Here is a 112,269-nt window from a genome sequence, read left to right on the forward strand (position 1 = left end):
CTTGGTCTCTACACCATGAAGGGTTTGTACCGACGCTCCGGCGTCGTCAGCGGCGCGTTTCCCGAATGGACTTGACCGACCCCATTGCTGAACCATGAGACATCGGATCACCTCCTTTCGCTAATTAAGCCCGCGTGGCCGGCTTTGAGCTACCCCTCGATCGGCCACGAGACGGACTGTGAATCAGACGGATTGCAGGATCAAGACTTGTAATATTCTTTTTTGGAATCATACTCGACCGTCGGCCCGAAAAGCCTGGGTCGGCCGATTTTCAGCCCCGACATTCCTCGATCACGCGCGATATTTCGGCCCAGGCCGGCACGATCAGCGTCTCCTGCCCCTGCACCTCGACCGCGAAACGGCCCCGGCTATAGGCGAGCTGGTCCAGCACCGCGTCGCTCGCGCCGCGCACGGCGGTCAGTTGCGGCACCTGCGTCCCCGCCATCACCGCCGGCCAGCTGCTCGCGCCATAGCTTGTCCGCACCGTGATCGCCCCCTGCCCGCCGCCGGCCCGACCGAGGCTGATCCGCCGCGTCGCCCGGTCGCAGCGCAACGTCAGGCGCGGGGCAGAAGCCGACTCGCCAAACAGCGCGACCGGCCCGGCCGGATCGGCGCGATAGGTCCAGTTGCCCGGCGTCGCAGGGCGATATTGCCACTCGACCGCCGCAGGCGGTGCGGGCTGCGCCGGTGGCAAAGGCGCAGGCCGGGATGCGGGTGCCGGACGCGACGCCGCAGCCGAAGGCGGCGCGGATGGCGGCGCGACGCAGCCGGCCACCAACAGGGTCAGCGGCGCTGCAAGGGCCGGGGCGGACACAAGAAATCGGGTCAGACGCATCGCGCTTCCATGCCCGAGCCGGCCGGAGCGCTCAACCCGAAAAGGGGCAAGGCGACGGCAGAGGCGGATGGCCGACCACGACCGCCGCCGCTTGCCCCCATGCGCAACCGCTCCGTTCATCGCACGGAGAGCCTCAAAAAAGCGCCGGATATTGACAGTTTTGGGGCGAATCGATAAAGGCCGCCGTTCCCTACACGCGTAACAGCGGCAGTGCTTCCTGCACTGGCCGTCTTTTTTGCGTCTCGGGAAGCAACATCATGGCCTGTTTTTCCTTGCCAGGAAAGAGGCCCGAACGCTTTGAGATGGGGCGGCGCCTACTGCCCCGTGGAGCAGGAGATTTAAGTACCATGGCACGTATTGCGGGTGTTAACATCCCGACCAACAAGCGCGTAATCATCGCGCTCACCTACATCCACGGCATCGGTCGCAAGACCGCCGTCGACCTCGCCGACAAGCTGGGCATCGACCATGCGCGCCGCGTTCAGGACCTGTCGGACGCCGAAGTCCTGCAGATCCGCGAAGCCATCGACGCCGACCTGACCGTCGAAGGCGATCTGCGTCGCGAAACCGCGATGAACATCAAGCGCCTGATGGATCTGGCCTGCTATCGCGGCCTGCGTCATCGCAAGGGCCTGCCGGTCCGCGGTCAGCGCACGCACACCAATGCGCGCACCCGCAAGGGCAAGGCGAAGCCGATCGCCGGCAAGAAGAAGTAATCGTCGAGGGTCATGTCCTCTGGACCGACCCTCCGGTGACTTCTGCTTTTGAACGATTTTTGTAGGATTAGAGCAAAATGGCACGCGAACCCCAGCGCATTAAGCGCCGCGAACGCAAGAACATCTCGGCCGGCGTCGCGCACGTCAACGCCAGCTTCAACAACACCATGGTGACCATCACCGACGCCCAGGGCAACGCGATCTCGTGGTCCTCGGCCGGCATGATGGGCTTCAAGGGCAGCCGCAAGTCGACTCCGTACGCCGCTCAGGTGTGCGCCGAAGACGCCGGCCGCAAGGCCGCCGAGCACGGCGTCCGCACCCTCGAAGTCGAAGTCAAGGGCCCCGGTTCGGGCCGTGAATCGGCTCTGCGCGCGCTGCAGGCCGTCGGCTTCCACATCACCTCGATCCGCGACGTCACGCCGATCCCGCACAATGGTGTGCGTCCGTCGAAGCGCCGCCGCGTCTAATTAAGCTTCGCTAGAGGCTTGAAGGCGGGCGGCGGACGCGTCGCCCGCTTACCCGTTTGCATCGGCCGGAACGTCCTGATGGGTCCAGGATCTACCCGTTACGGCCACATCCCCAGGGGAAGTACATGACTGTCAACATGAAGAACTGGCAGGAATTGAAGAAGCCCAACGCCCTCGAGATCAAGCCGACCGGCGACGGCAAGCGCAAGGCGACCTTCGTTGCCGAACCGCTTGAGCGCGGTTTCGGCCTGACGCTCGGCAACGCGCTGCGCCGGGTTCTTCTCTCCTCGCTCCAGGGCGCGGCGGTCACCTCGATCAAGATCGAGAATGTCCTGCACGAATTCTCGTCGCTCGCCGGCGTGCGTGAGGACGTCACCGACATCGTCCTGAACATCAAGCAGGTCGCGCTGAAGATGGAAGGCGAAGGCCCCAAGCGTCTGCAGCTGTCCGCCACCGGCCCGGCCGTGGTGAAGGCAGGCGACATTGCCGTCGTCGGCGACATCGAAGTGATGAACCCCGATCTGGTGATCTGTCACCTCGATCAGGGCGCGACGCTGAACATGGAACTGACGGCTGACATCGGCAAGGGCTATGTCCCCGCCGTCGCCAACCGCCCGGCAGACGCACCGATCGGCCTGATCCCGGTCGACGCGCTCTACTCGCCGGTCCGCCAGGTCGCCTACAAGGTGGATAACACTCGCGTCGGCCAGGAACTGGACTATGACAAGCTGTCGCTGACGCTGGAAACCGACGGCACCGTGACGCCGGAAGATGCGATTGCCTATGCAGCCCGCATCCTGCAGGACCAGCTCCAGCTGTTCGTCCACTTCGAGGACGCGCTGCCCGCCGCTGCCCCGGCTGCCGGCCATGCCGCTGCCGCTGCGTCGGAAGGCGAAAGCGACACCAACCAGATCAACCGCTATCTGCTCAAGAAGGTGGACGAACTGGAACTGTCGGTCCGCTCGGCCAACTGCCTCAAGAACGACAACATCATCTATATCGGCGATCTGGTCCAGAAGACCGAAGCCGAGATGCTGCGCACCCCGAATTTCGGCCGCAAGTCGCTGAACGAAATCAAGGAAGTGCTGTCGTCCATGGGCCTGCGCCTGGGCATGGACATCCCCGGCTGGCCGCCGGAAAATATCGAGGAAATGGCCAAGAAGCTCGAACAGGAGCTGCTGGGCTAATCCTCCCCGAGCTTGCTCGGGGAGGGGGACCGCTCGCGAAGCGAGTGGTGGAGGGGCACGGGCCTCCAGGCGGAATGCCGGTCGAATCTTGCATTTGACGGCACCTGCCCCTCCACCGGCCGATGGCCGGTCCCCCTCCCCGTTCCGGGGAGGAACTGGGGCAATGGGCGGCGCCCCTTAATCGCTGCCTGGTCTGGGGTACCTCATCCGGCCCCTTAACGAACGAAGGAATGAGACATGCGTCATAAAGTTGGTCATCGTAAGCTTCAGCGCAGCACCGGTCATCGTACCGCCCTGCTTCGCAACCTGGCTGCCTCGCTCATCAAGCATGAGCAGATCCTGACCACCACGCCGAAGGCGAAGGAACTGCGTCCCTACGTCGAGAAGCTGATCACCCTCGCCAAGAAGGGTGGCCTGTCCAACCGTCGTCTGGCCGATGCCCGCCTGAAGGACGATGCGCAGCTGACCAAGCTGTTCGAAGTCCTGGCCGAGCGTTACAAGGATCGCAACGGTGGCTACACCCGCGTGATCAAGGCCGGTTTCCGCGCTTCGGACGCCGCTCCGATCGCGATCATCGAGCTGGTCGACCGTGACGTCGATGCCAAGGGCCAGGACTCCGGTCCGGTCAACACCGTCGACGAAGACGAATTCGAAGCCGCCTGATCGCGGTTCCACCGGTAACGGTGGATAGACGATAGTCGAACAGGCCGCGGCTTCATCCGAAGCCGCGGCCTGTCTTCTTTTCAAGGATAATAGGGTCGAGAGGATGCGCGCGCTTCGCCGCCTGATCTGGCCGCTGCCGGCCCTGCTGGCAGTGATCGCCGCCGCGCCGGCCTCTGCTGTGACTGCCGCTGCCTCGGGCGATGCCACCCCCGCCGCGATCGACGCGACGCCGCCGGACAACGGCCTCCATTACCCGCTCACCCGCCGCCAAGATCTGGTCGAGGATCATTTCGGCGTGAAGGTGACCGATCCCTATCGCTGGCTGGAAAATGACGTCCGCACCGATCCCGCCGTGCGCGACTGGGTCGGCCGCGAAAATGACCTGACCCGCCGTTATATTGACGACCTGCCCGGCCGCGACGCGCTCAAGACGCGGATGCAGGCGCTTTTCGCCCATGGCCGCTTCACCGTGCCGCGCAAGGCCGGCACCCGCTATTTCTACGGCTATAACAAGGGGCTGCAGAACCAGACCCCGCTCTATGTCCGCGAAGGGCTGGCCGGTGAACAAAGGCTGCTGCTCGACCCCAATCGCTGGGCCAGGGACGGCGCGAGCGCGCTGGCCGAATGGACGCCCTCGCCCGACGGTCGCTTCCTCGCCTATGGCGTGCAGGATGCCGGCAGCGACTGGCGCACCCTGCGCGTGCTGGACGTCGACAGCGGCAAGATCCTCGACGACAAGGTCGAATGGGTCAAGTTCTCGCAGACCGCCTGGGACGGCCGGGGCGAGGGCTTCTTCTATTCCCGCTATGCCGCGCCGGTCGACGGCGAAGCCTATCAGTCGACCAACAGCGACCAGCAGCTTTATTATCATCGCATCGGCACGCCCCAGGCGCAGGACCAGCTCATCTATGCGACGCCTGATCGCCCCGGCCTCAGCCACACCGCCCAGGTCACGAGCGATGGCCGCTGGCTGATCGTCAGCAGCTTTGCCGGCATGGACCCGCGCCGCGAACTGCATGTCGCCGCGCTCGACGGTGGCCCCGTCAAGCTGCGGACGCTGGTCAAGGGCCTCGCCAATGACTGGCGCCTGATCGGCAGCCGGGGATCGACCCTCTATTTCGTCACCGACCGCAAGGCCGCCCATATGCGGCTGGTGATGCTCGACGCCCTGCGGCCGGGGCGCAGCGAAAAGCCGCTGGTGGCCGAACGCGCCGATACGCTGGCCGGCGGATCGCTGGTCGGCAACCGCTTCATCCTCGCTTACATGACCCAATCGGAAACCGTCGCCGAACTGGTCGAGCTGGACGGCCGCAAGGTCGGCGACGTGCCGCTACCGGGCATGGGCACCGCCGCCGGTTTCGGCGGACGCGATGGCGACCCGGAAACCTTCTTCTCCTTCTCCGGCTTCGTGACCCCGGCCAGCATCTATCGCTTCGACACGGCGAGCCAGCAGACCCAGCTCTTCGCCCAGCCCGACCTGCCCTTCAATCCCGCCGATTATGGCGTCGAACAGGTCAGCTACCCCTCGAAGGACGGGACGCTGATCCCGATGACGATCCTGCGCAAGAAAGTGCTGGCCGACCATGCACAGGCGGTGCCGACCATCCTTTATGGCTATGGCGGTTTCAACATCGCGCTGACACCGGGCTATTCGGCGACCCGCATGGCCTGGCTGGAACAGGGCGGCGCCTATGCCATCGCCAATCTGCGCGGCGGCGGCGAGTTCGGCAAGGCCTGGCACGATGCCGGGCGCGGCGCCAACAAGCAGAATGTGTTCGACGATTTCATCGCCGCCGCCGAATATCTCAAGGCGCAGGGCTATACCCCCAAGGATGGCCTGGCGATCGAGGGGCGCTCCAATGGCGGCCTGCTGGTCGGCGCGGTGGTCAACCAGCGGCCCGACCTGTTCGCCGCCGCCCTGCCCGCGGTCGGCGTCATGGACATGCTGCGCTTCGATCGCTTCACCGCCGGCCGCTATTGGGTCGACGATTATGGATCGCCCGACAATGAACGCGACTTCCCCCTGCTCTATGGCTATTCGCCCTATCACAACATCTTGAGCGGCAAGGATTATCCGGCGATCCTGGTGACCACGGCGGATACCGACGACCGGGTCGTGCCGGCGCACAGCTTCAAATATGCCGCCGCGCTGCAGGCCGCGTCGATCGGCGACAAGCCGCATCTGCTGCGGGTCGAGAATCGTGCGGGCCATGGTGCGGGCAAGCCGATCGACAAGCTGATCGAGGAATATGCCGACAGCTATGCCTTTGCCGCCCATTTCACCGGGCTCGACATCCGACGCGAGCCGGACTGAGCCCATTCAGCCTCTGGACAGCCCGACGCGGCTATGGCTCTGTCCATCGCAGGAGACAGGCAGATGATCGGGAACAGGACGCGGTGGATGACGGGTGCGCTGGTCGGCGCAGGACTGCTGCTGGGCAGCGTCGCTCCGGCACAGGCCCGGCCCCGCTATGACGATCGCTACTGGCATCACCGCCATGATCGCGGCAATGGCTTCGGCTTTGGCGACGCGGTCGGCATTGCCGCGCTGCTCGGCGCCGCCGTGGTGGTCGCCAATTCCGTCTCCAAGGACCGCAAGGACGCACGCGGGGCCGATGCCGACAACCGCCCCTATGCCGACAATGACGCCCCGCCCCCGACCGGCGGCACCGATTATGGAGCGGATGCCGGCAACGGGGATGTCTACAGCCCCGAATCGTCCGCCCGCGCGGATGATTTTTCGGACGTCGCTGCCACCAACCAGAGCAATGACCAGCTGACCGACGCCTGCGCGCTGGCCGCGCGGGACGAGGCGCAGGGCCAGGCCGGCTATGCCGAAATCCGGCACATCGACGAGCCACGGGCGACCGCCGACAGCTATAATATCGATGGCGAGGTCGAAACCCGCGCCAGCTATCGCGCCACCGAAGGCACCACCCGCCGCTTCACCTGCGCGATGAAGGACGGCCGCGTGGCAGAGGTCTATCTCAGCCGCGACGTGGCGATGCACTGAACTAAGACAGCGCGTCGCTTTATCCTGTCCCGGCGTCACTTCGTCGGATAGCATCGCCTCCGAATCAGGGGGTTATGGGTGGCAGTCTTTCTTCTCGCGCCGGAAAATATCGTCTTCGTATCGGCCCTGCTGCTGATGCTGCTGATCGGTGGCGTCCAGGCGCTGGGCCTGGCCGGCGACGCCGATCTCGATCTGGATGCGGATGCCGACCTGCTCGGCTGGCTGGGCTTTGGCCGCCTGCCGCTGCTGGCGCTGATCGCCTTGTTCCTCACCTGCTTCGCCGTCATCGGCCTGCTTGGCCAGCAGGCGGCGCATGACCTTCTGGGTGCGATGCTGTCGCCCTGGATTGCGGTTCCGGCCGCCGGCGTCGCCGCCCTGCCCGCCACCGGCCTTGCCGCCCGCCTGCTCGCGCCGCTGCTGCCCCGCGATCACAGCACCGCCATTCCGCTCGACCATCTGGTCGGTAGCCGCGCCCGCATCGTCACCGGCCGCGCGACCCGCGGCTCCCCCGCCCGCGCACGGGTCGAGGATCATCATGGCCAGGCCCATTATGTCATGGTCGAGCCCGACAATGACGGCCAGGTGCTGGAGGAAGGCGAGACCATCCTGCTGGTGCGCCGCGAAGAGCATCTGTTCCGCGCCATCTCGCATGGCGACCATTATCTGCCCCGTCTCTAGGAGAGAGTCATGAATCTTCCCGCCGTGCAGGAGAGTTTTTCCATCCTGCCCTATGCGATGATCGCCGGCAGCGGCCTGCTCGTCCTGATCGTGCTGGGCATCGTCATCGCCCGCCTCTACAAGCGCGCATCCAAGGAAATCGGCTTCGTCCGCACCGGCTTCGGCGGGGAAAAGGTGGTGATGAACGGCGGCGCGCTGGTGCTGCCGATCTTCCACGAAACCATGCCGGTCAACATGAACACCGTCCGCCTGGCGGTCGAACGCAAGAATAGCGACGCCCTGATCACGCTCGATCGCCTGCGCATCGACGTGAAGGCGGAATTCTATGTCCGCGTGAAGCCCGATGCACAATCGATCGCCACCGCCGCGCAGACGCTGGGCATGCGCACCATGAATCCCGAAGCGCTGAAGGAACTGGTCGAGGGCAAGTTCGTCGACGCGCTGCGCTCGGTCGCGGCCGGCATGACCATGAATCAACTGCACGAACAGCGCGGCGATTTCGTGCAGAAGGTACAGCAGGTCTCCTCGGTCGACCTTGCAATGAACGGCCTCGAACTGGAGAGCGTTTCGCTGACCGGCCTCGACCAGACCTCGATCGAACATTTCAACGCCAACAACGCCTTCGATGCCGAGGGCCTGACCAAACTCACCGAGCAGATCGAACTGCGCAAGAAGTCGCGCAACGACATCGAGCAGGAAACCCGCGTCCAGATCGAAACCAAGAATCTGGAGGCCGAGCGCCAGTCCCTGCTGATCGCCCGCGACGCCGAATTTGCCCGGCTGGAACAGGAGCGCGAGGTCGAGATGCGCCGCGCCGCGCAGATCGCCGAAGTCGCCCGCGAACAGTCGCTGCGCAGCCAGGAAGCCGACCAGGCCCGGATCGAGGCGAAGAAGCTGGTCGACAGCCAGCAGATCGAGGCCGACCGTGCCGTGCAGCAGGCCAAGATCGCCCAGGCCCAGGCGCTCGAACTGGCGCGCCAGGAACAGCAGATCGCGGTCCAGAACAAGAGCCGCGAGGAAAGCCAAGCCAAGGCCGAAGCCGACGAGGCCCGCGCCAAGGCGGTTGCCGCCGAAGAGCAGGTGCAGACCAGCCGCGCGACCGAGATCGCCGAACGCACCAAGCGGATCGAGCTGATCGACGCCGCGCGCGAGGCGGAGCGTGCCGCCATCCAGATCCGGGTCGAGGCGGAAGCCGAGAAACAGGCGGCTGCGGACCGGGCCGAAGCGCTGCGCGTGGCGGCCGAAGGTGAGGCCGAAGCCGCCAAGCTGCGCGCCGAGGCCGATCGCGTCCGCTTCGAAGTGGAAGCCGCCGGCCAGCGCGCAGTCAACGAGGCAGCGAACCTGCTGTCGTCCGACCAGATGTCGCTGCAGACCAAGCTCGCCTTGCTCAAGGTGTTGCCCGACCTGGTGCGCGAAGCGGCCAAGCCGATGGAATCGATCGACTCGATCAAGATCGTGCAGGTCGACGGCCTCACCGGCCAGGGCGGCGGCGCGGGCGCGGACGGTCTGGTGAGCGTCGGTGGCGACCAAAATCTCGCCAGTGCCGCGGTGTCCGCCGCGCTGCGCTACCGCGCCCAGGCGCCGGTGATCGACGGGCTGATGAAGGAACTGGGCCTCGACGGTTCCAGCCTCGACAGCCTGGTCAAGAGCGCGGTCGATCCCGCACCGGTGGCGCCCGTCATCGTCGAGAAGATCCTGCCGAAGATGGACCAGCCCCAGGACTGATCCTCCCGCATTGCCACATCGGCCGGCCCGGATTGTCTCGCGATGCGAGACAGTCTGGTGCGCCGCCGCCGGCTTATCATGCCCGCCCATTTCCCTATTTCGAGCCCATCTCGAACAAATGGGAAAAGGGATAGACATGATGAGAAACATGATCGGCACCGCGGCAGCCATCGGCCTCGCCCTCGCCTGCGGCACCGCCCATGCCGAAAGCTTCCAGGGCCCCTATGTCGGCGTCCAGGCGGGCTGGAACCGCGACAGCATCGGCAGCGCCAACAGCGATGTCGGCCGTCTCGATATGCGTGAATCGCGCGACGCCTTCTTCGGTGGCGGCTTTGCCGGTTATGATCATCAGCTTACCGACAAGATCGTGGTCGGCGTGGAGGCCGGTTTCGACATCGCCGCCGATGACGCATCCCGCGTCGGCGGATCGCTGATCGATCCCAATTACAGCTTCGATATCGGCGCGCGCGCCGGCTATGTCGTCGGCGGCAACACCCTGCTCTATGTCCGGGGCAGCTACGAGAATATGCGCGGCCGTATCGCGCTCAGCGATGCCAGCGGCACCCTTTCGGGCCATGACAGTTTCGACGGCTGGGGCGTGGGTGCCGGCGTCGAGCGCTTCGTCGCCGACAAGGTCACCGCGCGTATCGAATATCGATATAGTGACCTTGGCGACGGCGGCAAGTTCGACCGGCACCAGACCCTGGTCGGCCTCGCCTATCATTTCTGATCGTCAGCCGGGACGGGCAGGCGCAAGGTAGCGCTGCCCGTCCAGAGGCCAGAGCCATTCATTCCAGCGGATCAGCGCGCCGCCAGATAATCGCCGCTGGCGATCACCCGATGTCCGGTAATGGACAGGGCGTACAGATAGACCCAGGCCGTGACAGGCCCATCCGCCGTTTCCACCAGACAGCGTTCGCGCCGATATTCATGCGGCTGCGGATCGTCGGACGTGCATTCCTCATAGGCGTCGAGCCGCGCCAGCATCCCCTCCGCATCGGGTAGCGCGAACAGGTCACCATATACGCGCCCCACCTCCCCCGGCACGAAACCGGGATAATCCGCCACCTGATAGAGTTTGCCGCCGATCCAGCCGGCCCCGATCCACTCGGCGCGATCGGCTAGCCAGTGCGCCATCGGCCCGTCAAAGCCCGGTCGCAGTGTGCCATAAACGAAAAGCAACGGCCTATTCATTACCCACCTGCAACTTTCACCGATTGACGGCAAATTTTCCCAACCATCGGATTTTTTCGCATGGCGAAAAAATCGGCGACTGAGGAAAGCCCACGGATTTCCGCCAAAAATCGAAACTGGCACGCCGCCTGCAATATCGTCTGGCATCAAGGCCGGGCGGTCCGGCCAGGAAATATCTAGGGAGTGAGTATCATGTCCATCGCCAAGTTCCAGAGCGTCGCCCTTGCCTTTGTCGGCGCCGTCATCTTCGCCAGCCTGTTCGTCGGCGCGGCGGTTCCGGTTGCCCCGATCGCCTGATCGGGCAACCGCCCCTTTCCCATCACAGATATTATTGAAGGCCAGATCCATGAACAACAGCTTCACCCTCGACCGCCGCAACGCGAAGATCATGGGCGTGTGCGCCGGCATCGCCAACCGCACCGGGCTGGATGTCACGCTGATCCGCGTTGCCCTGGTGCTGCTGACCTTGTGCGCCCTGGGCCCGATCGGCGTCGTGGCCTATCTGCTCGCCGGCTGGCTGGCTGAGGGTTGATCCCTCGCCGCCGCCGGAAGGCAGGGTTTCCGGATACAAAAACGCCGCCCCGGCATATGCCCTGGGCGGCCTTTTTATGCCCCGCATCGACGGGACAAGGATGAGCGCGATCTGCGCTTAAGCGTACAGCACCGAGTAGAAGGTCAGCATCTGGACGCTGACCGCAACCACCAGCGCAGTCGCCTGAAAGGCCTGACGCATATTGGACTCCATCATTGGAACGACATCCCGGATCGGGATGCAGCGCCATATGATGATTTCACATTATTGTAACAATCGCAAAGCCTGACATGCCAATTGCATCAAACGCAATTATGTCACAGCTGTTGCTCCAGAGCCATGATGGTCGCGCGCGCCGCCGCCGGGTTCCGGACCTTGGCGCCGCCGATGTAGAAGAGATAGGCGTCGCCCTGCGCCGCCTGCGCCTTTGTCCGATCGGCCCAGCCGGCGATGTCCGTCGCGGTATAGCCGGTCTCCTCTTCCTCCCGGCTGCGCATCAGCCGGCTGTAGGAAAAACCGACATCATGGCCGGTGATTGCCGGATAATCGGCATGATCGGCCAGCACCACCGCCACGCCCGCGTCGCGTGCCAGCGCCAGGAAGGCCGGGTCATCGAAGCTTTCATGCCGCACCTCCAGCGCATGGCGCAGCGCCACGCCATCGACGCTGGCCGGCAACAATTGCAGAAAGGCGCCGAAATCATCGGGGTCAAACTTCTTGGTCGGCATGAACTGCCACAGGATCGGCCCCAGCCGGTCGCCCAGTTCGACAATCCCCTGCTGGACGAATTTCTGGATCGCCTCGCCCGCCTCCGCCAGCACGCGGCGATTGGTGCAGAATCGCGACGCCTTGACCGCAAACTGAAAGCCGTCGGGCACCGCCTGCGCCCAACCGGCAAAGGTCGCCGGCTTCTGGCTGCTATAATAGGTGGCGTTGATTTCCGTCGCGGTCAGTTGCACGCCGACATAGGCCAGTTCATCCTTCTGGCGCATGCCGACGGGATAGAAGCTGCCGCGCCAGGGTTCATAGACCCATCCGCCGATCCCGACCCTGATCCGTCCCGTCATGAAGATCCTCCCTGCGCCATATTGATCGCCCGGAACGATCAGAGCCAGCGGGAAAAGCCATTGGCGATTATTGCGAACAATTCTTAATTATCGAGCAACAGATTTCAAAGGGGTTCCGCCATGTCGCTCGATCTCATCAAGACCGCCACCTATTTGTCGATCCACCTGACCATGGGTTTCACCGTCGCCTATCTGATGACCGGATCGGTCGCGCTGGCCGGCGGCATCGCGCTGGTCGAACCGATGGTCAACGCGGTCGCCTTCTTCTTCCACGAACAGGCCTGGAAGCGCTTCACTGCCCGGCCGCCGCGCAATGCCGGACGCGACTGGATGCGCGGTCAGGCAGCGATCGCCTGATCCCTCACTTCTTCGGGCGCGGCTTGGCGCGCGGGATCAGCCAGGGCTTCACCTTGCCGGTCGGCCGCGCCTTTCCGTCCAGCCGTCGCACATGCCGGATGATGATCGGCTTGACGATCATCTGCCCGCGCATCGGCCCCGTGCCGCAACAGGTCGGCACCGCCAGGATGCGACGCACCACGTCCATGCCGGCCACCACATGGCCAAAGGCGGCATAGCCGATCGAACTGCCCTGCGCGTCCATCCTCGGCGTCGGGCCTACCGTGATGAAGAAATTGCCCGATGCCGAATTGGGCCGGTCGGGCCGGGCCATCGACAATGTCGCGTCGAGATGCCTGATCCCGGTCTGGCTGGTCGGCTCATGCCGGACCGGCGGCAAGGCCCGGCGCAGGTCGGTATCGATCCCGCCCTGGATCAGCCCATATCTGGGATCGCTCTTGCGCCGCGCCGCCCGGTAGAAGACCGTGCCGTCGAGCCGCTGGTCGTCGGCATAGGCCAGGAAATTGGCGCTGGTCAGCGGCGCCCGGCGCTGGTCGAGCGCCACGATGATGGTCCCGACCGACGTATCAATCGCCACGCGCGTATAGCCGGGGGTCGGCCGATTGGCAGGCTGGGCATTGGCCAGACCGGGTAACAGGGCGAACAGGAAGACGGCAAGACGGCAGGCAACGGAACGCATCGAGACGGGGTACTCGTCGGGGAGGGAGGATGCCGAGGCTATCGACCGCGCAGCGCGGACGCAACCAAGCAACAGGGCGCCTGCCCTTTGCCGATATGCCGCTTATGCTGTCCTACAGCATGTCACCGCCCTATATTGCCCGGCCTTGGCGATCGAACAGCTTTGTAACGAAATTTCCCACATTTGAATGAAGATGACAAAATGTGCGGGAAATGTGCGAAGTTAAGCGCTTGCTTGCCCGGCTCGGGGCGCGGGCCTATAGCCCGCGGCCATGAGCAGCGAACCCTTCCGCACGCAACTCGCCGCACTTGAATCGCGGGGGCGCCTGCGCCACCTGATCCCCCGCGCCGGGCGTGATTTTGTCTCCAACGACTATCTTGGCCTCGCGTCCGATCCGATGATCGGCCAGGCCGTGGCCGACGCGGTCGCGCGCGGCGTGCCGGTCGGCTCGGGCGGCTCGCGCCTGCTGCGCGGCAATGCCCCCGAACATGAAGGACTGGAGGCCAAGGCCGCGGAATTTTTCCGCACCCAGGCATCGCTGTTCCTGGCCAACGGCTTTCTCGCCAACATGGCGCTGTTCGCGACCCTGCCACAGCGCGGCGACCTGATCGTCGCGGACGAACTGATCCATGCCAGCGTCCATGACGGCATCCGCCTGTCGAAAGCGACTGCGGTCTTTGCCCGTCACAATGACCTGCAGAGCTTCGCCGACCTCATCACCGCCTTCCGCGCCGAAGGGGGCAAGGGGCGGATCTGGATCGCGGTCGAAACGCTCTATTCGATGGACGGCGACATGGCGCCGCTCGGCGATCTCGCCAAGCTCGCCGCCACCCATGATGCGATGCTGCTGCTGGACGAAGCCCATGGCACCGGCGTCTTCGGTCCCGGCGGGCGCGGCCTGTCGGCCGGCCTCGACGGGCTGCACAATGTCATCACCCTCCACACCTGCGGCAAGGCGATGGGCGTGGAGGGCGCGCTGATCTGCGGCCCGCGCATCCATATCGACTATCTCATCAACCGCGCCCGCCCCTTCATCTTCTCGACCGCACCTTCGCCGCTGATGGCGGTCGCTGCTTCCGCCGCGATCGACCGGATCGAGACCGCCGACAATCGCCGCGACCGGCTGGCCACATTGCGCCAGGACGCAGTGGAAGCGATCTGCGCGCCGCTCGGCCTGCCCCGTCCGCGCAGCCAGATCATCCCGCTGATCCTGGGCGAGGATGCGCGCACCATGGCCGCCGCCGCCGCCTTGCAGGAGGCCGGCTTCGACGTGCGCGGCATCCGCCCGCCGACCGTGCCCGCCGGCACCAGCCGGCTGCGCATCTCGCTCTCGCTCAATGTCGGGCGCGCCGACGTGATCGCGCTCGGCGACGTGCTGCGCCGGGTCGCCCGATGACCCGCCTGATCGTCACCGGCACCGATACCGACATCGGCAAGACCGTCTTCGCCGCCGGCCTCGCCGCGGCGCTTGGTGCCTATTATTGGAAGCCGATCCAGGCCGGCGTCGATCCGCAGGGCGACAAGGAACGGGTTGCCACCCTGTCGGGCCTGTCGCCCGAACGTATCCTGCCCGAAGCCTATCGCCTCGCTACGCCCGCCTCTCCGCATCTCGCCGCACGGATCGACGGCGTGGACATCTCGCTCGATCGCCTGGCCCTGCCCAGGGTCGACGGGCCGCTGGTGGTGGAAGGCGCGGGCGGCGTGCTGGTGCCGGTCAGCGAAAGCCTGCTGATGGCGGACCTGTTCGCCTATTGGGGCCAGCCCGCGATCCTGTGCGCCCGCACCGGCCTTGGCACGATCAACCACAGCCTGCTCAGCATAGAGGCGCTGCGCGCGCGCGGCGTCCATGTTGTCGGCATCGCCTTCATAGGGGATGCGCATGAGGAGAATGAGCGGATCATCCCGCACATCGCCGGCGTGCCCAGCCTGGGGCGCCTGCCGCTGCTCGATCCGCTCGACCGGGACAGTCTGGCGGCCGCCTTCAGGGCACACATCCATCTTCCCGATAATTTCAACGGCCGATAATTTTCGACCAACGACATGGACATGCCGCTTTGACGGGCGTTGAACTGCCCGCCAGAACGGACAGAGTGAATGACGTCCGATCCAGACGAAGCAAGGGAATAGCCTTCATGAAGTTCCTCCTGATGGGCGCTGCCGCCACCGGCCTCGCGCTCGCCGCGACCGTGGCCCATGCCGACCAGCCCGCCACCACGACCGCCGCTGCCCCGGCCGCAAAGCCGACCTATGGCACATACGGCTTCGACACCGCCGGCATGGATGCCTCGGTCAAGCCCGGCGACGATTTCTATGAATATGCCAACGGCACCTGGCTGAAGAACACGCCAATCCCGGCGGACAAATCCAACTATGGCGCCTTCACCGTGCTGGACGAGCTGTCGCAGAAGCGCACCCGCGAGATATTGGACGGCGCCAAGACCGATCCCAGCAGCAAGATCGGCGTCGCCTATGCGACCTATCTGGACTCGGCCGCGGTTGAGGCGAAGGGCCTTGCCCCGATCAAGCCCTGGCTGGCCGAGATCGGCGCGGTCAAGGATCTGAAGGCCTATGCCGCCCTGTCCGGCAAGGCGGCGCGCGCCGGCGTGCGCGGCCCGTTCCGCTTCTATGTCGGCCAGGACGACAAGGATCCCGAAACCTACATCCTCTCGATGATGCAGGGTGGTCTGGGCCTGCCCGACCGCGACTATTATCTCGACCAGAGCGAGAAGATGGCGGCGATCCGCACCGCCTATGTCGCCCATCTCGAACAGATGCTGACCCTGCTGGGCGAACCCAATGCCAAGGCGCGCGCTGCCGCGCTGATGGCGTTCGAGACCGAGATCGCCAAGGTCCACTGGACCCAGGTCGACAGCCGCGACGCGGACAAGACCTATAACAAGATGACCCTCGCCGCGCTGCAGAAGGCCGCGCCCGGTTTCGACTTCGCCGCCTATTTCGGCGCCGTTGGCCTCAAGCCCACCGACCTGCTGGTCGCCCAGCCCTCCGCCGTCACCGGCGAGGCCGCGCTGATCGCGAAGGCGCCGATCGGCGTGCTGAAGGACAGCCTGCTGCTGCGCAGTGTCCACAGCTATGCCGATTATCTGCCCGATAGCATCGCCAGCGCCGATTTCGCCTTTTTCGGCACCACCCTGTCGGGCACGCCCGAGCGCGAGGAACGCTGGAAGCGCGGCGTCACCTTCCTCAAGGAATCGCTGGGTGAGGAAGTCGGCAAGGTCTATGTCGCCAAATATTTCCCGCCCGAAACCAAGGCGGCGATGGACCAGCTGGTCAAGAATGTCCTGTCGGCCATGGGCCGCCGCATCGACGGCCTGCCGTGGATGAGCGACGAGGCCAAGGCCCGCGCCCACAAGAAACTGGCCGCCTTCACGCCCAAGATCGGCTATCCCGATCGCTGGCGGGACTATAGCGGCCTGACCATCAAATCGGGCGACCTGTTCGGCAATGCGATGCGGTCGAACCAGTTCGACTTCGACTATAATATCGGCAAGCTGGGCAAGCCCATCTATCGCTGGGAATGGGGCATGACCCCGATGGAGATCAACGCCTATGCCAATTTCGGCATGGTCGAGATCGTCTTCCCGGCCGCCATCCTACAGCCGCCCTTCTTTGACCCGAATGCCGATCCGGCGGTCAATTATGGCGGCATCGGCGCGGTGATCGGCCATGAACTCAGTCATCATTTCGACGACCAGGGCGCGAAATATGACGAGACCGGCAAGCTCAACCAGTGGTGGACCGATCAGGACGTCGCCAATTTCAAGGCACTGACCGCCAAGCTCGGCGCCCAATATGACGCCTATGAACCCTTCCCCGGCGCGCATGTGAAGGGCGCCTTCACCATGGGCGAGAATATCGGCGATCTGGGCGGCCTGGCCGTCGCGCTCGACGCCTATCATGCCTCGCTGGGCGGCAAGGCCGCGCCGGTGATCGACGGCATGACCGGCGACCAGCGCTTCTTCCTGGGCTGGGCACAGGTGTGGCGCCGCAATTATCGCGAGGCTAATCTGCGCCAGCGCCTGGTCACCGATCCGCACGCGCCGTCGCAATATCGGGCCGACATCGTGCGCAATTTCGACGCCTGGTATGATGCGTTCAAGCCCGCGCCGGGCGGCAAGATCTATCTCGATCCCAAGGATCGGGTGAAGATCTGGTAAGCAGAATCGGGAAGGGCCGCTCATCGGGCGGCCCTTTTTCGTTGCGGCATGGAAATGAGGGCCGCGACCGATCGTTTCCCCTTCGCGGCAGGCTGACGGGAACTTTTCCGCCATCTTTCTAATGCCACGCTTCATCCTGTCCGGACTTTTCCCCCGCCTGCTTTGTCCACAGCTTTGGGCGGTAGCAAAGCCAAGGAGAAGCACATGACGGGTCTCAACCTTTCGAACATCATCAAAACCGGTGTCGCGTCCGTCGCGCTGCTGGCAGCCTATTCCGTGTCGGCCCAGACGCCCGCTGCCCCGGCCGCGTCGGCCCCCGCCGCCAGCAACTTCAGCGATGCCGATATCAAGCAGTTTGCGGCCGCCGCCGTGGAAGTGACCAAGATTCAGTCGGACAATGCGATTGCCGCTGCTGAAAAGCAGCCCAAGATGCTGGCCGCGCTGCAGTCGAAGGGCATTCCGCCCGAAAAGTTCAACGCCATCGGCCAGGCTGCGGCCGCCGACCCGGCCCTGCAGCAGCGGATTCAGGCTGCCGCTGGTACGCCGGCACCGGCCGCGCCCGCCAGCCCGGCGACCCCGGCTGATCCGGCAACCCCGCCGCAGCAATAAGCATATTTGCCATGGGAATGGCGGGTTCTCCCTTGCCCGCCATTCCCGATCTGCGATCCGGTTCCCCAGATCGTTGAAAATAAAGGGGGTGACCATGGCGGCCCCGCCTGTCTATGGTCCCGGCCATGCATGAACAGGCCCTTGTAATCGCGCTGATCGGCATATTGGGCATCGGCGCCCAATGGATTGCCTGGCGCACCGGCTGGCCCGCCATCGCCCTGATGCTCGCCGCCGGCGTCATCGGTGGCCCGGTGACCGGCCTTATCGATCCCAAGCTCACTTTTGGCGAACTGCTCGAACCCATGGTGTCGGTGGCAGTCGCCCTGATCCTGTTCGAAGGCGGGCTCAGCCTCAATTTCCGCGAATTGCGCAAGACCGATGGGGCCGTCACCCGGCTGGTGGTGCTGGGCGCACCGATCGGATGGATATTGGGCGCGCTCGCCCTTTATTATGTCGCGGGCCTCGTCTGGCCGGTGGCGATCCTGTTCGCGGGCATCCTTGTGGTGACCGGGCCGACCGTGGTGCTGCCGCTGCTGCGCCAGTCCAACGTCGCCGCCCGGCCGCGCGCGATCCTCAAATGGGAAGCGATCGTCAACGATCCGGTCGGCGCGCTGCTCGGCCTTGCCACCTATGAATATCTGCGCCGGTCGAGCGAGGGCAGCACGCTGGCGGCCGTCATCCTGTCGCTGGTGGCCGCCGCCATCATCGCCGGCCTGATCGGCTGGCTCGCCGCCCGAGCGATCGGCTGGGCGTTCCAGCGCGGCCATGTGCCGGAATATCTGAAGGCCCCGATCCTGCTGGTGGCGGTGATCGGCGTGTTCGTCCTCTCCAACCTCATCCAGGCGGAAACCGGCCTCGTCACCGTGACGGTGATGGGCGTTGCGCTCGCCAATATGAAATTCGATTCCCTGCGCGACATCCAGCCGTTCAAGGAAAATGTCACCGTCCTGCTGATCTCGGGCGTGTTCGTGATCCTGTCGGCCTCGCTCGACCTTGATGTGCTGCGCCAGTTCGAATGGCGCTTCCTGGCCTATCTGCTGGTGCTGCTGTTCGTCGTCCGCCCGGCGACGGTACTGCTCAGCCTCGCTTTCTCACCGGTCCCCTGGAACGAACGGCTGCTGGTCGCCTGGATAGCCCCGCGCGGTATCGTCGCGGTTGCCATTTCCGGCCTGTTCGCGCTGCGGCTCGATCGGCTGGGCTATGGCGACGGCGCGATCCTTGTCACCCTGTCCTTCTCGATCGTGGTCGCGACCATCCTGTTCCATGGCTTCTCGATCAAGCCGGTCGCCCGGCTGCTCAAGGTCACCGGCGCGCAGGACAAGGGCCTGCTGCTGGTCGGCGCCACGCCCTTCAGCCTCAGCCTTGCCGCCCAGTTGCGCCAGCTGGAAGTGCCGGTGATGATCGCGGACAATAGCTGGCAGCGTCTGGCCCCCGCCCGCCATGGCGGTATCCCGACCTATCATGGCGAGATATTGGCGGAGGCGACCGAGGAGCGGCTGGACCTGGCCCAATTCCAGGTGCTCGCCGCCACGTCGGAGAACGAGGCCTATAACGCGCTCGTCTGCAATGAGTTCGCGCCGGAAGTGGGGCGCGACAATGTCTATCAGCTGGGCGACGCCAGCGACGATCATGATCCGCGCGCGCTGCCGGAATCGCTGCGCGGCCGCGCGCTGTTCGACTCCGGCCTCGGCGTCGAGGAAATCATGATCCGCGAGGATGCCGGCTGGACCTTCCGCAAGACGCGGATCAGCGACCAGTTCGATTTCGAGGCGGCCAAGGCCGACCTGCCGGCCGATGCCGATATGCTGCTGCTGCTCCGCAAGAACGGCACGATGCGCTTCTTCACCCATGCGTCGCGACCGACGCCACAGCCGGGCGACACGATCCTGTCCTATGTGCCGCCCGCATCAAAGACCCGCAAGAAACCGGAAGGAGAGGAGGAATGAGGAGGCTCGCCCCCGCGCTGGCCCTGTGCGTCATGCTGGCGGCCTGTGATCGGCCCGCAGGCAATGCTGTCGATAACGTAGCCAACGCGGCCAATGTCGCCGACAATGATATGGCCGCGAACGAGGCGGATAATGCCGCCGAGCCGGTCCGCTCGATCCTGCGCCCCGAAGTGGCCGAACCCGAAGCGCCGAAGATCGAACCACTCGACGCCACCATCGCTTTCGGCACGTCCGGGCTGAAGCTGGACGATGCCGCCCGCGCCGCGCTCGATACGCTGGTCGAAACCCCGGCGATCAAGACCGGCGGGGCGATCACGTTGCGCGGCCATAGCGACAGCAAGGGCAATGACGGCGACAATCGCGTAGCCTCCCGCATCCGGGCCGAGGCGGTCGAGGCCTATCTGGTTGAAAAGGGCATCGCCAAGGATCGGATCAGCCTGATCGCGCTGGGCGAAACCCGGCCGGTCGCGCCCAATGCCAAGGAGGATGGCAGCGACGATCCCGAAGGCCGGGCAAAGAATCGCCGGGTCGACATCCATGTCGCGGTGCCCACGGTCGTGGTGCCGACGGCGGCGGTGTTGCCCAGCATCTCGCCGGTGGATCGCAAGGACAAGCCATAGCCTTGGCCGCCGATCGGGCGTAGGGGATGCCGATGACCTCTCCTGTCTGGCACCCCTTCACCCAGCACGGCCTCAACGAGCCTATTCCCCATATCGTCCGGGCGGAGGGCGCTACCCTCCATCTGGCCGACGGCAGCAGCCTGATCGATGGCATTTCCAGCTGGTGGGTGACGACCCATGGCCATTGCCATCCGCGCATCGCCGCGGCCATCGCGCGCCAGGCTGGGCAGCTCGATCAGCTGATCTTCGCGGGCTACACCCATGAACCGGCCGAGGCGGTCGCGCGCGGCCTGGTCGATCTCATGCCACAGGCGCCGGGGCGCGATCCCCTGGCCCATGTCTTCTTTTCCGACAGCGGATCGACCGCAGTGGAAGTCGCGCTCAAGATGGCGCTAGGCTATTGGCATAATCGCGCGCTCGACGGGCTGGACGAAGCGCGCAGCCGCATCCTGGTGCTGGAACATAGCTATCATGGCGATACGATCGGCGCGATGTCGATCGGTGAGCGCGGTGTCTATAATGCCGCCTGGACGCCCTTGCTGTTCGATGTCGGTACTATCCCCTTCCCGCATCCTGGTCGCGAGCAGGAGACGCTTGCCGCACTGGAGATGGCTTGTGCGCAGCAGCCGGCGGCCTTAATCGTCGAGCCGCTGATCCTGGGGGCAGGGGGGATGCTGATCTATCCGCCGCATGTGCTGCGGGCGATGGCGGATATCTGCGCGCGCCACGATGTGCTGTTCATCGCCGACGAGGTGATGACCGGCTGGGGTCGCACCGGCACCCTGTTCGCCTGCGAACAGGCCGGCGTGGTGCCTGACATCATGGCCGTGGCCAAGGGGATTACCGGCGGCGCCATCCCGCTCGCCGCGACGCTGGCGACCCCGCGCATCTTCGAGGCGCATCGCTCGACCGACCGGGCGCGGCTCTTCTACCATTCGTCCAGCTACACCGCGAACGCGATTGCCTGCGCCGCTGCCGCTGAAAATCTCGCCATCTGGGCCGAAGAGGATGTGCGCGGACGGATCGCAGCACTGGCGCAGGGCATCGCCGATCGGCTGGCCTCGCTGGCCGGCCACCCCGCCTTTGCCAACCCGCGCCAGATCGGCGCGATCATGGCGATCGACCTGATTGCGGCCGATGCCGGTTACCTCTCCGACCTCGCCCCGCGCCTGCGCGCCTTCTTCCTGGAACGCGGCCTCTTGCTAAGGCCGCTCGGCAACACCATCTACCTGATGCCGCCCTATTGCATCGATGCGCAGCAGCTCGATGCCGTCTTCGCGGCCCTCGTCGCAGCCGGTGATTATTTCGGTTCTGCGTCCTGACTTCCATTTTCCACGTTTTGGCGCTATGGCGGCGCGATTTTTCGATTCTGGGATATTATGGCCAAAGAAGAACTGCTTGAAATGCGCGGACAGGTTGTGGAGCTTCTCCCCAACGCCATGTTCCGCGTGCGCCTTGAGAATGATCATGAAATTCTCGGCCACACCGCTGGCAAGATGCGCAAGAACCGCATCCGCGTGCTGGTCGGTGACGAAGTGCTGGTCGAACTGACCCCCTACGACCTGACCAAGGGTCGGATCACCTACCGCTTCAAATAAGCCGCATTTTCGATGCGACTCATTCTAGCTTCGGCTTCCCCCAGACGGCGTGACCTTCTGGGGCAGATTGGCGTGCTTCCTGATGCCGTCGATCCTGCGGACATTGACGAAACCCCGCGCAAGGCCGAATTGCCGGCCGCCTATGCTGCGCGTGTCGCCGCCGAAAAGGGCGCGCTGGTCGCTGCCCGTCATCCCGGCGCGCTGATCCTGTCGGGCGATACCGTGGTGGCCGCCGGCCGCCGCATTCTGCCCAAGGCGGAAAGCGAGGCGGAGGTCCGCGCCTGTCTCGACCTGCTGTCGGGGCGCCGGCACCGCGTCTACAGCGCCATCACCCTGATCGACGCTGCGGGCGTGGCACGGCATCGCCTGTCCACCAGCATCGTCATCTTCAAGCGGCTGGAGCGCAGCGAGATCGACCGCTATATTGCCAGCGGCGAAGGGCTGGGCAAGGCGGGCGGCTATGCCATTCAGGGTCGTGCCGCGGGCCTCATCCGCAGCATCCAGGGCAGCCATAGCGCGATCATGGGCCTGCCGCTTTACGAAACCCGCACGCTGCTTGAGGCAGCGGGCTATCCACTGAACCGTCGGGATTTCGAGTGAAATGGTACATTTCACGGCTCGGAAATCACGACAAGTAGGTAACTGAACGATGGCCGAATGGCTCTATGAAGAAGGCATTGGCGAGGCCCGTGCCGCGCTGATCGAAAAAGGGCGCATCGTCGAGGCGCTGATCGAGCGCGAGGGCGAGGTCGCCCGTGCAGGTGCCATCCTTCAGGGCCGTCTGGTCCAGACCATCATTCCGCGCAAGCGCGGCGTGGTGCGCCTGATCTCGGGCGAGGAAGTGCTGATCGAGCCGATCCCGCCCAAGGTGGCCGAGGGCGCCAATGTGCTGGTCGAAATCTTCCGCGAGGCGATCGCCGAGGAAGGCCGGGGCAAGCGCGCCAAGGGCCGCATCGCCCAGCCCGGTTCCAAGGTCCATCCGGGGCCCAGCCTGCTGCAGCGGCTGCGCGCCACCGATGTCGCCATCCGTCCCTGTCCCGCCCATGAGGAGGACCGGCTCGAAGCCCTTGGCTGGAGCGAGCTGATGGAAGAGGCGGTCAGCGGCGAAGTCGGCGCCGAGGATGCGGCGCTGCGCATCTTCCTGACCCCCGCGATGATCCTGATCGACATCGACGGCAGCCTGCCGCCGGCCCAGCTCGGCCCCAAGGGCGCGAAGCTGTCGGCCCAGGCGATCCGCCGCATGGGGCTGGCTGGCTCGATCGGCATCGACCTGCCGACCATGAACAACAAGGACGAGCGCATCGTCGCGGCCGCGCAGATCGACAAATATCTGCCGCTGCCGTTCGAGCGGACGGCGGTCAACGGCTTCGGCTTCGTCCAGATCATCCGCCGCCGCGAGCGCGCCAATCTGATGGAACTGCTGCGCGAGGATCCGGTGCTGACCGCCGCGCTGGCGCTGCTGCGCCGTGCCGAACGACATGGCACCGGCGGCGCGGCGACGATCACCGCCGCGCCGGCGATCATCGACCTGCTGCACAAGCGCGCCGACTGGATCGAACAGCTCGCGCGCCGTCGGGGTGGAGAGGTCACGCTGCGCGCCGATTCCGCGCTGTCGCTGGCGGCCGGTCATGTCGCCTAAGGCCGGCGACTGTCCGGTTTGCGGCCAGCCGGCACAGCCGGAAACCCGCCCTTTCTGTGGCAAGGGATGCCGCGATCGCGACCTGCTGCAATGGCTGGGCGAGGGCTATCGCGTGCCCGGCTTGCCGGGTGACGAAGCCCTGCAAAAAAATGATAATTATGGGCTGGACAGCGAGCCGGATTGACGCCTATAGGCACGCCTCCATCCGGCGGTCACCTCCGCCGAGACCCGATGCCCGGGTAGCTCAGTTGGTAGAGCATGCGATTGAAAATCGCAGTGTCGGCGGTTCGAATCCGTCCCCGGGCACCATTTGTTCCCCTCAGAACATCTCGGAAATGCCCAAGCCGCCTCTCGGAAATGGCGGATTTCTGCGACCTTTTGAGCCTTTTGCTCTCAGGGCGTCCAGTTGCATCTCGCAACCTTTTCTGGCCAAAGTTGGTAGCTATTCTCGCGGGTACCCTGAAGGAGATACCCCATGCTGAGCGCCATGGCCGTGAGCAACGCGAAGCCCATCCACCGTCCATATAAATTATCGGACGGCCGGGGCCTGTATCTGATGGTGATGCCCAATGGGGCGCGATACTGGCGTTTCTATTACACCTTCCTCAAGAAGCAGAAGACGCTGTCGGTCGGGGTGTATCCCGATGTCTCGCTCGCACTGGCGCGAGAACGGCGGGAAGAGCTGCGCCGCATTCTTGCGTCAGGCGAAGACCCGTCGAGCCGGCGGAAGGCTGATGCCGCTCAGGCGCGGCTGCTTGAAACCGGAACGTTCGACCAGCTTGCAGATGAGTATGTCGCGCGTCTGAAGGCTCGGGGTCGAGCCGAGAAGACGGTCACCAAGAATATCTGGATCCTCGAATACGCACGGCCCGCGCTCGGAAACCAGCTGGTGCGGGATATCTCGACGCCGGAGGTGCTGGAGATCCTGCGCAAGATCGAAGCGCGAGGGCATCACGAAACCGCGATTCGGCTTCGAGGGACACTGAGCACCATCTTTCGCTACGCCATTGCCACCGGCAGGGCGAACAAGGATCCGGCGAGCGAATTGCGTGGGGCGTTGCTGACGCCTAAGGTCAAGCACAGGCCGGCTATCACGGATCCGGCCAAGGTGGGTCCGCTGCTTCGTGCCATCGACGGCTATGACGGCGATGGGGCGGTCCGAATCGCCCTTCAGCTGTCGGCCCACCTGTTCGTTCGACCAGGCGAGCTACGGCTGGCGCAATGGGAGGAGTTTGATCCGGACAGTTGTATCTGGCTCATCCCGGCGAGCCGGACGAAGATGCGTCGTCTTCATAAGGTCCCGCTCTCCCGTCAGGTTCTTGGCCTGTTGGAAAAGCTGGAGGGTATGACCGGGGGCGGTCAGCTCCTGTTTCCCAGCCCGCGATCCGACAAACGCGCGATATCCGACAATACGCTGAATGCAGCGCTTCGCCGGATGGGCTTCAAGCAGGACGAAATGACGGCGCATGGCTTCCGAGCTATGGCGGCGACCTTGCTTAACGAATGCGGCAAATGGCATCCGGATGCCATTGAACGACAGCTGGGCCACATCGAAGGCAATGATGTCCGGCGTGCCTATGTGCGCGGCGAGCATTGGGGCGAACGCGTGCAGATGATGCAATATTGGTCTGATCGCCTTGATCAGCTGCGTTCGACAGAAGCCGGCGTAAGGCGTAAATTTTCTCAAGCTTCTGCAGGCGAGCAGGCGGCTCCGTCACGTGACGGGGATGACGAAAGCATATCGCCTGACTGACGCTAGGAGTGATGGCCCAGGCCTTATCAATCTATTCTGATGAGTGAGGCTAAAGAGGGCGACTTTCAGCGATGGAAGTCGCCCTTCTATTAAATCGCAGATACTGATTGGGGGAATTTTAGCGTTTGCTTGGCACGCAACGATTGCGGTCGCCAAAACTTGTAAGCGCTGCACGCGCATAAGTCGTGATGATGTACCAGTATATTTGGCTATGCGATCACGACTAGAAAATTAGCGGTCATGTTCCGACGATTATCTAAGATTTTTTCTGTCCGTTATTTTGGTAGGCGATCGAAAGGCAAATTTGAACTGGATACATGATCTTAGAGCAGTGCGGGTTTGGCTCAAATGATGTGCGAAGAGGCATCGAAATGCCGTCGCGAGACGCAAGAAACGCTGTGCCAGGACTCTATGCTCAAATGACCAATAAGCGGCTCCGTAAAGCTGCGTGCCAGGCGTTGCGCGATGGACAGGGCAGCGAGGCAGGTTCAGCAACCACCTGGAAAGGTCACAATGAGCATCTCCGTGCGCGAAATGCGATGAAGTCGCTTTTGAGCCATCGTCAATGCACACGCCGCAGACCATGCGAAAAAATGTGTTCCGCCTGATCCAGATTATTGAGGTGGATTAGGTGAAATTGGCGCTCGGAACCCTTCGGCAATTTACGGCTTCCTTAGCGGATAGAACCACTAAGGAGACCCCACATGGCCAAGGCCGAATATTCCGATGCCATCGCCCTCCTAAAGGCCGATCATCGCAAGGTTGAAGAGCTTTTCGAGCAGTTCGAGAAAGCTGCGACTGGCAAGAAAAAGGGCGACATCGCCCACCAGATCTGCACCGAACTCAAGATCCATACGCTGATAGAGGAAGAGATTTTCTATCCCGCGTTCGAGGGCAAGATCGAGGCCGATACGCTTGAGGAAGCCTATGTCGAGCATGACGGCGCCAAGGTGCTGATCAACGACATCGAGGCTGGCTCTTGGGACGACAAATTCTACGAGGCCAAGGTCAAGGTGTTGTCTGAGGAGATTAAGCACCATGTCCACGAAGAGGAAATGCGTGGAGAAGGCATGTTTGCGCAATGTCGCGCGACCGATGTCGACCTGATTGTCCTGCGGGATCAGATGCTTGCACGCAAGGAAGAGCTGGTTGTTCAGGCCAAGGCCGCAGGCTTGCCGGCGGCCAAACCGACAGCTGTCAATCTGATCCCCACCTGAGCCGGCATTGCGAAGGGCGCGCGGCCGAACTCGAGCGCTCCAGTGCCGAAAGAGAGCTCGCATCCGACGTTTTTCGCCAACATCCCGAACATATCGAGGAAGAGACCATGCCGAAGTTCGGATATAAGCTGATGACAGAGGAGCATGGGCCAAAAGCGCTCGTGGAAAACGCGATCCGTGCAGAGAATGCGGGGTTTGACTTCGTCTCTATCTCAGATCATTTCCATCCTTGGCTCGAATCCCAGGGGCATGCCCCCTTTGCCTGGAGCGTCCTAGGGGCCATCGCCCATGCGACCGATCGGATCGGCATCGCGACCGGCCTCACCTGCCCGATCCTGCGCTATCATCCTGTCATCGTTGCGCAGGCCGCCGCCACTGTCGCTATCATGAGTGACAATCGCTTCACCCTGGCGGTGGGAGCGGGTGAACGACTGAATGAACATGTTACAGGGGTGCGGTGGCCCTCAGTGCCGGAGAGGCACGACATGCTCGGCGAAGCGATCGATATTCTTCGCCTTCTTTGGGAGGGCGGCGTCCATAGCTGGAAAGGGAAGCATTTCCTTATCGACCATGCCCAGCTCTACGATCTTCCGACCAAACCGATTCCTGTCATCGTTGGCGTTAGCGGTCCAGCGTCTGTCGCTCTTGCCGCGGAAAAAGGTGACGGGATCATGACAACCGCGCCGGAAAGCGATCTGGTAAAAGGCTATGAAGCCAGGGCCGGCAATCGTGGGGCCTGCTATGCGGAGGCCGTCATCGCATATGCATCCAGCGCTGAAAGAGGGTTGGAGATCGCACGCGACAGATTTCGCTTCTCTGCCTTCGATTGGTCGGTCAACAGCGAGATTCCCTCGGTCAAGGGCTTTGAGGCCGCTAGCCAGTATGTCCGACCTGAAGATCTGGCAGCGAAGGTGTCAGCCGGTCCGGACGTTCAGACCCATATTCAGTTGATCTCACGGTATGTGGACGCTGGCTTCGATCATATTGTGCTGACGTGCCCTGGAGACGATCAGGCGGGCTTCATCGAATTTTTCGAGCGCGAGCTTAAACCGTCCCTGCCGCGCTTCGAGCCGTCCGAATGAGGTCGCCCCAGGATCGGGACGTTGGAGGGGCGCTCCATGGGTGTGAACGAGGTGAACTGGCTAGGCATCCCAAAAGCGATTGCATGCACCATCCTCCGCTCATGCCGCCAGTCAACGCTATTTAGGGCAAGGCCCGCCGAGTCGCCACGCCAGGCATATGGATAATAAGCTGTGTCACTTGGTTGTTTGAAAACGGCCTAGCGGCAGAGCCTCAAGGATCTGAGAGGTTTAATGGCCAGTTCGCATCAGACCCGTTTCGTGAAGATCTGTCCCGCCCAGTCCGGCGCGATGAACAACGAGCATGACAGGGTCGCCAGAGCCGAACTTGCCCGAAGGATTGCCCACCTTGGCGAAGCGACATTCGTCGAACATGACCCACCAGGATTTTCCGCGTTGGATGATAGCGCGCAGAAGACGCTCTTCATTCCGGCAAGCACGATCGACCTAGCCATGGCGCGGCAACTGGGCATAAGCGATGAGAGCCAGATTTACGGCGGTGTGGTTCCCCATGCCTTCGTGGGAAGCAAGGTCATCACCCATCCGCTTTTCCAAAGCAGTGATGCAGTGCCCGTGGGATGGCACTCGGAACTGGGCGCTGCGCTCGCGCCTCATGTTCTCTCCGGCTGGTCAGCTTTCAGTGTGGATGCTGTGCGCGCCGCCGGCCTCGACTTGCTTAAACAGGGTGCAATCCGCCTGAAGGAAGTTGAAGCGACGGCAGGGCTCGGACAATTTGTCGTTACCTCGCCTCGGAAACTGGAAGAAGCGATAGCGCAACTTGATACGGAGGCTGTTGCCCGTCATGGCGTCGTGATTGAAGAGAATCTCGACAATGTCATCACCTACAGCGTCGGCATGACATGCCTTTTTGGAGACTTGATCTCCTATTGGGGCACGCAGCGTCTCGCCACCAACAATGACGGCGCCACCGTCTATGGCGGCTCGACCCTGCATGTTGTGAGGGGTGGCTTTGAACGACTGGCCGGACTCGATCTTGCAGACGATCTGAAGCAGGGTATCAAAAAGGCGATCGCATATGATGCGATCGTTTCGAAATTCTACCCGGATCTGATGGCCTCTCGCCGCAACTATGATGTCGCTGCCGGGATTAATTCTTTCGGTGAAATACGCATTGGCGTCCTTGAACAAAGTTGGCGGGCGGGCGGCGCGAGTGGCGCCGAAATAGCGGCTTTCAAAGCCTTTGCGCGCGATCCCGAATTGTCGGCGGTTACATGCGCCACGATGGAGATTTATGGTGAGATCGACGCCGCACCGATCGGTAGCATCGTCTATTATAGCGGTATCGATGCGGTCGCGGGACCGATGACAAAATATGCAATGGAGCTGGAATGACAGGCAGCCAGATATGCTTCGATGTCGAAGGGGAAAGTCTTGAGGCGACAATCCTGTCTCCGGACAAGCTTGTTCCTGGCATACTCTTCATTCACGGCTGGGGTGGTTCGCGCGATCAGGACATGGTGCGCGCCGAAGAGATCGCGCAGTTGGGCTGTATCTGCTTCACCTTCGATCTGCGAGGCCATGCCCGGCACGCCGAAGAACGCAACAGAGTAACACGATCCCATGGTCTTGCCGATGTCGTGGCCGCTTACGACTATCTTGTCGGCCAGGACCAGGTCGACCCATCTGCGATTGCAGTCGTGGGTACAAGTTATGGCGGCTATCTTGCCACCCTTCTCACCGCAGTCCGTCCGGTCAACTGGCTGGCCTTACGTGTGCCTGCTCTCTATCCGGACGAACATTGGGATGTCCCCAAGGCGATGCTGAATCGCGACCTCATCAATGCCTATCGGGCACGCTTCCGGACGGGGCGAGAGGACAAAGCGCTGGCAGCATGCGAGCGATTTGCAGGCGATGTGCTCATCGTGGAGTCAGAACATGATGACTATGTCCCGCACGCGACAATCAGCTCCTATATGTCGGCGTTTCACAACAGTAATTCCTTGAGCTACCGTATCCTCAAAGGAGCCGATCATTCGTTGCGGAACGAGGGCTGCCGGCGCGCATACAACCAGTTGCTGCTCACCTGGATCGAGGAAATGGTTCGGAGAGGTCGCAGGTCGTCTACCCCCCAACAGCAAGCTGCCGGAGAAATGCCATCTCAGGCTTATAAACTTGCGGATCGATAGTCTTTTTCAACGCATTGGCCCGACAAGCCGCGTCATGCGTTGAGGGAGGGAAGGAGAGAGCCATGTCACTGTCGCTCGAAGACCTATCCCGGAAGATGAAGGACATCGATTTCGCGATGCTTGCAACTCACGCCAAAGGCGGTGCCATTGGTTCGCGTCCGATGAGCAATAATCGCGAAGTCGATTATGACGGCACGGCGTGGTTCTTCACAGACGAAACCGCCTCCATGGTTTCGGACATGGAAGCCGATTCAGCTGTCAATCTTAGCTATCAGGGCAAATCCGGCCTGCTGGGCCACCGTCCCTTTTTCGTCGCGGTCGAAGGGCGAGCCGCCTTGATCAGAGACCAGGCTCAGTTTGAAGCCCATTGGACGAAGGGGCTCGAACGGTGGTGGCCGCAGGGCATTCAAACTCCCGGTCTGGTTCTGATCCAGGTGATTGGCGAACGCGCCCATTATTGGGACGGCGAGAATGAAGGCGAAATCCTTCTTGAAGGCATTAAGTGATGTCGCCCAACGAAAAGCCTTCTGCACACCGGCTCGGAAAGGCCGGTGCTTTTGTTGTCGGCACTATCATCGCCATTTTCATCATCATATTTGTCGGCAGAAACCTGTGGCACGGCGAAGAGCTCGAGCAGGATCAAGCCGTCGGCAACAATGTTGCGACTGAGCATACCGGCCCCTCCTATAATCAGCGACCGTGAGGCACGCCACGCCTCAGACCGGAAGCTCCGTCGCTCTTTAAACCATCATTTATTAGGTTCCGACGCCCAGAACAGATGGCATGGTGGAATGTTGCGCCATTCATATGCGGCGTGCACTGACGAAAATCGCTGCTTGAGGAGTGGGCGTACAGCCTTGCGCATTTGATAAGCCATGAAGAGCCCATCAGGGGACAAGAGCTGCACGCTGCGATCAATGATCTGCGTTGCGATTGCAGGCTCAAGTGTCGAAAATGGTAAGCCCGAAATTATGCAATCGGCCTGCGAAAGGCCGAGATCCGCCATATACTGCTGAGCATCTGTGGCCGATCCAGTGATGACGTGCAAACGCCTGTCCGGAATTGCCGAGGCCAAATGGTCGGTGAATGACGGGCTGGTGTCAATGGCAATCAGCCTGGCATGCGGTCGGAGGTGAGCGAGAATGGCGCTAGTGAACGCGCCGGTACCTGGCCCATATTCGAGCATCGTCGTTACCTGAGACCAATCAACGCCGTGCAGCATTCGGTCGATCAGCCAGTGCGATGCTGGAAATGAAGAGCCGACCGTGTTCGGGCTTTTGAGAAATTCGGCGGCGGCAATGAGCCGGGCCTTCAAATCGCTCGTTCCCCCCGAAGCCACGGAAGTGGGGTAAGAAGCGGCATTTTGCACGTCGGCCATATCTGCTCCTCGACTTATTCTCCGCTCTAAAATCCTCCCGACGCATTTGAAGTTTCGATTCCCGCCGCAAAAATCACGCTTAACAAAATCAATCTCTGACATGATTTCTCACGCTTTTGGGACAATTGCTGATGTCAGTCTCGACGGAGGCGCGATGAAAGAGGGCGACCGTCCTGCTTTCAAGCGGCCTCTTTCATGTAGCGACGGAATTAATCTGGTCACCAGTCGTTCAAGCGAGCAACTATGGATCATCACGAGGCGATGGGCGGTTGACGGATGGGTTAGACGGGTTGCACCGATAATCTGCATCAAAGGCCAGGATCGGAACGGGGGCGCCAGGACAGCTGTTTCCCCTCTATGGCGAAACTCAAGGTCTTCCGCACGCCCGCCGGCTTCCACGACGCCTATGTAGCGGCGCCAAGTCAGAAAGCTGCACTGGCCGCGTGGGGATCCGACGCCGACCTCTTTGCGCGCGGGATTGCAGAAAAGGTCACCGACCCCAAGCTGATGGGTGAGCCGCTCGCGAAGCCCGGAGTCGTAATTAAGGTCAGCCGGGGCAGTGCGGCTGACCATTTCGAGGCTGCCGAGCCAAAGTCGCCACCACATCGCAGTCGCCCGAAAGGCAGACGAATATCTTCGGAGAATGTGGCGAAAGCCGACGCGCCGCCCATCGCGCCGACGCCAAGGAAGAAGGTTCCGCGCCCCAGCCGCGCAAAACTCGATGCAGCCCAGATAGCGCTCGAACAAGCGGCTGCTAATCTCAAGCAGAGCCTGGCAGACATCGAAGCAAGGCGGCGTGCTCTCGACGCTGAGCGCCGCGCTTTGCAGGCGGAAGGCGATAAGCGTATGACGAAGCTGGAGACCGCCCGCGACAGAGCGCGCAAAAAGTATCAGGCCCGGCTGGAGAAATGGGCTAGACGCTGACGTATCAAGACTGGCGCTTTGCCGTAGGCCGCCTTCTGCCCTTTAATAGGGCTACGGCTTCGTACCGAGGGCGGCTTTTGCATAGACTATCCAGCGGTAAGGACTGGACATTGACGATAGCTGGGGATTGCCCATTGTGATGGCTTATCCCTTGCGGGGATAGCCTCATAAACTAAGGCTCACTCATCGGCCAGACTTGACGGCTTTCAAGATCGCTTCGCAGAAGCTGACCAATTGGCCGGAATTTGAGTTTGGGCCTGGGATATGCATATGGGGGCGCCAAGTGCCGGTAACGTCGATTACACGTGGTCACCCGGCGAGTTGCTCATGCACTTGACCAATGTTGACTGACAAGGAACTTCGCCTCGATCTCCTCGCGAGCGGCGACGTCAACGCAGAAGGGGCTTCTCTCGACATTGCTCCGTTCCTACGACGTATATGGTTCCCAGTACGGACGCTCCATAAGCCCTGTAGTAGCTCCAGGGACAAGCGCGGCTTTAGTCTCGACCATCGGCGCCTTGAGCGGATGAAGAACGCACGCCAGCGCTAGCTGAAAAATGCCTCTTGAAACCGGTTTATTGCTTCCTAATTTTTCCTCGCCGGACGCCGAAACCTGGGTCCGGTGGACATTGAGAGCGCCGGCTCTCTCCGGCGCTTCTCATGCCCGAATTGCTCAATCAGGAGGATTTGGAAATGAGAACCACTGCTTTTGACTTTTCGCCGTATCGACGCTCAACCGTGGGTTTTGATCGGCTGTTCAACCTGCTCGAGGCAGGCGCGCGCGAAGACGATGGCTATCCACCCTTTGATATTCTGAGAGAAGGCGAAGACAGCTATCGCATCACGCTCGCTGTCGCAGGTTTCCGCCCCGAGGACATTGAAGTGGTGGCCCAGCAGAATCTGCTCACCGTGACCGGCAAGGGTGCCGAGGACAACGGCCAGGGCGAGTATCTGCACCGGGGCATCGCCACGCGTACGTTCGAGCGGCGCTTCCAGCTTGCCGATTTCGTGGAAGCTGGCGATGCCCGTTTCGAGAACGGCTTGCTGAGCATCACGCTCAGGCGCGTGGTGCCCGAGGCGATGAAACCGCGCCGAATTGAGATCGCTGGGGGCAAGGCCGCCCAGGATCAGATCGAAGCACCTAGGGATGAGGTCCGCGAAGCAGCCTGATCCCCGACCAAAGGGTTTGCCGGGCCGCATCCAGCGGCCCGGTAGGCCTACCCCTTCCAGCCAGAAAAGGAGATGACTATCATGGCTTTTCGTGATCTCATTCCCTGGAGTCGGCAGGAAAACCGGCTCCCCGTCCCGGTCAGTGCCGAGGGCGGCCGAGACAGCGATACCCACCCGATGCCCTCGCTCCACCGCGAGGTGGACCGGCAGTTCGATGGCCTCTTCCGCGCCTTCGGCGTACCCGCATTGGCTGCATTGTACCGCGCTGCCGGCTTGCCGCATGTCGAGCTCGGCGAGACCGACAAGGAAATCCGCGCTACGGCCAAACTGCCCGGTCTCGACGAAAAGGACGTGGATATTACCGTTGAACACGGTGCGCTCACGCTCCGGGGAGAGAGGCGGTCCAAAGTTGAAAACAAGGACTTTGGTTATCCCGAGCGCAGCGATAGTTGCTTTGAACGCCGTATCCGGCTGCCCGAGGACATCGACCGTGACAACGCTAACGCAGCTTTCAAGAACGGCGGCTTGACGGTCACTCTGACCAAGATGGAGGCGGCAAACGAAAATGTCCGCCCAAATCCGGTCAATGGCAAGGCCGCCTGACGGCCTGGCTCAGAACTTCGGTTCCTGTCTTGCCAATTATAATTGTGCGGGCAGCCTCTGCCTTATCGGGTCCTACTGATCAAAGCCAGCAACTGAGCCGAATCAGCCGTCGATGATATCCTTGGCAAGTCCCGTCACTTTCCGACGACCGGACCATGTGGCTCGGCGTCATCGGACGGTAGGAAGCGCTGCGCGGCAATCTGCCGCGCATTCGCGGCACATGTCAGCGCAAAGTTTGCAATGCGCATGCTCATATCGACCGCATTGGGCCGCGCACAGATCACAAATGCGGGCGCAACTGTCTAGCATCACTCCGACAACTTCGATATTGAAGCCCGAGCGCCGCACGGCAATCCGGCCCATCGCTGTACAGACGTCCGCGCAATCAAGGCATGACCGGATGCACTGCGTCATCTCCATTTTCTCTGCCATGCAAGCGTCTGCGCATGAGGTACACATTTCAGCGCAGAACATCGCGTGGCGTGCCGCGGTGGCCAAAAGCGGATTAAAATCCTGCCCTACGTCTGGATGGAGCGATATCATCTTATGGATGGACATCAGCCATTCGCCTGCTTGCGTCGGGTCTCCCAACCTTTTTTCGCTGCTTGCGATCGCTTCGCATGACTTTGATCTGATCCGCCAATGCGGCCGCCTTTTCTGGATGAATCGTGGTTTTCTGCCTTGCCACGTCCTGATCCGGATTTCTTGCCGCCACCGGTTTCCTTGTTGACTGTTGCCCACGCACGGCGCTCGGCTTCCTCATGGCTTACGCCCCGATCTTCATAGCCTTCTTCGATGTGCTCCGCTTTGCGCTTTTGCTTGTCCGTATAGCTCGACTTGTCTCCACGTGGCATGTTGGCTCTCCTTCCATGTTGTTTTTCCCAACACGGCAACAGGGGTTCGTGTCCGGCTGTGATCGCAAGAAACTTTCCCACTTAAATTAGGAAGAGCGAGAATTTGCTTTCTGATCAAATGCATGGCTCGAGACGCCTTCAATTGGCGATAGCTTTAAATTGATCCATGTAATGGAAGGCTGGGTGACCAGGAGTCATTCCATGGCGAGATGAGGAGAGACGACGATGCACCATCAGGACGATGCGGCCTATTTTCGCCGGCGTGAGATTCAGGAGCTTGCCACTGCCGAGAAAATTGCAAATCCTCTCGCCAAGCGGCTGCATTGGGAGATGGCGCAGCAATATGCGATGCGTGCGCGTTGGTCGGAGGACACGCCGGGTGCTCGGGGGGCATTATTACAAAAAGAATAGGAAACAATTGCTAACTGATTAGCCGATTAATTGGACGAGAGTTTACTACCGTAATATTGAGACATGGATACCCATTTCGACGTCAATTTCGGGACACTCGATCATATCTGGGCTTTTGATCGCAGGATGGGTCGGTATGCGCAGTAGCGTTATTGTTGACGACTATCTTGTCTTCAGGCAACACATCTGTTTGTCAGACATAGCCGCCAAAAAATGAATAATACAAGAAAGCCAAATTCCCGCCATCGGCAGGATGCTCCATTGCCAATTGCGTGGCGACGGAGATATATCATCCAACGAACATAGTTGAGAAGTTTTATTTGTGTTTAAAACCGACAATTGGTAATATGGCGAAACGATCATTACGCCTGATTTTATTGCATTTCAGTATGTATTCCCGGTTTTGCCGGGAGGGTGATAATTTGTGAATTTTGATATGGTTTGGTGCCATAACTTTATTCACCACATTACCATGCGCTTTGGTACCATGGCTTTTCCACAAAACCGCATCATCAGCGCCTCAGGGGCTTTTTCATCACGCTACCCGCGGATCCGATGAAGATGAGATGTCCCGCTTCGCCATCGCATCGATGACAGCTCGCAGGAAGGAAGAAGGGTTTTCGATCTCCTCCCTGGAGGCTGCCTCCCAATTGTCGATCAGTTCCTTGTCGGTCATGAGCCCGACATCGTCCTCATGCCTTTTTCTTACCGTGTGCGTCATGCTCCAATCCTTAGCCTTCGCCAGGCTGTCGGCCATCGTCCATGATAGCACCGCCATCCTGTTCCTCTTCGAGCAGGATGGCGGAATCGGCATTAGCCGAAAGGCGAACCTGATCGTCTTCCACCGCAGCAACCAGACCGGTCGAGATGAAGTGGTGATGGTCACCATGAGAACCGCTATCGGCCTTCACCATTTTGATCCTGTCACCTTCAAGCCGGTCCACGGTCCCGATGTGGACGCCATCCGCTCCGATTATTTCCATATGTTCAACAATAGCGGTCAGGTCTGCCATGATCGTCTCCTGCATTCTTTTGTGATGTCCAAAGCGTTCCTGCCGGAGGTGGTCAACCACCGCTGCGCGTTCGCTTAAACCCTCGGTAAGCAACCTGATAACGACGCGACTGTTCCGATAAAATCGGTTCAGCTCCCGCCCGCCTAACTTGTGTTGGTTGGATTCCCCCTCTCATTCTGTTCGAGCATCCAGATTGGGGGAGCCTTATGTACGACGTCCACCAAACGGCTCATCCTTCTAGCGCAGCTCAAGCACGCATTGGGCAAACATGCGCTGGAAGAGGAGAATGCAATTTACCCCGCTATGCGCCAGCATGGTCTTCTGGCGGAATCCTACACGCTCCATGCCGAGCATGGTTATGTGAAGCAATATCTTTATAAACTCACAGACCTTGTGAAGGATAACGACGCTTTCCAGCTTAAATTGGCAAATTTTCGCCGCGACATCGAAACTCATATGCGCGACGAAGAGCATGATCTCTTTCCTCGGCTTAAGTTGGCCTTGGAAAAGGCAGATGGCGATTATCTTGCGCGTCGGATGAATCAGGAAGGGCTCAAGCTGGCCTGACCCGGGCGCAACCCCTCTCAATGGTGCAATACCTGCTATCCCTGCACAGGGAAGGGCAAAATTCGAGGACGTGGCGATGACGCAGTGGATTACCGAGCTTGTTGGACAGCTTGGTTATTGGGCGATCGCTCTTTTGATGATGCTAGAGAATATTTTCCCGCCGATACCGTCCGAGGCTATCATGCCGCTTGCGGAATATTCGGCGGCTGACGGCGAACTCAATATCATTTTCGTCATCCTCTCCGGCACGGTCGGCACAACCGCGGGCGCTTTCTTTTGGTGGTGGGTGGCCAAGCTCGAGGGGATCGCGACGCAAGCGACAAGACCCACGGCGCGAAGTAAGCGGGTGCATCAAGCGTCATGCAATTCAGCGGCTGCGCACAGAGGTCGAGCTGGGAGTAAGTGTCATCTGGCCGGAAGAAGTTCAATATAAACGGCGGCGATCGCGTGGAAAAGCGCGGAAAACGTGCGATCGGCCCTTTTCTCCGCATCCAATTTCTCAGTGAAGCAGATCGGTGATGCGCTGCTTCATGGCCTCCATCGAAAAAGGCTTGGTGAGGACGTGCATACCGGGATCAAGATGCCCGTGGCTCAATACCGCGTTTTCCGCATAACCGGTGATGAAGAGAATCTTGAGATCTGGCCTGTTCACACGGGCTGCATCTGCCACCTGCCTGCCGTTCATTCCACCAGGCAAGCCGACATCAGTGATAAGCAGGTCCACTCGTGTATCGCTCTCCAGAATTTTTAGCCCTGCCGCGCCGTCTATGGCTTCGAGCGCACCATAGCCAAGCCCTTCTAGAATCTCTACGACCAGCATCCGCACAGTGGGCTCGTCATCAATCACCAGAACGGTTTCGCCTTCGCGTGCTTGAGGCGCCAGCGCCGGCTCGGCTTCCGGTGTTGCGGGAGTGCCCGCTTCCCCCAGATGGCGTGGAAGATAGAGACATATCGTTGAGCCGCGACCGAGCTCCGAATAGATCCGGGTCTGCCCACCGGACTGACGTGTGAATCCATAGATCATAGAGAGGCCGAGCCCCGTCCCCATCCCTATGGGTTTGGTCGTAAAGAATGGATCAAATGCCTTGGAGATTGTCTCCTTGCTCATCCCTGTGCCGGTATCCGAAACACACAGGGAGACATATTGCCCTGGTTCCATGTCTCGCTCAACAGCAGTCCGGCGATCCAGCCATCGGTTTCCTGTCTCGATCGTTATCTTGCCGCCATCGGGCATTGCGTCTCGCGCATTGATACACAGATTGAGAAGAGCGTTTTCCAGCTGGCTCGGATCCACAAGGACTGGCCAAAGCCCTACCCCGTTGACCGCCTCCACCTCAATAGCAGGCCCCACAGTGCGCATGACGAGGTCGACCATGCCATTCACGAGGTCGACAACGCAGGTTGGTTTTGGAGCAAGAGTCTGACGACGGGAAAAAGCCAACAGCCTGTGTGTCAGCGCTGCCGCGCGCCGCGCGGCACCTTGCGCAGCGTGTACATAGCGGTCCACATCCTCATGCCGACCCTGCGCCCGACGAATCTGGATCATCTCAAGCCCACCAGTGATCCCGGTGAGCAGGTTGTTGAAGTCATGCGCCAGTCCACCGGTCAACTGCCCAACAGCCTCCATTTTCTGCGATTGGCGCAGCGCTTCTTCGGCGGCTATCAGGTCTCGCGTTCTCTCCTCGACCTGTTGCTCCAGAGAGGCCGCCAGCTCGCGAAGTTCGATTTCCGCCCGTCGCCGTTCGGTAGCAACTCGGGTTCGTTCCGCAACTTCACGGACGAAAGCGATCTCGTCGTCGAGCCAGTCGCGTGCGGTGGCATGATTGAGATAGAGCAACGCGACAAGGCCGCCCTGTTCAGTGAGCGGCATATTGACCACCGCCTGCGCGCTTATGGCCTTGAGCGCATCGGCTCCCTCCACCGACCGCGGATCAAGGTCGGCATCGGCAATAATGACGTCTTTCCCGCGCTTGAGATCCTCGATGTAGGATCCATAATCCCGAAACTGCAGCACCCCGGCCAAGGACGATATCCCTTCGGCATTCCAGTCGCGCTCGATCGTGATCGTCTCAAGAGCCGGATCAATGACGCCATAGCCCGCCCTGCTGACCTCCAGCGCCTCGCCCAATATCCGGGATGCAGCAAAGGAGATGTCTGCAGGGTCCTGCACGTCGCGCACGACATTGCTGAGTTCGACCAGCGCATTGCGCATCCGCTCGGCGCGCCTCAGCTCCGTAACGTCCGAAGATATGCCTGCAAGCCGAACAGGTTTGCCGTCGGCAGTGAGAAACGGCTGACCGCGAGAGGTCAACCACCGGATTTCCCCCCCCGGGGTGACGATCCGGTAGGTCACATCGAAATCCACACCCGTACGCCGTGTCAGGTCGATCGCATCGATGTTAGCCGCACGATCGGCGGGATGAATAGCCGCCAGGCGGTCATCATATGTAAACGGCTTTTCCGTATCTACGCCAAACAGTGCCCGGCACGCCGGAGAGGAGGCGAGCTCTCCGGTCTCGAAATTGATACTCCATGTCCCGAACTTTCCGGCGCGAAGGGCGAAATCGAGCTCGCGCTCCTGCTCGTTCTGGCGTTGGAGCCGGCTGGTAATTTCGGCCATGAGGACGGCGTTCGAATTTTCGAGTCCCTCAAGACGTTCGCGCTCCAGCGTCACATCGACCTGGCTGGCGAAGAAATATGCGAGCTTTCCCGCCCCGTCGAATACGGGGGCAAGGAGGAGCCGGTTCCAGAATGGCTCCCCGCACTTGCGATAATTGCGAATGTCGATCTCGATCGGGCGTACCGCCTCCACCGCATCATGAATCGCCTGGACATCCGTCGGATCCGTTTCGGACCCCTGCAGAAATCGGCAGTTGCGACCCAGTATCTCGTCGCGCTCGTAACCCGTCAGCCGACAGAACGAATCATTCGCAAACACCACCGGATTATCGTGCAAACGTGGATTGGTTATGATCATCGGCATGCGCGTGGCGCGCACCGCAGCTACGAAGGGATCCGTCCCTGCGTCGAGGCCTAAAACTTCCGCTTCAATCCTTTGAGCATCGGCGGTGCCGTTTCCGCTCGTCACTGTTTCGCTCATTCCTATGCCGATCCCGCCTACGCTTTTCCCCTTTGTTAGAACCGAGGCACGTAGAGTGCGGTTCCATCTCCCTGGCACGGGAAAGCTGGAAGGCGTTACAGATCGAGGCGCGCTCGAAATCGCTGAAGGCAGCGACTTTGGCTTTTTTCCATCGAGATGGATTGGGGCGGAGTGGCCATTTTGGTCAAAGGCGTTGGCAGGCTGGTACGCTGGTCAATAGCTGGGTGGGCGTAGCGACCCGAGAGGCTACCAAAGAAGGGGATGCGAAGAGCGCCAGCTGTCTGGGTCAGTGGGTTGAATCCGACATTTGGTGCCCGCGCATAATTTCGTCCAGATCGACCTTCCAGATGAAAGGGCGGGGGGCCTCGTTATTCTCCTTGATAAAGAGGTTGATGGCGGCCTGCAGATCGACGACGGAATGAAATATGCCGTCTTTTCGGCCGCGACCTGTGAGCTTAGCGAAAAGCGGTCGACGGCATTGAGCCATGGGCACGTCGTCGAGACGAAATGGAAGGTACAACGCGGATGCCTGGTCCAATAGGCGCGACCATCGCCAAGCATATCTGTTCAGTTCGACGCTCCGGTTGCAGCCCAGTTCCCAGGGCAAAAAATCTGCCGGTCGCCGCCGTGGGCGATCCCTCGCGTTCGGCCTGCCGGCGCTCAGTGCAGCATAGTTTGAAGCATGCGCTCAAGTTCGGTCGGAAGCAGCGGTTTAAGGATCAAAGGGGCAGTGGGATGTTTGCGCATTAACGCGAAGTCCGGGGCGCCTGAACAAAAGACATATGGGACGCCGTACAGATCAAGATCACCTGCCAAAAGGCCGACGTCGCCATCTTTCAACCGAATATCCAGGACAGCAGCGGACGGCATATCTTCAGCCACGGCAGCGATACCGTCGGCGAGCGTTTGGTAAGGCCCGTCTACCGCATAGTTGGCGTCCTCCAATATGTTAGCGATGAAGGCAGCGACGGCAGGGTCATCCTCGACCAGCAGGATGCGGTTACTCATCTTTTAGGCCAATCCGAAATGAGCACGATATCGCTCGAAACAACGCTCCCCGCAGCGCAGGCGGATCAGCGCTCCTTCCGCCATAGCGGTTGCACGGCGGGGATCTTCCGCGACCAGTGGGTACATTGCCTCATCATTCCATTCACGGCTGTGCTTGATATCGAGTACGGCATGGAGATCGAAATAGCGTCGTTCGGACCCAGACAGGCCGACGCGCTTCAACCCCCTGGCAGTATACGCGGACCGATCGGGCGCGGTAAGCTCGATCACTCCCAGGGCGCCGACGCTGTGCCAAGCATAGCAACGTAAGGAGGCCATGGCCGTCATGGCATTGGCGAGCGCCAGACTTTCCCAGGCAGTATTTTCGATACGCGTATCGAGGTCGAGAGTATCGACCAGCTGGCCCAGCATCGGCCCATGCATGCCCTTCGCGTTACCCCGGCCCATCTCGTCCCAGTAATTGCGCGCCAGTTCGAGCTTGGCGCGTGCCGGCAGCTTGACTTGCGTCATTGCGACCAGATCGTCGAAACCTGCTTCGCCCGCAGCTTCCTGCGACAGGAACCATCGAAGCTCATCTCGGTCCGCCTGTTCAGCGAGCCACGGGAAAAGACGATCATGCTGTCCAGGCCCACTCGCCTTGAGATTCTCGAACCAGGCGATGAAGCGATCAGGGTCCGTTGGCGCCTCGCGCGCCTCAACCATGACTTCCCGCCGCAACTCCTCAAGAAATCCCATCTCCAGACGAAGCATATGGCGATCATTGTCGAAGCGACTAGCTGACATGTCCTCTGGAAAAGTGGGCGATAGCCGTTCGCGATTCCAGCGGCTCAGCACCTCCTGAAATTCCTGTTGCAGAAATTGAGATCCGTCAGCTTTGAGCTGCGTAGCCACATCCAGTCCTTTCATATGATATGGCGGAATAATCCTGGAGGGCTGACTCTCGTTCCTGAAAATCATATTGATCAGGATCAATGAAACCAGGCGCAGTGCTAAGCCTGGTCAATCTAAAAATGTGAAACCGATCATTTCCACGGCTGCTTCGCAGATCGCCTCAGCGTCCGCTGCATCGTTCTTTCCGCGTTTGACGTACGGCTTCACATACTAAGCGGGCATCAGCTTGACATCATGACCCAGAGCGATGAGCTGACGCGCCCAGAAATGTGATGAGGCCCAGGCTTCGATTCCGATCAAGCAAGACGGCAATTTCGCGAAGAACTTCAGCAAACGATCGCGCGTCAATCGCTGGCGCAATACCGCTGCACCATTGGCATGCATCCACACCGTGCACCTGGAACACGTTCTTCGCCAGGTCTAAACCAATCGTCGTGACCGTTCCCATTGGAGCACTCCTTCCGACTCATACGCAGGTCAGACTGCGGGAGGGTTGGAGAGCCGTCCACGTCATCATTATGAGACGCTCAGAGTCGGGATACGGGTCACCAGATGCAAACCTTTCGCTTTGTCGGCAAACTGGCGACCGATTTTCGTCGTTCTGCAAAGAGAGCCGCGCTAGCCGTATCTGCAAAACGCGGTCTTAACACCGGACTATAAGCACGGCGGCGCAGCTTGCCCGCGATCGTTTATGGCAACGACCATTTGGTCGGAAAGCCAAAGACCCAGCCACCGTCCAACAAGCATCATTCCTGCCTCTTCCCCGAGCGACAAAGCGACGTCGCGGCACAGTGCGCCGAATGTCATGCCACGACGCAATTTGAGCAGCGCCTGCAATTCGCCGTCGTCGATAGTCCGGATGCGGCACTGCTCGCCCTGACGCCACAAAATGACCATATCGGGCAAATCCAGATATTGCGGCGCGGGTGGTTCTTTCCGATCAACCAGAGCCGACCATATGACAAAACCATTGGTTTGAAGGTGCATAAGTTCGATCGACGACGAAAACGTCAACACCGCGCGATCCCAGTCGACATTGCCCAAACCGTCCAGCCCAACGGCGGGACTATCGGCTGCGACGAACAGTTCTTCCAGTGCAAGCTCGATACTAGCGATTTCCGCTATCTCAGGATCGTCAGCGTGAAGCCGTGCAAGTGTCGTCGGAAAATCGCGTCCATATGCGTCCAATGTCCAACTGCTCGGCGGGACGCTGTCGATATGATGCACGGCGGCATGAAGAAACAAATCCTCACCGATCCACGCACGGGTGCGCGGAAAGCTGAGTTCCAGATAGGTGACAAGCTGGGTGCGGTAATTATTCTGATAGACGGCAAGGCCTAGCCCCGCCGCCGCACCGATGCGATCGGCGGCAGCCATGTCTTCCCGTAGCAGCCAGTCTCGCATGTCGCGCTGAAGCGCCAGCAGGCTCATGCCGCTTCCTCCATCTTCCCGGCGGAAATCCCGCGCGCGGTGGAAAGCTCCACCAGCAGGTCGGCCAGCGGCGGGATGGCATCGTCGCGTTCGATCATCGTCGCGACCGGCCCAAGTTTTGTCAGGACATGCGCATAGAGCTGCCACACGGACGGCGGCACCGCCTGGTCGTGCGTGTCGATCAGCAGGTGGTCGCCATGGCTGTGCCCGGCGAGATGAATCTGGCGCACGTGGTCATGCGGCACGCCGTCGAGGTAGGCGACAGGATCGAAGTCGTGATTGCTAGCGCTGACGAACACATTGTTGATATCGAGCAGCAGTCCGCAGCCGGTTCGCGCGCACAGGGCGTCGATGAACTGCCATTCGGTCATGTCTGCCGGAGCGAAATCAATATAGGTCGACGGGTTCTCTATCAGCATCGCACGGCCCAGCGCATCCTGCGCCTGGTCGATATTGGTGCAGACGATATCGAGCGCCTCCTCCGTGTAGGGCAATGGCAACAGATCGTGCGAGTTGAAGCCTTCGATCCGCGACCAGCTCAGGTGATCCGACACGAACAGCGGATCGACGTCATCCACCAGCGCGCGAAGCCGGTTGAGATAGGCCCGATCAAGACCGTCGGCCGAGCCGATGGACATGGATACGCCGTGCAGGGCGACGGGGTAGCGGGCGCGAACATCGCGCAGAATATGTCGCGGCCGACCGCCGTCGATCATGAAATTCTCCGAGATCACCTCAAGAAAATCGACCGCGATGCGATGGTCCAGAAAGTCGGCATAATGCTGTTTGCGCAGGCCAAGTCCGAAACCGGAGAAGGAGGGGATCATGGGTAAACTTCCTGCTGATAAAGGCTGCCCGGCGCGCCTGTGCACGCCGGGCATTGAAACGTCATTTCGGCTCGGTCAGGCTGCCCCCGGCGGCCTTGCACGCCTTGACGGTCATGGCCTTGAAACCATGCCCCTTGCAGACATTCTGCCCCTTGCATTCGTTGCTGGCGGTCTTGCAGTCCGACGTGCCCTTGCAGCTGTTGATGCCGTAGCAGTGAACGACTTTCGTATCCCCGCTGTCTTGCGCCACGGCCGGTGCCGCTGCTGCTGAAACGATCGCGATGGCGGCGGCCGAAGCAGCCATGCCGATACCGCTGTTATGGGTGAGCATGATGATTTCTCCGAAAGAATGTTGAGCCAATCTGGCCCCTGTCTTTCGGCCTGCAGCGGCCCCCGGTTACAGAGGCGCCAGAAATTTACCGAACCGATGGCAACATGCTGCGCAATGGCGCGGCTTCTGCTTCACCAGCGCAGCAGCCGCGGCCCGACCAGCATGCCGAGCAAGGTCGCGAGCAATATTCCCAGCGAATACCAGGTCAGGACGAAAATCGCCGACACTTCGGGGCAGTGGATACAGTAGACTGTTGCCGCGAAGGCCCCCGCTGACAGGCCAGCGGCCGCTCCGGCCGCGCGCAACCGGGTCGGGGCGAGCCTGCGGAAGGACCATAGCAAACCGGCGAAGATCGGGGCTGACAGCGACAGGACCAGCCAGGGGCAACTCTTCCAGCTATGGCCGAGCCACATTGCCAGCCATTGCGACGACGGCGTGCGCGCCAGTTCGAGCAGGCCGACCGCCGCAAGAAGCAGGACGGGTATCGCAAGCGCCCACAATCCGCGCAATCGACCGCTGTCGGGGCGCGCGAGTTGGGCCGTCGTCACCAGTGCGGCGATCGACAGGGAGAAAGTATATCCCCATTTCATCCAGAAGGACGCACCCTGCATGGCCGTGCCCAGATCCGGGCGGATGCCGATCGAAGCCAGAATGAGAAGCGCTGATGCGATCCCGCCAACGATGATACCGATGGCCAGCCGCCGCGCGACGCTGTTTCGGGCCACCGGGCGAGTATCGCTGGCAAGATGCCGGATCAGATCGTCCGTGTTCATCGCATTGCCCCCTGCACCCGCACCATCAGCGCCTTCAGCCCGCGATGCACCGAAATCTTCACGTCGGATTCGCCTATGCCCTCCGCACTTGCCGCTTCGGCGACGCTCAATCCCTCCAGCCGGGTTGCGCGGATCATCCGCGCCTGCTTGGGCGGCAATTGCTCCAGCAGATCGTCTATGTCGAGCTTCGCCATGCTGCTTGCCTCGAATTCTTCGGAGACCAGCAAGTCTTCTAGATCGTCGATCGGCCGCAACCTGCCGACACGGCGGAAATGGTCGATCATCTTGTAACGAGCGACTGCATAGAGCCAGGCGGTGAAGGCACGGCCGCGATCATAGGTCGCGCGGCGGGTGTGAACGGCAATAAGGGTGTCCTGCACCATATCCTCGACATCGTCGTCGGCGCCGCGAACACGGCGCCGATAGAAACCCCGCAGCAGCGGAACAAGCAGGCGCAGCAATGCCGCATGGGCGGCGGGATCACCGTCCAGCCCATCAATCATCAATGCGCGCAGATGCTCCTCTGTGGTCTGCATTCAATCTCCTCGCCCACATGTTCGGGCCGAACCGGCCATCAGTTACAGCATCGACGAAAATTTCTGCGCCGTTCGATTGTAACCGCAGGTTGTTCTTCCCCGAACCCGCCTATGTGACACGGGCTTCCCGCCTCCTCCCCGGTCACCGCGCGGTCCGGTCCCCTGTCCGGACCGCGCGCAGAGGCGCTGGATCGTAGAGGACATCATTATGCGTACAACTCATGCGGCGCTCGCCGCCAGCATCGCCATCGCTTCGGCGACCACGCTCGCCGCTTCCGCCCATGCGGAGACGAAGCCCAAGATGGAGAAATGCTACGGCGTTTCGCTCGCCGGCAAGAATGACTGCGCGGCCGGTGCCGGCACCAGCTGCGCGGGCACGTCGAAGGTCGATTATCAAGGCAATGCCTGGAAACTGGTGAAGGCCGGCACCTGTACGTCGATCAAGACGCCCAAGGGCAACGGCGCGCTTTCCCCCAAGGCCTGACCATGGCGGCCGGGGCGCCATTCCGTCCCGGCCACACTTCCTGGAGACGAACGATGAGTCTGTCCCTGAAAATGCGCGATGTCTTCGTTCGGCGGATCGAGGCGCTGCTGCCTGATGCGCTGCTACTGCTGGTCGCCCGTTTGGGCATTGCCGCGATATTTTTCCTGTCGGGACGCACGAAGGTGAATGGCATCATCACTATCACCGACAGCACATATGAGCTGTTCCGCACCGAATATGCCCTGCCGATCGTCCCCCCCGACCTTGCTGCAACAGTGGCGACCTGGGCGGAGCATCTCTTCCCGATATTGCTGTTGCTGGGCCTGTTCACACGGCTTTCGGCGCTCGCCCTGCTGGGCATGGCCCTGGTTATCCAGACATTTGTCTATCCCGAAGCATGGCCGACCCATCTCAGCTGGGCCGCGATCCTGCTTCCCCTTGTCGCCCGTGGCGGCGGCATCTTCTCCATGGATGCGCTCATTTTTCCCCGATCAAGGATGTGAGGCCTAGCTAGCGCCAGGAATTTTGCCTTGCCGCGACCGATATTCCCCCGCGCCGCGTTTACGGGAGGCCGGCTTCGCAGGGCGGACTGCGAACGCCAGATGATATGAAAAGCTGTCGTTGGGCCAAGCCAGTTGGGACGGCGGAATGATCCCACGGCCGGGTGGTCGGATGCATCACAACCGACCCAAATCAGACCCTCAGCCTTAATTTTTCGATCCCTAGGTGCGGCCCGTCCGCTTTCCCGTTCTGGATGCCCAAGTCTGGCCGATTGCGGAATGGCCGTTTCGGAACCGGGGCGTGGGGATAGCTGACATTCGCGTAGCGTCGATTGCCAACCAACTTACGCCGTTCAGAGGCGGGTAATCTCGGCTTTCTGCGCACTCAGGCATCCCGTTGGCCCGGATCCACGCGATCCCGCGCAGGGGGCCTTGGGGGGCGCGCCCCGCGACATCTACATCCCGGACCTGTGGCTCGGCTCGGGCATCATCCCGGGCCAGCCGACCGAGGGCATCAAAATCAAGCCACGGGATTTCCGATAGGGAGAAAACCGCAGCGACGTCGAGAAATCTCTCCTGCGGGCTAGAGGCTAACGATCGATCCGGCCGGCACCCGATGCATGTCGGGATACTCGCTTCCATAGACATGCGCAGCCTCTTCCACATCCTCACGGGCGCTCCCGCCCGGCACATGGCAGTTCACCTGCCGGCCCTGCCCCTGTGCACCGACGACCACGACGCTCCACGGGTCGTCATCGACCATCGGACCTTCGACCGAGAAGGTTCGCGCATCCCTATCCGTCACGATGAGCACGAAAGGTGCAATCGGCTGCGGAAGGTTCTCGATCGCCTCGGCGATCCTACCCCTCTCTTCCCCGGTCATCTCGCTAGCCAGCTTTTCGTGCCAGTCGGGGCCGAGCGCCCGAAGTCTGTCGAGGATGCTACCCATGTTCCAGTCAGACACAATCACTCTCCACCACTATGACCATGACCGGTCACGGCCAACCTTCCCGGCCATCTCGGTTGCCTTGCCGCCGTGGACATCGCTGACCGGTTCACCACGAGAACAAAGTCAGCCGGGATCCTCAGTCGACGAAGAATTCGCAGCATCGACCGAAGTTAGCCACAACAATCTGCAAATACTGAAACAAGTGGTTTTGTCGGCAGCCTTTTCCGTCCTATACCGGCGGAGGGCTTCGGCGTGGCCGTCGCTGGGAGTGGGGGAAATGAACGACAAGGGGACGAAGGCGACCATGCTCGCGCATGCGAGGGCCGCTGCGCGTTCGCTCGCGAAGTGCGCGACCAGCGCGCAATCCCGCGCCGATGTCTGCCTCAATCTCCTGTCCGACGCCGGTTCCGACCCCAGCCTATATGCGTTTCGCGAGACCCTGCACACCCTTCCCGCCGACGAGCGGCACTACTGGATCGGCACGCTCTACACGCTGCTGCTCCCGACGAAGGTCCGTCGTTCGCAGGCGACATATTTCACACCGCCGACCGTCGCGGACGCGGTCGTCGATCTGGCCATCGACGCCGGTTTCGATCTCGAGAATGACACGGTTCTCGACCCGGCGGCCGGTGGTGCCGCCTTCCTTTCGACGCTCGCAGGCCGGATGGCGATCGCCGGCCTGGACGCCGAGGCTGTCGCCTATCGGCTGAATGGCATCGAGATCGACACCGGCCTCGCCACGCTATCGAGCCGTCTCATCGCAGAGCGTCTCGGAGCGCCACTGCCGCGAGAGGTGATTCTCACCGGCGACGCCTTGCGCGTGACGATTCCGGCGTCCTACGGCCTTGTCGTCGCGAACCCGCCTTATGGCCGGATGGCGATTGATGAGGTTCGCGGCAAGGCTTGGCGAAGGGTGGCACACAGCGGCCACATCAACAAATACGCGCTGTTCACCGAGCTGTGCCTCCGACACGCGCGCCCAGGTGGCATCGTCGCACTCGTGATCCCGTCCAGCTTCAGGTCCGGGCCGCTATATGATCGGATGCGGACGTTCATCCGTGCCCAGGCGGAGGTCCTCGCCGTCGGCTCGATCGCTGGTCGGGATGGTGTGTTCATCGACGTCGCGCAGGACATCAGCGTGCTCATCGTGCGCAAGGGCAAAGCGCACGATCCCATCGCCCCCGTCCGCTTCCCCATCGTCGGCCTCATGCCCTCGAGTGCTCCCGTGATCGAGCAGACTCTTCCCGTCGAGCCCGGCGACGCATGGCCGCTCCCTGCCATAGATCCGAGCCTCGTCGGTGGTGCTACGTTGGCGGACTATGGCGTGACGGCGCGCGCCGGATACTTCGTGTGGAACCGCGAGACGGCGCGCCTCGTCCCCAAGCTCGGTCGCAAACAGCGCGGCTATCCACTGATCTGGGCAAAAAACATCCGGCCAGGAGAGCTTTGCAAACCCGCCGGCAAGAAGGGCGCCGGCATGGACTTCGTGACCTTCCCCGACGACAGCACCGCGATCATCACTGGCGCGGCGGCGGTGATGCAGCGCACGACAAACGACAAGCAGCCTCGGCGGCTGGTCGCCGCCATGGTAGATTCGGCAATCTTATCCAAATGGGGCGGATTCGTAAGCGAGAACCACACGATCGTTCTTACGGCCGACGATCCCGAGCAGCTCGAACTGGCGGTAAAGCTGCTCAACACCGCCGCCGTCGACAGCAGGTATAGGCGCGTCTCCGGCACCGCCGCCGTCTCCGTCACACTGCTTCGTGAGCTCGACCTCCCGGCACCGACGGTGTTCTCGGCTGCGCTCGACGCGAACGACGATGCAGAGGTCGCGGCGACCGTCGCATATAGGCTCGTCAAGGAAGCGGTTGACGCCTGATGGCCCGGTTCCTCCCCCACCAGAAGCCGCCCGGCAGTGAGCTGAACGACCGTGTGGATCAGCGACGAGCCGCGATGGACAAGCGCCAGGCGTTGCTGTCGAAGATCGCCCAATCCAATGCCGCCCGCAAGGCTGCGCCGAAGCCGCCCAAGGAAGTCGCGCCCGAGCGCCAAGCCCGCGACATCGCGCGATACATGGAGGCCCTGGCCGGGCAGCCATTCCATCAGCTCGGCGAACCGGCCATCGCTGAAGTCACGCCGGCCTACGCCCAGTTGGTCCGCTCCGCGGCGCAGGTGGCATCCGACGGATCGACGCAGGTCGTGATGCCGTGGCCGCCAGTCCGCGTGTCTTCGTCCGCCATCGCGGGCCTTCTGACGATTGCTGCGGTCGGAAGCGCGGAAACAGAACAGGTGGAGGTGCAAGGCTCGTGGGAGACAGGCAGGCACCGCTCGGACCGCGTGCGGGCGATCGTTTTCCCCTATGCCAGAAGCACCCACGCTCAGGCCCGCCAGGTGCAGGTGGACCGTCACGCGCTGGGTGCGATCAACTTCGATCATGTGAAACGGTATCTGCACGGCGGCGGGGACGCCGCGAAGGACTTCCATCAGGTGATGGCGCGCGTCCGCAAGCTCACCGGCCGTGCGTCGGATGGCCGCGATTACGCCGAATTCGAGCATCCGATCCTCGACGAGATCGTCCCCCACGCCACGCCCCGCGGCGACAGATCTTCGAACAGCACGCTGCTCTGGAGAACGGGGTCGAAGACCGACATCGCGACCCAGCGGCGCTCCGGCGACGCGGACGATCCGACAAAGGCCGACTTCTTCCTCTACACGATGCGCGTGGAGAGCCGCATCGGGGTCGACCTCCGGGCGATAAAGGAAAGCCCGGACCTCCTAATCCTCGATCTCACGCGAACGGCGCGAAACCGCCTGGGCTGGGACTGGGTTGGTAAGGCAACCGAAATGGTCACTTGCCTCCGAGAGGTCCATCCCACCACCGGCATTCTCGCGATCGCCGACGATCCGTGGACATACCGCACCGCTCGTTTCGAAATCCTCGGCATCAAGCGCCCAGGCCGCAATGGGAAGGTGATCCCGTCGCCCGGGCACGTCACCTACTCGGAAACCGCCGAGATAGTCAGGCCGACATCAATGGGCACATCCGCCTTCGAGGGCGGCGACAACATCGATGCCGACGGCTTCTTCGGCGATGCGGGCCACGGCATCGAGGCCGTCAGACGTCTAGCGAACAGCCTGGCCGACAGAGGTGACCCCAACGGTGCGACGACCGCGCGAAACCTGATTGCGACCGTGCGCCGCACCGCCTCTCTCCCTGGTTCGCTAGCTGAGCTAAGCAGGTTTCTGGAGAGCGAGACCTCGACCGCAGCCGCCGATGATCTCCTCTCGGTCTACCGGGTGAACGCTGATCTGGCCGACCTGGCTGATCCGAAAAGCCTCGCCAGTCAGGTCGACGCGTCGGATGGCGCACTCGACACTGCTCGCCGCCTCATGCGCGGCTTCGACAGCGCGACGCCGATGACCACCTTGCTGGAGAGCGTGATTCCCTCCGCGCTTAGGTCCAGCTCAAAGTCCGTATTCGTCTTCAGATCCGACCTTGTCGCCGAGTTCGCGGCCAGCCGTCTCGGCGTTGACAATCCGAAGCTGGGTCCGAGGATTGAATCCGAGTTCGTGCGCTTCGGTGGGGAACGGGTGCTCCGAGCGGTCTCCGAGCTTCCGGCGGCCTCTCGGAACCAGTTCAAGCGGGTCGTGATCGTCGCACCGACGCGCACCGCCATCCTGACGACGCTGAGCCAGCCGTGGCTTCCAAGCCATGTGACCGTTCTGGCCGACGCGGATACGCTGGCCTTTGCCGCACGCGACGCCGAACGTCTCGCCGACGAAATCGACTTGGCCCCACTGGCCGCCCGTCTGCGGTCCTTCGCCGCCAAGGCCAGCAAGAGGGTCGAGGAGATCGGCCGACACGTGGTGCGCTTCGAGATGCCAACCGATGACGTCGACTTCCCCAATGGGTCTGTCATCGACCTGAGTGGGGGCCGCGGCGAACGCAACCTGGTCGAGATCGATCTGAAAAACGGGCAACGCATCATTGCGCGCCGCAACACCGAGATCGTGCTGCGCGACGACGGTGCCGCGACCACAACCTTCGTGGAGCGGGCAGCGTCTCAGGTGAGGGAGGGCGACGAGGTCTGTGTCATCGGCCACGGTTTCGTTGAGCGGGCGCGGACGCTGGTGAACATCCAGCGGGCGGCCGCGCAGGAGATCCGCGACTATCACGAACTGGTCGCCGAGCGCTTCGCGGCAATACCCGAGCCAAGCACCGCAGCGAAGCTCAGGTTCCTGGTCGCAACCATCGGCGATTCATCGGTGACACCTGAGCGGGCGCGATACTGGATCGACCTCGATGACGAGATCGAGAAGCAGCTGCACGACGTCGTGCCGCACGCTCCGCAGGACGAAGCAACCTTCATGCGCTTCACCGCAGCTCTAGGGATCGGCGAACGGATGGCCGCCAACTTCTGGCGGTGGGCCGTGGTGGCGCAGCGATCCCACCGCGTCCGGTTCGGTAACGTCTTCCACGACGCCTTCCGGGGCATACTCACGGATCCGCACGGCGCGATGGCGAGCAACCGCGACCATACCGATCAGATCAGGATCCTGCGGTCGATGGCGGAGGAGCACGTCGCGATCGTCGACAAGGTTCGGAGCTACAGGGCATCATGAAGGGCAAGTCGAACAAGGAACTGGGCGCGATCGACGTCGAGCTGAAGGAGGCGGTGTGCGACTCCCTCGTCAACGCGCTGGTGGCCAGGGTCGCAGGCGCCGACGAGCGCGGACGCAACCTCCTCGGTGGGTCGCCCCGCCGCGGCATCTTCGCAGCTCAGCTACTGCCGCGCTTCGACGTCACTGGGCAGGATGACGAGACCACCGACATCCGCGTCGCGGCGGTCGGGGTCGACCTGATGGCCGCCGCCGGCATGGCGGCGCAAATCCGTGTCGCGCCCCGGTTCTCCGTCTATCTGCGCGTGATGCCCAGTTGGGCTGACCTCGCAGCGGGAGGCGGCGAGCTCGACTTCGACTTCAGACTTCGGGCGAACATCCAGCAGCAGATCGACGACGCCATCCGCACGGAGCGCGGCCCTGCCCTCCAGGCGGCAGGTGTCGATCGGCCCGACTGGAAGGGGATGGACGAGACCAAGCGCGCGAAGGTCCGTGCGGCCAGGGCTCAGATCCTAGCCGAGGTCCGCAGGAAGGCCTACGCCGCACATGGCATCAAGCTGCTGAGCGGAGACGCCGAACCAGATGCGGACGCCAAAGGCGATGCCGACCAAGCCGACACCAACCCCAACACGCCGGATGACATCAAACCGCCCGTCCCCCCGATCGCGAGGCTTGTGCGCGAAGGCCGCGAACTCCCGCTGAACCTTGTCGATCCGGCTCCGATCCCAGGAAAGTGGACCAGGCTGGACCTCGAGCTGCCAGTGCTGGAATTCGAGCTCGACGCAGCCGACGACGCACTGATCTCGGCTGTCGAGGCCTATAACCGCTCACTTGGCGACGCCATCGGCGCCCAGCTGGAGGCATGGGTCGTCGGATCTGGCGCAGGAATGGCCTGGCGCGATGTGACCGTCCAGCCTGGCGATACCCTGACCGAGGAAAAGTGGAACTTGGCGATGGCGGGTCTCGCGGCCCTCCCCGTCGATCGCAACCGCATCCTACCCGACCTGTCGCGCGTCGTCGTCAAGGTTGAACGCCAGCCCGACTTCCTTGATGCAAGCGCCCTCTCGATGCGGGTGATGCTCGACAACCAGTCGGCCGAGCTTACCCCGCCCGACGCCCGCGGACGGTGCAATACAGTATTCGGCGCGGGACTGACGATCGAACTTCCCAACGACGCGCACCGTCCGCTTCGGCTGGATCGCGTCGAACCGTCCTACCGGTTCCGCGATCATCTCCAGTATCCGGCGATCGGCCTGAACTGCGGCGTGGATGCCTCCGATAGCGGTTCGATCCTAAGCCTTCGCACGACCTGCGCCCCCCGCTTCGCTCAGCCCCGCATCGTCGCTCGAAACATCGATCTCCCCTTCCAGTTCACAGTCCTGAAGGATCCCGATTTCGACGCATCGCGGCTGCTCGCGCTGCCCCGCGCCTACGTCAAGTGGATCGACGAACAGGAGGTCAGGCTGAGGGACACGGTCACGGCCGGCCTAGAACCAGCCGACGCGGCGATAGAGGCCGCCCGCCTGCGCAAGGACATCGCCTCGCAGCGCGCCGAAGCGCGATACGTCGAGCGCGGCGTTGAACTGCTCATCGCATCGAAGAAGGCCGCAGACGCGCTCGCCACAGCAGGCGGCGACCGCCGCTCCCTCGAACTCAGGGCTGCGCCCTGGCGCGCATGGACCATGACCAACGAAGCGTTCGCGCTCCGCGACGCTTTCGATGAAAAGCGCGGCTGGCGCCTGTTCCAGATGGCCTTCGTCCTCGCCCATGTCCCCGTGTTCGCCTCGCGCATGGATGAATGGCGGGAGGCGCATGACCCACTCCTCGACGAGGACGGGGTGAGCCTGCTCTACTTCCCGACGGGCGGCGGGAAGTCCGAAGCCTTCTACGGCACTCTGCTTTTCGCGATGTTCCTCGATCGCCTGCGCGGCAAGGACCGCGGCATCACGGCGATGATCCGCTACCCTCTGCGTCTCCTCACGCTCCAGCAGGCGCAACGCCTTCTGAAGCTGGTCGTCCGGGCCGAGATGGTCCGCAAGAAGCACGCGGTTGGCTCCTGGCCGTTCGAGATGGGCTTCTGGGTCGGCAGCCAGAACACGCCGAACCACTACAACGCCTTCAAGGCGGAGATCCCGCTCTCGACGGACCACGACCATCCGGACGACCGCAACCTCGATGGCGAGACCGGTGACGACGAACAACGCGATCGCGCCCGCCGATACATCGATGCCCGCGAAGCGTTCGACAAGATCCCCGAATGTCCCGTTTGCGGCAGTCAGACAGGCCTCAGGCGCGACGAAAGCGACGGTCACTACGGCCGGCGGGCGGTGATCCTGTGCTTCAACGATACGTGCGACTGGAACCGCGCACACGGTGGCCGCCATCCCCTGCCGTTCCTGCTGACCGACGACGCCGTATACGCCCGCGCTCCATCCATCGTCCTCGGCACCGTCGACAAGCTGGCGATGCTCGGACAGAACACCAGCACGATCAGCAAGGTGCTGGGCATGTTCGGTCTCGCGCGCCGCATCGACGCGCACGGCAATCTCGACAACCCGCGCAGCGAAGCGGATCTAAAGCGTGACCCGGCGACCGAGCGCTGCTCGAACGTGTTCCCGGCCTACGCCAACGGCAAGCGGGTCTTCCACGACCCGTTCCCATCGCTGATCATCCAGGACGAGGCGCACCTCCTTGAGGAGAGCCTTGGCACCTTCAGCGGTCTTTTCGACACCCTGCTCGACACGGCGCTCGAGGATATCGCAGACATGGCCGGGGACGGCCTTGCGGTCGCGCGGCGCTGGACAGGTGACGGGTGGGGTACTCCGCGCATGCCCAAGATCATCGCGGCTACGGCAACGATCTCGGCACCGGAGCGGCAGCTGGAGACGCTTTACCAGCGCATCCCGCTCCGCTTCCCATACCCCGGGCCTGACCTATACCATTCGTTCTTCGCCGAGCCAACCGATCCTCCAAAGGACAATAGCGACCGCGTCGGATTGGCGAAGTCGCTCCCGTTCGCGCAGGCACCCGAGGCAACCGCCCCCTGGATGCGGCTCTACGTGTCGCTGATGACGAATGACGCGACGCACACAGTGACGACGGTGGGCGTCCTCGCCGCCTTCCACGGCATCGTCACGGCACTGTGGGACGGCATGCTGGACGACACGAGGACGACGCAGACGGTCGCGTCCGTTCGCGCATCAATATCCCCCGGCCGGGAGGGCGATTGGCACCGTGCGGCGGTCGATCGCGCGATCAATCAGGGTCGCGAGGCCGAGATCCTCGCGCTCATCGACCTGCACCGCATCGCCCTGGCCTACGTCACCAACAAGAAGGGGGGCGACCAGGTCATCGATGCCCTCAGTGCCGCGGTTGAGCAGGAACACCGCCGCATCGGGCGGGCACATGCTGCGTTCGACAGTCGCCTCATCTCCGGTGGTATCGACATGAAGGAGATCCAGGGTGTGATGGAGGCGGCGGACAGATCGTTCGCCGGCACCGACTATCCCGATGTCGCAGAGACGGTCCGCAACATCGTCGCCACATCGGCGATCAGCCACGGCGTCGACGTCGACCGCTTCAACAGCATGTTCTTCGCCGGGCTGCCGTCAGACATCGCCGAATACATCCAGGCTTCGAGCCGCGTCGGCCGCACCCACGTCGGCTTCGTCATGCTGCTACCCACGCCACAGAACCGGCGCGACCGCTACGTGGTGGAGACGCACGACATCTTCCACCGGTTTCTGGAGCGCATGATCGCGCCACCGGCGGTGGAGCGGTGGGCTGAGAACGCGATCAGGCGCACGATGGCCTCCTACGTCCAAGCATGGGCCATGCTGCGCGAGGCACGGGACTTCATCCTCAAGGACGACGGCCGCAAGTTCGAGGTGGCGCACATGGACCAGGTCAGCCGCCTCTCGGCAATGGAGCAGCGCGACCACCTCGGCTTCACCAAGGAACTTGTCGCCTTCATGCTGCGCGCGAGCGGCTTCGCCGGAAAGGGTAGGGCCAGTCTGGGCTCGCCGCACTATGAGGAGTTCTACCGCGGACTCGTCGACAAGCAGGTCGAGAACTTCGCCCGTGATATATCCGGTCGCAACACGATCTCCAGCCTGCGCGACTATTGGACAGACATTCCGGTCTTCAAGCCTCCCATGACGTCGCTCCGCGACGTGGACGAGGCCGGCTACATCGTCGCCGCCATGCGCGATCCCCTCGCCAAGGGTCGGACGGCCGACGTCGACAGACGCGATCTCGCGAAAGTTATGAAGGCGATCAGGACGCAGCGCGGAACCGCATCCGAGCTGGATGCGGACGGGGGAAGCAATGGCTGACACGAACGGAAAGGACTGGCGCAACACGCAGACGCGTCGCCCATCGGCTTACGGTTCGCAGCGCAACGATCCGGACCCGCTCGAGCCGCCGACGATGTCGAGGTCACGCGTCCAGATCGCCGGGTCGTATGCTCCCGGCGTTCTGATGACGTGGGAAGGTGGCAAAGGGATTTGCCGATCGGTCCCCCTTGCCAATGAGGCTAAGGACCTGAAGCCCACGACGATCGACTTGATCTTCGAGAACCTCGACGACGCCGTGACCAACTGGCGCGACCGTGCCGTCAAGGTCCTGCCCGACGCACTGCCGGAGCTCGTGCTCGACACCCCGTTCCGCGATTCAAAAACGGGCGATGCGCGGGTGCTACGCACCGACTTCCAAATGACCAGCCCTGACAAGGTCGGCTACGTCCCCTACCCGCTCCTCTATCGTTGCGGGATCTGCGGCTCCACACGCGAATTCGACAGCATCGCCGATCAGGCGCGCCAGCCCCTTCCGAAGAAGTGCAACGGTCACGAGGCGCGCTGGACGCAGATAGACGTCGTCTACGCGCACTGGTCGGGCGACATCGAGCCGCTCAGCCCGTTCAACTACAATTTCGATCCGCAGACGCAGGACACGCGTCAGATCAAGATGTGCACCTGCGGCTCGACCAGCTTCAAGCTGCGCAACGCCGCCCCGGTGTTCTCGGAATGGCGATACGTGTGCGAAGGTTGCGGCGAAACACGGTCGCTCAAGAAGGCGAACCCCGATGTCCTACGCCGTCTCCAGATCCAGCAGAACGACGGCGGCCGCGTGTTCCAGTGGATCGAGGTCAACATGCTCCCGGTATCATATCGGGCGAACTCGACGTTCTACGTCCAGCGGACCAGCTTCATCGTTTTCGAGGACAGCGGCGTTGTCGAGCTGATGACCCCGAAGCGGCGGGATGGGCTGATCTCCAAGCTGGCCCAGATCCACGACATCCCCTTCGCCGAGCCCTCCGAGGACCAGATCCGCCAAAGCGTCGAGACGGACGAGGCCCGCAGAGACGAATGGGACGAATACCAGACCTATATTGGCATGGCCGACAAGGCGGATGCATCCGGCCGTGGCGACGCTGCCCGTCGGCATCGCGACAACGCCATTGCGCTCCGCGAGGGCTGGTTCGCCGATGGCATCGTCGAACGAGGCCAGCTCGGCAGTCCATCCGTGCTTCAGGCTATCGCCGTGCGTGAGGATTGGACACGCCGATTTGATCCGATCCGCCTGACGATCCAGCATGATGCATTCGTTCGCGAGCACATCGAGCAGGCCATGACGCGGCATGGAGCGGTCGACTTGATGAACCCCGACATCGCGCTTACCGACGTCGTCAACGATCCGGCGCGCAAGGCGAAGTATCAGGAAGCCACCCGGTCGCTACTGGGCCACCTCGGCGTCGAGCGGCTCGTCCTGATCCGGGGCCTGCCGATCTGCGAGTTCAGCTTCGGCTACACCCGCGTCTCCGCCACGCCGATCTATCAAAGGGAGCACAACGGTCAGCGCGTCGACATGCCCGTCCGGCTGAAGGCGTTCGACCAGCTGCCGATCCCGGACAACAAGCGTCCGATCTACGTCACGCAGCAGCTGAACGAGGCGCTCTACTTCAAGCTGGACGAGGCCCGGATCGTGCGCTGGCTCAAGGCCAATCAGATAATCGACGTCCCGGAGAATCACGTCGGGCGCGCCTACCTCGAGCGTTACGACGACTTCGGCCCCTTCCTAGAGGTGTTCAAGGATCGCGAAGGCACTGGCGGCTATCCGCGCACTCTGCCGGCATACGTCTATCTGCTGCTGCACACCCTGTCGCACCAGATGATGCATTCGCTGGCAGACACTTCCGGCGTCGACCGGGACGGGATCGGCGAGCACATCTTCCCCGCCGATCTGTCTTTCGTGATTTACCGCAAAGGCATGACGCCTGACCTCGGCAACATCTCTGCCATGTGGCGGAACTACGCCGACGCCTTCCTCAAGCGTGCGCTGGAGCCCCGGACGCTCAGGTGCGGCTCGGGCACGCTGTGCGACGCACGTGGTGGCGCCTGCCCCGCCTGCGTCATGGTGTCCGAGGTCAGTTGCATCGCCTCGAACCTGCTGCTTTCTCGGGCGGTGCTGAAGGGCGGAAAAGGACCGGAGTGGGAACCGCGGATCGCGCCGGACCTGATCGGCTTCTTCGATCCCAAGCTACCCTGATGCCTGGCGAGATCCTCGTTTCCCCCAAGGCCACGGCCCGGCTTGTGGTAACAATGCCGCCGGAGCCGAGTCGCCTCGCGGATGCGCTCGCGGCCGACGTTGCGAGCGACTATGTCGCTCTGACGAGGACGACCGACGCATTCCGTCACCTGGCGGGACTGGCGCGCGAGCGCTTCACGATCATGATCCCCTACATCGACCGCATCGGTGCGGCCTGGGCAGCGGACCTGTTCGAGTCCACGGTCGCGTCTGAACGGCTTCTCGTGCTGCGGGATGCCCGTCAGCTCAAAACCTGCGGCGTCGACGGAAGGCGGGTCGAGACGGCTGCGACCCGGATCATCGATTATGGCGGCGCGGATCCATCCAGCGAGACCTTCCACGCGAAGATAGTCCTGGCGGACGGAGTCGCGGCATATGTCGGCTCGGCCAACCTGCTGCGCCGTTCGAAGTCGACCAATCTAGAGTGCGGCATGCTTGTCGAGGGGCCAGCGGTCTCTGCGGTCAAGGTGTTGCTCGACGCAGTGATCTCCAGCACGCGGCCTTGACGGTCGGAACAAGCCGATCGGGATATCGAAAAGACGGGATGCGCCGCGACAGGAAGATCGACATGCAGAAGGTTTTCGTGGTCCTCGACTTCTCCGACTTCTAGACAAGGCGCCAAAGCGCTAGACTCGATCGAATGGATCGTGACGCCACCCCTGAAAACCGGAAAAAGCAGGCAGAACCCCTGCCGCTCGAGACGCGCCACGCGTTCCTCGACACGCAGGTCTTCAGAAAGCTGAGGCATAATCCCGCCAACCGCGCCCTCAAGCTAGTGGCCGAGCAGGTCGAGGCTCACCGCCTCGTCATGCATACCACCGACATAACGCTGCAGGAGATCTCCAGACAGATCGCCGAAGACGTCGAACAGTCGCGGGTCGCCTTGGCGAAGGCCAGAAAGGATCTGGATCGCTGGCGCCACACGGTCCCGGACATCGCACCGATGCCCGACCTCGGTTCGGACACCGCCGCCAGCCTCTTCGCGGCCTTCCGCAAGGCTTCCACACACGAGTGGCGGGCCGAGGAGCACCGTGCGACAGCCCGGCCAGCCGCAGACGTCTTCGCAGACTACTTCGCGAGGCGGCCACCATTCGACACAGCAGGCAGCAAGGAATTCCCCGACGCCTTCGCGCTGCAGGCGCTGCAGGCGCTCGAGGCGTGGTGCGCCGCAAACGGCGAGACCATGTACGTCGTGACGAAGGATGCGGCGGTGCTGCGATACGCCACGGCCTCGAAGCTGCTGCATCCGCTCGAGACGATCGAGGAGCTACTCGGCGCCGCCGAAAGCTCGGCGGACGGTGAGGACGGCGACGCCGAGGCGTTGGCGGACGCCCTGCTCAACCTCCCGGAATTCGACTACCGCTTCGAGCAGGCGCTCGAACCGCTGATCGAAGGCTTGGAGATCGTCTACGTCGGAGACCTTCCGGACGGCGAGACCACCGGCGCCTCCTTCGGGGGCACCATCCACTTCGTCGACTACCAAATCGTGTCGCGGACAAGCCGGCGCATCGGGCTCCTGGTGAACTCGGACGTCGAGATCGACGTCGACGTCGCGTTCGAGAACCGGCGCTATGCCGCCTACGACCGCGAGGACGACGTCTGGATCGGCGGGGAATGGGACACGACAGTGGTCAAAGCGGCCATCACGCTCGAGCTATACCTGGAGATGGAAGTCACGAACGGCGAGATCGTGAAGACCGACCTCATCCGCAACGAGTATCATGTCGGCTAGCCGGTTGGTCCGGGCACCGCCTGCGCCGCCGCCCCAATTTCATTCGTAAAAGCTGCTGGTGTCGACCTTCACCACTATGTCGTCGGCATCGACGTTGAGAGGGTCACCTCACTGCGCCACACACGTCCTTCCCCCGCAGCGGGTTCGTGCTTCCACCCAACATACCAGTCAACATTCGCTGAACCGACGGCGGCTTCTAGGATCAACAGGCGGTAATCCTAATGGCCGACTTTGGGCGCGTTGCGGTCCCCTCAAAGGAGGTTGCTGCAGATCCGTGAATGGCCGCTTTGCCGAGTTGGTTTCTCGGAAGCCGAATTTCCGGAAAGTCCCATCCCTTGCCGTTAGCAGCCGGGCGGACCACTCCAAGCAACCGCCCGAAGCCACATGCTCGCGCGTGTTGCATATTTTTGCGGTCGCCCAGACCACATCGCCAGGTCGCCAGGACGCGGGCGCGCGTTTCGATCTTTACATGACGATCACGAAAGCGCCTCTCGTCAACGCTGAGCCAGACAAAAAAAGGCCGATCAGAAGACCGGCCGATGAGTTTTAGGAGAGGATGCCTGAAAGGCCGGGCCTCTATGGTTGGGTGGCGCTGTCCTGCCAATTGACAAAGGCTGGAGTGCGATTGCGCCTCGCGCAATTGGGGACGATCGTGGACCTGTCACAAGCCCAGCTGCTCAAGACATGCCCCAGCCTGCTGATGATAAGTGCCGCCAAAGAGCCGGACATGGACGAGCAGCGGCCACAGCCGATAGACCGGCTGGCGCTCTTCCCAGCCCTGCGCCAGGCCGCATGCGTCGTAGAATATCTGTGGCGGCTGGTCGAACAGCCCCAGCATGGCGAGATCGACTTCGCGGTCGCCATAATAGCATGCAGGGTCGATCAGCCCTCTAATCCGGTCCTGGCCGACAAGGATATTGCCACCCCATAGATCGCCATGGAGGAGGGCTGAGGGCGGGCGATTGGGTATGTGCTCGCCAAGGCGATCGGCGAGCCGCTCAACCCGATGGGCCAGCTGGGCACTGAGACGCGGAATATGGCAGCGCAGGCGTTTCTCCGCCCAGAACTCGACCCAGTTGTCGGATCGGCCATTGGGGATCAACACATCGCCAAAGCCATAATCGCGATCCCAGCCGTAGGCCACCTGGCTCTGGGCATGGAGATGGTCCAGCAGTTCGGCAAGATGCGCCCAGTTCCGGGCGAGCCGGCCGCTCGAGGGTAGATCCTCAAGCAGCAGAAGATCGTCCTGGACTGCCAATATCTGCGGAACCGCCGTGCCCGTCGCCGCGATCGCTGCGAGCATGCGGGCTTCCTCGACCACCCTGTCGCCCCGTTTGGCGATGACATTATCACCGCCTGACAGGGAAAGACGCGCAACGAAGGAAAGATCGCCGCCTGCAACGCGCGTGACGCTTTCCACATGGCGACCCAGCAATGAAGCTGCCTCGGTGAATATCGCTCTCATGCTTTGCCCCTATCCCCCATCAAGCCTGCACCGATCGGATTTCTGCATGCTCATGGCAAGACTGGAGACGGGCACCAAGCAGGGGCAAGATCAGGCGGCATCGATAAAAGCAGCCCCGCCGGAGAAAACTCCACGGCGGGGCCATAGTTCAGGGAGGTGCCGCCCCAAGGGGGGAAGGAGCGACAAACTGGATATGGTGCGTATCGACGACTTTACAATGACGATGCCCTTTGCCGCTTGTCGGCATCCTCGACCGTCCAGAACATGGGATTGCGCACCCAGTCGTTGATGGCGGATTCGCGCCAGCCCATGCAGCGGGTTGCAATCCTGATCTGCTTGGGAAAGGTGCCGGCCTGAACCTTGCGATAGAGGGTCGCGCGGCTAAGGCCGGTCCGGTCGAGGACGGTGTTGAGCCGAAGGATACGGTCGGTCGGGGACATGTTCATGGCTGGTCCTTGCTGCTGTGAATAAGTCTGATCCCCTTTGCGATGAGCCTCGCGAGCGACTTGAGCGGAAGCAAGGGACTGAGCCGTGTCTGGCGGGCTATGTCATGATCTGGCGTAAGCTGACATAGAACAGCAGATGGGAACGGGCGTCTCCGCCTGTGGCGGACCGCGCTCTGCTCCGCTGCGCTCCACCGAGTCGGCGCTGCGCTTGTCTCGTCCCTGCCGGGCGATGATCGCTGACGCTTTGCAGCTTTTTGGGCTGCTGGCTGCGGCCAGCGCGGCTGGGCCGCGCTGACGCTGATTTGTCTGGGGCCGCCAGAATGACGGGGGTGGGCGTCGGCTTTCTCTAGGCCCGTGCCGGCGGGCCGCAAGCCGGCTGCGCCGGCTCCTTCTCTTGCGTTGCGGCCCTGCGGGTGCAGCCCGCCTCATGGGCACGGGCCTGCCGTGCGCCTCCTCGCCGCCCACCCCCGCCATTCCGGCGGCCGGTGCTGGAGAGGCAGGAGAAAGGACATGGGTAACATTGAGCGCCAGAGCATCTATGGCGAAGTCACATCCCGGATCATCGCGGAACTGGAGGCTGGGCATCTTCCCTGGGTGAAGCCATGGGACAGCAGCGCCTGTCCCTGCACCATGCCGCACAATGCCGTCACCGTGCGGCGCTATTCAGGCATCAACATCCTGATCCTGTGGGCCACCGTGATCGAGCGTGGCTTTACCGGACAGCGCTGGCTCACCTACCGGCAAGCTGAAGCGGCTGGGGGCCATGTCCGCAAGGGCGAGAAGGGGAGCGTCATTTGCTATGCGGATCGGTTCATTCCCAAGGCCGAGGAAGAACGGGCGGGCCAAGAGGATCGCGAGGCAAGGACGATTGCGTTCCTCAAGCGCTTTACCGTCTTCAACGTCGACCAGTGCGAGGGGCTGCCCGAAGACTTGTCTCATGTGCCCGATTTGCCCGGGCCGCTGGTGTCGATCGCGGAGGCCGACAGCCTGATCCGAAACAGCGGGGCGGACTTTCGCATCGGCGGCGGCGAAGCCTATTATTCTCCGTCTAGTGACTATGTCGCCGTGCCGCCGCAGGCTGCCTTTCATGAGCCGATCAACTGGTTTCGCACGGCACTTCACGAGATGGGGCATTGGACGGGCCATCGCAGCCGGTTGGCGCGCGATCAGTCGGGCGGGTTCGGTTCAACGCTCTATGCAAAAGAGGAACTGGTCGCCGAGATGGCCAGCGCTTTTGCCTGCGCGTCGCTGGGGATCGTGCCCACCGTCCGGCATAGCGACTATATCGGCTCCTGGCTTGCCGTCCTGCGCGAGGATGAGCGGGCGATCTTCAAGGCGGCAAGCGCGGCCAGCAAGGCGGCCGATTATCTGCTGGGCATGGAAGGGGCAGCGGCATGACCGACAAGCTTCCCCTGCGCGTCTTCCTGCGGCGCGGGCGCCGGTCGCTCCGCCGCATGACCGTCCTTCAGCGCACCATCTTCTTCGATATCCGCATGGAGGATCTCAGCTATGCCCAGCTTGCCGAACGGCACGGCATCAGCGCCGAACAGGCCGAGGCCGAATTTGCCGCCGCGCTGCGCATATTCCTGCGGACCTTGTACGAGCCCGAGCCCTGGTGGCGACGGCTTTCCCATCGCCTGTGATCAACCCGCCGCGCCCGATGGCTTGCCATCGGGCGATCGGTCCGACAGGGTGGCTATGCCATGCGTAACGATCTCGATCATCTTCCGGCCGACAAGCAGCGCGAGCTCGCGCGCGTCGTGCAGATCATCTTCGAGGAATTCGAGGACGGGCTCGCGCTCGCCACCCAGGCATGGCGCAAGAAGGGCCGCATCCAGAAGATCATCCTCTATGGCAGCTATGCCCGTGGCAGCTGGGTAGACGAGCCGCACACCGCCAAGGGCTATAAATCGGACTATGATCTGCTGATCATCGTCAACGACCAGCGGCTGACCGATCGCGTCAAATATTGGCTTGGAGTCGATGAGCGGCTGATGCGCGAATATGGCATCACCGCCACGCTCAAGACCCCGGTCAATTTCATCGTCCATACCCTCCAGGAAGTGAATGATGGCCTCGCCCATGGCCGCTATTTCTTCATGGATGTGGCGAAGGACGGCATCGCCCTTTACGAGAGCGACGACAGGGAACTGCACACGCCAAAGCCCAAGACGCCGGACAAGGCGCTGGCCATGGCGCAGGAATATTTTGACGAGTGGTTTCCGAGCGCCTCAGACTTCCATGACGGATACACCGACGCTCAAGCGCGTGGGAAATTCAAGAAGGCGGCGTTTGACCTCCACCAGGCGGCCGAACGCCTCTATCACTGCGTCCTTCTGGTCTGCTGCTCCTATACGCCACACGTTCACAATCTCGCTTTCCTGCGCACACAGGCGGAGCGGATCGACCGGCGGCTGGCCTATGTTTGGCCGAGCGAGCGCCATATCGATCGGGCGCGGTTCGAGAAGCTGAAGGAAGCCTATGTGAAGGCCCGCTATTCCAAGCATTACAAGATCAGTGAAGAGGAACTCAGCTGGCTTGGCAAACAGGTCGAGGAGCTTGGCCGCGTCGTGCATGAAGTGTGCGCTGAACGCATTGCTGAATTGAAGCGGACTGCCGGCGTTATCGCCTGATCATTCAGGCTTTCCAGCCAATACATCGCTCGCAAACATGCGCTGCCCCCGCCGGCGCCAAAGCAAAAGCAGCTGTTCGCGCTCATCGGTGCACAAGCGCGCCGCCGCTTCACCAAACAGCCCGAGCATCACCGCGCGATCATCATCGGTGAGTGTGACCAGCTCAGTCTTCACAACCAGACCGCCAAGCTCGATCAGATGCCGGGTGCGCTCGCGCCGCTTCATCTGCCAGTCCCGCCGATCATGCCGCGCCTGGCTCAGCTGCAGGCGATGGCGCGCGACCGTCACCCGGCGCAGTGCTGCCCGGCTGGTCGCCAGCGCCCGGCCCAGCATCATGCCGCTGTCCTGAAAAGAAGGTCGCGCCCCGCCTGCGCCACGCCTCCCGCCTAGGGGCTTCGGTTGTACTGGCAGCGGCAAGCAATGCGCCGGCCAGTTCCTCTGCGCTCAGCCCATCGGCCCCGGTCGCCATCACCAGTTCACCCAGCTGGCTCTGCTTGCGGGCTTTAAGTTGTCGTGCCTTGTCGGTGAGAGCCTTGAGCTCTGCGTCATAGTCCCGTGGTCTGCGCATGGAATATGGCCTCGCTGTTGGTGTCAGACCCCCGGCGTTATCGACCGTCTCGATCAGTCACAATGCGCTGGAATTTCCTGGGATCTCGTCATCCCGAAACTGATGAAATCTTTTGAGGGCGCGCTTATACGTCGTGCCGACGTGCTGCTTGAGGTGTAAATGGTAGGCCGTCATGGCGATCTACCATCTCTCGGTCAAAGTCATCTCGCGCGCCGCCGGCCGCTCGGCGGTCGCCTCGGCCGCCTATCGCTCAGGCTCCTCGCTGTTCGATATGCTGTTCGGGCGCGATCATGACTTTTCGAACAAGGCCGGCGTCGTCCACAGCGAAGTGATGCTGCCCGATGGCGCGCCAGAGCAATGGCGCGATCGCGAGCAGCTGTGGAATGATGTCGAGGCCGCCGAGATCCGCAAGGACGCGCAGCTGGCGCGTGAAGTGGAGTTCGCCATCCCCCGAGAAATGTCGCAGGCTGAGGGCATCGCCCTGGCGCGCGACTTCGTCCAGCGCGAGTTCGTCGATGTCGGCATGGTCGCCGATCTCAATGTCCATTGGGATATCGGCGCCGATGGACTGGCCAAGCCCCATGCCCATGTGATGCTGACCTTGCGCGAAGTGACGCCAGAGGGATTTGGCGCCAAGGTTCGCGACTGGAACAGCACGCAGCTTCTCAGCCATTGGCGCGAGGCCTGGGCGGAGCATGTCAATGAGCGCCTGGCTGCTCTAGATATCGATGCACGCATCGATCATCGCAGCCTGGAAGCCCAGGGCATTGATCTCGAGCCCCAGCACAAGATCGGCCCGGCCGCGGCGCGCATGGGGGAAGCGGGCCAAGTCAGCGAGCGGATCGAAGAGCATCATGAGATCGCCCGGTCCAATGGCGAGAAGATCCTCGCCAATCCGGGCATTGCGCTCGATGGCATCACCCACAATCAGGCGACCTTCACCACTCGTGATCTTGCCATGTTCGTTCACCGCCATAGCGAGGGGAAGGAACAATTTGATCGGGTCATGGCGGCGGTCAAAGCCTCGCCCGATCTGGTGGCGCTGGGCAAGGATGGGCGAGGGGAGGCGCGGTTCACCTCACGGTCCATGCTGGAGACCGAACAGCGGCTGGAAAAGGCCACCGCCACGCTCGACGCGCGGCGCCATCATGGGCTGGCCGATCGCCATGTCGAACGCGCGCTGGCACAGGCCAGCGCAGGCGGGCTCGACCTCTCGGCCGAACAGCGCGGCGCGCTCGAGCATGTGACCAGCGCCAAGGGGCTGAGCAATGTCATCGGCTATGCCGGCACCGGCAAGAGCGCGATGCTGGGCGTGGCGCGCGATGCCTGGGAGCGGGCCGGCTATGATGTGCGCGGTGCTGCGCTCTCGGGCATCGCTGCGGAAAATCTGGAAAGCGGGTCGGGCATAGCCTCGCGCACGATCGCAAGCCTGGAGCATCAATGGGCGCAGGATCGCGAGCGTCTGACCGACAGGTCGATCCTGGTGGTCGACGAGGCAGGGATGATCGGCACGCGTCAGATGGAGAGAGTGTTCCAGGAAGCGGAGGCGCATGGTGCCAAGGTCGTGTTGGTCGGCGATCCCCAGCAGCTGCAGGCGATCGAGGCCGGTGCCTCGTTCCGCGCCATTGCCGAGCGCCATGGCAGCGTAGAGATCAGCTCGATCCGCCGGCAGGCGCACGACTGGCAGCGCGAGGCCACCAGGGCGCTGGCGACCGGTCGCACCCATGAGGCGATCGCCGCCTATGGCGACCATGGTCATGTCCATGCCGCCGAGACGCGCGAGGATGCGCGTGGTGACCTCATCGAGCGGTGGGACCGCGATCGCATCGCCGACCCACAAGCCAGCCGCATCATCCTTACCCACACCAATGACGAGGTGCGAAGCCTCAACGAGGCGGCGCGCGAGCAACTGCAGCGGTCAGGGGAACTGGGCAGGGATGTCAGCCTCACTGTCGAGCGCGGCGCGCGAAGCTTTGCCGACGGGGACAGGATCATGTTCCTCAAGAATGAGCGCAGCCTTGGGGTGAAGAACGGAACGCTCGGCACCATCGACCATGTCGACAAGGCGCATATGCGGGTATCGCTCGATGATGGGCGCGAGGTGCGGTTCGACACCAAACATTATGCCCATATCGATCATGGCTATGCCGCCACCATCCACAAGGCGCAGGGCATGACGGTGGACAAGGTGCATGTGCTGGCAACCCCCGGGCTTGATCGCCATGCCAGCTATGTCGCGCTCTCGCGTCACCGCGAAACCGTCAATCTTCATTATGGCAAGGATGACTTTGCCAATCAGGGAAAGCTCGTGCGCACGCTCGAGCGCGAGCGTGGCAAGGATATGGCATCGGACTATGGGCGCGCGCCGGAGGCGGCGAGCCTGGCCCAGCCCCAGCCACAGCATCAACCCCAGGCCGAGCCCCCGCTTCAGCCAAAGCGCAGTATCTTCGCCGGGCTGAAGCTCAATGCCGCGCCGCTGGACCAGCGACCGGCCATGCCCTCGTTCGACAAGGCGGTTCAGGACTTTGCCAGGGCCCTGCAGCAAGAGCAGGCCATGCGCGCCCAGGGCTATGAGCCGCTGATCGAGCAGCAACAGGCTGCCCAGCGGGCGCGCGACGCGCTCGATGCGCTGCGCCCCCAGGCATCGCAGGATCTGAGCGCTGCCTTTGGCAAGGACCGCGGGCTCGTCCATGAAGCGGCCGCCGGACATAGCGGCAATGCCATCAGGCAGATGCAGGTGGAGCGGGACACGCGTGTCGCTGGCCAGCAGCGCGCAGATCGCTTCATTGCCGATTGGCAAAGCAGCGACAGCCAGCGTCAGGCGCTCAGCCGCAGCGGCGACCATAGCGCAAGCGGGAAGGTGCGTGAGGCGATGGCGGGCATGGCCAAGGGGCTGGAGCGCGATCCTCAGCTGGAGTCGCTGCTGCGCAATCGCACCAAAGAGCTCGGTCTGTCCTTCCAAAGCGGCCAATCGCTGTCGCAGGATCTCCAGCGGCATCTCGGCCGCTCGCTAGGCCGCGGCCTTGGGCTCTAAGCTCCAATCATGACCCAAACAGCCCCCCAAGAAGATGATCCCGCAGAAGCATTTGATGCTGTGCGTCGGGAACTGAGCCTGCTCCGTCACGCACTTGAAGGCCTCACCGCCGCGCGAGAGAAGATACCCGATTACAGCGCGACGTTAGCGCAGATCAACAAATCGCTCGGCGTGCATGCGCACAGGCTCGACATGATCCAGAGCCGTCCGGCCATGGAGATGACGCCAGAAGCGCTGGTGGAGCGGATCATCGCATCTGCGCAAACGGCAAGGGCGGAAGACCGAACGATGCTGCGTCAAGCGCAGGAACGGCTTTCGAACTTGGCTTGGCACATGGACGCGATGGTAGCGCGCGGACGCGGCGCGGCCGAGCAGGAGCGTCAAGTGATCTGGTTTGGCCTTGGCGGGATCCTGCTGGGCATTCTGCTTTGGTCGATCCTGCCCGGTGCCATAGCCCGGTCGTTACCGGTGAGCTGGCATGTGCCCGAATGGATGGCGTCTCGCATGATGGGCATGGAGCAGAAGGAAGCCGGCCGGCGGATGATTATTACGGCGCCGAAAGATGAGGCGCGGCGATAGGGCTATGGTCGTCGCGTGAGCTGCATTGCGTCTGTTTCCGTCAGTTGCCGGCTTGGATGCCAACCTCGGCGGCGAACATTCATTCACCCTCCCATTTTGCCATAAGGAAAAGGCTGACTTGAGACATCCATCCTGAACGCAATAGACAGCGAGATTGACCGATTTCAGTCTAGCCTTTTGCCCGACGTGGCGGATCGCGGCGTAAGACATGCAGAGCGGGGAATTATTAAAATGGAGGGAGTCACCGTGAGCCCGCACGTCATCCGCAAACTCGAACTGGTCGAGCCCCTGGACAAGGTTGAGAAGGAGATGATCCTGTCAGCCTGCAGCGACATTCGTTCGGTGCCACGAAGGAGGGACATTATTTCGGACGGTGACTCGCCCGAATTCCTCCATCTGGTCGTAGAGGGCTGGGCCGCTCGTTACAAAATTTTGAAAGACGGTTCACGGCGTATCACGGCTTTCATGCTTCCAGGCGACTTTTGCGATCTACACGCCACCCTGCTGCATGCGATGGACCACGCCATTCTGGCCGTGACAAATTGCCGGATCGCCTATGTTGCCAACGAGGAAATAGACCGCATCACCAAAGTATCGGCCACACTCGCTCGTGCCTTCTGGAGAGCCACTTTGGTGGACGAAGCCATTTTGAGGCAATGGCTGGTCAATAGCGGCCGGCGCAATGCCTTTGAAGCGGTTGCGCATCTCCTGTGCGAACTGCACTTTCGATCACAACTAATCGGGCTTGGGAGCGCCCGCCTCGCATTACCGCTTACTCAGGAAGATCTCGCCGATGCTAGCGGGCTGACTGCTGTGCATGTCAACCGCATGCTTCAACGAATGCGCAAGGAGGGCTTGATCGAAATGGCCAACGGCCAGCTCTTCGTCCCTGATGTTAGGGCTCTGCGTCAAAGTTGCGGCTTCGACCCGAATTATTTCCATCTGAGGCTTTCCGACGATTATCCGTCTGACCGTCCGGAGCATCTGAGCGATGCGACATTGGAATCTTTGGCATAGGCTGACCTCGTGGCGGCGTGCGTAATCAAATCGAAGCGACGATGCCTGCGTCGCCACTGCTATCGCGCGGTTTGACCATTATTGTCTTGCCCATAAATGATCGGCCCGGTGAGGATGATCGGCGTTATCGGTTCGCAAAAATCCGGCGTGTAGGAATGCTTGAGCTCAAACCCAAGCCGGACTGAATCAGCGCCATTGGCGCTGGGGTCGGCCAAACCTACAATGGCGCCATTGATCCTCCTTTGGCGGCAATTGCTCTATCGGATGTCTATCATGCATCTGATGACGGACTCCCTAGCCGGACCCATGCATCATGATGGGCGAAGCATGGTGGAATATTCGCCGTCATTTTCTGCAATCCCTCAATATCGATAAGCCTCACCAGCGCCTTGCGCCGCTCGAGCAATCCGCTGCTATCCAATCGCTTCAGGGTCCGATTGACATGCACAGCAGTCAAACCAAGCAGTTCACCGAGTTGTTGCTGTGTGAGGGGAACCTCAAACCGGTTTTCCTTCGCCAGCCCTGACGATTTCGCCCGATCATACAGGTCAAGGAGAAACGCTACCATCCGCTCAAGCGCGGAGGTCGCGCCCAGCCAGGACAGTTTCTGCATGAGCGCCACTCGCTCCTTCTGCGTGCTAAGGAACAGGCCTGTAGCAAGACGCGGATTGTCCATCAGCAATTTGCCGATGACGGCATTTGGGATAGGGCAAATAACTGCATCTGTAAGGGCTTCCAGCGTTTCGCCAGCATGGACGAGGGAAAGGCTGGGGAAGCCGAGCATGTCGCCCGGTAGATGCACTTTGACAATTTGCCGACGACCGTCGCGCAGCATCACAGAGGAGCCGACCCACCCCGCCAGAAGGAAGAAGACGCCGGCAACCTGGTCGCCTTCTCGGCGGATGATATGATGCCGCTTTACGGACCGCTTGCTGCTCGTCCACCCTTCTGCGATCCGAATTTCCGCAGGCGTGAGAGGCACGAATTCTTCAAGGCGATGATAAGGTGGCAGCATGATCTCTCCGAAGGTCCGGAGTGTCCATCCGCCATTCGCTAACCAAGCGCACTTACAAGGATCAGTCAAAAGCCAGCATTTTTCACCGAAAGTTCAATGCGATTGATGCAGTTTATCCGATCCGCTCTGCAGGCTTCAAGCGCACGAATTCATCCGATCACGCATTAGGTCCACAGCCCTGATTTCGATCAATATGCGAGGCGTCGTTCCCATTTTGGAAGATGCTAGCTGCTATTTCGAACGCGCGTACTGAGAAACTCACGATCCAACATGATCAGGACCTTTCTTGAAATTGGCGCCACCAGGGCATTTCTCCCCGCATATGGCCTTCATCCTGTGTGAAATGGTCCATGATATCGTTCATATGTTCAGCACAGGCGCGCACCAGCACCCAGCTTGGATCGCTCATATTTTGTCTGGCGAGATCCCTTAGGAGGGCAATCTCCTCCGCCATCAGCGTCAGTGCTTCGACATCATCACGCATCTGAAATACCTGGCCTTTCCCGGCTCCTCTCACTGGCTTCAACACGATGCCGCCAGGAAATATCCGCGATCCCAATCTCCTGCTGCGCAGGAAGCGGGATCATTTGCGCCGCCCATCCATTTCTGGGCAAAGGAGAAACGCGGTGATGCAGATGCATTGGCCCAGGACCTTGACGATTGTTCGTCATGGCCAGAGTGCAGGCAATGTCGCACGCGACGCTGCCATGCAGGCTGATATCGAACGCATAAATTTGTCGGATCGCGATGCCGACGTGCCTTTGAGCGACCTTGGATGCGATCAGGCTCGCGCGCTCGGTCGCTGGTATTCCACACGGACAATCGGTGCGCGTCCCGATGTACTCCTCGCATCGCCCTATCGGCGCGCTTGCCAGACCGCGGATCTTTTCCGTAGCGCCGGAGGCTGCGAGGACGACATCGAAATTCTTTTTGATGAACGGCTGCGGGAAAAGGAATTCGGGATCCTCGACGGGCTAACCGCTACAGGAATACGTAGCATTGAACCGCAGCAGGCCGAGTTTCGCAGGATCCTGGGGAAATTTTATCATCGACCGCCAGGTGGCGAGAGCTGGTGTGACGTCATACTACGCTTGCGATCAGTTATGGATACGATCGCGCTGCATCATGCTGACCGGCATGTAATGGTCTTCACCCACCAGGTGGTAGTGCTGTGTCTGCGCTATATCATCGAAGGGATGACCGAGGCCGAGATACTACAGATTGATCGTGAGGCAGACGTCGCCAATTGTGCGATCACCGAATATCAGTTTGATGAGGGCAAAGGCAAACGTGGTGGGCTATCCCTCATTCGTTACAATGTGACTGCCCCGGTCGAACAGGAAGACATGCTTGTCACCCGCGCGCCCGACGCCATCGCGGGCGCTCGCGGATGACTTGCGACGCGCTCGACGAAGCATGGCTTCTACGGCACCCACTGCCGGCCATTGAGCATGGCGCCGATAAGAATGGCCGCGGCCGTGTTCTCGTGGTCGGAGGCGCTGAATTCGTGCCCGGCGCGCTTCGCCTTACTGGCGAAGCCGCCTTGCGCGCCGGCGCAGGAAAGCTCCAACTGGCAACGGTGCAATCCTCCGCACTCTCTCTGGGCGTGTTAGTTCCCGAGGCTGCCATGATTGCCCTGCCTGCCGACAAAAATGGGGAAATCGCGCCAGAGGCCGCAGAAATGCTCGTGACGCGAATGGCAAACTGCGACACTCTTGTTCTGGGACCAGGCATGAGCACCTCAGTAAGCACCCAGGCATTCATCGAAAATATGCTCGCTCGCCTCGACTTTCCTGTTTGTCTCATCCTGGATGCCGCCGCTCTCGTCGCGCTGCGCAAGCTCGATCAGTCTCGATTGCACGGGAAAAATGTCATTCTCACCCCGCATCATGGTGAAATGGCCGCTTTAAGCGGCTTGTCTATAGAAGCGGTTGATGCGGACCCCGCTTCAGTTGCCATTGAAATGGCTGCTCGCTGGAATGCTGTTATTCTTCTCAAGGGCGGTAGAAGCCACCTGGCATCCCCTGAGGGAGAATGTCTTGCCTACACTGGTGGTTGTGTTGGGCTTGGCACAGGTGGCTCGGGAGATGTACTCGCCGGTCTTGTCGGTGGCCTTGCTGCGCGTGGCGCCTCTCCGCTCACGGCAGCCGCCTGGGGGGTGTGGATTCACGGTCGCGCTGGAACGATCCTGGCGAAGAAGGTTGGACAGATCGGTTTTCTTGCGCGGGAGCTTCTGCCGCTTATTCCTTCGATAATAGATGAACAGGTTGCTACGACGTCCGCAAGGTGATGGCATCCGGTTCGGCTATTCTGCTGCTCCCCTGGGGTGATCGCTCGTGAAAGCGTACGCACTGGCATAGGGGTTTTAGCTGAATAATCGCAGCAAAGGAAAAAGTTCTGGACTGCGGCCGATCCGCAGAAGGCTATTCTCCGGTTTGGTTATGGGGCGCCGCAACAGCCTTGGATTCGGGCGACTCTCGCTGCCGCAGGAAGATCGAGAGAAACACAAGGACGGCCGTCGAGAGAAATTCACTCTGCCAATTCTGGAAGGATTCAAACCAGAGTTGTGCGTCGCCAAGATAGGCCAATGTCTCCAGTGGTTTTTCTCCGTGCGCGATGGCCTCTTGCGCCGCGACCTTGGCGCTTTGTGTCCAGTGGATGACGAACGAAGCAATAAAGAGGGCAGCCAGAGTCAAACCGAGCGACTGCGCGTAGAGAGCGCGCCAAATTGGTCCCCATCGCAAGATTCTAGGTGCGCCGGGCTTGCTGGCCTGGAGGTCAAGGTCTGCGTCTCGCGGCGGGACGTCCGGGTCCTTGGACTCCGCCGAACCGCGCTGGATGAGAAAAGCGGTCAACACTACATAGGCTGACATCTGAAGGAACTCGCTCTCCCAATTTTCAAAGACGCTTGAGAGAAATTCGGGGCTGAAGCTGTAGGCGCTGAGTGCTAGCGCCTGCTCACCATGGCGGCGCGCATCCTCAATCTGAACATGCCAGCCGGCGACCCACTGTCCTATGATGCTTATACCAAACAACAACAGCAAGACGAGCGTCAGTCCGTTGTTTCGCAGCATGACCATTTTCCAATCGGACGAGTTGAGGACGCTCAAGCTAACGGCTCTTGCTAACGTCCGTTCCTAAAGCAGGTGACAGGTATTCGCGCCGGAAGCGCCTTACCAAGCCATTTATCGCGGACCCCGGCACCCGCTGCGGCACCAACACTGATCTCCATCAATAAGATTTATCCCGGCGCTATGGGTCTATTGCTGCGGCAGTCGCGTTGAGTAGCGGCGAGACCAAGGATCGCCCTTGCTGCGCCCTCATGCTGGCGCAGCCTATTTTCCTATGTCCAAGGAGCTATACCCATGAGCCATGCGACAGACGATGCCCATGCGACCGCTGCAAAGTCGATCGAGCAGAAAAAGGAGGCCGCAACAGCTATCGAGGGGGCGGGCCATGAAAGCTTTAGCGGCAAGTCCGTCACCATCAACCGCCCTCGCGCCGACCTCTTTGCCTATTGGCGCGACTTCACCCAGCTGCCCAGCTTCATGGATAATGTGGAGCGCGTGGAAATTCTTGCCACTGACCGCTCCCACTGGGTCGTCAAGGCGCCGGCGGGAAAGGTCGTAGAATGGGACGCTATTATCACCGAAGAGATTGACGGTGAACTGATCGCCTGGGCTTCTGTCGAAGGCGCTGACGTCACCAATAGCGGTCGCATCGAATTTCGCGACGCGGGCGAACGCGGCACAATCGTCACGGCCACCATCGCCTATGATCCGCCCGCCGGGTTCATCGGCAAAATCGTCGCCAAGATGTTCCAGCGCGAACCGGCCATTCAGGCACGGCGCGATCTGCGGCGGTTCAAACAGCTCATGGAAACCGGCGAGGTCGCCACTGCCGCCCGTACTGCACAGCAATTTGCCGAGGAGAAGAACTGATGCGCGCGCTCACTTGGCACGGCAAGCATGATGTCCGCGTCGATACCGTCGACGACCCTGAAATCCTCAATCCGCGCGATGCCATCATCAAGATTAGTTCGACCGCAATATGCGGTTCGGACCTGCATCTATACGATGGCTACATCCCGACCATGAAAGCCGGCGACATACTCGGCCATGAGTTCATGGGCGAAGTGGTCGAGACCGGTGCAAAATCGACGTTGAAGAAGGGACAGCGGGTCGTGGTGCCTTTCACCATCGCCTGCGGAAACTGCTACCATTGCGGCAAGCATCAATATTCCGCCTGCGATAACGGCAATCCCGCCGACAATCAGGATATCGGCCAGGAAATGTATGGCCAACCAATGTCCGGACTGTTCGGCTACAGCCATCTGACCGGCGGCTATGCAGGTGGGCAGGCCGAATATGTCCGTGTGCCATTTTCCGACGTCGGGCCGATAGTTGTTCCCGATGGGCTGGAAGATGACCAGGTCCTGTTCCTCTCCGATATTCTCCCAACCGGGTGGCAGGCGGCCGAATATGCCGACATCGAGCCGGGCGACACCGTCGCGGTCTGGGGCTGCGGACCGGTCGGCCTTTTCGCGGTCCAGTCCGCCTTCCTGATGGGCGCGCATCGGGTGATCGCGATCGACCATTTTCCTCATCGCCTTGAGCTAGCGAAGCGCTTCGGTGCGGAAACCATCAACTATGAAGAAACGAAGACATATGAGGCGCTGATGGAGATGACTGGCGGCATCGGTCCCGACGCAGTCATCGACGCCGTTGGCCTCGAAGCGCACGGGTTCTTCCTCGACAATGTGGTCGATCAGATTAAGGCATCGATGTTCCTTGGCACCGACAGAACCCATTCGATCCGACAGGCGATCCATGCCTGCCGCAAGGGTGGACGCGTCTCCATGCCAGCCGTTTATGGCGGCTTTGTCGATAAATTCCCACTGGGCGCCTTCATGGAGAAGGGGCTGACGCTCAAGACCGGCCAGACCAGCGTCCAGCATTACATGCCCGCGCTTCTGAATGCGATCGTCGAAGGGAAGATCGATACGACCTTCCTCATCTCGCACCGCATGGGGCTGGAGGATGCTCCCAAAGGCTACAAAATGTTCCACGATCAGCAGAATGAGGTGACAAAGATCGTGCTGAAGCCCGCCTTTGATCGCGTTGCGGCGTGAGGAGAAAAGACATGGCTGATAAATTCGCAATCATCACCGGCGCATCGAGCGGGATTGGCGCTGAATTGGCAAAACTGGCGGCCGCAGATGGCTATGATCTCCTCGTCGTCGCCGACACGCTCTTTGCCGATGCTTCGGCTGGACTCGCAAGCTTCGGCGTTGCGGTCGATACGCTGGAGGTGGACCTTTCGACCGTCCAGGGTGTCGATCAGTTGCTCGATCGCGCCAACGGGCGACAGGTCGACTTGCTCTGCGCCAATGCGGGGCATGGCCTGGGACATGCGTTTCTCGACCAGCAACTGTCCGATTGGCGCCATGTCATCGACACCAACATCACCGGCACCATCTACCTTCTTCACAAGGTGCTCGGCCAGATGGTCGCGCGCGATGCGGGAAAGATTCTGGTCACCGGCTCGATCGCCGGTCTCATTCCCGGCAGCTTCAACGCGGTCTACAACGGCACCAAGGCTTTCATCGACAATTTCACCGAAGCGCTGCGCAATGAACTGAAGGATCATAAGGGCGTCACGCTGACGACGCTGATGCCCGGCGTGACCGACACGAAATTTTTCGACCGCGCCGGCCTGGGCGCCGACACTGCGGTGGGTGCCGACGATAACAAGGCCGATCCGGCCAAGGTTGCAAAGGATGGCTGGGACGCGCTCCTGGCCGGAAAGGGCCATATCGTTTCGGGCTTCTCGAACAAGCTGCAGGTCGCAGCAGCGGGGATCATTCCTCAATCCATGTTGGCTGAGCAGCATCGCAAGATGGCTGAGCCCGACACTGCGCAATAGGAGGCTAAGATGTCTAAAGATACCCGCAAGGTAGCGCGAGGGCCGCTTGGCGATGCTCGTCCTGACCATGAGGCTGAGGATGATCGGCCCAAGGGGAAGCCGGTCGAAGAGGTCGAGGACAGACCCAATGTCGGAACGGTAAAGCCGGAGGACTATCCCGTCGAGGATCGCGATCGAGCGCGTCCGGACTGAAATCTTTCACAACCATCGCTGAAGGCCCGCAATCGCGCAACCCCTCTTACAACTGATGTCGAACGGATCGATCAACATGGGGTAGCTCTCCTAAGCGATGCAGACTCGGGCCAGGCATCAGGGGCATATTTTGCTGCTCGGCATCTTCATTCTCGGCCAATGACAAAATTGTTCGTCGAAATCTTAAATTCAGTTTCTTGGTCATTCCGTGCTCACGCTCCGAGAGCGTGTGGGATACTGCGGGTCGGCTTGAGACGTTCGTCGCAGTTGCCGCCGACATCCTGACGCTGCTTGACCGCAGTCGTATTAGGCTTGGATCGCCCTGTATGAACGGATTCCTTCCGCACGTGACTGCTTGGCAGATGTTGATGCACGCGCCCAGCGGTGGTTCCTTTGATCTGGAATTCCGGACGGGACGGTTCGGAGAATGTTGATTCCTTTGAGCGCCTGCTGGGCAAGTGGGCGCAGGGGCCGTTCGAAGTTGAGATCGATGGTTTCAGGCGGAAAGTGCAGAATGATGGGCTCAAAGACGTTGCAGGCGAGATCGAGAGTTTGACGGCTATCTTTGCTGTAAGCTCGTTAATTTCCCCGGCCAACACGATTGGAAGCGCAGCCCTTGATCGCTGGCCTCTCGGGAGGCGACCTCCCATAGCCCGCCAATTGCAAACCAAGAATGCTGCGGCGCCAGTCGGCCCCCCGCGGATGCACCTGCCCAAGCAAGATCCAGCTGAGCAGAGCAGAATGCAATCTTATGATCTGCGGGGAGATGCGTTAGTAAATTTGTAGACGTGTTGATAAAAGATTTGACTTCGAGATCGAACCTAAATTATAGTTTTTCGATACTGGTAGCATAACTGGTATAGATTAGTTGCTGTAGTGAAATGTGATCGGAAGATCGGAAAGGTTTGTCATGACAAATGCTCCGTCCCCGGCACCATTTGTTCCCCTCAGATGACCGGACCCACTAAGTCGCGCCGCTGACCCGCTAAGTGGCTTCCTGCGACCCATATAAACGCTTCAAGCTCTGTATTTGAGCAGAATCCGGATTGCGCCCACTGGACGGCTCAAGTCGCCTCTGGCGCCAGCCGCGGCAAATTACGTCGGCGGCCAGATCATAGCGGCGACATATTCTAGATCATGACACTGCGAGCAAAGGGATCAGATCCAAAGGACGAACCGGGGAATCTGGTACCGAAGCGTAAATCCCTCTCTGAAACTGAAGCTGGCCTCCGAACCGAATCGGAGGTTTCGCTCATTTCGACAGGTGGTGACCCTGCCTATATTATGGATTTTCGAGGTGGAAGCGCATCTTAACTATTTGTTAGGATGTTGCGTTGTATGCGTAGACGCATCAGGATGGTAGACCTGTGCAAACTATTCATAGTTACTTTTCAATTAGTGTTGGATATCTATTCACGTAGCTGAATTTTCGTGTGCATTCCAATCCTGCTCAACCGAGAATGAAAGGATTTGCATGAAAATTACTCCGCATGGCACCCTACATCGCCTGTCCAACGGACAAAATCTGATGACGGCTTTCGTCGATGGCGTGGCTTTTGATCAAGTCATTTGCTCGAACGGATCATCGACCGAAGCTGCCTATATCGCTACCGAATGCGCGTTGCGATTTGCTCGGGCGATTGGCGCGCGCAGCGTGACAATCTTCACGTCCAGCCGTCATGTCGTTCATCAGATGAATGGCTACTGGCGAGCGCGAAAGCGAGCGACCCGTCGGATGCGCGATAGGTGCCGCAGCTTGTGTGATGGAATGAAAGTCACTTTCCAATTCTGATATAAAAAAGGAGGCCAGGGCCTCTTTTTTTATATGCTTAGTCGATGTCGTACTTTGCCAATGGCACAGCTCTCGGCTCAAACCTTAGCGCGAGATCCAGAACGCCCTTCACAAGGTTCCGCTCTCCCGTCAGGTTCTTGGCCTGCTGGAAAAGCTGGAGGGCATGACCGGGAGCGGTCAGCTCCTGTTTCCCAGCCCCCGATCCGACAAACGCGCCATATCCGATAACACGCTCAATGCAGCGCTTCGCCGGATGGGCTTCAAGCAGGACGAGATGACTGCGCATGGCTTCCGGGCCATGGCGGCGACCTTGCTCAACGAATGCGGCAAATGGCATCCGGATGTCATTGAACAACAGCTGGGCCACATCGAAGGCAATGATGTCCGGCGCGCCTATGTGCGCGGCGAGCATTGGAGCGAACGCGTGCAGATGATGCAATATTGGTCGGATCGGCCCCGATGATGTCGTAGGCGCAGCGGACTCGAAGCTGACAGGGATATGCCCAATTCTTTGCACCTGCGCCGGCAACGAGGGAAAAACCGCCCTCGCGACCCTGGATGACGAGTGATTTGGGCCGTGGCTCGATCGCAGGGCGCGGTCGGACCGACTTTCGCCTGCGTTTTGCCTTTGGTTCAGCATTCTCATCGATGAGCGAGAAGAAGTCCACCAGGGCATCGGGATCCTTCTGCTCGATCCTGCCGCCGATCATCTGCTGAAGCTGCCGGGGCGCGTGAGGGCTCGGCCGCTTGCTCGCGCATCTAGTTCAGGCAAAGTCGAGCTAGCCAATGGAATGTCATACGAATTGTTGTAATTCCCCGTATTTCCTTAGATAATTTATAGATTATTTAAGAAAATAATTGACCGTGAGATCTAACCTAAATTATAATTTTCGGATACTGGTAGTATAACTGGTATGAAATTGTTGCTTTTGTGAAATTTGATCGTAAGATCGGAAAGATTTATCATGGAAAATGCTCCGTACCCGGCACCATTTCCCAAATCATCGCAATTTCTTTCCTGCCAAGGGGCGGCGTTGATTATTTCAGCAGTCGCCGCGGGATTCCCTCAACCCAGTCCAGCGATCAGAAACTGAAGCTGAGCGAGAGCGAGGCGACATTGTCGTTGCTGTCGTCGGCGTCGGGGCGGAAGCCATGCTGGTGGAGATAGCCGATCTCCGCATTCACATTCTTGGCCAGCGGCGTGGTGATCGCGATCAGGTTGCGCATCCGCTCCTCGCCCTGGACACGCTGGAAATTGGTCTTGTTGAGATCGATGAAGCTTTCATGGCTGAGGATCAGTGCGGTCTTGCCGCCTTCCTTGAACGGCATGGTCAGCTTCACATAGGGACGCAGGCGCCAGGCGGTGCCGTCAATCCCTTCGCGCCAGCGCTGCTCCATGCGCATCCGCGCGCTGACCGACACCGGGCCGAGCTTGAGGATATTGTCGAACGTCACCTGCTCGCGGACGCGATGTTCCATCACAGTGAAATCGCCGCCATCATATTGCGGGTCATGGGTATAGCCCGCCCAGACCGTCATCCGCTCGTTGAGCTTATAGCCGACCAGCGTGTTGCTCTCGACCTCATACAGGCCATTCCGATCATTGCTGAAGCGGGCCACGATCTCCTGCTGGAGGCGCCAATGGTCGGACAGTTTCACCGTCGCGCTGGTGGTGGTCCAGAGTTGCTCATCCTCGCTGGCATGGGCGGTCGCGGGCAGCGCCATCAGGGCAAAAAGGCAGAGGGACAGGCGGCGCATCGGGCATTGCTCTCCAACAGGGTTGGCGGGCCTCTATGACGATTCGATTACATGCCAGCGTCAGTTTGATTGCCATTTTGTGACAATGGCAGTCCGGACGATTGCTGATGTGCACATCCTCCGTCCGGCATTCGGCAGGCCGGAACATGTCGCGCCAAATCAGCCTGTTACATATTGCAATATAGTCGCAATATCATTAGCCGAGCGACATTGGGGAGAGGCCAGAAGGAGCGAACCGGCTCCATTCCTTATCCATCTCAACGGGATCGCCGTCTTGCCCAGCCTCCGCCTCGCGCGCCTTTGCGCCCTGCCCTTCCTGTTTGCACCGCTGCCCGTGCTGGCGCAGGCCCCGCTTGATGCGGCCGCCGGCGACAGCGACATCCTGGTCACCGCCCGCGCACAAAAACTCTATCGCGTCGAGGATAGCGAGATCGGCAAGATCCCGGCCGATCCCATGGACATTCCCCAATCCGTCCAAGTCATCACCAGCGAACTGATCCGCGACCAGGGCGCGCGCGACATCACCGACCTCTATCGCAATGTCGCTGGCGTCAGCGCCAACCAATATGCCACCGTTACCTATCGCGGTTTCCGGCAGGAATCGATGTTCTATGACGGGCTGCGCGGCGACCCGTTCCAGGGCTTCGCCGTGCCGAACCTGTTCAGCATCGACCGGGTCGAGTTTCTCAAAGGGCCGGTCGGCATGCTCTATGGCGCCAGTTCGCCGGGCGGCATGGTCAATTATGTCACCAAGAAGCCGCAGGACAAGTTCGCCGCATCGGTGCGCGCGGTGGTCGGCAATTATGACCGCTATGGCGCGTCGGGCGAAGTGACCGGGCCGATCGACGCCAATGGCGTGATCGCCGGGCGGGCCGGCCTGTTCTACGAAAGCTTCGACACGGTGCAGCGCTTTTCCGGCAGTCGTAGTCTGGTCGCGGACGGCGGGCTGAAGTTCAAGCTGGCGCCCGACACCAGCCTGACGGTGCAGGCGACCCGTTATGACCAGGATCTGCCCGGCAACCGGCTGCGTGGCGTGGCGATCGATGCGGACGGGAATTTCCTGGCCGACCGGAGCTGGACCCATAATGAAAAGAACGACAGACTGGACCTGAAGGGCACGGTGCTGCAGGCGCGGCTCGACAGCCGGCTGTCGGATGCGGTCAGCATCAATGCATCAGGCCGCTGGTTCCGCTATACCGAATATCAGCGCTATCATGAACCGCTGGGACCGATCGACACTGACGGCGATGGCGTGGTCGATACCCAGCCGCGCGAATTCCGATCGCAGCATCGCACGATCGAGGGCGCGAGCCTGGCGAGCAACATGATCGCCCGGCTGGAAACCGGCGGAATCAAGCACACATTGCTGGTCGGCGCCGACTGGTATCGCGAGACGCAGGATTTCAGCGGCGTGACGCTGAAGGATGTGCCGGGCCTGTCGCTGAGCAATCCCGTCTATGGCCTGAGCAACCCGACCGAGGCGGATCTGGCCGGCCTGACGCCCAATGTCACGGCCACCCTCGCCCATCGCTATGGCATTTATGCCCAGGAACAGGCCGATATCGGCGACCATGTCATCCTGGTCGGCGGGGTGCGCCATGACTGGTTCGACGACAAGGACCGGATCGGTGGCGATTATGCCGAAGGGGGCCGTTGGAGCTGGCGCGTCGGCGGCATCTACAAGCCGGTCCAGTCGATGTCCCTCTATGGCAGCTATGCCCAGAGTTTCGAGCCCCAGGATGCGGGCAACCAGAATCCGGCGGTCGGCGGCCCCTTCGCCCCGATCGCCAGCCGCCAGTTCGAGATCGGCGCCAAGGGCGCGCTGATGCAGGGCAAATTGCAACCGACGATCGCGCTCTACCACATCGTGCGCAACGGCATCGTGCAGGTCGATCCCGATCTGGCACCGGTCAACGGCCTGGATCAGCTGTCACCCGTCGGCGAAGTCACCAGCAAGGGGATCGAGCTGACGCTGGCGGCCGATCTCAGCAAGAATTGGGTGCTGACCGCCAATTACGCCTATAATGATGCGCGCATCACCGACAGTGCGGATGGCGCGACGATCGACAATGCGGTCGGCGGCCGCTTCCCCAACGCCCCGCATCATCAGGCCGGGCTATGGTCCCGCTATCAGATCCCTGCCTGGGGCACGGCGCTGGCGCTGGGCGGCCAATATGTGTCGGGGCAGATCGACCGGCGCGGCGCGCATATTCCCGGCTTCACCGTGTTCGACGGCAGCATCACCCAGGATCTGGGTTTTGCCGAGGCGATGATCCGGGTCGAGAATATCTTCGACAAAACCTATGCCGTCGCCACCTTCGATGCGCGCAAGGGCGCCTTTGTCGGTCGGCCGCGCACCGTCTTCCTGGAATTGCGGCGCGACTTCTGACGGTCGCGCCGCGCCCCGATCAGGCGGGGTTATGCGCTTTCAGAAAGGCTTCGAGCTGCTGGAGAAATTCCAGCCGGTCGGCCTGGCGCGAGAAGAAATGGTCGGCCAGCGGCTGTTCGACATAGATATAGTCGCGGCCGTCCACCTTGCCGGCAGCCTTGAGCTTTTCCGCCATCTCGCGGGACTGGCCGACCGGTACGCGCCGGTCCTTCTTGCCATGCATCAGCAGGATCGGCGTCGAGAAGCCGGCAGCATAATTGATCGGCGAGACGACAGCAAAATCGGGCGCCTGCTCCTTCAGCCAGTCGCCACTGGCACCGGAATTCAGGAAGCGCCGGTCATAGCGCATCATCGCGCCCAGATCCGACACGCCGGCATAGGAGACGGCGCAGCGATATTTGCCGCCATCGCGCTGGGCCGCGCGCATCGCGGCATAGCCGCCATAGGAGGCGCCGACGACGCAGACCCGCTTGGCGTCCGCAATGCCCTGCTTCACCGTCCAGTCGACCGCGTCATTGAGGTCGTCCTGCATGGCACGGCCCCATTGCCCCTCGCCCTTGGCCGCGAATTCCGTGCCATAGCCCGACGAACCGCGATAATTGGGCTGGATCACGGCATAGCCGCGATTGGCCAGGAACTGCACCCACCAGTCCCAGGTCTCCGCGTCGCGGGCGAAGGGGCCGCCATGGGGCATCAGAATTAAAGGAAGATCCTTCGCCTCCTTGCCATAAGGCAAGGCCAGCACCGCCGCGATCTCCAGACCGTCACGCGCCTTGTAACGGATCGTCTTGACCGGCGAGAGTTGAGGCCGGACACCCAGCGTCTCGCTGACCTTCGACAGCAGCGACATGGCGCCATAGTCGGTGTCATAATAATAATAGGCCCCCGGCTGGCTGGCGGCGCCGACATGGACGATCAGTTTCTTCAAATCCTGGCTGGTCGAGATGATGCGCGCGCGGCGATCACCCACGGCCTTGTCGATATCGGCCTGAATCTTCGCCAGGGTCGGGTCGAACCAGTGTACGGCTGGCGCATCGGCGGTGTAGCGCACGCCTGCCATGCCGGTGCCGGCGGCGTCGACCTCCAACCCGCCAAGGTCGAAACCGGGCGCTTCGTAGAGCTTCTTGCCCAGTTCCAGCGTGCCGAGGTCCAGTTCGTAAAAGGCGTCGGTGCCGTCGCGATCGTCACTGGCGATCGCCTTGCCCGGATCGGCCGTGAACAGCATCGGCACGATCAGCGATTCATGGCGGCGCCGATTAGCCTTGTCGACCACGCGGAAGCTGCCGCGACCATCGGGGCGGTAGAGCAGTTTCGAGGAACGGGTCGTGTCATTATAGCCCACCCCCATGCGCACCGCGCCAGTCGCATCGGCATACCAGCTGCGCACATATTGGCGCGACGCAACGACGGTGCGCATCTTGCCGGTGCTGACGTCCACCTCGCTGACCTGCGGCCAGAAACCAAGATCATCATAATAGATGGAGGTCTGGTAGGAGAGCAGGATGCGCGGGCTGCCATCACGGGCGACCCAGATGACATCGTCGCCATTTTGCGCGGCGACAGCCTTGGCAAGGATGCTGGCCTTGGTGCCGTCCGCCTTGATGCTGGCGACGCGGCTGATCGACCAGGGCATACCCTGCACATTGGTTTCCGCGCCGATGCCGACGATCAGCCAGTCATTATTGACCCAGCGCCACCAGTTGAGGTCATTTTCGCCCAGGCCCATGGTGCGAACATTGCCGCCTTTCACTTCGGCGATCACCAATTGCTGCACGCCCTTGATCGCGATCCGCGCGGCGACGCGCGCGCCATCAGGCGAGAGTTCGGGTGAATCCATTGCCGGCAGTTCGGCGAAGGCCTCGATCGGCCAGGTCTTGGCGGTTGTCGCGGACACCTTGGCAGCGTCGGCCTTGATCGCATCGGTTTGCGCAGAGACAGCAGGTGCAAAAGCCGCGAGCGCGCAGGCTGCGGCGGATAGAAACAGTTTCAAACATACCCCCCAGTCAAACATGACCCCGCCTGTTGCCGGGCGGGGTCATCGTCAGTCCGGCGATTTAAAACCGGGTTAAGCGCCGTGTGCAAGCGCCGCGAGCAACAATAGCGCCACGATATTGGTGATCTTGATCATCGGATTGACCGCCGGGCCGGCGGTGTCCTTGTAGGGATCACCCACCGTGTCGCCGGTCACCGCGGCCTTGTGCGCCTCGCTGCCCTTGCCGCCATGATGGCCATCCTCGATATATTTCTTGGCATTGTCCCAGGCGCCGCCGCCCGAGGTCATCGACAGGGCGACGAACAGCCCCGAGACGATGACGCCCAGCAGCAACGCGCCCAGCGCGGCAAAGCCATTGGGTACGCCCGCGACCGCCGCGATGATGAAATAGACCGCAATCGGCGCCAGCACCGGCAGCAGCGAGGGGATGATCATCTCCTTGATCGCGGCGCGGGTGACGAGGTCGACGGTGCGGGCATAATTGGGGCGCGACGTCCCCTCCATGATGCCCTTGTTGGTGGCGAACTGGTCGCGCACATCCTTGACCACGTCGCCGGCCGCGCGGCCGACCGCCGTCATACCCATCGCACCGAACAGATAAGGCAGCAGCGCGCCCAGCAGCAGGCCGACGATGACATAGGGGTTGGACAGGCTGAAATCGACCGGTTCGGTAAGGCCGAGGGCCGAATTGTAGAATTTGAGATCCTCCGTATAGGCGCCGAACAGCACCAGCGCAGCGAGACCGGCCGAGCCGATGGCATAGCCCTTGGTCACCGCCTTGGTGGTGTTGCCGACCGCGTCGAGCGCATCGGTCTTCACCCGGACGCTGTCGTCGAGGTGCGCCATTTCGGCGATGCCGCCGGCATTGTCCGTGACCGGACCATAGGCGTCGAGCGCGACGACCATGCCGGCCAGCGCCAGCATGGCGGTGGCGGCAAAGGCGATGCCGATCAGGCCCGCCAGCTGATAGGCGACGATGATGCCGACCACGATCACGATCGTCGGCAATGCCGTCGATTCCAGGCTGATGGCGAGGCCCTGGATGACATTGGTGCCATGGCCGGTTTCCGATGCCTTGGCGATCGAGCGGACCGGGCGGTAATTGGTGCCGGTATAATATTCGGTGATGACGACCAGCAGGCCGGTGACGGCAAGCCCCACCATCATCGACCAGAATAGCGCCATGCCGGTATAACCGCCCACGCCATCCAGATCGGTGCCGAACGGGGTATTGAGATCACCCAGCGTATAATGGGTGACGAACCAGAGCGCCGGGATCGACAGGATCGCGGTGGTCCAGAAGCCCTTGTAGAGCGCGCCCATGATCGACTGGCTGGCGCCGAGACGGACCATATAGGTGCCGATGATCGAGGTAATGATGCACACCCCGCCGACAATCAGCGGCAAGGCCATCAGACGCATCAGGAAGGCATTGTCGACGCCGGTTACCAGCAATGCGGTCAGCACCATGGTGGCGCCGACGGTGACGACATAGGTTTCGAACAGGTCGGCCGCCATGCCGGCGCAGTCGCCGACATTGTCACCGACATTGTCAGCGATCACCGCCGGGTTGCGCGGGTCATCCTCCGGGATGCCGGCCTCCACCTTGCCGACCAGATCGGCACCGACATCGGCCGCCTTGGTGAAGATGCCACCGCCCAGCCGCGCGAAGATGGAGATGAGGCTGGCGCCGAAGGCGAGCGCGACCAGGCTGTCGATCACCAGACGGTCATCGGGCGCATGGCCGGCCGGGCCGGTCAGATACCAGAAGAAGACGCTGATCGCGAGCAAGGCGAGGCCCGCCACCAGCATGCCGGTGATCGCGCCGGCCCGGAAGGCGACAGTGAGGCCGCTCTGCAGCGTGCCGCGCGACGCCTCTGCTGTGCGGACATTGGCGCGGACCGAGATGTTCATGCCGATGAAACCGGCCGCGCCCGACAGGATCGCGCCGATCAGGAAGCCGACGGCAGAAGTGATCCCCAGAAAAAGGAAGACAAGGACGGCGACGACGATGCCGACCACCGCGATGGTGGTATATTGGCGGCCAAGATAGGCCTTTGCCCCCTCCTGGATCGCCCCCGCGATCGCCTGCATCGTATCGTTGCCCGCCGGTGCGGCAAGCACCTGGCGACTGGTGAAAAGCCCGTAGAGCACGGCCAGCAGGCCGCACCCTATGGCGATATGGACTATCTGCATGCTTGTTCCTCTCCCCCTATTGTTGCTGTCATCGATCGCTCCGCAGGGAATGACGGGCGGGCGAAGGGCACAACAGCGGGCGGCCGGACGGAGAAACGCCGGCATCGGGCACCGCGTCAATCAGCAACAGGACGATGCGCATCGGGCGCTCCAACCGGCTGAGAATAGGGTGATAGGAAGCTACAGGTCAGGCGGCGCGCGTCAAGCCGGTAGCGCAATGATCCAGATCAGCCATGTTCCCAGCCAAGCCGGTCGGGCAACGGCATGACCGCGCCGTCGATCAGCAGGGTCAGGCCCGCCCCTTCTGCGAAACGGCCGATCGGGATCGCGCGCACCGGCGGCGACACGCCGGGCGGCAGCGCGAAAAGCAGTTCATAATCGTCGCCGGCACGGGCAGCGGCGAGCTGGATCGCGGTGCTGGCACCGCGCACGCTTTCGAGCGCCGGGGATAGCGGGATATGGTCGATGGTGACGGCGAGGTTGCTGGCCGCGCCCATGCGCGCGGCATCGATCAGCAGGCCGTCGGACAGGTCCATCATGGCGGTCGCGAGGCGGGCGACCAAGGTCCCCTCTGCCAGACGCGGGCGCGGTCGGCGATAGGCGGCGACCAGCGGGCCGGATGCGGCAGGATCGGCGCGGGCAAGGTCGAGACCGATGCCGGCATCGCCGACCGGCCCAGTGACATAGAGGCGATCCCCCGCACGCGCGCCCGCGCGGCTGGGCACGGGCGTGCTGGTCGCTTCTCCGATCGCGGTCAGGCTGTAGCTGCGCGGTGCGCCGGCCGGCATGCTGACCGTGTCACCGCCGAGCAGCGGCATGGCATGACGCTCCAGCGCCTCGCCCAGACCTTCGAGGAAGGCGGCGTCCCAGCCATCGTCGCCCGACAGGCTGTAGTTGAGCAGGCAGCCCACCGGTTTCGCGCCCTTGGCGGCAAGGTCCGACAGATTCACCGCCGCCAGTTTCCAGCCGATATCGGCCGGCGGATCGGTGGGAAGATAATGGACGCCCTCCACCATCGTGTCGCTGGTAAGGATGAGACGCGTGTCGCCGACCGGCAGCACCGCGACATCGTCCTGCAAACCCTGCGCGGCAGGATCATGGGCGAGCAGGCGCAGCAGGGTGAGGAAGCGGGATTCGGCGGACATGATGTAATCTCTATCCCAGCACCCGCTTCTACAGAAATCATCCGTCATCCCCGCGGACGCGGGGATCCATTGCGCGCTATGTTGGCGAGGAAGCGCTGAATGGATCCCGGATCAAATCCGGGATGACGTCCATTACAGAACGCGTCCGTGCAACCTTATTTCCGCACGTCCTTCGACACACCGTCGAGCAGGCCGTTGACGAAGCCGGCTTCGCGCTTGTCGTAGAAGGCGTGGGCGACGTCGACATATTCGCTGATGACGGTGCCGGTCGCGACATCCTGACGGGCGAGCAGTTCATAGGTGCCCGCGCGCAGGATCTGGCGCATCGGCTTGTCGAGGCGGTCGAGGGTCCAGCCGCTCGACAGGCGCGCGCTGATCAGCCCGTCAATCTCGGCGCGGCGACGGTCGACGCCCGACACGACATCATCGAAGAAATTCTGCTCAGCCTCGGCATAGGTCACATCCTCGATCGTCGCACCCAGGCGATGTTCGTGGAATTCGTGCAGCAGCAGATGGAGCGGCGTGCCCTCCATTTCGAGCTGGTAGAGCGCCTGGACCGCGGCGAGACGCGCGGCGGAGCGGGATTTGGAGCGGTCGTTCATGCGGCTTTCTAATCCGTGAATATCATGCCTGTCGAGAAGCCCGCATAACCGGTTCTCGACAGGCTCGAACCGAACGGGAAGAAATCAGAGCCGCAGCGCGACCGATGCGGCGTGAGCGGGCAACCCTTCCGCCTCCGCAAGAGCGACAGCCGCGGGGCCGATCGCTTGGATCGCGTCAGGGGTAAGGCCAAGAAAACTGGTGCGCTTCATGAAATCGAGCACCGAGAGGCCCGAGGAGAAGCGCGCGCGGCGACCGGTCGGCAGCACATGGTTGGGGCCAGCGACATAATCGCCCACCGCCTCCGGCGTCATACGGCCAAGGAAGACCGAGCCGGCGTGGCGGACCTGCGCGAAATAGCGGTCGGGATCGTCCACCGCCAGTTCCAGATGTTCGGGCGCGAGTCGATCGACCAGCGGCATCGCTTCATCCAGGTCGCGAACCAGGATGATCGCGCCATTGGCGGCCCAGCTGGTGGTGGCGACGGCCTGCGTCGACAGCAGCGGCAGGCGGCGCATGACTGCCTGTTCGACGGCGTCGGCAAAGGCGGCATCGTCGGTGAAGAGGATCGACTGGCTGGTCGGGTCATGTTCCGACTGGCTCAGGAGATCGGCGGCGATCCAGTCGGCATCGTTCTGGCCATCCGCGACGACGACGATTTCGGACGGGCCGGCGACCATGTCGATGCCGACCACGCCGTAAAGCTGGCGCTTGGCTTCGGCGACCCAGGCATTGCCGGGACCGGTGATGACGTCGACCGGCTTGATGCGATCGGTGCCATAGGCCAGCGCGGCGACGGCCTGCGCCCCGCCGACACGCCAGATTTCCTCGATCCCTGCAATCTGGGCGGCGGCCAGCACCAGCGGGTTGATCTCGCCCTTGGGCGTCGGCGTGACCATGGCGATACGCTGCACGCCCGCGACCTTGGCCGGGATGACATTCATCAGCAGCGAGCTGGGATAGGCGGCGCGGCCACCCGGCACATAGAGGCCGGCAGCATCCACCGCGGTCCAGCGCGCGCCGAGGCGCACGCCGGCGGCGTCGATACCGTCACTATCCACCGGCCTTTGCTTTTCATGATAGGCGGTGATGCGCGCAGCGGCGAGTTCGAGCGCATCGCGCAGCGGCGTAGACAGGCCATCGAGCGCGGCACGGCAGTCGGCCGGTTCGACCGCCCAGCCGCTGACGTCCAGATCATGATGGTCGAAACGGCTGGTATAATCGGCCAGCGCCGTGTCGCCATGGGCGCGCACGGCCTTCAAGATGGCGCTGACGTCGCGCGACACATCCTCATCTGCCTCGCGCCGGGCATCGACCAGCGCGGTGAAATCGGCGGCGAAGCCGGCGGCCTTGCTGTCGAGCCTAAGCGGCATCGCGCACCTCCACGGCCTTGCGGAACGCCTCCACCAGCGTGGTGAGATCGGCCGAACGCATCTTGTAGGCGGCGCGGTTGACGATCAGCCGCGCCGAGACCGGCATGATGATCGCGGTTTCAACCAAGCCATTGGCCTTGAGCGTGGCGCCCGAGGACACAAGGTCGACGATGCGGCGCGACAGGCCAAGCGAAGGCGCCAGTTCCATCGCGCCATTCAGCTTCACGCATTCGGCCTGAAGCCCGCGCGCCTCATAATATTTGCGGGTGAGATGGGGATATTTGGTGGCGACGCGAACATGGCTCATCGCCGCTTGATCCTCGTCGCCCGCATCCGCCGGTTCGGCGACCGACAGGCGACAATGGCCGATATTCAGGTCCACCGGGGCGTAAAGTTCGGAATAATCGAACTCATCGACCACGTCGGAACCGACGATGCCGATCTGGGCGGCGCCATGGGCGACGAAGGTCGCCACGTCGAAGGCGCGCACGCGGATGATCGACACATCGGGCCGGTTGGTGGCGAAGCGCAGCGCCCGGCTCTTCTTGTCATGAAATTCCGCCTCCGGTTCGATACCGGCTTTGGCGAGCAGGGGCAGCGCCTCTTCGAGGATGCGGCCCTTGGGGATGGCGAAGGTGATCGGGCGAGTCATGACCGGCGGGCCTTAGCCATCGACGCGCCAAAGCACAAGATTTTCGGGTCAGGAGAACGGGAAGCTCAGCCCCAGAAGCGCCTGGTGTCGAGCAGAGCGGCATAGGCCTTTTCGGCGCGGCGCAGCAGGCGGCGCTGCGCCTTGTCATCCGGCGCGGGCCAATCGAAGTCGATACCGGCCGCCGCGAGGGTGGCGGGCGCGGTCGCCAGATCGTTGAGCGCGCCCAGATCATCCTGCAGCTTTTCCAGCATGGTGGAGAAGGCAGCATGGCGCCGCTGCTGTTTGTTCTTGGGGAAAAGCGGCGCGAAAAATTCGCTGGCGTAGCGGAGTTTCTTGGCGGCGATGCGAGCCTGGTGGCGCCGCTCGTCGCTGCGCCTGGCAAGATTCTTCCCCTTGCGCTTCAGCCGCTTGCGTCGATCCGACAGGATTTCGGCAGCAAAGGGCCTGACAGGCGCATGCAGCAAAGCGGCATCGGCCGGCTGGCTACACCAGTCGCCCAGCGCCAGCCATTCGGCGAGATCCAGCATCAGGATGCGGGTCTCGCGCGCCTGCAAGCCGAGTTCGGCGTCGGCCAGCGCTTCAGCCCGGACAAGCGCAAGGCGCGCGGCGGCATCGTCGGGCAGACTAGGCAGCAGCACGTCGATATTGCGGACCCGGCCAAGCGTGGCAGCCAGTGCGCGCAGACCATCCTTGAGCGGCGCGAGTGCCGGATCGCCCGCCAGCACCGGCGCAAAGATCGACAGCGCCGAGCGCAGTCGGCGCAGCCCTACCCGCGCCTGATGCAGCGCGCCGGGCGCACCGGTGGTGAACAGCAGATCCTCGTTCAGGCGAAATTGGCGGATGCAGCCCTGGGCGATGGCACGAAAGGCCTGCTCGACGGTTGCGTCCGGTGCGATCGCAATGGGTTCGGCCTTAGCCGGCTTGCGCCGCTCCTTCGCGAGCAGGGCATAGCCGCGATCCGACTTGGAGCGCATGCCCAGGCGCAGCGGCACCAGGTCGTTGAGCTGGCGGGCCATCGAAAAAAGCAGGGCCGGTTCACCCGACAATAATTCCAGCTCGACCTCTGCCAGCGGAGTGGCACGACGGCCGACCCGAACCCGGCCGATGTCGATCGCGCATTCGACCCCCTGCCCGTCCCGATCGAGCCGATGCACGGTGCGTTCGATATCGGTGACGAAAATCTTGTCGGCGGTCGCGACGGTGGCGGCGCCGACAGCCTGATCGAGCGGACCAGGAATCGAATCGAGCAGCGGGACATTGCCGTCGACCGGCTTTTCCCATTCGGAACGGGCGAACAGGCCAGCCGCCCTGCCGCCATCGGCCTTGATCGTCTGGACATGGGCACGCCCCTTGCGCCGGACGCGCAGGGAAAAGCCGGCACGATGCAGATCGAGCGCGGGCGTATCGAAATAGGTCGCAACCAGATGGGCCGCCTGCCCCTTCTGCCCCGCGAACAGCGGTGCATCGGCCAGCAGGGCGCGATCGGCCGGGTCAAATTCCAGCTTCAGCTCGACTTCGCGGTTGTCCATCCGTGCGCCCCTTGTTGCGAGCGGTGCCCCGGGGCGGGGACGCTAGATCGAATCGGGCACGAAAGGAAATATAAATGTCACAATTGGCCGTGCCGCCGGCTCAGGCGGCCTCGGCCAGCGCAGCCTCGGTCGCGGCGATCCAGCCGCCGCCCAGCACCTGATCGCCGGCATAGAGAACCGCCGCCTGCCCCGGCGCGACGCCATATTCGGGCGCGTCGAAGATCAGCCGATCCCCTTCGAGGCGCGCCGGAACCGGCTTGGCCATGGAGCGGACCTTGGCGGTCAGCGGTCCGGTAAAGCCGCGGCCGAGCCAGTTGATCTCGCTGAGGCGCGCGCCCGACACGGCAAGCGCAACCTTCGGCCCGACGATCACCCGCCGTCCTTCGGCATCGAGCCGCACGACATAGAGCGGTTCTGCCTGGCCGCCGATCTCCAGCCCCTTGCGCTGGCCGACCGTATAATGGATCAGCCCCTTGTGCCGGCCCAGCACCCGGCCATCGACATGGACGATGTCGCCGCCCTCGTCCGCATCGGGGCGCAGCTTGCGCACGATCTTGGCATAATCGCCATCGGGCACGAAGCAGATGTCCTGGCTGTCGGGCTTCAACGCCACCGACAGGCCGAGTTCGGCGGCGATCTCGCGCACCTGCGGCTTGGGCAGGCCGCCCAGCGGGAAACGCAGATAGTCGAGCTGGGCCTGAGTCGTGGCGAACAGGAAATAGCTCTGGTCGCGCGCCGGATCGGCGGCGCGATGCAGTTCGGCGCCCTGCGGCCCTTCGACCCGGCGGACATAATGACCGGTCGCCAGGCAATCGGCACCCAGGTCGCGCGCGATCTGGAACAGGTCGGTGAACTTCACCCCCATATTGCATTTCACGCACGGGATCGGGGTGCGGCCGGCCATATATTCATCGGCAAAGTCGGCGATCACCGAATCGCGAAACTGGCTCTCATAATCAAAGACATAATGCGCAATACCGATGCGATCAGCGACGGCGCGCGCATCGCGGATATCCTGGCCCGCGCAACAGCTGCCCGTACGGCCAACGGCGGCGCCATGATCGTAAAGCTGGAGCGTCACGCCGATCACTTCCGCGCCGGTCTTCGCGGCGAGCGCGGCGACGACGCTGCTGTCCACGCCACCGGACATGGCAACGACAATGCGCCGCTGCGAGAGCGGCTCTGGGAGCTGAAATTCGGGCTGCATGGCCGCCCATATAGTCGCAGGCGGCGCTGCGTTCCAGCATCTTCCCCCGCAAGCGTATCGTTTCGATGACGAAAATGTGTCCGGCATTTACCGGACCTTATCGATTAGCCCGGTAGAAGCCTGGTCATGGATCTGAGTTTTCTCCGGACAGGCGGGCTGAAACCCGCCCTGACAAGGCCGACAGGCCGGGCACGCGTCCCGGCCTGGCCTTTCCTGCGGGCGGCTTCGGCTGCGGCGCAGGCGGCCAGTCCCACGGCCTTGGCGGTCGCGGGCGTCCTGCGGGGGCAGGACGGGATGGAGGACTGGATTCAGGAACTGGCCGAGCTTTTCGCGCCACGTTCCGACGGCAAGATCGAAGCCGTTCGTCTCGCAGGAAGCTTTAACCCGCTGATCGCGAGCCATTTAGGGGTGGGGCAAGGATGATGAAGCCTGTGTTTACCTTGGGGCTTTAGCCGATCTTCAGGGCTGATGTGACATCGAGGTTTCGCTGCTGAATTCGGCAACGCCAATGCCGCTAATTGAGGGTAAAGATGATAGAGAACCAGAAAATCAGGCCTGCACAGGTCGTAGGACCGCTCGGCGAACCCCTGACGCTGGAAAATCTGCCGCCCGTGAACACCACCCGCTGGGTCGTGCGTCGCAAGGCGGAGGTCGTCGCTGCCGTCAATGGGGGCCTGCTGACCGTGGACGAGGCCTGCGCCCGCTACAGCCTGACGCTGGAAGAATTTGCCAGCTGGCAGCGGGCGGTGGACCGTTCGGGCATGCATGGCCTGCGCGTGACGCGCATCCAATATTATAAGTCACTCTACGAGCGACAGCAGAAATATTGAAGGATCGGGTGCCGCCGACGGGCGGGCACAGAGACGAATGATGCGGGGGCCGCCGGACAGACCGTCCGGCGGCCCCTTTCGCGTTGCGGGTCGGGGATGGTTTCCAAGGCGGAATCATTTTCTGCGGGAACGCGAAGCCATGTTCCGGGTTGAATAGCCAGCAAACCCGTTGGGGGTGTGGTCAAGGAGAGTAACATGGGCATCATCTTGTGGCTTATCGTCGGCGGCATCATTGGCTGGCTCGCCAGCATGATCATGCGCACCGATGCGCAGCAGGGCATCCTGCTGAACATCGTGGTCGGCATTGTCGGCGCCTTCATCGGCGGCCTGATCTTCAGTGGCGGCTCGATCAACAATGCCGGACTGACGCTCTACAGCTTCCTCGTTTCGCTGCTGGGCGCGGTCATCCTGCTGGCGATCGTCAACCTGGTACGGCGCGGATCGGTCCGCTAACGACCGGACATTCCATCTCAAAGGCCGTGTCCTTCCCAGGAAGGACGCGGCCTTTTTGCGTCAGCGCCGGACGCTGAACCAGCGATAGAGTGCCAGAACCGCGATCGCGCCCAGCACGGCGGCGATGAAACTGGCATGCTCACCCGGCGCGTAGAAGCCCATGATCTGACCGACAAAGGCCGCCAGCAAGGCCCCGGCCATGCCCAACAGGATGGTGACGACGCAGCCCCCCGGATCGCGGCCCGGCATGACCAGCCGCGCCAATGCTCCCGCGAGCAGGCCCGTCATGATCCATCCCAGCAATTCCATGGTGCGCATCCTCTTATATTAGCCAACCCGCCCCAAGGCGCGGCATAGCGACATAGTCCGGCCCCTTTGGCAAGAGACGGACAAGATGCAAGAGCCCGCCAGCCCCTTCGCATCGGCACAATTGGCTTTGCGAAGGCCCGTCCAAGCGTGATATTGGGGCTTGAGGGCGGTGATATATTCATATAACACAGTTCCGAGTTTGGGCGGAACCCGCCGGAGAGATGGAAACGGCATGAATTACGAAACTACGCTGACGGGCGAATCGTCCGCGATCCTGGTCGATGACGAAGACCGGATTCGCCGTCGCCGCCGGCTGCTGATCATCGGTGGCGTTGTTGCGGTTGCGCTGGTGGCAGCTGCCGCCGCGCTGTCGATGCGGGGCAAGGATGCCGCCGCACCCGACGCCGCTCCGCAGGCACCAGTCGTGACCGTACTGACCCCCGGCCAGACGATGGTTGCCCGCACCGTGAGCAGCACCGGATCGCTGGCCGCCCGTGTCGACATGCCGGTCGGCGTGGTCGGCGAAGGCGGCATGGTGACGCGCGTGCTGGTGCAGCCGGGCGACTGGGTCCGTGCCGGTCAGGTGCTGGCCACCGTCGAACGGTCGGTCCAGAGCGAGCAGGTCAATTCGCTGGCCGCCCAGGTCGAGGTGCAGCGCGCCAATGCCAAGCTGGCCCAGGCCCAGTTGGAACGCGCCAAAGCGCTGGTCGGCCGCGGCTTCATCAGCGCCGCCGACATCGACCAGCGCACCGCCACCCGCGACCAGGCCGTCGCCCAGGTCCGCGTGGCCGAAGCGCAACTGGCCGAACAGCGCGCCCGCACCGGCCGCCTGGACATCCGCGCGCCGGCTTCCGGCCTGGTGCTGACCCGCACGGTCGAGCCCGGCCAGATCGTCCAGGCCGGCGGCGGCACATTGTTCCGCATGGCCAAGGATGGCGAGATGGAAATGCAGGCACAGGTGGCTGAAGCCGATCTGGCGACGCTGCGCGCCGGCAACAGTGCGACCGTGACCCCGGTCGGTAGCAACCAGCATTTCAGCGGCCGCGTCTGGCAGGTATCGCCGGTCGTCGATCCGCAGACCCGCCAGGGCATCGCTCGCATCGCGGTCGCCTATAATGATGCGATCCGTCCCGGCGGTTTCGCGTCGGCGACGATCACCAGCGGCTCGGGCAATGCCCCGCTGCTGCCGGAATCGGCGGTACAGAGCGACGCCAAGGGCAGCTATGTCTATATCGTCAACGGCAAGAACCAGGTCGAACGGCGCGACGTGAAGGTGGGCCAGGTGTCCGACACGGGCGTCGCCATCACCAGCGGCATCACCGGCGCCGAGCGCATCGTGACGTCGGCCGGCGCCTTCCTGACCGTGGGGCAGAAGGTTAAGCCGGAAGCGCTCAAGGCGCGCTGACGCAATGGTCCCGGCCGGGTCATCGTGCCCGGACCGGCAGGACTGACAATATTGGAAGCGGGCGCGGTGGCGTCCGGTGAGGGAAGCCCGTCATGAGTTTTCGCAATATCTCCGCATGGGCGATCCGCAATCCGGTGCCGCCGCTGGTCCTGTTCGCCGCGCTGATGCTGGCCGGTGTCGTCAGCTTCCTGCGGATGGACATCAACCAGAATCCCGACATCAGCTTTCCCATGGTCAGCGTCACTGTCTCCCAGCCGGGCGCCGCGCCGACCGAACTGGAAACCCAGGTGACCCAGCGGGTCGAGGCCGCCGTGCGCGGCATCAGCGGGGTCGAGGACATCACCTCCTTCGCATCCGAAGGCCAGTCGCTGACCAATGTCCAGTTCAAGATCGGCACGCCGGTCGATCGTGCAGTCAATGACGTCAAGAATGCCGTCGATCAGATTCGCAGCGACCTGCCCGACGGCATCCTGGAACCGCAGGTCCAGCGCATCGACGTGGATGGCGGCCCGATCGCCTATTTCAGCGCCGAAGCGACCGACATGACGCTGGAGGAACTGTCCTGGTATGTCGACAATACGGTCGCCAAGCGATTGCTGTCGGTCAGCGGCATGGCAGCGGTGCGGCGCGGCGGCGGCGTCAGCCGCGAGATCCGCGTCATCCTCGATCCTGCCCGCCTACAGGCCTATGGCGTCACCGCCGCGCAGGTGAATGCGCAGTTGAGCCAGGTCAACATCAACGCGGCCGGCGGCCGCACCGAGATTGCGGGTGCCGAACAGTCGATCCGCGTGCTGGGCAATGCGCGCAACGCCCATGATCTGGGCCAGACCCAGATCGCCATTTCCGGCGGCCGCACGGTCAAGCTGGCCGATATTGCCGATGTTCGCGACATGTATGCCGAACAGCGCAGCCTGGCCCTGATGAACGGCCGGCAGGTGACCAGCTTCAGCCTGGAAAAGGCCAAGGGATCGTCCGACGTCACCGTCTATGACGATGCCATGAAGGTGCTGGACAAGCTCAAGAAGGAAAATCCCAAGGTCCAGTTCAAGCAGCTCTATTCGAGCGTCGAATATACACGCGGCCAGTATCACAGTGCCATGTCGGCGATGATCGAGGGCGCAGTGCTGGCGGTCGTCATCGTCTTCCTGTTCCTGCGCGACTGGCGCGCGACCATGATCTCTGCCCTTGCCATCCCGCTGTCGGCGATCCCATCCTTCTGGTTCATGGACATGCTGGGCTTTACGCTGAACGGCATTTCGCTGCTGGCATTGAGCCTGGTGGCGGGCGTGCTGGTCGACGACGCGATCGTGGAGATCGAGAATATCGTGCGCCATATGCGCATGGGCAAATCGGCCTATCAGGCGTCGATCGACGCAGCCGACGAAATCGGCCTGGCCGTGCTCGCGACCACCATGGCGATCGTCGCGGTGTTCCTGCCGGTCGCGCTGATGCCGGGCATTTCGGGTCAGTTCTTCATCCAGTTCGGCATGACCGTCGTCGTGTCGGTGCTGATGAGCCTGGCCGTGGCGCGCCTTATCACGCCGATGATCGCAGCCTATTTCCTGAAGGCCCATGGCGAGGCGAGCCATGGCGAGGGCTGGCTGATGGACCGCTATATGAGCGTGCTCCACTGGTCGCTGGACCAGCGCAGGGCGAAGGCCCGACGCGCGCGCGGCGGTTTCCGCAACCGCTTCGTCGCCTTCTTCGTCGACCATCGCGTGTGGACTCTGGGCATCGGCATGCTCGCCTTCGTGGCGACCCTGTTCGCCTTCGGCACGCTGCCCATGACCTTCCAGCCGACGATCAACACCGATTTCAGCCAGGTGAAGATCGAGACCGTGCCGGGCAGCACGCTGGAGCAGACCACCGCCATCACCCGCAAGGTTGCCGACATGCTGGCGGCCGACACGGATGTGGTCGAGGCTGCCTTTGCCGATATCGAGCCGACCAGCGCCGACATCTTCCTGACGCTCAAGAAGACCCGGCCGATGTCGTCGGTGGATTGGGAACGCAAGATTGCACCCAAGTTCCAGACGATCGCCGACGCACGGGTCAATTTCCAGTCCCAATCGGGTGGTGGCTTTGGCCGCGACATCATCATGATGTATGGTTCGGACGATCCGGAGCTGCTGGAAAAGACCGCCAACCAGTTGGTGCATGAAATGGCCGGCATCCGCGAACTGCGCGCGCCGCGCGTGCAAGGCGACATGCAGCGGCCCGAGATCATCATCAAGCCGCGCCTAGACCTGGCTGCCAGCATGGGCGTGACGACCGCTGCGCTCAGCCAATCGATCCGCATCGCCACGATCGGCGACATCGACCAGAATGTCGCCAAATTCTCGCTGTCCGATCGCCAGATTCCGATCCGCGTCGCCTTGGCCGAAGATAGCCGCAAGGATATCGCCACGATCGAGAATATGCCGGTGCCGACGGTGTCGGGTGGTTCCGTGCCGCTCAAGGTCGTGGCCGACATCAGCTTTGGCGCAGGCCCGACACAGATTCGCCGCTACAACCAGATCCGCCGCGTCGTCGTCGGCGCGGATCTGGCGCCCGGCATCGTCACCAGCCAGGCCAATCAGAAGATCAACGAACTGCCGACGATGAAGGCCATCAAGGAAGGCCGTATCCAGGGCGTGCAGAAGATCGAGGCGGGCGACAGCAAGTTCCAGGCGGAAATGCTGACCAACTTCGTCATCGCCGTCTTCTCCGGCATCATGCTGGTGCTGGCGGTGCTGGTGCTGCTCTACAAGCGGATCATGCCGCCCTTCGTGAACCTGGGGTCGCTGCTGCTGGCGCCGCTGGGCGGGGCGATCGCGCTGCACATTGCCGGCCAGCCCATGTCGCTGCCGGTGTTCATCGGCCTGCTGATGCTGCTGGGCATCGTCGCCAAGAATTCGATCCTGGTGATCGACTTCGCGCTGGAGGAAATGGAAAAGGGCGTGCCCAAGCAGGAGGCGATCCTCGATGCCGGCCACAAGCGTGCCCAGCCGATCGTGATGACCACGGTCGCGATGGTCGCGGGCATGGTGCCGACGGCCCTGTCGCTGTCGGGAGACGCCGCCTGGCGCGCGCCGATGGGCATCACGGTGATCGGCGGCCTGCTGCTGTCGACGGTGCTGACGCTGGTGATCGTGCCGGCCGTGTTCAGCCTGGCACTGGGTGTCGAACAATGGGCCGGGCCGCGGCTGAGCCGCCGCTTCCTGACCCACAAGTCGCATGACGGCCATTCGGCCAGCCATGCCCAGCCGGCGGAATAAGGAGCCGGGTTCGCGCGGGCAGCCCCATGGCAAAATATGGGGCTTGCCTGAACGAAACGGGCGCGTAACCGTTTCACCGTCATGAAGCTGCTGCGCATGCCCCGTTCGCCCCTCGACGCCGCCGCCCATCCCGCGCGGCGCATGCGGCTGGTGGCGACGGGGATGTTGCTGGCGATGGCAGCGCTCTTCATCGCGGCGCGCGCCACCGTCCATCTCCATCCCGCGATCGGCTTCGTCCAGGCTTTTGCCGAAGCGGCGATGGTCGGCGGCCTGGCCGACTGGTTTGCGGTCACCGCCCTGTTCCGTCATCCGCTCGGCCTGCCGATCCCGCATACGGCGATCATTCCGCGCAACAAGGACCGGATCGGCGACACGCTGGCAGTTTTCCTGCGCGACAATTTCCTGACCCCGGCCGTCGTCGCGCGGCGGATGCGCGGCATGGACGTGGCCGGTGCGGCCGGCCGTTTCCTGGCCAGCCCGTCCGCCGGCGACGGACGACTGCGCGTCGGCGCGTCCCGGTTGCTCGCCGACATGCTGGAGGCGCTGGACCAGGAACGGCTGGGCGGGATGGTGAAGGGCGCGATCGGCCAGCGGCTGCGCGCGATCAATGTCGGACCGCTGGTGGGGCAAGCAATTGAGGCGGCGATGCGCGACGGCCGCCATGCGCCGGTGATGGATGGCATCATCCAGTGGGCAGACAAGACGCTGGAGGCGAACGACCATCTGATCCGCCAGATGGTGCATGAGCGCGCGGGCACCGTGCTGCGCTGGACCGGGCTGGACGAGAATCTGGCCAATGCCATCGTCAACGGCCTGCGCAAGTTGCTGGCGGACATGGCCGCCGATCCCGGCCACAGCCTGCGCCTCAAGGCCGAGGAAGGCATGGCCAAGCTCGCCTTCGACCTGCAGTTCGACATCGAGATGCAGGCGAAGGCGGCCAAGATTCGAGACGAGATACTCGACAATCCCGCCATGCAGCGCTGGATCGAGGGGATGTGGGAACAGGCCCGCACCGGTCTGCTGCGTGCGGTGCGCGATCCCGGCAAGGCGATGGCCGGGCGACTGGGCGAGGCGTTGCAGCAACTGGGCGGCACATTGCAGGAGGATGCGCGGCTGAAACTGGTGATCAATCGCTTCGTGCGGCGCGGCGCGGTCGGCGCCACCGCCACCTATGGCGATTCGATCGTCAAGCTGGTGAGCGAGACGGTGCGCGGATGGGATGCCGGCACGGTCACCAGCCGGCTTGAAAATGCGGTCGGCCGCGACCTGCAATATATCCGCATCAACGGCACGCTGGTCGGCGGGCTGGTGGGGCTGGCCATCCACGCCATCGACACCTTCTTCTGAGAAATGGTCGGGGCGCATCGGGCCAAAAACGACGCGCCCCGACCGGAACCGGTCGCACAGAGGAGAAGGCCCCCGGTTCCTAGCTGAACATCAGTCTTCGGGACCGCCCTCTCGGCCGGGCGGCGGCGATGGCGGCAGTTCGTCGGCGCTCAGTACGCCGTCGCCATTGCGGTCGAGATCATGGAACATGGCGAGCGACGGGGCGGAAAATTCGGCGCGATCGATCACGCCATCCTCATTGCCATCCTCGGGATAGGGCATGGCGCGGCCCGGAGGTGGGGGTGGAGCGGCGTCGCCACTCTGGCCGCCCGGTCGCGGGCCGGGTGGCGGACCACCGGGCGGAGGGCCACCGGCGCCACCGGGGCCGCCACGGCCATGCCGGCGTTCGCCCTGCCCTTCCTGGTGCGGGCCGCGCTGATGACCCAGCATTTGCTGCATGGCTTCGGCCGAGATCGCCCCGTCGCCGTCCGAATCCATCGCCGAAAAGCGGCGGTCGAGCCAGGCCTGCATCTCGTCCCGCGTGATCCGGCCATCACCGTCGGCATCGGCAGCCCAAGGGCCCTCGGGTCGTGCCTCGCCATCATGCGGACCTTCCGTCCGCGCAGACAGATCGGCTGGCTGCTGGGCGAACAACGGCACCGGCAGCAACAGGGTCGACAATAGCAGCATCGTGGGAAGGCGCATCGGAATTCCTGGATTTGCGTTGCCGCAGTGTCTCGCATCGCCGCATTGCCCCGATATGTCCCGAAGCAGCGCGAATATTTCAGGCGCACCGCCCTGCTGAAAATTGATGTTGCAACATATCATATTTTGATGTTGTATCATTTCATGGCGCCAGAGAGTTGGCGTCACGAGAGGAGGGTGCAGTCCATGTATATGACGATGCAACCGACACAGGATGCGACCCAGTCGGGCTATGCCGCGCGGCGCAAATCACCAATCGGGATCGGCGGGGCAATTGCGGTCCATGCCGTGGTGGTCGGTGCCTTCCTGCTGATGCCCAAGGAGGTGATCGACTGGGTCCGCCCGACGCCGCCGATCACCGGCTATCCGGTGCCGCTGCCTCCGCCGCCCGAACCGACGCCACCGGAACCGACCACCCAGACGGTCCAGACCAATCCGCTGCCGCAAAAGCCGACGACCACCGATCCGATCGTACCGATGCCCGTTCCGGCCGGCCCGACGATCGAAACCGGCCCATCCTCGCCCTTTGACGGATCGGGAACCGGGACGGTCATTGATCCGCCCCTGCCCCCGCCACATATTCCGGTGCTTGTCGAAGCCAGCATAGCGCCCAATGCGCTCGGATCTTTCCAGCCCGATTATCCCGGCGCGATGATCCGCCAGGGGCTGGAAGGCAACGTCACCGTGCGCGTCACAATCAGCCCGGAAGGGCGCGTCAGCGACATCGTCAAGATTTCGGCGACCGACGAGAGCTTCTGGCTCGCCACCCAGAAGCATGCACTGCGCAAATGGCGCTTCCGCCCGGCGACGCGCGACGGCGTCGCGGTGAGCAGCGTCAAGACGCTGACCGTGCGCTTCACCCTGACCGATCGCTGAGCAAAGGACGGGCGGGCATAGCCCGCCCGTTCCTTCATGGAGGGAGTTCGATGGATCATTTTGCATCCGCGCCCGCCCTGCCCTATAAGCGCGGCATGGCGATATTTCCCCGTCCCGTTTCTCCCAAGAGCGCCTTTGGTGATTTCTGGAGCTATTTCCGGCAGCAGCGCCAGCATAAATGGCCGCTGCTCGGCGTGTCCGCGGCCTTCACCTATGTGATCGTCTGGGCCTTCATCGTCGATGCGAACACCAACACGATGCCGACCCGCAACAAGATCATCTATGTCCAGAGCTGGGACGCGAACCGGTCCGACGCGGCGGTAATCCTGCAGCAGAAGATCGACTTCGCCAAGCGCGAAGCGGCCCTCGTCAAGCAGCAGAAGAAGATGCAGGGCTTTGCTGACGCCTTCGGCATCGAATGGCGCGACGAAGAGGCCCGCAACACCGCGCGGCGCAAGGAAGCCGTCCGCCAGATCAATGGCTTGCTGGACCAGCGGCTGGCCAAGGCGGAGGCCGAACAGAAGGTCGACGCGGCGACTGCCAAACCCTGATCATGATCACCGACGTCGCCGCTGACCGTCGCTATATGGCGGCGGCGATCGCCCTGTCGGAACGCGGCCGGGGCCTGTCCACGCCCAACCCCAATGTCGGCTGCCTGATCGTGCGCGACGGCCATGTCGTCGGCCGCGGCTGGACCCAGAAGGGCGGCCGCCCCCATGCCGAGGCACAGGCGCTGGACGAGGCGATGGACCGGGCCGAGGGTGCCACCGCCTATGTGACGCTGGAACCCTGTTTTCACCTGAGCCCGCGCGGACCGCGCTGCGCCGACCTGATGGCGCGGGCCGGCGTCACCCGAGTCGTGATTGCGCTGCGCGACCCCGATCCGCGCACCGATGGCCAGGGCGCAGCCTGGCTACGCGAGCGCGGCGTTATGGTCGAGATGGGACTGATGGCGGCCGAAGCGGCCGAGGCGATGCGCGGCTTCGTGCTGCGCCAGACTCTGGGGCGCCCGGCAGTGACGCTGAAGCTGGGCCTCTCGCTCGACGGGCGGATCGCGCTGGCTGACGGGTCGAGTCGCTGGATCACCGGCCCGGACGCCCGCGCCCATGCCCATCTGGAGCGGGCACGGCATGACGCCATATTGGTCGGCGGCGGCACGCTGCGCGCCGATGCGCCCAGTCTGGACGTGCGCCTGCCAGGGCTGGAGGAGCGGTCGCCCCGCCGGCTGCTGCTGAGCCGTGGCCCGGCGCCCGAAGGCTGGAGCGCGATTGCAGACCCGGAGGATATCGCGACGCTCGACCGGGTCGATCATCTGATGATCGAGGGCGGCGCCGAAACTGCTGCCGCCTTCCTGCGCGCCGATCTGGTCGACAGACTACTGCTCTATCGCGCGCCGATCCTGATCGGGTCGGGCCTGGCCGGGATCGGCGATATCGGCTTGACCGACCTGGCCGATGCCCATGGGCGCTGGCACCAGACCGAGGAGCGTCAGTTCGGCCCGGACCGGCTGGAGGTTTACGCGCGGACGCGCAGCGCCTAGATCAGCGCAAATTTCTTTCCCAAGGATCTGGGCACCATGTTCACCGGCATCATCACCGACATCGGCACTATCCGCACCCATGAGCAGCGCGGCGACCTGCGGCTGGTCATCGAAAGCGGCTATGACATGGAGACGGTCGCGATCGGCGCATCGATCGCCTGCTCGGGTGCCTGCCTGACGGTGGTGGAAAAGGGACCGGGCTGGTTCGCGGTCGACCTGTCGGCCGAAACCGTCGCCCGCACCGCGCCGGGTCTGTGGGCACAGGGTGGCAAGCTCAACCTGGAACGCGCATTGAAGGTCGGCGACGAACTGGGCGGCCATATCGTCACTGGCCATGTCGACGGCATCGGCCATCTGGTGTCGGCCAGCCGCGAGGGAGATTCGATCCGCCTGGTCATCAGCGCACCGGCGGAACTGGCCGCCGCACTGGCCGCCAAGGGATCGATCACATTGGACGGCATCTCGCTGACCGTGAACAGCGTCGAAGACCAGCCCGACGGCAGCGTGCATTTCGGCCTCAACATCATCCCGCACACCGCGATCGCCACCACGCTGGACAGCCTGCCCGACGGCCGCGCGTTCAATCTGGAGATCGATGTGCTGGCTCGTTATCTCAACCGGATGCAGAGCCTCCGCAGCAAATGATGTGATTTCACCCTTGAAGAAATCACATTGTAGTGTGATATAACGCTCATCCCCGATCCGGGAAGGAGTGTTTATGTCGTCCTCGCTTATCGATTCCGTCCGCGCCCTCGTCACCGATGGCGGCATGTCCCGATCGGGTCTGGCGCGCGCCGCCGGCCTGCACGCCAACAGCTTGCGCAAGCTGGGTGAAGGCGACTGGAACCCGACCGCCGATACGCTGGGCAAGCTGGAGGCCTATCTGCTCAAGCGCGAGGGCGGCACCGCGCTCGCCAGCCCCGAGGAAATCATCAACGAGGCCCGCAACGGCCGCATGTTCATCCTGGTCGATGACGAGGATCGCGAAAATGAAGGCGACCTGGTCATCCCCGCCCAGATGGCGACCCCCGACGCGATCAACTTCATGGCCACCCATGGCCGCGGCCTCATCTGCCTGGCACTGACCAAGGATCGCGTCGACCAGCTGGGGCTCGACCTGATGAGCCGCAACAATGGCACCCGCCACGAAACGGCGTTCACCGTATCGATCGAGGCGCGTGAAGGCGTCGACACCGGCATCAGCGCCGCCGACCGCGCCCGCACCGTATCCGTCGCCATCGACGCATCCAAGACGCGCGCCGACATCGTGACGCCTGGCCATGTCTTCCCGCTGATCGCCCGTGACGGTGGCGTGCTCGTGCGCACCGGCCATACCGAGGCGGCGGTGGACGTCGCCCGCCTGGCCGGCCTCAATCCGTCCGGCGTCATTTGCGAGGTGATGAAGGATGACGGCACGATGGCGCGCCTCGACGACCTGATCATCTTTGCCCAGAAGCACAAGATGAAGATCGGCACGATTCGCGACCTGATCGCCTATCGCCGCCGCCACGACCATGTGGTCGAGCGTCGCGCTGAAACCAGCTTCGAAAGCAAATGGGGCGGCGAGTGGAAGGCAATCACCTTCTTCAACCGCGCCACCCAGTCCGAGCAGCTGGTTTTGCAAAAGGGCCGCATCAGCCCCGACCAGCCGACCCTGGTGCGCATGCATCAACTGGCTCCACTGAGCGACATTTTCGGTGCTGAAGGCCCGCGTGGCGACATGCTGGCCCGATCGATGGAAATCATCGACAAGGAAGGCGCCGGCGTGGTCGTGCTGTTGCGTGACGGCGAACCCGACATGCTGACCCGCATGATCCAGGCCCATGCCGGCAAGCAGCCCGGCGGCATGGACGAACTGCGCGACTATGGCGTGGGCGCCCAGATCCTGGCGGAACTGGGCGTGCATGACATGATCCTGCTCAGCAACACCCAGCACAGCCTGATCGCCCTTGACGGCTATGACCTGGCCGTGGTTGGGCAGCGTCCGATCGAGCTCTGAAGGATATTCGCATGGCCAAGTTTCTCATCGTCGAAGCCCGCTTCTACGACCATCTCAACGACCTGCTGATCGAAGGCGCGAAGGCTGCGCTGGACGAAGCCGGCCACAAATATGAGGTGGTGACCGTTCCGGGCGCGCTGGAAATCCCCGGCGCGATCGCGCTGGCCGCCGAGACTGGCCGCTTTGACGGCTTCGTCGCGATCGGCGTGGTGATCCGCGGCGAAACCTATCATTTCGAAGTGGTGTCGAACGAAAGCGCGCGCGGCCTGATGGCACTGAGCATGGACGCGATCGCAATCGGCAACGGCATCCTGACCGTCGAAAATGAGGAGCAGGCCCTGGTCCGGGCCCGTCCCGACCAGAAGGACAAGGGCGGCGAAGCGGCCAAGGCAGCGATCGCCATGTTGGGCCTGCGCGAGCGTTTCGCGATCTGATCCACGGCCTTTTGACAGACACAAATAAGGGCGCGCTCCGCAAGGAACGCGCCCTTCTTCATGGGTGACGAGGGATCAGGCGGCCGCCTTTTCCTCGGCCAGGGTCGGATAGTCGGTATAGCCTTCCGCGCCCTGGCTGTAGAAGGTCGCCATCTGCGCCGGGGTCAGCGGCGCGCCTTCGCGCAGGCGATCGACCAGATCGGGATTGGCGAGGAAGGGACGGCCAAAGCTGATCGCGTCGGCCAGACCAGAGGCGAGATCGGCCTGCGCACGATTCAGCCCATAATCGCTGTTGAGAACCAGCGGCCCCTTGAAATGCTGGCGGATCAGCGGCGACAGGCGCGGCACGTCGGTGGCGCCGAAGGTGCCGTCCGGGCCGGGCTCGCGCAGTTCGAGGAAGGCGATGCCGATCTGGTTCAGCACCTCGGCAGCGGCGGCAAACAGCGGCTCGGGATTGCTGTCATTGACGCCCTGGGTATCGCCATTGGGCGACAGGCGCACGGACACGCGATCGGCACCGATCGCATCGACCACCGCCTGCGTCACTTCACGCAGCAGGCGGACGCGATTTTCGATGCTGCCGCCATAGATGTCATCGCGGAAATTGCTGTTGTCGCGCAGGAACTGGTCGATCAGATAGCCGTTCGCAGCGTGGATCTGGACCCCGTCGAAGCCGGCGGCGATCGCATTGTTGGCCGCCTTCACATAGTCGGCGATGATGCCGGGAATTTCGTCGATCGCGAGCGGACGCGCGACCTCATAAGGCTTCTTGCCCTCATAGGTATGGGCGTCGCCCGGCGTCGCGGTGGCACTGGAGGAAACCGGCTGCTCGCCGGTGACGGCCGAATGGACGGCACGGCCCATATGCCAGAGCTGGGCGACGATCAGCCCGCCCTTGTCATGCACGGCCTGGGTGACCGGCTTCCAGGCGGCAACCTGTTCGTCGGACCAGAGGCCCGGCGCATAGGGCCAGCCCAGGCCCTGGTGCGAAATACCGGTCGCCTCGCTGATGATGAGGCCGGCCGAGGCGCGCTGCGCATAATAATCGACCATGATCGGAGTCGGGACATGATCGCGGGTGGCGCGGCCACGGGTGAGCGGCGCCATGATGGCGCGGTTGGCGGCGGTGTCAGCGCCGAGCTGTATCGGATCGAAGATAGTGGTCATGAAACCTCCCTCATGAACGTTGCAATTTGCAACGGGACTTGATGCAGAAAGCCAGCTAGGGAGCCGCCATGGCCGCTTCAACCCCCATGGCGCATATCGCGACGCCCAGACTCGCTTTTCCGGCGCTGATCCTAGCCAATATCATTCTGGCGCTGGGACCGGTGCTGGTGCGGCTGGCCGATGTCGGGCCAGTGGCTGCCGCCTTCTGGCGACTGGCGATCGCCATGCCCTTCCTGTTCATCCTGGCATTGCCGAAGCTGCGCAAGAGCCGCTTGTCGCGCGGCCAGTGGACGATCGTGATTCTGGCCGGCGTCTGCTTTGCCGCCGATCTGGCCGCCTGGCATCTGGGCATCGGCCATACCAAGGTCGCCAATGCGACGCTGTTCGGCAATATGAGCGCACTGATGCTGCCGCTCTGGGGCCTCGTCGTGCTGCGGGAGCATGTATCGAAGCTGCAGATCGGCGCGCTGATCCTGGCCGCGATCGGCGCAGCCATATTGATGGGCAGCAGCTATGAGCTATCCCCCGCCAACCTGAAGGGAGACCTGTTCTGCCTGCTCGCCGGGCTGCTCTACACCACCTATCTTCTGCTGATCCAGGGCGCGCGCAAGCGGCTGGACAGCTGGTCGGTGCTGGCGGTCGTCAGTGCGGCCGGGGCCTTGCCGCTGCTGCTCGCCGCCAATGCGATGGGCGAAACGGTGATGCCGCAGGACTGGACGCCGCTCATCATCCTTGCCCTGTCCAGCCAGATCGTCGGCCAGGGGTTGCTCACCTATGCGCTCGGCTGTTTTTCGCCACTGGTGCTGGGGCTCAGCCTGTTGCTGCAACCCGCAGTTGCCGCGCTGGCCGGGTGGCTGCTGTTCGGCGAAACATTGAGCGCGACCGACATTGTCGGCGGCGTGGCCGTGGCGGTCGCACTGGTGCTTGTGCGCCTGCCCCGACGGGCCTAGGTTACGACCATGAGCGACCAGACCCAAGACCTGACCCTGGACGAAATCCGCGCACTGCTGGCGCCGGTACTGCCGCGCCACGCCGCCTTTGATGGCTGGCGCCCCGAAGCGGTGGCGATGGCGGCGGCGGAAAAGGGCATCGATGCCGATGTCGCCGCGCTGGCCTTCGACGGCGGCGCCATGGGCATGATCGAGGCCTGGTTCGCCAGCATCGACGCACGGATGCTGGAGGCGTTTCCGCCCGAAAAGCTGGCCGCCATGTCGATCCGCAAGAAGATCAGCGCGCTGATCGAGACCCGCCTGGCCCTGCTGGCGCCCGACCGCGAGGCACTGCGCCGGGCGCAGGCGATCCTGGCGATGCCGACCAATGCCGTGCGCGCTGCCAAGCTGGGCTGGCACGCCGCCGACATCATGTGGCGCGCGGCGGGCGACACCGCCACCGACCTTAACCATTATAGCAAGCGGGCAACGCTGGGCAGCATCTATGCTGCGACGCTGCTGACCTTCGTCAATGACGAGAGCGAGGATCATGCCGACAGCCGCGCCTTCCTGGCGCGACGGATCGAGGGGATCATGCGGTTCGAGAAGATGAAGGCCCGGTTCAAGGGCGTGGGCGATGGCGAGCATCTCAGCCTGTCGCGCTTTATCGGCCGGCTGCGCTACCCGGCGGTGTGAAGTTCGGGCTGGCCTTCACCAGACGTAATTGATAGTCAGTCGCAAATCTGATTTCTGGTTAAGAGTCCATCCTCCTTGCGCCTGACCGATCTGCCCCTGCGCCAACCCGCTTTTGTTGAAACCATCGACTGGGAGTCGCTGTCGTCCGTGGAAGGACAGCGCCTGCGCGAGTTCGGCCTGTGCGAAGGCGCCAGTGTCGAGGCGCTGCATCATGGCGGCCTGCTGGGTCGCGGACCGCTGGCGGTCAAGATCGGGCGCATGACGGTGGCTATGCGCCGCAGTCATGCCGCCGCCGTGGAGGTCAGCACCGGCCCGCAGGAGGCGCAGGCATGAGCGGCCTTCCCCTCGTCGCGCTGGTCGGCAATCCCAATGCGGGCAAGTCCGCCCTGTTCAACGCGCTGACCGGCGCACGGCAGAAGCTGGGCAATTATCCGGGCGTCACGGTGGAGCGCAAGGCGGGCCGCCTGTCGCTGGCCGACGGCCGGCCGGTCGAACTGGTCGACCTGCCCGGCACCTACAGCCTGTCACCCGCCAGCCCCGACGAGCAGGTGACGCGCGACTTCGTGCTGGGCAAGCAGGCGGGCGAGAAGCTGCCCGACGCGCTCGTGATCGTCGTCGACGCGTCGAACCTCGACAATCATCTGCGCTTCGCGCTGGAGCTGATCGCGCTGGGCCTGCCCACCGTGGTCGCGCTCAACATGGTCGACCTCGCCACCCGCGACGGGCTGGAACTGGACGCCAATATCCTGTCGCGCGAACTGGGCGTGCCGGTGGTGTCCACCGTGGCGGTGCGCAAGCGCGGCCTGGATCACCTCAAGACCGAGCTGGAGACGCTGCTCGGCGCCCAGACGGGCATGTTGCGCGCCTCTACCGGTGAGCCCGATTTCGACGCCGTGCGTCGCGAGGCCCGCCGCATCGCCCGCGCCGCGATCGTGCGCGAAACCCCGTCGCGCCGACTGACGGCGGCAGTCGACCGGGTCGCGCTGCATCCGGTATTGGGCCTCGCCCTTCTACTGGGCCTGCTATTCGTGATGTTCCAGGCGGTCTTTTCCTGGGCATCGGTGCCCGCCGACATGCTGGAGGGTTGGGTCACGGCGCTGGGCGAGGCGGTGACGAACACTTTGCCGCCGGGCATCATCCACGATTTCCTGTTGCAGGGCGTGGTCGGCGGCGTGGGCGCGGTGATCGTGTTCCTGCCGCAGATCCTGATCCTCTTCTTCTTCATCCTGATGCTGGAGGCGACCGGCTATATGGCCCGTGCCGCCTTCCTGATGGACGGCATCATGGCCAAGGTCGGCCTGTCGGGCCGGGCGTTCATCCCGCTCCTCTCATCCTTCGCCTGCGCGGTGCCGGGCATCATGGCAACGCGCACGATCAGCGATCCCAAGGACCGGCTGACTACCATATTGATCGCGCCGCTGATGACCTGTTCGGCGCGCCTGCCGGTCTATGGCCTGATCATCGCCGCCTTCATCCCGGCGCGCAGCGTGGGGCCGGGCATCGGCCTGCAGGGGCTGGTGCTGTTCCTGCTCTATGTCGCCGGCATCGTCGGCGCCATGCTGGCCGCCTGGGCGCTGCGCCTGACCGTGGCCAAGGGCCACAGCGGCGGATTCCTGATGGAAATGCCGAAATATCAGTGGCCCCGGCCGCAGGACATCCTGATCGGGCTGTGGCAGCGCGGCGTCATCTTCCTGAAGCGCGCCGGCACCATCATCCTGGCCACCAATATCGTGCTGTGGGTGCTGGCGAGCTTCCCCCATGCCCCCGAAGGCGTGCGGCAGAGCGAATATTCGATCGCCGGGCGGATTGCGGGCGGGATCAATGTTCTGGTCGAGCCGATCGGCTTCAACCGCGACATATCGCTGGCCCTGCTGCCGAGCATGGCGGCGCGCGAAGTCGCCGTCTCCGCCATCGCCACCGTCTACGCGATCGATGCCGAGGATGATGCCGAGGCGCTGGAACAGGGCCTGGGCGACCGGCTGGCCGGCCGCTGGAGCCTGGCCACCGCCCTCGCCTTCCTGGCCTGGTTCGTGTTCGCGCCGCAGTGCATTTCGACCATCGCCGTCACCCGGCGCGAGACCAATGGCTGGAAATGGCCATTGTTCATGATCGGTTATCTGTTCGTGCTGGCCTATGCCGCGGCGGGCGTGACATATTGGGCAGCAGTCGCGATGGGACTCGGCTGATCCCAAGCCCCGGACATTTGGCCTAGCTTTGTTCTTTACCGCCAAGGCGAGGCTTCTATAACG

110 protein-coding genes, 1 tRNA gene and 2 pseudogenes are annotated in these 112,269 nt (G+C 62.5%); 75 read left to right on the top strand and 38 right to left on the bottom strand.

Going from position 1 to position 112,269, the window contains the following annotated elements; translation table 11 throughout:
- Positions 1 to 271: 271 nt before the first annotated feature.
- Positions 272 to 835 carry a hypothetical protein gene (locus E5554_RS00565; RefSeq protein ID WP_097384650.1) on the bottom strand — a complete coding sequence of 188 codons (564 nt, stop codon included), beginning with the start codon at positions 833 to 835 and terminating at the stop codon, positions 272 to 274.
- A gap of 347 nt (positions 836 to 1,182) precedes the next feature.
- On the opposite strand from E5554_RS00565, the gene rpsM reads away from it, so the two are divergent.
- The 9 genes from rpsM (at position 1,183) to E5554_RS00610 (ending at position 10,014) form a co-directional block, all read left to right on the top strand.
- Positions 1,183 to 1,551 (top strand): 30S ribosomal protein S13, encoded by a 369-nt coding sequence (gene rpsM, locus E5554_RS00570; RefSeq protein ID WP_004208751.1) that lies wholly within the window; start codon positions 1,183 to 1,185, stop codon positions 1,549 to 1,551.
- A 77-nt stretch (positions 1,552 to 1,628) separates the two neighbouring features.
- Positions 1,629 to 2,018 (top strand): 30S ribosomal protein S11, encoded by a 390-nt coding sequence (gene rpsK / locus E5554_RS00575; protein ID WP_004208752.1) that lies wholly within the window; start codon positions 1,629 to 1,631, stop codon positions 2,016 to 2,018.
- Between the two features lie 125 nt (positions 2,019 to 2,143).
- The gene (locus E5554_RS00580) at positions 2,144 to 3,205 is read left to right on the top strand and encodes a DNA-directed RNA polymerase subunit alpha (RefSeq protein WP_004208753.1); all 1,062 of its coding nucleotides are present in this window, start codon (positions 2,144 to 2,146) and stop codon (positions 3,203 to 3,205) included.
- A 237-nt stretch (positions 3,206 to 3,442) separates the two neighbouring features.
- On the top strand, positions 3,443 to 3,868 hold the full coding sequence (gene rplQ / locus E5554_RS00585) for a 50S ribosomal protein L17 (protein ID WP_004208754.1): 426 nt from the start codon (positions 3,443 to 3,445) through the stop codon (positions 3,866 to 3,868).
- 103 nt (positions 3,869 to 3,971) lie between these two features.
- A complete protein-coding gene (locus tag E5554_RS00590) occupies positions 3,972 to 6,182 on the top strand; it encodes a prolyl oligopeptidase family serine peptidase (protein ID WP_136185653.1) in 2,211 nt (736 codons plus the stop codon).
- Positions 6,183 to 6,245: 63 nt separating this feature from the next.
- Positions 6,246 to 6,881, top strand: coding sequence for a hypothetical protein (locus E5554_RS00595; RefSeq protein ID WP_136185654.1), 636 nt, complete (start codon positions 6,246 to 6,248; stop codon positions 6,879 to 6,881).
- Between the two features lie 78 nt (positions 6,882 to 6,959).
- A complete protein-coding gene (locus E5554_RS00600; RefSeq protein WP_136185655.1) occupies positions 6,960 to 7,559 on the top strand; it encodes an OB-fold-containig protein in 600 nt (199 codons plus the stop codon).
- A 9-nt stretch (positions 7,560 to 7,568) separates the two neighbouring features.
- The gene (locus E5554_RS00605; RefSeq protein ID WP_136185656.1) at positions 7,569 to 9,284 is read left to right on the top strand and encodes a flotillin domain-containing protein; all 1,716 of its coding nucleotides are present in this window, start codon (positions 7,569 to 7,571) and stop codon (positions 9,282 to 9,284) included.
- Between the two features lie 136 nt (positions 9,285 to 9,420).
- On the top strand, positions 9,421 to 10,014 hold the full coding sequence (locus E5554_RS00610) for a porin family protein (protein WP_136185657.1): 594 nt from the start codon (positions 9,421 to 9,423) through the stop codon (positions 10,012 to 10,014).
- Between the two features lie 71 nt (positions 10,015 to 10,085).
- Here E5554_RS00610 and E5554_RS00615 read toward each other — a convergent pair whose 3' ends face one another.
- Positions 10,086 to 10,478, bottom strand: coding sequence for a gamma-glutamylcyclotransferase family protein (locus E5554_RS00615; protein ID WP_136185658.1), 393 nt, complete (start codon positions 10,476 to 10,478; stop codon positions 10,086 to 10,088).
- Between the two features lie 346 nt (positions 10,479 to 10,824).
- Here E5554_RS00615 and E5554_RS00620 point away from each other — a divergent pair, with 346 nt between their 5' ends.
- On the top strand, positions 10,825 to 11,010 hold the full coding sequence (locus tag E5554_RS00620) for a PspC domain-containing protein (protein ID WP_004208760.1): 186 nt from the start codon (positions 10,825 to 10,827) through the stop codon (positions 11,008 to 11,010).
- A 317-nt stretch (positions 11,011 to 11,327) separates the two neighbouring features.
- Here E5554_RS00620 and E5554_RS00625 read toward each other — a convergent pair whose 3' ends face one another.
- Positions 11,328 to 12,077, bottom strand: coding sequence for a DUF72 domain-containing protein (locus tag E5554_RS00625; RefSeq protein WP_136185659.1), 750 nt, complete (start codon positions 12,075 to 12,077; stop codon positions 11,328 to 11,330).
- A 120-nt stretch (positions 12,078 to 12,197) separates the two neighbouring features.
- Here E5554_RS00625 and E5554_RS00630 point away from each other — a divergent pair, with 120 nt between their 5' ends.
- Positions 12,198 to 12,434, top strand: coding sequence for a DUF2061 domain-containing protein (locus E5554_RS00630; protein WP_136185660.1), 237 nt, complete (start codon positions 12,198 to 12,200; stop codon positions 12,432 to 12,434).
- Between the two features lie 4 nt (positions 12,435 to 12,438).
- On the opposite strand, the gene E5554_RS00635 is transcribed toward E5554_RS00630, so the two are convergent.
- A complete protein-coding gene (locus tag E5554_RS00635) occupies positions 12,439 to 13,113 on the bottom strand; it encodes a peptidylprolyl isomerase (RefSeq protein WP_136185661.1) in 675 nt (224 codons plus the stop codon).
- Between the two features lie 271 nt (positions 13,114 to 13,384).
- Here E5554_RS00635 and E5554_RS00640 point away from each other — a divergent pair, with 271 nt between their 5' ends.
- From E5554_RS00640 to E5554_RS00730, 19 genes are all read left to right on the top strand, one after another.
- A complete protein-coding gene (locus E5554_RS00640) occupies positions 13,385 to 14,509 on the top strand; it encodes an 8-amino-7-oxononanoate synthase (protein WP_136185662.1) in 1,125 nt (374 codons plus the stop codon).
- The gene (bioD, locus tag E5554_RS00645) at positions 14,506 to 15,138 is read left to right on the top strand and encodes a dethiobiotin synthase (protein WP_136185663.1); all 633 of its coding nucleotides are present in this window, start codon (positions 14,506 to 14,508) and stop codon (positions 15,136 to 15,138) included. The genes E5554_RS00640 and bioD overlap by 4 nt, the downstream gene beginning before the upstream one ends.
- A gap of 107 nt (positions 15,139 to 15,245) precedes the next feature.
- Positions 15,246 to 17,288, top strand: coding sequence for a M13-type metalloendopeptidase (locus E5554_RS00650; protein WP_136185664.1), 2,043 nt, complete (start codon positions 15,246 to 15,248; stop codon positions 17,286 to 17,288).
- A gap of 204 nt (positions 17,289 to 17,492) precedes the next feature.
- The gene (locus E5554_RS00655) at positions 17,493 to 17,897 is read left to right on the top strand and encodes a DUF4168 domain-containing protein (RefSeq protein WP_136185665.1); all 405 of its coding nucleotides are present in this window, start codon (positions 17,493 to 17,495) and stop codon (positions 17,895 to 17,897) included.
- A gap of 113 nt (positions 17,898 to 18,010) precedes the next feature.
- The gene (locus tag E5554_RS00660; protein ID WP_037513092.1) at positions 18,011 to 19,843 is read left to right on the top strand and encodes a sodium:proton antiporter; all 1,833 of its coding nucleotides are present in this window, start codon (positions 18,011 to 18,013) and stop codon (positions 19,841 to 19,843) included.
- A complete protein-coding gene (locus tag E5554_RS00665; protein ID WP_004208771.1) occupies positions 19,840 to 20,463 on the top strand; it encodes an OmpA family protein in 624 nt (207 codons plus the stop codon). The genes E5554_RS00660 and E5554_RS00665 overlap by 4 nt, the downstream gene beginning before the upstream one ends.
- Before the next feature lie 32 nt (positions 20,464 to 20,495).
- Positions 20,496 to 21,785 (top strand): adenosylmethionine--8-amino-7-oxononanoate transaminase, encoded by a 1,290-nt coding sequence (locus tag E5554_RS00670; RefSeq protein ID WP_136185666.1) that lies wholly within the window; start codon positions 20,496 to 20,498, stop codon positions 21,783 to 21,785.
- 57 nt (positions 21,786 to 21,842) lie between these two features.
- Complete coding sequence (gene infA, locus E5554_RS00675; protein ID WP_003049127.1) at positions 21,843 to 22,061, top strand: translation initiation factor IF-1; 219 nt, start codon at positions 21,843 to 21,845, stop codon at positions 22,059 to 22,061.
- Positions 22,062 to 22,073: 12 nt separating this feature from the next.
- Entirely contained in the window at positions 22,074 to 22,661 is a 588-nt protein-coding gene (locus E5554_RS00680; RefSeq protein WP_136185667.1) for a nucleoside triphosphate pyrophosphatase, read from the top strand.
- A 49-nt stretch (positions 22,662 to 22,710) separates the two neighbouring features.
- Positions 22,711 to 23,700 (top strand): hypothetical protein, encoded by a 990-nt coding sequence (locus tag E5554_RS00685; protein ID WP_048939423.1) that lies wholly within the window; start codon positions 22,711 to 22,713, stop codon positions 23,698 to 23,700.
- Positions 23,690 to 23,884, top strand: a complete 195-nt coding sequence (yacG, locus tag E5554_RS00690) for a DNA gyrase inhibitor YacG (RefSeq protein ID WP_136185668.1) — start codon at positions 23,690 to 23,692, stop codon at positions 23,882 to 23,884. Before E5554_RS00685 ends, yacG begins: the two co-directional genes overlap by 11 nt.
- A 49-nt stretch (positions 23,885 to 23,933) precedes the next feature.
- Positions 23,934 to 24,009: transfer RNA gene (locus tag E5554_RS00695), tRNA-Phe, on the top strand.
- A 166-nt stretch (positions 24,010 to 24,175) separates the two neighbouring features.
- The gene (locus tag E5554_RS00700; protein WP_063141551.1) at positions 24,176 to 25,453 is read left to right on the top strand and encodes an integrase arm-type DNA-binding domain-containing protein; all 1,278 of its coding nucleotides are present in this window, start codon (positions 24,176 to 24,178) and stop codon (positions 25,451 to 25,453) included.
- Positions 25,454 to 26,157: 704 nt separating this feature from the next.
- Positions 26,158 to 26,670: a hemerythrin domain-containing protein gene (locus tag E5554_RS00705; protein ID WP_004208777.1), complete on the top strand. Its 513-nt coding sequence runs from the start codon at positions 26,158 to 26,160 to the stop codon at positions 26,668 to 26,670.
- 107 nt (positions 26,671 to 26,777) lie between these two features.
- On the top strand, positions 26,778 to 27,752 hold the full coding sequence (locus E5554_RS00710) for a TIGR03557 family F420-dependent LLM class oxidoreductase (protein ID WP_063141553.1): 975 nt from the start codon (positions 26,778 to 26,780) through the stop codon (positions 27,750 to 27,752).
- A gap of 231 nt (positions 27,753 to 27,983) precedes the next feature.
- Entirely contained in the window at positions 27,984 to 29,102 is a 1,119-nt protein-coding gene (locus E5554_RS00715) for a DUF3182 family protein (RefSeq protein ID WP_136185669.1), read from the top strand.
- Positions 29,099 to 29,896: an alpha/beta fold hydrolase gene (locus E5554_RS00720; protein ID WP_063141557.1), complete on the top strand. Its 798-nt coding sequence runs from the start codon at positions 29,099 to 29,101 to the stop codon at positions 29,894 to 29,896. Before E5554_RS00715 ends, E5554_RS00720 begins: the two co-directional genes overlap by 4 nt.
- 62 nt (positions 29,897 to 29,958) lie before the next feature.
- On the top strand, positions 29,959 to 30,402 hold the full coding sequence (locus tag E5554_RS00725; RefSeq protein WP_136185670.1) for a pyridoxamine 5'-phosphate oxidase family protein: 444 nt from the start codon (positions 29,959 to 29,961) through the stop codon (positions 30,400 to 30,402).
- Positions 30,402 to 30,599: a hypothetical protein gene (locus tag E5554_RS00730; protein WP_004208783.1), complete on the top strand. Its 198-nt coding sequence runs from the start codon at positions 30,402 to 30,404 to the stop codon at positions 30,597 to 30,599. The genes E5554_RS00725 and E5554_RS00730 overlap by 1 nt, the downstream gene beginning before the upstream one ends.
- A gap of 45 nt (positions 30,600 to 30,644) precedes the next feature.
- Here E5554_RS00730 and E5554_RS00735 read toward each other — a convergent pair whose 3' ends face one another.
- Entirely contained in the window at positions 30,645 to 31,274 is a 630-nt protein-coding gene (locus E5554_RS00735) for a methyltransferase (RefSeq protein WP_153039483.1), read from the bottom strand.
- A gap of 357 nt (positions 31,275 to 31,631) precedes the next feature.
- On the opposite strand from E5554_RS00735, the gene E5554_RS00740 reads away from it, so the two are divergent.
- From E5554_RS00740 to E5554_RS00750, 3 genes are all read left to right on the top strand, one after another.
- Positions 31,632 to 32,198 (top strand): hypothetical protein, encoded by a 567-nt coding sequence (locus E5554_RS00740; protein WP_136185672.1) that lies wholly within the window; start codon positions 31,632 to 31,634, stop codon positions 32,196 to 32,198.
- 693 nt (positions 32,199 to 32,891) lie between these two features.
- On the top strand, positions 32,892 to 33,368 hold the full coding sequence (locus E5554_RS00745) for an Hsp20 family protein (protein ID WP_063141738.1): 477 nt from the start codon (positions 32,892 to 32,894) through the stop codon (positions 33,366 to 33,368).
- An 81-nt stretch (positions 33,369 to 33,449) separates the two neighbouring features.
- Positions 33,450 to 33,971, top strand: coding sequence for an Hsp20/alpha crystallin family protein (locus E5554_RS00750; RefSeq protein ID WP_136185673.1), 522 nt, complete (start codon positions 33,450 to 33,452; stop codon positions 33,969 to 33,971).
- Positions 33,972 to 34,528: 557 nt separating this feature from the next.
- On the opposite strand, the gene E5554_RS00760 is transcribed toward E5554_RS00750, so the two are convergent.
- The gene (locus tag E5554_RS00760) at positions 34,529 to 34,825 is read right to left on the bottom strand and encodes a plasmid stabilization protein (RefSeq protein WP_072895214.1); all 297 of its coding nucleotides are present in this window, start codon (positions 34,823 to 34,825) and stop codon (positions 34,529 to 34,531) included.
- A gap of 225 nt (positions 34,826 to 35,050) precedes the next feature.
- On the opposite strand from E5554_RS00760, the gene E5554_RS00765 reads away from it, so the two are divergent.
- The gene (locus E5554_RS00765; RefSeq protein ID WP_048938969.1) at positions 35,051 to 35,236 is read left to right on the top strand and encodes a hypothetical protein; all 186 of its coding nucleotides are present in this window, start codon (positions 35,051 to 35,053) and stop codon (positions 35,234 to 35,236) included.
- A 535-nt stretch (positions 35,237 to 35,771) separates the two neighbouring features.
- Here the strand turns inward: E5554_RS00765 and E5554_RS00775 are convergent.
- Together E5554_RS00775 and E5554_RS00780 are read right to left on the bottom strand one after the other, a co-directional pair.
- Positions 35,772 to 35,993, bottom strand: coding sequence for a hypothetical protein (locus tag E5554_RS00775; protein WP_235654594.1), 222 nt, complete (start codon positions 35,991 to 35,993; stop codon positions 35,772 to 35,774).
- Positions 35,968 to 36,249, bottom strand: a complete 282-nt coding sequence (locus E5554_RS00780) for a DUF2171 domain-containing protein (protein ID WP_004208791.1) — start codon at positions 36,247 to 36,249, stop codon at positions 35,968 to 35,970. The genes E5554_RS00775 and E5554_RS00780 overlap by 26 nt, the downstream gene beginning before the upstream one ends.
- 258 nt (positions 36,250 to 36,507) lie before the next feature.
- On the opposite strand from E5554_RS00780, the gene E5554_RS00785 reads away from it, so the two are divergent.
- Positions 36,508 to 36,816 (top strand): hemerythrin domain-containing protein, encoded by a 309-nt coding sequence (locus E5554_RS00785; RefSeq protein WP_234415713.1) that lies wholly within the window; start codon positions 36,508 to 36,510, stop codon positions 36,814 to 36,816.
- 76 nt (positions 36,817 to 36,892) lie between these two features.
- Positions 36,893 to 37,249, top strand: coding sequence for a hypothetical protein (locus E5554_RS23160; RefSeq protein ID WP_201039006.1), 357 nt, complete (start codon positions 36,893 to 36,895; stop codon positions 37,247 to 37,249).
- A 66-nt stretch (positions 37,250 to 37,315) separates the two neighbouring features.
- Here the strand turns inward: E5554_RS23160 and E5554_RS00795 are convergent, their stop codons facing one another.
- The 10 genes and pseudogenes from E5554_RS00795 to E5554_RS00835 all read right to left on the bottom strand — a co-directional run bounded on the left by E5554_RS00795 (position 37,316) and on the right by E5554_RS00835 (position 45,713).
- On the bottom strand, positions 37,316 to 39,916 hold the full coding sequence (locus E5554_RS00795; RefSeq protein WP_136185675.1) for a PAS domain-containing protein: 2,601 nt from the start codon (positions 39,914 to 39,916) through the stop codon (positions 37,316 to 37,318).
- Positions 39,917 to 40,202: 286 nt separating this feature from the next.
- A pseudogene (locus E5554_RS23220) lies at positions 40,203 to 40,514 on the bottom strand (hypothetical protein); the annotation flags it as partial.
- Between the two features lie 62 nt (positions 40,515 to 40,576).
- Positions 40,577 to 40,924: a response regulator transcription factor gene (locus tag E5554_RS00800; protein WP_136185676.1), complete on the bottom strand. Its 348-nt coding sequence runs from the start codon at positions 40,922 to 40,924 to the stop codon at positions 40,577 to 40,579.
- A gap of 3 nt (positions 40,925 to 40,927) precedes the next feature.
- Positions 40,928 to 41,815, bottom strand: a complete 888-nt coding sequence (locus E5554_RS00805) for an iron-containing redox enzyme family protein (RefSeq protein WP_210729788.1) — start codon at positions 41,813 to 41,815, stop codon at positions 40,928 to 40,930.
- Between the two features lie 144 nt (positions 41,816 to 41,959).
- Positions 41,960 to 42,263, bottom strand: a pseudogene (locus E5554_RS00810) (IS110 family transposase); the annotation flags it as partial.
- Between the two features lie 206 nt (positions 42,264 to 42,469).
- A complete protein-coding gene (locus E5554_RS00815; RefSeq protein WP_063141715.1) occupies positions 42,470 to 43,246 on the bottom strand; it encodes a DNA-binding domain-containing protein in 777 nt (258 codons plus the stop codon).
- Positions 43,243 to 44,073 carry a DUF692 domain-containing protein gene (locus E5554_RS00820; RefSeq protein WP_063141713.1) on the bottom strand — a complete coding sequence of 277 codons (831 nt, stop codon included), beginning with the start codon at positions 44,071 to 44,073 and terminating at the stop codon, positions 43,243 to 43,245. Before E5554_RS00820 ends, E5554_RS00815 begins: the two co-directional genes overlap by 4 nt.
- Positions 44,074 to 44,134: 61 nt before the next feature.
- The gene (locus E5554_RS00825; RefSeq protein ID WP_004208798.1) at positions 44,135 to 44,404 is read right to left on the bottom strand and encodes a hypothetical protein; all 270 of its coding nucleotides are present in this window, start codon (positions 44,402 to 44,404) and stop codon (positions 44,135 to 44,137) included.
- Between the two features lie 131 nt (positions 44,405 to 44,535).
- Complete coding sequence (locus tag E5554_RS00830; protein ID WP_004208799.1) at positions 44,536 to 45,177, bottom strand: DUF1109 domain-containing protein; 642 nt, start codon at positions 45,175 to 45,177, stop codon at positions 44,536 to 44,538.
- Complete coding sequence (locus tag E5554_RS00835; RefSeq protein ID WP_048938961.1) at positions 45,174 to 45,713, bottom strand: sigma-70 family RNA polymerase sigma factor; 540 nt, start codon at positions 45,711 to 45,713, stop codon at positions 45,174 to 45,176. Before E5554_RS00835 ends, E5554_RS00830 begins: the two co-directional genes overlap by 4 nt.
- Before the next feature lie 208 nt (positions 45,714 to 45,921).
- Between E5554_RS00835 and E5554_RS00840 the strand changes: the two genes are divergently transcribed.
- Entirely contained in the window at positions 45,922 to 46,197 is a 276-nt protein-coding gene (locus E5554_RS00840) for a DUF2282 domain-containing protein (protein WP_048938960.1), read from the top strand.
- A 53-nt stretch (positions 46,198 to 46,250) separates the two neighbouring features.
- A complete protein-coding gene (locus E5554_RS00845) occupies positions 46,251 to 46,700 on the top strand; it encodes a DoxX family protein (RefSeq protein WP_063141709.1) in 450 nt (149 codons plus the stop codon).
- Positions 46,701 to 47,280: 580 nt separating this feature from the next.
- Here the strand turns inward: E5554_RS00845 and E5554_RS00850 are convergent.
- Positions 47,281 to 47,646, bottom strand: coding sequence for a hypothetical protein (locus E5554_RS00850; protein WP_247594342.1), 366 nt, complete (start codon positions 47,644 to 47,646; stop codon positions 47,281 to 47,283).
- Between E5554_RS00850 and E5554_RS00855 the strand changes: the two genes are divergently transcribed.
- The 6 genes from E5554_RS00855 to E5554_RS00880 all read left to right on the top strand — a co-directional run bounded on the left by E5554_RS00855 (position 47,645) and on the right by E5554_RS00880 (position 60,586).
- A complete protein-coding gene (locus tag E5554_RS00855; protein WP_247594343.1) occupies positions 47,645 to 49,528 on the top strand; it encodes an N-6 DNA methylase in 1,884 nt (627 codons plus the stop codon). The genes E5554_RS00850 and E5554_RS00855 overlap by 2 nt on opposite strands.
- Positions 49,528 to 52,272, top strand: a complete 2,745-nt coding sequence (locus E5554_RS00860) for a hypothetical protein (protein ID WP_136185678.1) — start codon at positions 49,528 to 49,530, stop codon at positions 52,270 to 52,272. The genes E5554_RS00855 and E5554_RS00860 overlap by 1 nt, the downstream gene beginning before the upstream one ends.
- Positions 52,269 to 56,603, top strand: coding sequence for a DEAD/DEAH box helicase family protein (locus E5554_RS00865; RefSeq protein WP_136185679.1), 4,335 nt, complete (start codon positions 52,269 to 52,271; stop codon positions 56,601 to 56,603). The genes E5554_RS00860 and E5554_RS00865 overlap by 4 nt, the downstream gene beginning before the upstream one ends.
- A complete protein-coding gene (locus E5554_RS00870; protein ID WP_136185680.1) occupies positions 56,596 to 58,815 on the top strand; it encodes a hypothetical protein in 2,220 nt (739 codons plus the stop codon). The genes E5554_RS00865 and E5554_RS00870 overlap by 8 nt, the downstream gene beginning before the upstream one ends.
- A complete protein-coding gene (locus tag E5554_RS00875) occupies positions 58,815 to 59,360 on the top strand; it encodes a phospholipase D-like domain-containing protein (RefSeq protein WP_136185681.1) in 546 nt (181 codons plus the stop codon). Before E5554_RS00870 ends, E5554_RS00875 begins: the two co-directional genes overlap by 1 nt.
- A gap of 134 nt (positions 59,361 to 59,494) precedes the next feature.
- On the top strand, positions 59,495 to 60,586 hold the full coding sequence (locus tag E5554_RS00880) for a PIN domain-containing protein (protein ID WP_136185682.1): 1,092 nt from the start codon (positions 59,495 to 59,497) through the stop codon (positions 60,584 to 60,586).
- Between the two features lie 661 nt (positions 60,587 to 61,247).
- Here the strand turns inward: E5554_RS00880 and E5554_RS00885 are convergent.
- The gene (locus E5554_RS00885) at positions 61,248 to 62,051 is read right to left on the bottom strand and encodes a fructosamine kinase family protein (protein ID WP_063141666.1); all 804 of its coding nucleotides are present in this window, start codon (positions 62,049 to 62,051) and stop codon (positions 61,248 to 61,250) included.
- A gap of 212 nt (positions 62,052 to 62,263) precedes the next feature.
- Entirely contained in the window at positions 62,264 to 62,497 is a 234-nt protein-coding gene (locus tag E5554_RS00890) for an AlpA family phage regulatory protein (protein ID WP_063141663.1), read from the bottom strand.
- Between the two features lie 510 nt (positions 62,498 to 63,007).
- On the opposite strand from E5554_RS00890, the gene E5554_RS00895 reads away from it, so the two are divergent.
- From E5554_RS00895 to E5554_RS00905, 3 genes are read left to right on the top strand one after another with little or no spacing between them, the layout of a single operon-like run.
- Complete coding sequence (locus E5554_RS00895; RefSeq protein ID WP_136185683.1) at positions 63,008 to 63,895, top strand: zincin-like metallopeptidase domain-containing protein; 888 nt, start codon at positions 63,008 to 63,010, stop codon at positions 63,893 to 63,895.
- Entirely contained in the window at positions 63,892 to 64,140 is a 249-nt protein-coding gene (locus E5554_RS00900; protein ID WP_136185684.1) for an iron dicitrate transport regulator FecR, read from the top strand. Before E5554_RS00895 ends, E5554_RS00900 begins: the two co-directional genes overlap by 4 nt.
- Before the next feature lie 60 nt (positions 64,141 to 64,200).
- The gene (locus E5554_RS00905; RefSeq protein ID WP_136185685.1) at positions 64,201 to 65,130 is read left to right on the top strand and encodes a HEPN domain-containing protein; all 930 of its coding nucleotides are present in this window, start codon (positions 64,201 to 64,203) and stop codon (positions 65,128 to 65,130) included.
- Here the strand turns inward: E5554_RS00905 and E5554_RS00910 are convergent, their stop codons facing one another.
- Both E5554_RS00910 and E5554_RS00915 read right to left on the bottom strand, forming a co-directional pair.
- A complete protein-coding gene (locus E5554_RS00910) occupies positions 65,131 to 65,466 on the bottom strand; it encodes a conjugal transfer protein TraD (RefSeq protein WP_136185686.1) in 336 nt (111 codons plus the stop codon). It lies immediately after the preceding gene.
- A complete protein-coding gene (locus E5554_RS00915) occupies positions 65,372 to 65,698 on the bottom strand; it encodes a conjugal transfer protein TraD (protein ID WP_136185687.1) in 327 nt (108 codons plus the stop codon). Before E5554_RS00915 ends, E5554_RS00910 begins: the two co-directional genes overlap by 95 nt.
- Before the next feature lie 172 nt (positions 65,699 to 65,870).
- On the opposite strand from E5554_RS00915, the gene traA reads away from it, so the two are divergent.
- The 3 genes from traA (at position 65,871) to E5554_RS00930 (ending at position 70,328) form a co-directional block, all read left to right on the top strand.
- Positions 65,871 to 68,732: a Ti-type conjugative transfer relaxase TraA gene (traA, locus tag E5554_RS00920; RefSeq protein WP_136185688.1), complete on the top strand. Its 2,862-nt coding sequence runs from the start codon at positions 65,871 to 65,873 to the stop codon at positions 68,730 to 68,732.
- A gap of 9 nt (positions 68,733 to 68,741) precedes the next feature.
- Complete coding sequence (locus tag E5554_RS00925) at positions 68,742 to 69,311, top strand: DUF6118 family protein (RefSeq protein WP_072895175.1); 570 nt, start codon at positions 68,742 to 68,744, stop codon at positions 69,309 to 69,311.
- A gap of 246 nt (positions 69,312 to 69,557) precedes the next feature.
- Entirely contained in the window at positions 69,558 to 70,328 is a 771-nt protein-coding gene (locus E5554_RS00930; protein ID WP_161489727.1) for a Crp/Fnr family transcriptional regulator, read from the top strand.
- Positions 70,329 to 70,599: 271 nt separating this feature from the next.
- Here the strand turns inward: E5554_RS00930 and E5554_RS00935 are convergent, their stop codons facing one another.
- Positions 70,600 to 71,343, bottom strand: a complete 744-nt coding sequence (locus tag E5554_RS00935) for a Crp/Fnr family transcriptional regulator (RefSeq protein ID WP_063141647.1) — start codon at positions 71,341 to 71,343, stop codon at positions 70,600 to 70,602.
- A 274-nt stretch (positions 71,344 to 71,617) separates the two neighbouring features.
- Positions 71,618 to 71,827, bottom strand: a complete 210-nt coding sequence (locus E5554_RS00940) for a hypothetical protein (RefSeq protein WP_004208807.1) — start codon at positions 71,825 to 71,827, stop codon at positions 71,618 to 71,620.
- Positions 71,828 to 71,972: 145 nt separating this feature from the next.
- On the opposite strand from E5554_RS00940, the gene E5554_RS00945 reads away from it, so the two are divergent.
- Positions 71,973 to 72,737 (top strand): histidine phosphatase family protein, encoded by a 765-nt coding sequence (locus tag E5554_RS00945; protein WP_063141645.1) that lies wholly within the window; start codon positions 71,973 to 71,975, stop codon positions 72,735 to 72,737.
- The gene (locus E5554_RS00950) at positions 72,734 to 73,633 is read left to right on the top strand and encodes an NAD(P)H-hydrate dehydratase (RefSeq protein WP_081215297.1); all 900 of its coding nucleotides are present in this window, start codon (positions 72,734 to 72,736) and stop codon (positions 73,631 to 73,633) included. The genes E5554_RS00945 and E5554_RS00950 overlap by 4 nt, the downstream gene beginning before the upstream one ends.
- Before the next feature lie 133 nt (positions 73,634 to 73,766).
- On the opposite strand, the gene E5554_RS00955 is transcribed toward E5554_RS00950, so the two are convergent.
- Positions 73,767 to 74,453, bottom strand: coding sequence for a DUF6766 family protein (locus E5554_RS00955; protein ID WP_201038998.1), 687 nt, complete (start codon positions 74,451 to 74,453; stop codon positions 73,767 to 73,769).
- A gap of 255 nt (positions 74,454 to 74,708) precedes the next feature.
- Between E5554_RS00955 and E5554_RS00960 the strand changes: the two genes are divergently transcribed.
- The 6 genes from E5554_RS00960 (at position 74,709) to E5554_RS00985 (ending at position 79,715) form a co-directional block, all read left to right on the top strand.
- Positions 74,709 to 75,284, top strand: coding sequence for an SRPBCC family protein (locus E5554_RS00960; protein ID WP_004208811.1), 576 nt, complete (start codon positions 74,709 to 74,711; stop codon positions 75,282 to 75,284).
- Complete coding sequence (locus E5554_RS00965) at positions 75,284 to 76,474, top strand: zinc-dependent alcohol dehydrogenase (RefSeq protein ID WP_004208812.1); 1,191 nt, start codon at positions 75,284 to 75,286, stop codon at positions 76,472 to 76,474. The genes E5554_RS00960 and E5554_RS00965 overlap by 1 nt, the downstream gene beginning before the upstream one ends.
- A gap of 11 nt (positions 76,475 to 76,485) precedes the next feature.
- On the top strand, positions 76,486 to 77,268 hold the full coding sequence (locus tag E5554_RS00970) for an SDR family NAD(P)-dependent oxidoreductase (protein ID WP_063141642.1): 783 nt from the start codon (positions 76,486 to 76,488) through the stop codon (positions 77,266 to 77,268).
- A gap of 9 nt (positions 77,269 to 77,277) precedes the next feature.
- Complete coding sequence (locus E5554_RS00975) at positions 77,278 to 77,460, top strand: hypothetical protein (protein ID WP_072895155.1); 183 nt, start codon at positions 77,278 to 77,280, stop codon at positions 77,458 to 77,460.
- A 1,474-nt stretch (positions 77,461 to 78,934) separates the two neighbouring features.
- The gene (locus E5554_RS00980; protein ID WP_125988541.1) at positions 78,935 to 79,252 is read left to right on the top strand and encodes a reverse transcriptase-like protein; all 318 of its coding nucleotides are present in this window, start codon (positions 78,935 to 78,937) and stop codon (positions 79,250 to 79,252) included.
- Positions 79,253 to 79,415: 163 nt separating this feature from the next.
- The gene (locus E5554_RS00985) at positions 79,416 to 79,715 is read left to right on the top strand and encodes a tyrosine-type recombinase/integrase (RefSeq protein ID WP_348769744.1); all 300 of its coding nucleotides are present in this window, start codon (positions 79,416 to 79,418) and stop codon (positions 79,713 to 79,715) included.
- 620 nt (positions 79,716 to 80,335) lie between these two features.
- Here the strand turns inward: E5554_RS00985 and E5554_RS00990 are convergent.
- The gene (locus E5554_RS00990; protein ID WP_136185689.1) at positions 80,336 to 81,010 is read right to left on the bottom strand and encodes a DUF2490 domain-containing protein; all 675 of its coding nucleotides are present in this window, start codon (positions 81,008 to 81,010) and stop codon (positions 80,336 to 80,338) included.
- A gap of 274 nt (positions 81,011 to 81,284) precedes the next feature.
- Between E5554_RS00990 and E5554_RS00995 the strand changes: the two genes are divergently transcribed.
- A complete protein-coding gene (locus E5554_RS00995; protein WP_136185690.1) occupies positions 81,285 to 83,399 on the top strand; it encodes a TonB-dependent siderophore receptor in 2,115 nt (704 codons plus the stop codon).
- Positions 83,400 to 83,418: 19 nt separating this feature from the next.
- Here E5554_RS00995 and E5554_RS01000 read toward each other — a convergent pair whose 3' ends face one another.
- The 8 genes from E5554_RS01000 to mnmA all read right to left on the bottom strand — a co-directional run bounded on the left by E5554_RS01000 (position 83,419) and on the right by mnmA (position 94,094).
- Positions 83,419 to 85,236: an alpha/beta fold hydrolase gene (locus E5554_RS01000; RefSeq protein WP_247594460.1), complete on the bottom strand. Its 1,818-nt coding sequence runs from the start codon at positions 85,234 to 85,236 to the stop codon at positions 83,419 to 83,421.
- A gap of 228 nt (positions 85,237 to 85,464) precedes the next feature.
- Complete coding sequence (locus E5554_RS01005) at positions 85,465 to 87,588, bottom strand: sodium-translocating pyrophosphatase (protein WP_136185692.1); 2,124 nt, start codon at positions 87,586 to 87,588, stop codon at positions 85,465 to 85,467.
- 227 nt (positions 87,589 to 87,815) lie between these two features.
- Positions 87,816 to 88,733, bottom strand: a complete 918-nt coding sequence (gene thiL / locus E5554_RS01010) for a thiamine-phosphate kinase (RefSeq protein WP_136185693.1) — start codon at positions 88,731 to 88,733, stop codon at positions 87,816 to 87,818.
- Between the two features lie 155 nt (positions 88,734 to 88,888).
- Positions 88,889 to 89,335: a transcription antitermination factor NusB gene (gene nusB, locus E5554_RS01015; RefSeq protein ID WP_004208836.1), complete on the bottom strand. Its 447-nt coding sequence runs from the start codon at positions 89,333 to 89,335 to the stop codon at positions 88,889 to 88,891.
- A gap of 84 nt (positions 89,336 to 89,419) precedes the next feature.
- Positions 89,420 to 90,706, bottom strand: a complete 1,287-nt coding sequence (gene hisD, locus E5554_RS01020; protein WP_136185694.1) for a histidinol dehydrogenase — start codon at positions 90,704 to 90,706, stop codon at positions 89,420 to 89,422.
- Positions 90,696 to 91,358: an ATP phosphoribosyltransferase gene (hisG, locus tag E5554_RS01025; protein ID WP_004208839.1), complete on the bottom strand. Its 663-nt coding sequence runs from the start codon at positions 91,356 to 91,358 to the stop codon at positions 90,696 to 90,698. The genes hisD and hisG overlap by 11 nt, the downstream gene beginning before the upstream one ends.
- Positions 91,359 to 91,423: 65 nt before the next feature.
- On the bottom strand, positions 91,424 to 92,887 hold the full coding sequence (locus tag E5554_RS01030; protein ID WP_136185695.1) for a CYTH and CHAD domain-containing protein: 1,464 nt from the start codon (positions 92,885 to 92,887) through the stop codon (positions 91,424 to 91,426).
- Between the two features lie 100 nt (positions 92,888 to 92,987).
- Complete coding sequence (mnmA, locus tag E5554_RS01035; protein ID WP_136185696.1) at positions 92,988 to 94,094, bottom strand: tRNA 2-thiouridine(34) synthase MnmA; 1,107 nt, start codon at positions 94,092 to 94,094, stop codon at positions 92,988 to 92,990.
- A gap of 126 nt (positions 94,095 to 94,220) precedes the next feature.
- Here mnmA and E5554_RS01040 point away from each other — a divergent pair, with 126 nt between their 5' ends.
- The 3 genes from E5554_RS01040 to E5554_RS01050 all read left to right on the top strand — a co-directional run bounded on the left by E5554_RS01040 (position 94,221) and on the right by E5554_RS01050 (position 95,377).
- Positions 94,221 to 94,517 carry a hypothetical protein gene (locus E5554_RS01040; RefSeq protein ID WP_097384715.1) on the top strand — a complete coding sequence of 99 codons (297 nt, stop codon included), beginning with the start codon at positions 94,221 to 94,223 and terminating at the stop codon, positions 94,515 to 94,517.
- A gap of 107 nt (positions 94,518 to 94,624) precedes the next feature.
- Entirely contained in the window at positions 94,625 to 94,924 is a 300-nt protein-coding gene (locus E5554_RS01045; protein WP_004208844.1) for a DUF1153 domain-containing protein, read from the top strand.
- A 195-nt stretch (positions 94,925 to 95,119) separates the two neighbouring features.
- Positions 95,120 to 95,377, top strand: a complete 258-nt coding sequence (locus E5554_RS01050; RefSeq protein ID WP_004208845.1) for a GlsB/YeaQ/YmgE family stress response membrane protein — start codon at positions 95,120 to 95,122, stop codon at positions 95,375 to 95,377.
- A gap of 60 nt (positions 95,378 to 95,437) precedes the next feature.
- Here the strand turns inward: E5554_RS01050 and E5554_RS01055 are convergent, their stop codons facing one another.
- A complete protein-coding gene (locus E5554_RS01055) occupies positions 95,438 to 95,686 on the bottom strand; it encodes a GlsB/YeaQ/YmgE family stress response membrane protein (RefSeq protein WP_026109172.1) in 249 nt (82 codons plus the stop codon).
- A 232-nt stretch (positions 95,687 to 95,918) separates the two neighbouring features.
- Here E5554_RS01055 and E5554_RS01060 point away from each other — a divergent pair, with 232 nt between their 5' ends.
- From E5554_RS01060 to E5554_RS01070, 3 genes are all read left to right on the top strand, one after another.
- Positions 95,919 to 97,091, top strand: coding sequence for an efflux RND transporter periplasmic adaptor subunit (locus E5554_RS01060; RefSeq protein ID WP_037521299.1), 1,173 nt, complete (start codon positions 95,919 to 95,921; stop codon positions 97,089 to 97,091).
- A 92-nt stretch (positions 97,092 to 97,183) separates the two neighbouring features.
- A complete protein-coding gene (locus E5554_RS01065) occupies positions 97,184 to 100,348 on the top strand; it encodes an efflux RND transporter permease subunit (protein ID WP_136185697.1) in 3,165 nt (1,054 codons plus the stop codon).
- Between the two features lie 81 nt (positions 100,349 to 100,429).
- Positions 100,430 to 101,695 carry a DUF445 domain-containing protein gene (locus E5554_RS01070; protein ID WP_136185698.1) on the top strand — a complete coding sequence of 422 codons (1,266 nt, stop codon included), beginning with the start codon at positions 100,430 to 100,432 and terminating at the stop codon, positions 101,693 to 101,695.
- Positions 101,696 to 101,785: 90 nt separating this feature from the next.
- On the opposite strand, the gene E5554_RS01075 is transcribed toward E5554_RS01070, so the two are convergent.
- Positions 101,786 to 102,379 carry a hypothetical protein gene (locus tag E5554_RS01075; protein WP_136185699.1) on the bottom strand — a complete coding sequence of 198 codons (594 nt, stop codon included), beginning with the start codon at positions 102,377 to 102,379 and terminating at the stop codon, positions 101,786 to 101,788.
- 186 nt (positions 102,380 to 102,565) lie between these two features.
- Between E5554_RS01075 and E5554_RS01080 the strand changes: the two genes are divergently transcribed.
- The 6 genes from E5554_RS01080 to ribH all read left to right on the top strand — a co-directional run bounded on the left by E5554_RS01080 (position 102,566) and on the right by ribH (position 107,228).
- The gene (locus E5554_RS01080) at positions 102,566 to 103,255 is read left to right on the top strand and encodes an energy transducer TonB (RefSeq protein WP_136185700.1); all 690 of its coding nucleotides are present in this window, start codon (positions 102,566 to 102,568) and stop codon (positions 103,253 to 103,255) included.
- A 50-nt stretch (positions 103,256 to 103,305) separates the two neighbouring features.
- Positions 103,306 to 103,806: a hypothetical protein gene (locus E5554_RS01085; protein WP_004208853.1), complete on the top strand. Its 501-nt coding sequence runs from the start codon at positions 103,306 to 103,308 to the stop codon at positions 103,804 to 103,806.
- Between the two features lie 35 nt (positions 103,807 to 103,841).
- Positions 103,842 to 104,795, top strand: a complete 954-nt coding sequence (ribD, locus tag E5554_RS01090; protein ID WP_136188209.1) for a bifunctional diaminohydroxyphosphoribosylaminopyrimidine deaminase/5-amino-6-(5-phosphoribosylamino)uracil reductase RibD — start codon at positions 103,842 to 103,844, stop codon at positions 104,793 to 104,795.
- A gap of 36 nt (positions 104,796 to 104,831) precedes the next feature.
- Complete coding sequence (locus E5554_RS01095; protein WP_136185701.1) at positions 104,832 to 105,440, top strand: riboflavin synthase; 609 nt, start codon at positions 104,832 to 104,834, stop codon at positions 105,438 to 105,440.
- 73 nt (positions 105,441 to 105,513) lie between these two features.
- Positions 105,514 to 106,794, top strand: coding sequence for a 3,4-dihydroxy-2-butanone-4-phosphate synthase (gene ribB, locus E5554_RS01100; protein WP_010339868.1), 1,281 nt, complete (start codon positions 105,514 to 105,516; stop codon positions 106,792 to 106,794).
- 11 nt (positions 106,795 to 106,805) lie between these two features.
- On the top strand, positions 106,806 to 107,228 hold the full coding sequence (gene ribH, locus E5554_RS01105; RefSeq protein ID WP_004208857.1) for a 6,7-dimethyl-8-ribityllumazine synthase: 423 nt from the start codon (positions 106,806 to 106,808) through the stop codon (positions 107,226 to 107,228).
- 75 nt (positions 107,229 to 107,303) lie between these two features.
- On the opposite strand, the gene E5554_RS01110 is transcribed toward ribH, so the two are convergent.
- Positions 107,304 to 108,395: an alkene reductase gene (locus E5554_RS01110; RefSeq protein WP_136185702.1), complete on the bottom strand. Its 1,092-nt coding sequence runs from the start codon at positions 108,393 to 108,395 to the stop codon at positions 107,304 to 107,306.
- 68 nt (positions 108,396 to 108,463) lie between these two features.
- Between E5554_RS01110 and E5554_RS01115 the strand changes: the two genes are divergently transcribed.
- From E5554_RS01115 to E5554_RS01130, 4 genes are all read left to right on the top strand, one after another.
- Complete coding sequence (locus tag E5554_RS01115; RefSeq protein WP_136185703.1) at positions 108,464 to 109,345, top strand: DMT family transporter; 882 nt, start codon at positions 108,464 to 108,466, stop codon at positions 109,343 to 109,345.
- Between the two features lie 9 nt (positions 109,346 to 109,354).
- Positions 109,355 to 110,020, top strand: a complete 666-nt coding sequence (locus E5554_RS01120; RefSeq protein WP_125988575.1) for a COQ9 family protein — start codon at positions 109,355 to 109,357, stop codon at positions 110,018 to 110,020.
- Positions 110,021 to 110,095: 75 nt separating this feature from the next.
- Complete coding sequence (locus tag E5554_RS01125) at positions 110,096 to 110,353, top strand: FeoA domain-containing protein (RefSeq protein WP_010339864.1); 258 nt, start codon at positions 110,096 to 110,098, stop codon at positions 110,351 to 110,353.
- Positions 110,350 to 112,206 (top strand): ferrous iron transporter B, encoded by a 1,857-nt coding sequence (locus E5554_RS01130; protein ID WP_136185704.1) that lies wholly within the window; start codon positions 110,350 to 110,352, stop codon positions 112,204 to 112,206. The genes E5554_RS01125 and E5554_RS01130 overlap by 4 nt, the downstream gene beginning before the upstream one ends.
- The last annotated feature ends 63 nt before the right edge of the window (positions 112,207 to 112,269 follow it).

The sequence above is a fragment of the Sphingobium sp. PAMC28499 genome, from assembly GCF_004795815.1.
In the GTDB taxonomy this organism is placed as follows: domain Bacteria; phylum Pseudomonadota; class Alphaproteobacteria; order Sphingomonadales; family Sphingomonadaceae; genus Sphingobium; species Sphingobium yanoikuyae.

Bases quoted from the DNA above. Each gene is read 5' to 3' on its own strand.
- E5554_RS00980 (WP_125988541.1), top strand. From the start codon at position 78,935: ATGAAAATTACTCCGCATGGCACCCTACATCGCCTGTCCAACGGACAA.
- E5554_RS00605 (WP_136185656.1), top strand. From the start codon at position 7,569: ATGAATCTTCCCGCCGTGCAGGAGAGTTTTTCCATCCTGCCCTATGCG.
- E5554_RS00820 (WP_063141713.1), bottom strand. From the start codon at position 44,073: ATGATCCCCTCCTTCTCCGGTTTCGGACTTGGCCTGCGCAAACAGCAT.
- E5554_RS01060 (WP_037521299.1), top strand. From the start codon at position 95,919: ATGAATTACGAAACTACGCTGACGGGCGAATCGTCCGCGATCCTGGTC.
- infA (WP_003049127.1), top strand. From the start codon at position 21,843: ATGGCCAAAGAAGAACTGCTTGAAATGCGCGGACAGGTTGTGGAGCTT.
- E5554_RS00670 (WP_136185666.1), top strand. From the start codon at position 20,496: ATGACCTCTCCTGTCTGGCACCCCTTCACCCAGCACGGCCTCAACGAG.
- E5554_RS00925 (WP_072895175.1), top strand. From the start codon at position 68,742: ATGACCCAAACAGCCCCCCAAGAAGATGATCCCGCAGAAGCATTTGAT.
- E5554_RS00625 (WP_136185659.1), bottom strand. From the start codon at position 12,077: ATGACGGGACGGATCAGGGTCGGGATCGGCGGATGGGTCTATGAACCC.
- E5554_RS00900 (WP_136185684.1), top strand. From the start codon at position 63,892: ATGACCGACAAGCTTCCCCTGCGCGTCTTCCTGCGGCGCGGGCGCCGG.
- E5554_RS00745 (WP_063141738.1), top strand. From the start codon at position 32,892: ATGAGAACCACTGCTTTTGACTTTTCGCCGTATCGACGCTCAACCGTG.
- E5554_RS01040 (WP_097384715.1), top strand. From the start codon at position 94,221: ATGGATCTGAGTTTTCTCCGGACAGGCGGGCTGAAACCCGCCCTGACA.
- E5554_RS00940 (WP_004208807.1), bottom strand. From the start codon at position 71,827: ATGCGTGATGATGTCGAAGCACTGACGCTGATGGCGGAGGAGATTGCC.
- E5554_RS00800 (WP_136185676.1), bottom strand. From the start codon at position 40,924: ATGAGTAACCGCATCCTGCTGGTCGAGGATGACCCTGCCGTCGCTGCC.
- E5554_RS00580 (WP_004208753.1), top strand. From the start codon at position 2,144: ATGACTGTCAACATGAAGAACTGGCAGGAATTGAAGAAGCCCAACGCC.
- E5554_RS00970 (WP_063141642.1), top strand. From the start codon at position 76,486: ATGGCTGATAAATTCGCAATCATCACCGGCGCATCGAGCGGGATTGGC.
- yacG (WP_136185668.1), top strand. From the start codon at position 23,690: ATGTCGCCTAAGGCCGGCGACTGTCCGGTTTGCGGCCAGCCGGCACAG.
- E5554_RS00855 (WP_247594343.1), top strand. From the start codon at position 47,645: ATGTTCCAGTCAGACACAATCACTCTCCACCACTATGACCATGACCGG.
- E5554_RS01080 (WP_136185700.1), top strand. From the start codon at position 102,566: ATGTATATGACGATGCAACCGACACAGGATGCGACCCAGTCGGGCTAT.
- E5554_RS00945 (WP_063141645.1), top strand. From the start codon at position 71,973: ATGCAGATGCATTGGCCCAGGACCTTGACGATTGTTCGTCATGGCCAG.
- E5554_RS01055 (WP_026109172.1), bottom strand. From the start codon at position 95,686: ATGGAATTGCTGGGATGGATCATGACGGGCCTGCTCGCGGGAGCATTG.
- E5554_RS00735 (WP_153039483.1), bottom strand. From the start codon at position 31,274: ATGGCCGACGTGCAAAATGCCGCTTCTTACCCCACTTCCGTGGCTTCG.
- E5554_RS00830 (WP_004208799.1), bottom strand. From the start codon at position 45,177: ATGAACACGGACGATCTGATCCGGCATCTTGCCAGCGATACTCGCCCG.
- E5554_RS00680 (WP_136185667.1), top strand. From the start codon at position 22,074: ATGCGACTCATTCTAGCTTCGGCTTCCCCCAGACGGCGTGACCTTCTG.
- hisD (WP_136185694.1), bottom strand. From the start codon at position 90,706: ATGCCGCTTAGGCTCGACAGCAAGGCCGCCGGCTTCGCCGCCGATTTC.
- E5554_RS00635 (WP_136185661.1), bottom strand. From the start codon at position 13,113: ATGCGTTCCGTTGCCTGCCGTCTTGCCGTCTTCCTGTTCGCCCTGTTA.
- E5554_RS00860 (WP_136185678.1), top strand. From the start codon at position 49,528: ATGGCCCGGTTCCTCCCCCACCAGAAGCCGCCCGGCAGTGAGCTGAAC.
- E5554_RS00725 (WP_136185670.1), top strand. From the start codon at position 29,959: ATGTCACTGTCGCTCGAAGACCTATCCCGGAAGATGAAGGACATCGAT.
- E5554_RS00715 (WP_136185669.1), top strand. From the start codon at position 27,984: ATGGCCAGTTCGCATCAGACCCGTTTCGTGAAGATCTGTCCCGCCCAG.
- E5554_RS00760 (WP_072895214.1), bottom strand. From the start codon at position 34,825: ATGCCACGTGGAGACAAGTCGAGCTATACGGACAAGCAAAAGCGCAAA.
- E5554_RS00650 (WP_136185664.1), top strand. From the start codon at position 15,246: ATGAAGTTCCTCCTGATGGGCGCTGCCGCCACCGGCCTCGCGCTCGCC.
- E5554_RS00710 (WP_063141553.1), top strand. From the start codon at position 26,778: ATGCCGAAGTTCGGATATAAGCTGATGACAGAGGAGCATGGGCCAAAA.
- E5554_RS00865 (WP_136185679.1), top strand. From the start codon at position 52,269: ATGAAGGGCAAGTCGAACAAGGAACTGGGCGCGATCGACGTCGAGCTG.
- E5554_RS00595 (WP_136185654.1), top strand. From the start codon at position 6,246: ATGATCGGGAACAGGACGCGGTGGATGACGGGTGCGCTGGTCGGCGCA.
- E5554_RS00630 (WP_136185660.1), top strand. From the start codon at position 12,198: ATGTCGCTCGATCTCATCAAGACCGCCACCTATTTGTCGATCCACCTG.
- E5554_RS00665 (WP_004208771.1), top strand. From the start codon at position 19,840: ATGAGGAGGCTCGCCCCCGCGCTGGCCCTGTGCGTCATGCTGGCGGCC.
- E5554_RS00565 (WP_097384650.1), bottom strand. From the start codon at position 835: ATGCGTCTGACCCGATTTCTTGTGTCCGCCCCGGCCCTTGCAGCGCCG.
- E5554_RS00660 (WP_037513092.1), top strand. From the start codon at position 18,011: ATGGTCCCGGCCATGCATGAACAGGCCCTTGTAATCGCGCTGATCGGC.
- E5554_RS00590 (WP_136185653.1), top strand. From the start codon at position 3,972: ATGCGCGCGCTTCGCCGCCTGATCTGGCCGCTGCCGGCCCTGCTGGCA.
- ribD (WP_136188209.1), top strand. From the start codon at position 103,842: ATGGCGGCGGCGATCGCCCTGTCGGAACGCGGCCGGGGCCTGTCCACG.
- E5554_RS00685 (WP_048939423.1), top strand. From the start codon at position 22,711: ATGGCCGAATGGCTCTATGAAGAAGGCATTGGCGAGGCCCGTGCCGCG.
- E5554_RS01120 (WP_125988575.1), top strand. From the start codon at position 109,355: ATGAGCGACCAGACCCAAGACCTGACCCTGGACGAAATCCGCGCACTG.
- ribB (WP_010339868.1), top strand. From the start codon at position 105,514: ATGTCGTCCTCGCTTATCGATTCCGTCCGCGCCCTCGTCACCGATGGC.
- E5554_RS00870 (WP_136185680.1), top strand. From the start codon at position 56,596: ATGGCTGACACGAACGGAAAGGACTGGCGCAACACGCAGACGCGTCGC.
- E5554_RS00615 (WP_136185658.1), bottom strand. From the start codon at position 10,478: ATGAATAGGCCGTTGCTTTTCGTTTATGGCACACTGCGACCGGGCTTT.
- E5554_RS00620 (WP_004208760.1), top strand. From the start codon at position 10,825: ATGAACAACAGCTTCACCCTCGACCGCCGCAACGCGAAGATCATGGGC.
- bioD (WP_136185663.1), top strand. From the start codon at position 14,506: ATGACCCGCCTGATCGTCACCGGCACCGATACCGACATCGGCAAGACC.
- E5554_RS00835 (WP_048938961.1), bottom strand. From the start codon at position 45,713: ATGCAGACCACAGAGGAGCATCTGCGCGCATTGATGATTGATGGGCTG.
- E5554_RS00700 (WP_063141551.1), top strand. From the start codon at position 24,176: ATGCTGAGCGCCATGGCCGTGAGCAACGCGAAGCCCATCCACCGTCCA.
- E5554_RS01030 (WP_136185695.1), bottom strand. From the start codon at position 92,887: ATGGACAACCGCGAAGTCGAGCTGAAGCTGGAATTTGACCCGGCCGAT.
- E5554_RS00885 (WP_063141666.1), bottom strand. From the start codon at position 62,051: ATGAGAGCGATATTCACCGAGGCAGCTTCATTGCTGGGTCGCCATGTG.
- rplQ (WP_004208754.1), top strand. From the start codon at position 3,443: ATGCGTCATAAAGTTGGTCATCGTAAGCTTCAGCGCAGCACCGGTCAT.
- mnmA (WP_136185696.1), bottom strand. From the start codon at position 94,094: ATGCAGCCCGAATTTCAGCTCCCAGAGCCGCTCTCGCAGCGGCGCATT.
- E5554_RS00890 (WP_063141663.1), bottom strand. From the start codon at position 62,497: ATGAACATGTCCCCGACCGACCGTATCCTTCGGCTCAACACCGTCCTC.
- E5554_RS00960 (WP_004208811.1), top strand. From the start codon at position 74,709: ATGAGCCATGCGACAGACGATGCCCATGCGACCGCTGCAAAGTCGATC.
- E5554_RS00910 (WP_136185686.1), bottom strand. From the start codon at position 65,466: ATGATGCTGGGCCGGGCGCTGGCGACCAGCCGGGCAGCACTGCGCCGG.
- E5554_RS00965 (WP_004208812.1), top strand. From the start codon at position 75,284: ATGCGCGCGCTCACTTGGCACGGCAAGCATGATGTCCGCGTCGATACC.
- E5554_RS01045 (WP_004208844.1), top strand. From the start codon at position 94,625: ATGATAGAGAACCAGAAAATCAGGCCTGCACAGGTCGTAGGACCGCTC.
- E5554_RS00765 (WP_048938969.1), top strand. From the start codon at position 35,051: ATGCACCATCAGGACGATGCGGCCTATTTTCGCCGGCGTGAGATTCAG.
- E5554_RS01115 (WP_136185703.1), top strand. From the start codon at position 108,464: ATGGCCGCTTCAACCCCCATGGCGCATATCGCGACGCCCAGACTCGCT.
- rpsM (WP_004208751.1), top strand. From the start codon at position 1,183: ATGGCACGTATTGCGGGTGTTAACATCCCGACCAACAAGCGCGTAATC.
- E5554_RS00750 (WP_136185673.1), top strand. From the start codon at position 33,450: ATGGCTTTTCGTGATCTCATTCCCTGGAGTCGGCAGGAAAACCGGCTC.
- E5554_RS00730 (WP_004208783.1), top strand. From the start codon at position 30,402: ATGTCGCCCAACGAAAAGCCTTCTGCACACCGGCTCGGAAAGGCCGGT.
- E5554_RS00795 (WP_136185675.1), bottom strand. From the start codon at position 39,916: ATGAGCGAAACAGTGACGAGCGGAAACGGCACCGCCGATGCTCAAAGG.
- nusB (WP_004208836.1), bottom strand. From the start codon at position 89,335: ATGAACGACCGCTCCAAATCCCGCTCCGCCGCGCGTCTCGCCGCGGTC.
- rpsK (WP_004208752.1), top strand. From the start codon at position 1,629: ATGGCACGCGAACCCCAGCGCATTAAGCGCCGCGAACGCAAGAACATC.
- E5554_RS00990 (WP_136185689.1), bottom strand. From the start codon at position 81,010: ATGCGCCGCCTGTCCCTCTGCCTTTTTGCCCTGATGGCGCTGCCCGCG.
- E5554_RS01085 (WP_004208853.1), top strand. From the start codon at position 103,306: ATGGATCATTTTGCATCCGCGCCCGCCCTGCCCTATAAGCGCGGCATG.
- E5554_RS01065 (WP_136185697.1), top strand. From the start codon at position 97,184: ATGAGTTTTCGCAATATCTCCGCATGGGCGATCCGCAATCCGGTGCCG.
- E5554_RS00775 (WP_235654594.1), bottom strand. From the start codon at position 35,993: ATGGCCGACAGCCTGGCGAAGGCTAAGGATTGGAGCATGACGCACACG.
- E5554_RS01095 (WP_136185701.1), top strand. From the start codon at position 104,832: ATGTTCACCGGCATCATCACCGACATCGGCACTATCCGCACCCATGAG.
- E5554_RS00950 (WP_081215297.1), top strand. From the start codon at position 72,734: ATGACTTGCGACGCGCTCGACGAAGCATGGCTTCTACGGCACCCACTG.
- traA (WP_136185688.1), top strand. From the start codon at position 65,871: ATGGCGATCTACCATCTCTCGGTCAAAGTCATCTCGCGCGCCGCCGGC.
- E5554_RS01000 (WP_247594460.1), bottom strand. From the start codon at position 85,236: ATGGATTCACCCGAACTCTCGCCTGATGGCGCGCGCGTCGCCGCGCGG.
- E5554_RS01050 (WP_004208845.1), top strand. From the start codon at position 95,120: ATGGGCATCATCTTGTGGCTTATCGTCGGCGGCATCATTGGCTGGCTC.
- E5554_RS00740 (WP_136185672.1), top strand. From the start codon at position 31,632: ATGGCGAAACTCAAGGTCTTCCGCACGCCCGCCGGCTTCCACGACGCC.
- E5554_RS00915 (WP_136185687.1), bottom strand. From the start codon at position 65,698: ATGCGCAGACCACGGGACTATGACGCAGAGCTCAAGGCTCTCACCGAC.
- E5554_RS00905 (WP_136185685.1), top strand. From the start codon at position 64,201: ATGCGTAACGATCTCGATCATCTTCCGGCCGACAAGCAGCGCGAGCTC.
- E5554_RS00975 (WP_072895155.1), top strand. From the start codon at position 77,278: ATGTCTAAAGATACCCGCAAGGTAGCGCGAGGGCCGCTTGGCGATGCT.
- E5554_RS00815 (WP_063141715.1), bottom strand. From the start codon at position 43,246: ATGAGCCTGCTGGCGCTTCAGCGCGACATGCGAGACTGGCTGCTACGG.
- E5554_RS00655 (WP_136185665.1), top strand. From the start codon at position 17,493: ATGACGGGTCTCAACCTTTCGAACATCATCAAAACCGGTGTCGCGTCC.
- hisG (WP_004208839.1), bottom strand. From the start codon at position 91,358: ATGACTCGCCCGATCACCTTCGCCATCCCCAAGGGCCGCATCCTCGAA.
- E5554_RS00705 (WP_004208777.1), top strand. From the start codon at position 26,158: ATGGCCAAGGCCGAATATTCCGATGCCATCGCCCTCCTAAAGGCCGAT.
- E5554_RS00935 (WP_063141647.1), bottom strand. From the start codon at position 71,343: ATGCTGCCACCTTATCATCGCCTTGAAGAATTCGTGCCTCTCACGCCT.
- E5554_RS01075 (WP_136185699.1), bottom strand. From the start codon at position 102,379: ATGCGCCTTCCCACGATGCTGCTATTGTCGACCCTGTTGCTGCCGGTG.
- E5554_RS01005 (WP_136185692.1), bottom strand. From the start codon at position 87,588: ATGCAGATAGTCCATATCGCCATAGGGTGCGGCCTGCTGGCCGTGCTC.
- E5554_RS00845 (WP_063141709.1), top strand. From the start codon at position 46,251: ATGAGTCTGTCCCTGAAAATGCGCGATGTCTTCGTTCGGCGGATCGAG.
- E5554_RS00610 (WP_136185657.1), top strand. From the start codon at position 9,421: ATGATGAGAAACATGATCGGCACCGCGGCAGCCATCGGCCTCGCCCTC.
- E5554_RS00880 (WP_136185682.1), top strand. From the start codon at position 59,495: ATGGATCGTGACGCCACCCCTGAAAACCGGAAAAAGCAGGCAGAACCC.
- E5554_RS00780 (WP_004208791.1), bottom strand. From the start codon at position 36,249: ATGGCAGACCTGACCGCTATTGTTGAACATATGGAAATAATCGGAGCG.
- E5554_RS00825 (WP_004208798.1), bottom strand. From the start codon at position 44,404: ATGCTCACCCATAACAGCGGTATCGGCATGGCTGCTTCGGCCGCCGCC.
- E5554_RS00985 (WP_348769744.1), top strand. From the start codon at position 79,416: ATGACCGGGAGCGGTCAGCTCCTGTTTCCCAGCCCCCGATCCGACAAA.
- ribH (WP_004208857.1), top strand. From the start codon at position 106,806: ATGGCCAAGTTTCTCATCGTCGAAGCCCGCTTCTACGACCATCTCAAC.
- E5554_RS00850 (WP_247594342.1), bottom strand. From the start codon at position 47,646: ATGGGTAGCATCCTCGACAGACTTCGGGCGCTCGGCCCCGACTGGCAC.
- E5554_RS00875 (WP_136185681.1), top strand. From the start codon at position 58,815: ATGCCTGGCGAGATCCTCGTTTCCCCCAAGGCCACGGCCCGGCTTGTG.
- thiL (WP_136185693.1), bottom strand. From the start codon at position 88,733: ATGTCCGCCGAATCCCGCTTCCTCACCCTGCTGCGCCTGCTCGCCCAT.
- E5554_RS00720 (WP_063141557.1), top strand. From the start codon at position 29,099: ATGACAGGCAGCCAGATATGCTTCGATGTCGAAGGGGAAAGTCTTGAG.
- E5554_RS00895 (WP_136185683.1), top strand. From the start codon at position 63,008: ATGGGTAACATTGAGCGCCAGAGCATCTATGGCGAAGTCACATCCCGG.
- E5554_RS00640 (WP_136185662.1), top strand. From the start codon at position 13,385: ATGAGCAGCGAACCCTTCCGCACGCAACTCGCCGCACTTGAATCGCGG.
- E5554_RS01110 (WP_136185702.1), bottom strand. From the start codon at position 108,395: ATGACCACTATCTTCGATCCGATACAGCTCGGCGCTGACACCGCCGCC.
- E5554_RS23160 (WP_201039006.1), top strand. From the start codon at position 36,893: ATGACGCAGTGGATTACCGAGCTTGTTGGACAGCTTGGTTATTGGGCG.
- E5554_RS01130 (WP_136185704.1), top strand. From the start codon at position 110,350: ATGAGCGGCCTTCCCCTCGTCGCGCTGGTCGGCAATCCCAATGCGGGC.
- E5554_RS01070 (WP_136185698.1), top strand. From the start codon at position 100,430: ATGAAGCTGCTGCGCATGCCCCGTTCGCCCCTCGACGCCGCCGCCCAT.
- E5554_RS00840 (WP_048938960.1), top strand. From the start codon at position 45,922: ATGCGTACAACTCATGCGGCGCTCGCCGCCAGCATCGCCATCGCTTCG.